Here is a 115,343-nt window from a genome sequence, read left to right as displayed (position 1 = left end):
GAGTGGGCCATCCGTTTTGTCGGCGGCTCGTCTTTTGCGCAAGTCAGGGCCGGTTCGGCGCGCGCCGCCGCCCTGAAAGGGGAAGAGCATGTTTTTGCATGGATTCGGTTCCATTATCTGGGACGGCACGCTGGTGACGCTGGAGTTGGCGGTGTTGTCATTGTTGCTGGCCTTCCTCATCGGCCTTATCGGGGCCGGGGCCAAGCTGTCCAGCAATCCCTTGCTGAGCGGCGTGTCCACCTTGTACACCACGCTGATTCGCGGCGTGCCGGATCTGGTGCTGATGCTGCTGATTTTTTACAGCCTGCAGATCGGCATCAATCATCTGACCGAATGGCAGGGCATGGAACGGATTGACCTCAATCCCTTCGTGTCCGGCGTGGTGACCCTGGGCTTCATCTACGGCGCTTATTTCACCGAAACGCTGCGCGGCGCCTTCATCTCCGTGCCCAAGGGCCAGCTGGAAGCCGGCACCGCTTACGGCATGAGCCATTGGCAGGTGTTTTCCCGCGTCCAGTTCCCGCAGATGATGCGTTTCGCGCTGCCCGGCATTTCCAATAACTGGCAGGTGATGCTGAAAGCCACCGCCCTGGTGTCCATCATCGGCCTGACCGACGTGGTCAAAGTGTCGATAGACGCCGGCAAGAGCACTTACAAAGTGTTCTTCTTCACCCTGGTGGCCGGGGCGATCTATCTGTTGCTCACCACGGTGTCCAACTTCGTGTTGATGTGGCTGGAACGCCGTTATTCCATGGGCGTGCGGGAGGCCGAGCTATGATAGACATCATTCAGCAATACTGGCGTCCCTTCCTGTGGTCGGACGGCTACCATTTGTCCGGCCTCGCCGTCACCATGTGGCTGCTGGTGCTGTCCATCGCCTTCGGCTTCATCGTGTCCATCCCGCTGGCGGTGGCGCGGGTGTCCAAGGTCAAATGGCTGGCGCGCAGCGTCTGGTTTTACACCTATGTGTTCCGCGGCACGCCGCTCTACGTGCAGCTGCTGTTCTTCTACACCGGCATGTACAGCCTGGACGTGGTGCGGGAAGTGGGCTTCCTCAACCACTTCTTCCGGGAAGGCTACAACTGCACCATCCTGGCGTTCGCGCTCAACACCTGCGCTTACACCACCGAGATCTTCGCCGGCGCGATCAAGGCCACCCCTTACGGCGAAATCGAGGCCGGGCGCGCCTACGGCATGAGCAAGTTCACTCTTTACCGAAGAGTGATCATTCCGTCCGCGCTGCGCCGCGCGCTGCCGGCGTACAGCAATGAAGTGATCCTGATGCTGCACGCCACCACCGTGGCCTTCACCGCCACCGTGCCGGACATTCTGAAAGTGGCGCGCGACGTCAACGCCGCCACCTATGACTCCTTCAACGCCTTCGGCCTGGCCGCCTTGATCTATCTGGGCGTCACCTTCATCCTGGTGGGCCTGTTCCGCAAGGCCGAGACCAGATGGCTGGCTTATTTGCAGCCGGCGAAAACCTGAGAAACGGACTAGAAGATGGACAAGCTGAATATCCAGAACATCTACAAGAGCTACGGCAGCCACGAAGTGCTCAAGGGCGTTTCGCTGACCGCCAAGGCCGGCGACGTGATCAGCATCATCGGCTCATCCGGCTCCGGCAAAAGCACCTTTCTGCGTTGCATCAACTTTCTGGAAAAACCGAACCAGGGCAGCATCAGCCTCAATGGCGAGCCCATCCGCCTGGCCGCCACCAAGAACGGCGAACTGACGCCGGCGGACCAGAAGCAATTGCAGGGCATGCGCACCAAGCTGGCCATGGTGTTCCAGCACTTCAATCTGTGGGCGCACATGACGGTGCTGGAAAACGTCATCGAGGCGCCGGTGCACGTGCTGGGGATTTCCAAGGAGGAGGCCACCCAGCGCGCGGTCAAATACCTGCGCAAAGTGGGCCTGGACGAGCGCGCGCAGGACAAGTACCCGGCGCATCTGTCCGGCGGCCAGCAACAGCGGGTGGCGATTGCGCGCGCGCTGGCGATGGAGCCGGAAGTGATGCTGTTCGACGAACCCACCTCGGCGCTGGACCCGGAGCTGGTGGGCGAGGTGCTGAAAGTGATGCAGGCCTTGGCCGAGGAAGGCCGCACCATGATCGTGGTCACCCACGAGATGGGCTTTGCCCGCAATGTGTCCAATCACGTGATGTTCCTGCACCAGGGACGGGTGGAGGAGGAGGGCTGCCCGGACGAGGTGTTCGGCAACACCAAGAGCGAGCGCTTGAAGGCCTTCCTGTCGGGCAGTCTGAAGTAAGCCTGGCCCGGCCCCGCTGAAGAAAGAGCAAACCCGCCGGCGCGCGATGGCCGGCGGGTTTGGCTTTTGTGGATAAGTTTGAGTTTGGCCGTTGGCTGTGGATAAGCGGGTTTATTGGGGATGATCGGCGCGGAACAGCGTCCATTCCTCCACCGTGCGGCCGTCCGGCAGTTGGCACAGCGCGTACTCATTGCCCTGGGCGTCTTTTTGCGGCAACAGCTTGCCGCCCTTTTCCCCGCAATACACGGAGGCCGGATTGGCCATGCCCACCGCGGGGCGCTCCGGCTGCTTGGTCTGGCTGCAGGCGCTCAGGCCCAAGAGCGCGGCGGCGCATATCAAGATTCTCATGCGGTTTTCCTTTCAGTATCAGGCCGACAACAGCTTGCCGGATTTGAAGGCCTCGCGGCTGGCCACCTTGGCCAGCGACAGGCCGGTGGTGGTGTAGGTGCGGGCGCTGGTGGCGTACAACATGCCGGGGCGGTTGGCGCGGATCTCGCTGCAGCGGTCGCCTATCGGGTCTATCACCTCGGCCAGCAGTTCGCCGCTGGCCACCTCGCTGCCCGGTTGGGCGTGGTAGACCACCACGCCGGCGTGCGGCGCGTACAGGTTTTCCGAGCCGGCCAGCGGGGTGGCCGGGAAGGGCAGTTCCGGCTGCGGCGGCGCGGCTTCGGCGATCACGCCGCGGTGGCGCAGGAAGTTGAGGATGCCTTCCGCGTCCCGGCGCGCGTAATCGTGATGGACGTCGATTTCGCCGCGCAGTTCCACCGTCACCGCCAGGCAGGCCATGTCGATCTGGACGTCCAGGCCCTCGGCCGCCGCCAGGTCGCGCAGCTGCCACCATAGCTGGCCGCAGGCTTCGTCGAAGGGATGGTCGCCGGAATCGGTGGCCAGCAAGGTGGCGCAAGCGCCCAGATAGCGCGACAGCGGCTCGCACTGCTCCCACAGCGGGGTGCCGGTGTACAGGTGCAGGCCGGCGCGGCAGTCGCAATGCAGATCCAGCACCACGTCGGCGTCGAAAGCCAGCTTCATCAGCGTGTGGCGCAGCGATTGCAGCTCGCTGTCGGCGCGCAGCGCGCCCAATTGCTGGCGCGCTTCCGCGCGGATCAAGGCGGTGTTGGCCTTGCCGTCGCGGCCCAACTGCGCTTTCACCGCCTCGAAAATGGGCTCGGACAGCACCGGGTAATAGCGGTTGAAGTTCTGACCGCTTTGCAGGTCGAAACGCCCCAGCGGCTTCTCGCTCTGGTTCTGGTTCAGGCCTATGGGGTTGGCCACCGGCACCAGGATCACCTCGCCGCGCAGCAAGCCGGCGGCGTCCAGCCGCTGCAAGCCTTGCTTCAAATGCCAGGCGGTCAGCATGCCGGGCAGCTCGTCGGCGTGCAGGCTGGCCTGGATATAGATTTTCTGGCCGCTTTGCGGCACGCCGAAATGGAAGCTGGTCAGGTCGCGCTGGCTGCCCAGGCTGGGCGACAGCAAGGGCTGGCGGTGGGTGTACATGGGTTCTCCTCTTGCGGTGTGCGGCTCTGTCGTCGAATCTTATGCCAAACCGGCCCGGGCAAGATAGGGCCGCCGAGCGGACATGCGTTGACGAACGAGCATGCCCCCCGGACAATCATGGCTTTTGCCATTCCACGCCCGCGCGCGTGGTGGAGTGCCTTTGGATTCTCTCTCCGACTTCTTCCAGCCCGGCATCGAGCCCGCTTCCTTGCAGGCGGTGTCGCGCCTGACCGGCGCCTGGCCTTATCTCGCCGTCTTCGTCACCCTGTTCCGCGGCGGCGACGAAGAAGTGCTGATGCGGCTGCTGGTGTTGCGGGAACTGGGCGGCCGCGCCGAAGCGCCGCTATGGACGCCGCAGGAAATCGCCCAGCGTTTCGCCTATCTGAACGACACCAAGCTGGCCACCATCCTGGGCCGGCTGCGCGAGGGCGGCCTGCTGGTCTACGACAGCGACGGCGGCGTTTACCAGTTGTCCGAGGGCGCGCGCGTCGCGCTGGCGGCGCTGGCCACCATGGTGGATTTCGCCGGCGACGACGTGGAGCTGGGCTATCTGACCAGCCAGGTAGCCGCCGGCCAGGCGGTGGGCCAGGTCTCCGACGAAGCGCTCAAACACCTGCTGGCGCGTCTGAACGAGCTGTACGCGGAATTTGAAGAAGCGCTGGAATCGCAGTCGGAGTTCCGCATCCGCGCCGCCCAGCACCGCCTGGAAGCGGTATGGCGCTGGGTGGCCAAATCCACCGAGGTGGTCAAGAGCCTGACCCAGGACGACACGCTGAGCCTGCTGGTGCTCAACCAGGCCCAGGCCATCGCGCTGGCGCAAAGCCGCATGCTGGCGCTGGCCGGCACGTTTGAGCGCCGGCTGGCGCAATTGGCCGCGCAGCGCGTGCATCTGGGCGGCTCCGGCCTGACTTCCACCGACATCGCCGACTGGCTGCGCCGCATGGCGGCCGGCCAGCTGGCGCACAAGCTGGACGCCTGTCTGTCCATCGCCCCCGAGCCCGCCTTCCTGTCCACGCCGGAACTGGCCGACGTGGCCGAATTCGAACTGCTGGCGCGCGAGCGCGCCAAGGCCGGCTCCATGACGCTGCCGGGCGGAGAGGCCGCGCCGCTGGCCGACGCGCCGGAAATGGAGCGCCTGCTGGAGGCCGAGGCCATGTACGACGCCTTGCTGGAGCTGGGCATGTCCGGCGCGGCCGACGCCCACATCAGCCAGGCGGTGCTGGCCGACAGCTACAACGAAACCGCCTATCGGCTGTCGCTGCTGCCCCTGATCGGGGATCCGGAAACCAGCAACGACCAAAGCATCGTCGCCGCGCTGGCCAAGCTGCCGTTCAGTCTGCAAGGCGGCGAGAGCGTGATCGAGCCGGACCACCCGGAAGTGGCGTCGCTGTCCGACGCGCGACTGGTGGCCGCGGCCCAAAAAGGTTCTTAATGGAAACAGAAATCAAAACCCTGACCGCCCGTCTGCTGGCGCACCGGGTGGTGCCGCGCGGCGACGCGCTGGCGAAGAAGGCGCTGCTGGACGACAGCTTCCGCCTGGAATTGGACAAGAGCCTGGCGGCCGTCGGCCTGCGCCTGGTGGAGAACCCCTACGCCGAACACCTCGCCGTGGCCTTGCTGCCGGAAATGACCGAACCGGTGTTCGGCTCCGGCGACGCCTGGCTCAACAATAATCTGGGCCTGCCGCGCGACGGCGTGGCGCTGCTGGTCATCCTGTGGTCCTTGATCATCCTGCCCAAGCGCGAACGCCAGATCGCCCGCGTGGAAGCCGGCAAGGAAAACCAGAGCGATATGTTCGGCGCGCAAAAGCCGCTGGAAACCGGCGAGGCCGTGTCCACCGGCGTGTCCGAGGACGCGCTCTACGCGGACTTCGGCAAGGCGCTGGGCGGCCGCACCCGCTTCAACGCCAACCTGGGCCGCCTGGTCAACCTGGGCTTCATCGTGCGCCGCAACCGCTGGCTGGACGAAGGGCCGATGCTGGACCTGATGATCGACTACGCCCAGCTGGCGCCGCGCATCATCGAAGGCGCGCTGGCCGACGTGCTGCTGCGCCGCGAAGGCCGCGACGCGCTGGCCGACAAGCGCGCGGAAGCGGCCGAGGACGGCCTGGACGCCGCGGCGGAGGCGGACGACTCCGCCGGCCCGTTGTTTGACCTGCCGCCGGACGAGGACGCGGCCCACGAGGAGACGCGCTGATGTTCCAGATGAAATCGGTGGAAATGGTGCACTGGGACTTCTGGCAGCGGCTGACCGTGCCGCTGGACGCGCAGATCGTCACCATCATCGGCCCCAACGGCTCCGGCAAGACCACCTTGCTGGACGCGATGCGCACCCTGCTGGCGATCAAATGCTCGGGCAAGCGCGATTACAAGCGCTACGTTCGCAACAATAAGGAACCCTTCGCCTACCTGCGCGGCGTGGTGGACAATCCGCGCCGCCCCAGCGGCGGCCTGTATCCGACCCCCTTCTTCCCCATCGTCGCGGACGCCGTCACCCTGCTGTGCCGGGTCAAGAAACAGGGCGGGGACTGGGTGCGCCACTACGCCATCCTGGACGGCGACGTGCCGCTGGAGCTGGCCGAAGGCCAGGCCCAATGGATGGGCGTGCAGGAATACCGCCGCCGTCTGGAAATGGCCGGCCTGACCCCGGCGGTGGCCGAAGTGCTGGCGCTGGAACAGGGCGACACCGACAAGCTCACCGAATACAGCCCGCGCCAACTGCTGGACCTGGTGTTCCAGGTCTTCGGCGACAAGGACGTGCTGGACAACTACCAGCGCGCCCGCGACGAGCAGCGCGCCACCGAGCTGGAGCTGGAATCGCTGAGCCGTCAGGAAGAAGCGCTGCAGACGCGGGTGGAAACCATGAAGACCCGCGCCAACCGCTATCTGGAATGGCGGCAGCTGCAAACCGGCATTGCCCGGCTGCGCGACGAGGCGCTGCCGGTGCTGGCCTATCTGGACGCCAAGTCCGCGCTCGGCAATGTCTGGAAAAACTACCGCGGCAACTTCCACACGCTGAACCAGGCCCAGGGCGAGCATGCCGACACCTTGCAACTGGTGGCCAAGCTCAAGGCGGCGGAAGTGGCCGCCGACGCCTCGCGCAAGGCGGCCGAAACCGCCCGCGTCGGCGCGCAGGAAGCCTTTATGGCGGCCAAGGGCGAACACGCCGGCGTGGCCGGCCAGCTCAAGGAGCGCGACCGGCTGCAAGCCTTGGCCAGCAAGGAATACGGCGCCGACGCCGCCCAACTGGCCGACAAGCTCTCCGCCTTGCGCGGCGAAGCCGAGCAATTGAAAGACGGCCTGCGCGAACTGAAAAAGCAGCGCCAGGACAGCTCCCAGCACCTGGAGGCGCTGGAGATAGGCCGCGGCCGCGCGCCGGAAGACGTGCGCCAGTTCAAGGCCGCGCTGGACGAGGCCGGCATCGGCCACCTGATGTTGTCCGACATCGTGGAAGTGCTGGACCCCAACTGGCAGGCGGCGGTGGAAGCGCTGTTGCGCGGCTATCGCCACGTGGTGCTGCTGGAGCGCGAATCCGACCGGCGCGAAGCCTGGCGCATCGGCGAGAAACTGCGCTACCGCCACTTCGTGGTGCCGGAGCGCAGCAGCCCGCCGCGCGCCAACGCCGGCAGCCTGATGGAAGTGGTGCGCTTCTCCGCCGACGCGCCGGAATGGCTGTATCGGCAATTGAACAGCGTCAGCCGCGTCGACGACGCCGAGCAGGGCGCCGACGTCAGCGGCGACTGGATCACCCGCGACGGCTATTTCCGCGAACGCCGCGGCGCGCGCCACATCGGCGTGCCGGCGCATGAGTTCGCCTTCGGCGAAGCCGCGCGCCAATCGCGGCTGCTGGCGGTGCGCGAGGCATTGAAAGCGCTGAACACCCGCATTCTGGCCGATGAAGAGCGGCTGGTGGCCGCCACGCGCGAAGCCGCCGGCCTGGCCGAATACCTGGGCGGCATGGACGCCATCCGCCAGCTGGACAGCCGCGCCGAAGAGTTCGCCGCGCTGGAAACGCGCAAGCAGGGGCTGGAAAGCGAAATCGCCCGCCTGGGCGCGGCGCTGGGTCTCGTCAGCGCGGAGAAGGAAGCCGCCGACCAACGCTACAGCGACGCAAGGCTGGCGCACGACCGCGTCTGCCAGCGCGAACAGGACAGCCTGGCCGCCTTCCGCCAAAAACAGCAGGAAGTGGAGCAGGCGCGCCGCCAGGTGCGCCGCCTGCTGTCCGAGCTGCGCGAATGGGCGGAGCGCTTGCCCGATGCGGCGCTGGCGGCGGATAACGTCGCGGCGCTCGAAAGCGAGTTCGACACCGCCGCCGACGCCAAGCACCAGCTCAATTACTTGGAAGAGCGGCTGCAAAGCGGAGACTGGGAGCAGGACGAAGCCGTGTTGGCCCTGAAGGACAAACTGGTGGAAGACCTGACCGGCCTGGACCGCGAGCGTCAGCGCCGCCAAAGCGAAGTGGACCGCTCGCGCGAACTCACCGACGAAGCGCGCGCCGCCTATATGGGCAAGCTGCGCGCCACCGTCCGCGTCTACGGTCAGAACGTCAAGCGCCTGGGCGAACTGGCCGGCATCCAAGTGGAAGTGGAACTGCCGCAGCTGTCCAACGACGACGCGGCGCTGGCCCAGGCCGGCCTGGTGCTCAAGTTCAACTTCGACCAGAAGGGCCTGATGGGCATGAACGACGGCGAAGCCTCCGGCGGTCAGCAGGTGATGAAGTCGCTGATCCTGCTGATCGGCCTGATGATGGACGAGTCCAACCCGTCCGGCTTCGTCTTCATCGACGAGCCGTTCGCCCACCTGGACATCTTCAACATCGACCGCGTCGCCGGCTTCCTCAAAGCCACCGAGGCGCAGTACCTGATCACCACGCCCAACACCCACAACATCAATATCTTCGCGCCGTCGGAGCTGACGCTGGCCACCCGCAAGAAGCGGCCGGGAGAGCAATGGGCGCCGCCCATTCTGCAAACCCGCCGCCGCGCGGACGGCGGCGAACCGGCTTGAGCAGACTGCGCAGCCGCCCCTAGGGGCGGCTTTTGCTTGTTAGCATGGACAGACCCTAGCTCTGTCAGGAGAGCCCATGTCCAATTATCGACGCGACCGCAGCGCCGGCGGCAGCTGGTTCTTCACCGTCAACTTGGCTGATAGGCGACAGCGTTTGCTGCTCGACCATGTTGAGGCCCTGCGTGAAGCTTTCCGTTACACCTTGCGCCGCCATCCCTTCTGGGTTGAGGCCATCGTGATCATGCCCGACCACCTGCATACGGTGTGGACTCTGCCGGCTGCTGACGTGGATTACCCTCTGCGTTGGCGTTTGATCAAAACCATGTTTACCCGATCATTGCCGGCGGTAGAGCGGATCTCCGCTTCGCGCCGTGGCAAGGGCGAGCGACATGTCTGGCAGCGGCGTTATTGGGAGCACCGTTTGCGGGATGAGCAAGACTTTGCCCGCCATATCGATTACATCCACAACAACCCGCTCAAACATGGCTACGTCTCCGCACTTGCGGACTGGCCATGGTCTTCCTTCCATCGTTACGTGAGGCATGGCGTGTTGCCGGAAGATTGGGCCGGGGGAGATGGCGAGGGCGCCGAGTTTGGGGAGCGGGGGGATTCGATCACAAGGAGTGAGTAGATAGACCCAGCTTCCGTACGGTTGCGCTCCATCCTCGCCACTGCGAGCGGCGCGTAGGGAGGGAGGAGCCGTAGGCGATGCCCGCCAATGATCGGTAATCAAACAGGCCGGCGATGTTGAGCGCGTTTCCGCGTGGGTATCGCTTCGCTCCACCCACCCTACGGCGAGCGGCGCGTAGGGTGGGTGGAGCCGTAGGCGATACCCGCCAATGATCGGTAATCAAACAGGCCGGCGATGTCGAGTTTCCGCGTGGGTATCGCTTCGCTCCGCCCACCCTAGGGCGAGCGGCGCGTAGGGTGGGTGGAGCCGCAGGCGATACCCGCCGATGATTAGCAATCAAACAGGCCGGCGGCGTTGAGCGCGTTTCCGCGTGGGTATCGCTTCGCTCCACCCACCCTACGGCGAGCGGCGCGTAGGGTGGGCGGAGCCGTAGGCGATGCCCGCCAATGATCAGAAATCAAACAGGCTGGTGATGTCGAGTTTCCGCGTGGGTATCGCTTCGCTCCACCCACCCTACGGCGAGCGGCGCGTAGGGTGGGTGGAGCCGCAGGCGATACCCACCAATGGCTTGTCATCTCAAACAGGCTGATGAGCTGGGGGCATTGCCGTCGCTCACGGCTGGTTGTAGCTGTACTCGATGCCGTTGATCGTGGACTTGAAGCCGTAGCGCGGGAAGGCCGGGTTCGGCTTCTTGGCTAGGTAGGCGTCCGCCAGCGCCTCGGCCGCTTGCCGGTAGAACTTGATCTGGTTCTTGTTGTACCAGGGATCGTCGTGGGGATTGGGGCTGAACTTATAGCTCTGGTCGCGGCCGCCGGCGATGTAAATGCGAATGCCGCGCGCGCCGGGGCCGGAGCCGCCGCTCTTTTGCTCCACATAGTTGAAGGTGATGCCGCTGTCCTTGTAATTGGGCAGGCTGCCGCTGATATTGGCTGCCAGCGCTCCGCCGGCGGTCAGCGACAGCGCGCTGACGGCGAGCAAGGCCGCGACGCGGCGGAACAGGAAGTTGAGTGGGGGATGCATGGCGCTCCTTTGGGTGATGGTTGAGAACCGTCGGCAAGCGAGCGGCCTTGCCGGCGAGGCGTTAGCGTCGTGAAATGGCGCTTAAATGTCGCCTATTTATACAAATGGCAATTATCTTTCGTCTTTAAATGCCATTTGGATTGTGAAGATAGGCGAGCGCGAGGCTATCAGCAAGCGCCGCATGCCAGTCCTTAAGGCCGGGCGGCGAGAAAGCGCTGATGAGGCGTTTGCGCGGCGGGCCGCGCTTGGACGGCGGATGGCGTCCCGCCGCCTCTGGCCTATGCTGAGAGGGAGGCATGAGCGTTGTGGGAAAGCGGGTTTGAAATGGAAGAACGCGATTTGGTGAGCAGCGCCATCCCCATGGCGCAACTCAAGCTGGAACTGCGCCCGAACGGCGTTTTGCGGATTGCGGTGTACGAGCTTGACGATGAGGAGCCGTTTTTCGTTTACGAGGCCAGCGATGACTTCGATCCCGAGGCGGTGCTGAGCGTCGCGGAAAGGCGGCTGGACCCGGTGCGGCTGGCCGTCTTCAAGCATGTGTTCTTCCCGGTTCAGGACGATGCCGAGGATGGAGGGGAAGAGGGCGGCGGGTAAAGGACTCCCGCGCCCCCTCGTCCATTGCAGGCCAACACCCCGCCCAGGCGGGGTGTTATTTTTACGCCGACCGCCATGGCTTTGACCCTGATGAACCGGCAAGTACAATCTTGGCCGTGCCGCGCAACTGGCGGCGCTTGGTTTGGCGACCAAATGCAAGAAGGAGGCGGACATGCTGCGCTGGCAGCGTCTTGATGTCCATGTATCACCAGGATTTTGCCGGATCGTATCTGGGCAGGACATGGCGAGGATGCCTCCGTGCATGCCGGTTCCTTCTTGCCGGTTCGCCAACCTTGTCATGCCCTGTCTTCCCTAGAAAGGCCTGAAGCTCACGCCAAGCGTCATCCGGATTTCGAAAGAGGCGTGCTTGTTTGTGGTGCCAGTAGCTATTCTTTGCACCGAACGGCTGAGGGAGGAAAGAGTGGAGGGGCTAAATGCCCACCGATTGCCTTCTGTCGGTTTTCCACCTCTGCTTTTTCCTTCCACCCTATGGGTCATGGAGCAGTTGCTTAAACAATCCAGGCGCAGACATGTGTTTTTCCTCTGTCCTCAGTTCTTTCTAAAGTTTTTTCTTTGCGTCCGTCCTGAACGGTTTGCTGATGGCTTTACCTTGACCCTCCCGACTTCCCAAGTGACAATTCTCTCGTGCCGCTGAATGCGCGGCGCTGGGTTTAGCGACCCAAATGCACTGATACCTCTGCTGAGAGTGGTCTTCTCACGCCTATTTGAACCAACGTAGTTGTGTTTCCTATGGCAGGCAGTGGCAGGGAGGCCTTTATGGTCTGCCGGTCTTCAGTGCGCCGGTTCGCTAACCCTGTCACGTGCCTGCCGTATCCGCTTAGCGACGGATATCAGGCGTTAACGTCAGCACTGGAGACCGCCATGTTTACGTTGTTACGCCCCCTCCCAAATTTCCCTTTTTTCTTCTTGTGGTGTCGTGTTTCTTTCCGTTCTTTGGAGGCCCGGCCATGACTGCGCGGCCGCTTGCCGCTTCTTCCCTGAGCCCGCGCCGGGAGCTAGCCCGCACCTTGAGTCGTCTGCATCAGATGCGGATGGAGCACGAGAGTCTGGCCTTGATCGACACCCAACTAGCCTGGTTGGACCACGCGATCGGTGAAATCGACGATGCCATGGACCACGTCATCCAGTGCAAGCAGGCCCTGGCCTTGCTGCTGCAACTGCTGAGCCTGAGCGGGCAGGCGCAATTGCCGGGCCGTACGCTGTGGGCTTTGCTGGAGCCGGTGCAGCGACGCTTGGCCGAGGCTTGCCATGCGCTGGACGATCAGTTCGACCGGCCGCGAGCCTGAGCCAAGACGCCCAAAGCCCGCCTGGGGGCGGGCTTCGGGTACTGATGGATGGCCCGGTTAGGGTACCGGGCGCATGCGCTTAGAACCTGTTTACGATCAGCTGCGCGTCGGTAGAGACATTGTGCGATGAGCGCCGTCTTCGAAATGCTCATGTACCGTATGTACATTCCGCTTTCTCAGCCGTTTTCGCCTTGTCTCGCCTTAGCTCGCGAGATCGTAAACATGTTCTTAACGCAGGTTCAACGCTTTGATCGCGTTGTTGATTTCATCCGCCAGGCGCACTTCCTGACCCAGCTGCTCGTGCCATTGCTGGTTCTGGAAGAAGGCGTAGCGCGCCTTGGAGTTGTTGCCGGCTTGCCAGCCGTCTTTCAGTTGGCCGTCGAAGAAGAACTGTTCCAGCAGCGCGTGGCCGGCCGCGTGGGCCTGGTTTTGCGCGTGCTGCTCGTGCAGGCGCGGCGCGCCCACCAGATGCAGTTCGATATCGCGGCCCTGCTCTTCGTAGCGGCCCTGGATCGGGTGCTCGAACACCAGCGGCTGCAGCGTGGCGTGGGTGATGGTGGCGCGGCCGGTGATATGGCGCGACGGGGTGTACACGGTCAGATCCAGCCGCAGGTTCAGGCCGCCCGCCTGGCCGGGTTTGTTGACGTTGTAGCTGACGATGAACAGGCCGGATTTTTGATCGCGATCGATAGTCATGTTTGGACTCCTTGAGATCAATAACATCAGAGAAGTTGGAGCGCCCGGTGGGACGCCCAGGCCCAATGGCGATGTGCGAGCCGCGGCGGTAACCGCTGCTGCCCTGTAGTTATATAACCTTTGATTTTATTTTCTGCCGTACTTAATGGCAGTTGGAAATAAAGAGGAGATGGGGCTTGCGCGCGGGCTTAGGGAGGGAAGGGGCAGGAAAGCGCGCCGCCGGGGCCGGCGGCGCGAGGGAAAGTCAGGCTTGTTGCTCAAAGCGCACAGGCTGTTTGCCCAGGCGCTTGGCCCGCACCACCACGGTGCCGGCGATCTTGTCGTGCCAGCCTTGTTTGCGCGCGTCCAGGCCCACCCAGATCAGGCCCAGCAAGAAGGGGAAGCAGGATACGAAGTAGCCGAGATAGCGCAGCGCCGCCTGCATCGGCGTCATCGGCGCGCCGGTTTTGGCGTCCACGATGCGCGCGCCCAGCAGCATCTTGCCCGGCGTGCTGCTTCTGAACCACCAAAACGCCAGAACCGCCGCCGCCGGCAATATCCAGTTGATCAGCAGGCTGGCCAACGGGCTCAGCTCGAAACCGCCTTGCAGCATGAAGGCCTGCATCGTCCAGCCGTCGCCGCTTTCCGCCACGCGGCGGGTTTCGCCGCCGCCGCGGGCCAGCAGCCAGATCGCCGGCGCCAGCGCCAGGCACAGCAGCAGGGTGTCGATCAGGCTGGCCAGCACCCGCAGCCAGAAGCCGACGTATTCCAGTTCTTCCGCGCCGTCTTGCATCTTCAATCCTCCAGATTGGGTTTGTGCTTGGCCGCCACGCGCAGATAGTGTTCGGCGGAGTATTGGAAATAGGCCAGCTCTTTGTCGGTCAGCGGCCGCGCCTGCTTGACCGGGTTGCCCAGATAAAGATAGCCGGACTCCAGCCGCTTGCCCGGCGGCACCAGGCTGCCGGCCCCGATCAGCACCCGCGGTTCTATCACCGCGCGGTCCAGCACGATGCTGCCGATGCCGACCAGCACTTCGTCGCCTATGGTGCAGCCGTGCAGGGTGACGTGGTGGCCGATGGTGACGTTGCGGCCTATCACCAGCGGCGCGCCGACGGGGTCCGCTGCGCTTCTGTGGCTGACGTGCAGCATGGCGAAGTCCTGGATGTTGGAGTTCTCGCCTATGCTGATGGCGTTGACGTCGCCGCGTATCACCGCACAGGGCCAGACCGACGCGCCCTCCGCCAACGAGACTTCGCCGATGACCACGGCAGCCGGGTCGATGTAGCAGCTGTCGTGGATCTGCGGCTGATGCCCGTCATAAGGGCGGATATTGCTTTTCATCGGTCTGTCCTCATCTGAAATCGGGTAAAGTTCCTATCATACCCCCACAGGATGCCAATATGAGCCAGAACCCCTTGCTGGACTTTTCCGGACTGACCCGTTTCGCGGAGATCAAGCCGGAGCACATTTCCCCCGCCATCGACGAATTGCTGTCCGCCGCGCGCGCCGCGGTGGCGCGGCTGACCGCGGAGCAGGGCGCGCCCAGCTGGGAAAGCTTCGTCGATCCGCTGACCGACGCCACCGAGCATCTGGGCCGCGCCTGGGGCGTGGTGGGCCATCTGAACGCGGTGGTGAACACGCCGGAGCTGCGCGAGGCCTACAACAGCAATATCCCGAGAATTTCCGAGTTTTGGACCGAGATGGGCCAGAACCTGGAGCTGTTCGCCCGCTTCAAGGCGCTGGCGGCCAGCCCGGAGCACGCTGGCTATAGCGCGGCGCGCAAGAAGATCGTATCCAACGATCTGCGCGATTTCCGCCTGTCCGGCGCGGAATTGCCGCAGGCGGAAAAAGAGCGCTTCGCCGCCATCCAGACGCGGCTGGCGGAGCTGTCCGCCAAGTTCGAACAGAACGTGCTGGACGCCACCGACGCCTTCAGCCTGTATATCGAGGACAAGGCCGAGCTGTCCGGCGTGCCCGAGGATTCGCTGGAACTGTTCGCCGCCGCCGCGGCCGGCGACGACAAGAGCGGCTACAAGATCACGCTGCAATTCCCGTTCTACTTCCCGGTGCTGCAGTACGCGGACAACCGCGCGCTGCGCGAAAAGCTGTACCAGGCCAATGTGCAGCGCGCGTCGGAGTTCGGCCCGGCCGAACGCGACAACAGCCCCATCATCCGCGAAAAGCTGAAACTGGCGCGCGAGGAGGCCCAGTTGCTGGGCTTCGCCAACTTCGCCGAACTGTCCCTGTTCACCAAGATGGCGGAAAGCCCGGAACAGGTGATCGCCTTCCTGCGCGATCTGGCCGCGCGCGCCAAGCCGTTCGCGGTCAAGGACCGCCAGGAACTGGAGGCCTTCGCCGCCGCCGAACTGGGCCTGGCCAAGCTGGAAGCCTGGGATCTGGCCTACGCCGCGGAAAAGCTGCGGGTGGCGCGTTACGCCTTCTCCGAGCAAGAAGTGAAGCAGTACTTCCCGGAAAGCAAGGTGCTGCCCGGCCTGTTCGGCGTGGTGTCCACGCTGTTCGGCATCGAGGTGCGGCCTAGCAGCGCGCCGGTCTGGCATCAGGACGTGCGCTTCTTCGACATCCACAAGGACGGTCAACTGGTCGGCAGCTTTTATTTCGACCTGTACGCCCGCGACGGCAAGCGCTCCGGCGCCTGGATGGACGACGCGCGCGGCCGCCGCCGCAAGAGCGGCCAGGTTCAGACCCCGATCGCCTATCTGACCTGCAACTTCACCCGCCCGGTGGGCGACAAGCCGGCGCTGTTCACCCACGACGAAGTGATCACCTTGTTCCACGAGTTCGGCCATGGCCTGCATCATATGCTGACCCGCGTCGACGAACTGGGCGTGGCCGGCATCAACGGCGTGGAATGGGACGCGGTGGAGCTGCCCAGCCAGTTCCTGGAGAACTTCGCCTGGGAATGGGACGTGGTGCAGGGCATGACCCGCCATGTGGACAGCGGCGCGACCTTGCCGCGCGAGCTGTTCGACAAGATGCTGGCGGCCAAGAACTTCCAGAGCGGCATGGCCACGGTGCGCCAGCTGGAGTTCGCGCTGTTCGACCTGCAGCTGTACAGCGTCTTCGACGCCGACAAGGGCGATTGGCTGGCCCTGTTGGAAGAGGTGCGCGGCGAGGTGGCGGTGAACTTCCCGCCGGCCTACAACCGCTTCCCCAACAGCTTCAGCCACATTTTCGCCGGCGGCTATTCGGCCGGCTATTACAGCTACAAGTGGGCGGAAGTGCTGTCCGCGGACGCCTACGCGGCCTTCGAGGAGGCCGGCGGCGCCAATGCGGACACCGGCAAGCGCTTCTGGGACGAGATCCTGGCGGTGGGCGGCAGCCGTCCGGCGCTGGAATCCTTCCGCGCCTTCCGCGGCCGCGATCCGCAGATCGACGCCTTGCTGCGCCATTCCGGCATGGTGGAAACAGTTTGAAACGGCCGTTTTATGCTGAGGGAAAAATATTCCGGGCTTTGTCGGAACTCTTGTGAAGCGCCGCGGCTCTAATTTTTTGCTCAGTGGGTTATCTCCAGAGCAGCAAGCGAGCCAGACGCATATCAGGGTAGATTGATATAGTGTCTATTGCGCGCCTCCGTGTAGACGGAGGCGCCTTTTTTTTGCCGCGGATCGCGCGGCTAAAAAGATTCAGTCGTCCCGCTCTGGTTTGGCGGGCGGCGTCAGCGGCTGCAGGGTGTGGCGGTGCTGGAAGGTAGGGGTCCGCATCGAGAACGGCGGGGTCAACGGCGCCAGACGAGGGCGGTTGGGGTTGCGCGTCGGGCATAATGCCTGTTGCGCGTCGTGCTGCTTGTGCTTGATAGTCAAGAACTTGCTCCGGTTACGACGACGCTTTCGATCATAGGCCGGGGTTCCGGGCCTTGGCAAATTCCCGTCGTCCGGCTGTTGTTTATTTGTTTAAACACTTTTGTTTAATCAAGCATCAAATAATCGACGCCATCGACTGTCGCCGCCCAAAGCTTGGCAGTGCCGCGCGCTGCGGTTATGGTGTCGGCCTTTGCATGAAAAACATTTGGAGAGCCCGCCGATGCGTTTTGCCACCTGGAACGTCAATTCCCTCAAGGTCCGCCTGCCGCAGGTGATCCAATGGCTGTCGGACAGCCCGGTGGACGTGCTCTGTCTGCAAGAGCTGAAAATGGATCAGGACGTGTTTCCCTTGGCCGAGATCGAAGCGGCCGGCTACCGCGCGGCATGGTTCGGTCAGAAAACCTATAACGGCGTGGCCATTCTGGTGCGCGCGCCGCTGGAGCTGGAAGACGTGGTGCTCGGCATCCCCGATTACGGCGACGAGCAGCGCCGGGTGATCGCCGCCACGGTGAACGGCATCCGCGTGATCTGCGGCTATTTCGTCAACGGCGAGGCGGTGGATTCGCCCAAGTATCCGTACAAGCTGGAGTGGCTGGCCAATCTGGAGCGCTATGTCGCCGCGGAGCTGCAACGCCACCCGCAGTTGCTGCTGTTGGGCGATTACAATATCGCGCCGGAAGACCGCGATGTGTACGACCCGGAAAGCTGGCACGAACAAGTGTTGTGCAGCACGCCGGAACGCGAATCCTTCCGCCGCCTGATCGCGCTGGGCCTGAGCGACAGCTTCCGCCTGTTCAATCAGGAGGAGAAGCAGTACAGCTGGTGGGATTACCGCGCGATGATGTTCCGTCGCAACAAGGGCGTGCGCATCGACCACATCCTGGTCAGCGACGCCTTGAAGCCGCGCGCGCTGGAATGCGTGATCGACAAGGCGCCGCGCAAATGGGAGCGTCCGTCCGACCATACCCCGGTGGTGCTGACCCTGGCCGATTGAGCCTAAAGGCCGGCCGCGGCCGGCCTATCCGCCAGCTTTCTTGGCTTGCCTCAAAAATATCGCCGGCCGGTTTTGCTAGTCTGGAGCTTTCTTGCTTTCAGATGGCTGCGCGATGACCCAAAACCACCCCAAACTGCCGGTAGACCCGTATTACGAGGGCGTGCCGGAATACATGACCCAGGTGTACGACTGGGCTTACGTCAACCCGCGCAAGGCCGGCTGGCTGGATCGCAACCTGGTGGTGCGCGTCTTGTTGTTCTTCAACGATCAAAGGCTGATGCGCGCCTACCTGGAGCAGATCCGCCCCGGCGACAAGGTGTGGCAGGTGGCCCATGTCTACGGCGACCTGGTGCAGCGCGCGGCGGACCGGGTGGGCGGGGACGGGCGCTTCGTGCTCACCGACATCACGCCGGTGCAGATAGAGCACGCCGAGCGCAAGCTGCGCGATCGCCCCCAAGCCGCGGTGGTGCGCGCCAACGCCGGCAACCACCGGCTGGAGTCCGACGATTTCAACTTGATCTGCAGTTTCTTCCTGCTGCACGAGGTGCCGGATCATCTGAAGCGCGCCATCGTCGACAATATGCTGTCCCAGGTGCCGCCCGGCGGGCGCGCGGTCTTCGTCGACTACCATAGGCCCAAGCCGTGGCAGCCGATAGGCTGGCTGCTCAAATGGGTGAACCGCGTGCTGGAGCCGTTCGCCGAGGCCTTGTGGAACCATGAGATTCGCGACTACGCGCAAGAGGCGGACGGCTTCGACTGGAGCAAGCGCACCCTGTTCGGCGGGGTGTACCAGGTGACGACGGCGAAGAGGAAGCCTTGAGGGCGCGCCGTACTTGACGTTACACGGGCTTACAAGCGACTAACAGACCCGGGACGGGGGCAGGGCTAGGATACGTCTCAAGGAAGCGCCGAATCCGGCGCGATGTGATCGGTGAACGGGAGCCCAAGGCTCCCAAGCCTGAAACTGGAGATGCATCATGAACAAACTGACTCTGCTTGCCCTGACCGCCGCTTTCGGCCTGAGCTCCGCCGCTGGTTTCGCCGCCGAAACCGCCAAGCCGGCCGCTTCCGCTCCGGCAGCCAAAATGGCTCCGGCCGCCAAGAAAGCTGAAAAGCACCCGGCCAAGATCCACCACGCCAAGAAAGGCGAAAAGGTAGCCGCTTCCGCTCCGGCGCAAAAAGCCCAGGCCGCCAAGGCCGAAGCGTCCGCTCCGGCCAAGGCCAAGCACGCCGCCAAGAAGCCGCACGCCAAGCATGCGAAGAAGGCCGCTTCCGCCGCCGCCCAGAAAGCCCAGGCCGCCAAGGCTGAAGCTTCCGCTCCGGCCAAGAAGCACGCCGCTAAAAAGCCGCACGCCAAGCACGCTAAAAAAGCCGCTTCCGCTCCGGCGCAGAAAGCCCAGGCCGCCAAGGCCGAGGCCTCCGCTCCGGCCAAGAAAGTAGAGAAAAAGGCCGCTCAACACAAGAAGCACGCCGGCAAGGCCAAGAAGGCCGCTGCATCGGCTGCCAAATAAACCGGACCTCGCGTCTGGCTCGCTAAAAAAAACAGGCCCCTCAGGGAGGCCAAGACTCAAAGGAGGCCGCGGCCTCCTTTTTCTTTTTGAACGGGACCGCCGGCAGGACAGGCGCGCCCGGCGGCCTTATGCTGTTACACTCAAACGCTTCGATGCCGGCCGCATGCCCCGGCTTGAAACCGCTTTCGTCCATTGATTTCGCGCTTAAGGAGCTTCCATGCTAGCCGCCCCGCAAGTTTCCGCCTTCCTGCCGCCGCGCCGCATTCTGATGGGGCCGGGCCCGTCCGACGTTTATCCGGAAGTGCTGGCCGCCCAGGCCCGCCCCACCGTCGGCCATCTGGACCCGCTGTTCGTCGGCATGATGGACGAGGTGAAAAGTCTGCTGCAATACGCGTTCCAGACCGCAAACCCGATGACGGTGGCGCTGTCGGCGCCGGGTTCGGCCGGCATGGAAGCCTGCTTCGTCAACCTGGTGGAGCCGGGCGAGAAGGTCATCGTCTGCCGCAACGGCGTGTTCGGCGAGCGCATGCGCCAGAACGTGGTGAGGCTGGGCGCGGTGCCGGTGCTGGTGGACAGCCCCTGGGGCCAGCCGGTGGATCCGGACGCGGTGGAGAGCGCCTTGAAAGCCAATCCGGACGCGCGCTTCCTGGCCTTCGTTCACGCCGAGACTTCCACCGGCGCGCTGTCCGACGCCAAGACGCTGTGCGCGCTGGCCAAACGCCACGGCTGCCTGAGCATCGTCGACGCGGTGACCTCGCTGGGCGGGGTGGAGCTGCGCGTGGACGAATGGGGCGTGGACGCGGTGTATTCCGGCAGCCAGAAGTGTCTGTCCTGCGTGCCCGGCTTGTCGCCCTTGTCTTTTTCGCCGGAGGCGGTGGACAAGCTGCAGGCGCGGCAAAGCCCGGTGCCCAGCTGGTTCCTGGACCAGACTCTGGTGATGGCCTACTGGGGCGGCGGCAAGCGCAGCTACCATCACACCGCGCCGGTGAACGCCTTGTACGCGCTGCACGAATCGCTGCGCCAGCTGGCCGGCGAGGGCCTGGAGGCGGCTTGGCGGCGCCACCGCGACATGCATCTGATTCTGCGCGACGGCCTGGAGAAGCTGGGGCTGAGGTTCGTGGTGGACGCCGCGGCGCGCTTGCCGCAGCTGAACGCGGTTTATATTCCCGAAGGCATAGACGACGCGGCCACGCGCAATCGTCTGTTGCAGGAGTACAACCTGGAGATAGGCGGCGGCCTGGGCGATCTGGCCGGCAAGGCCTGGCGCATCGGCCTGATGGGCTACGGCGCGCGCCGCGAGAACGTGGCGCTGTGCCTGAAGGCGCTGGAGAGCGTGTTGAAGTAAGCGCGGCCTGTGTCCGGCGGGCGCGCGTCAGCGCGCGCCGCGCCGCCGGGAGATGAAAAACGCCATCCGCGAAGGATGGCGTTTTTGCTGCCGCGGGAGGCGGATCGGCTTATTTTTCGACGAAGGCGCGTTCGATCGCGTAGTCGGCCGGTTCGCCCATGCGCGGGGATTCCTTGAAGCCCATGCCGTTCAGGATCTCGCACAGATCGTGCAGCATGGACGGGCTGCCGCAGATCAGCGCGCGGTCGTGTTCCGGGTTCATTTGCGGCAGGCCGATGTCGGCGCACAGCTTGCCGCTGGTGATCAGGTCGGTCAGCCGGCCCTGATTGCGGAAGGGCTCGCGGGTCACGGTCGGGTAGTAGATCAGTTTCTCGCGCACCATCTCGCCGAAGAATTCGTTTTCCGGCAGTTCTTTGGTGATGTAGTCGTGGTAGCCCAGCTCGCTGACCCAGCGCACGCCATGGGTCAGGATCACTTTGTCGTAGCGCTCGTACACGTCCGGGTCTTTGATGATGGACATGAAGGGGGCGAGGCCGGTGCCGGTGGACAGCAGGTAGAGGTTTTTGCCGGGCAGCAGATTGTCCTGCACCAGGGTGCCGGTGGGCTTCTTGCTGATCATCACGGTGTCGCCCACCTTCAGGTGCTGCAGGCGGGAGGTCAGCGGACCGTCCTGCACCTTGATGCTGTAGAACTCCATGTGTTCTTCGTAGTTGGAGCTGACGATGGAGTAGGCGCGCATCAGCGGCTTGCCGTTGACTTCCAGACCTATCATCACGAACTGGCCGTTAATGAAGCGCAGGCCGGCGTCGCGGGTGCAGGTGAAGCTGAACAGGGTGTCGTTCCAGTGATGGACGGACAGGACCTTTTCGGAGGTCAGGTTGGGAGAGGACATAAGGTTTGCTGCTCGCTAATTTATGAAGTAGAAGCTCGAAAAGTATGGGGCCGATTTTAACCGGTTTGTCGCTTCGCCGCTTGTTCTTACTGGGCAAGGCCGGCGATATCGACGTTAAATTCAATTGGAACAGCATGTTAACCGACATTGCCGTCGCCGCCGAACGATTGTTTTCTGATGTGTTTATCGCTGCGCGTTATTTGTCCGCGACGCAATGAAAGAGGGCGTCACCGTGGCGGGACGCCCTCTCGGACAACTTACAGAGAAAGACTATGCGCTTTACCCTTGCAGAACCGCACGACCACCGCTTTACCGCAAGGCCGTTACCAAAGAGCGGGCTGTACAAGACAGCGCTACGACGATGCCGTGTCGTGGCGGCGCCGCCATCATGGCAGCTTGCCGCGCACCGTGTCCTTGATGGACATCACAGAAAGACCAACCGCTTCTTTCTTAATGGGCAAATCGACAAACGGTAATCACAAGTTTATTGACTCTGGATTTGGCGGACCGGCCTGGCCGGTGTTGCATGCGCTCCGTCTTGGAGGCTGGCTTGGCGTTGCGGACTGTGCCGATTTGGCTGGCCGTGTTTATTGGCCAATGCTCAACGCGTGGAAAACTGGATGGCCGCCGGCATACTGCCATGAAAGCATTCGGAACCCTCCCTGTCGTGTTGACCATTCCACTATAGACGCTGCCGTTCCCAATGCAAGCCGGCGGGCGGCGGCCTCAACTGGCCTTAGGGTCGGCCAGCGGCGCGTCCAGCGCCAGCCGAGCGGGCCGCAGATGTTGTTCGAACTGGCGGCTGGCGGCCTGCCAGGAGTAGCGCTCGGCGACGGCGCGCACATGGCCGCGGTCCAGTTCCAGCGCCTTCAGGCAGGCGGCGCGCAGGTCGGCGTCCAGCACGCCGGCGCCGCTGTCGCCGACCACGTCCAGCGGTCCGGCCACCGGGTAAGCGGCCACCGGCGTGCCGCAGGCCATCGCCTCCAGCAGCACCAGGCCGAAGGTGTCGGTCAGGCTGGGAAACACGAAGACGTCGGCGGCGCGGTAGAAGCGCGCCAGCTCGTGCTGGGGAAAGATGCCGGCGAAGTGGACGTCCTGATAGTGCTGCTTCAGCCGCGCCAGCTGCGGGCCGTCGCCCACCACCCATTTGCTGCCCGGCAGCTCCAGCTTGAGAAAGGCTTCGATGTTCTTTTCCACCGCCACCCGGCCGATGTAGACGAAGCGCGGCGGCGCGGTGCCGTCCAGCCGCTCGCGCGGGCCGGGGCTGAACAGCGCGGTGTCCACGCCGCGGCTCCACAGCTTGACGTTGTGAAAGCCGCGGGCGCTCAGATCGTCGGCGATGGACTGGGTGGGCACCATCACGCAATGGGCGGCGTTGTGGAAGCGGCGCATCCAGGCGTAGCTGAGCGCCAGCGGCAGCCGGCAGCGGGCGTGCACGTATTCCGGAAAGCGGGTGTGATAGGCGGTGGAGAAAGCCAGGCCGTGGCGCAGGCAATAGCGGCGCGCGGCCAGGCCCAGCGGCCCTTCGGTGGCGATGTGGATGGCGTCCGGCGCGAAGGCGGCGATGCGGTCGGCCACTTTGCGGTAGGGAAACAGCGACAGGCGGATGTCGGGGTAGGTGGGGCAGGGCAGGGTGCGGAAGGCCTGCGGGGTGATCATTTCCACCTGGTGTCCGAAGCCGGCCAGTTCGCGCGCGGTTTCGGTCAGCGAACGGACCACGCCGTTGACCTGGGGCAGCCAGGCGTCGGTGACAATCAGGATGCGCATGTCGTCTCCTTGTGGTCGGCTTGCGCCGTTTGGGCTTGCAAGGCGGCGGCCGGCTGTCCCATTTGGGTCCAGTACAGCACTTCCAGCCGGCCGTCGGCGTGTTCCACCAGCGCGGACAGGCTTTCCACCCAGTCGCCGCTGTTGCCGTAGAGAATGCCGTCGATGTCGCGCACCTCGGCCTTGTGGATGTGGCCGCAGATCACGCCGTCGTAGCCGCGCCGGCGCGCTTCGCCGGCGAGAATGGTTTCGAAATTGCTGATGAAGTTGACCGCGTTTTTGACCTTGTGTTTCAGGTACTGCGACAGCGACCAGTACGGCAGGCCCAGTTTCAGCCGCGCCCAGTTGAAGCCGCGGTTCAGTTCCAGGATCAGGGTGTAGAGGGTGTCGCCGACATAGGCCAGCCATTTGGCGTACTGGATCACGCCGTCGAATTCGTCGCCGTGCAGGATCAGCAGCCGCTTGCCGTCGGCGGTGCGGTGCTCGGCCTCCTGACGGATGGCGATGCCGCCGAAGTCCAGCCCGGCGTACTGGCGCGCCGCCTCGTCGTGGTTGCCGGGCACGTAGATCACCTTGGTGCCCTTGCGCGCCTTGCGCAGCACTTTTTGCACCACGTCGTTGTGGCTCTGCTTCCAGTACCAGGATTTTTTCAGCTGCCAGCCGTCGACGATGTCGCCGACCAGGTATAGGTATTCGGATTCGTGGCAGCGCAGGAAGTCCAACAGGTGGTCGGCGCGGCAGCCGGAGGTGCCGAGGTGGACGTCGGAAATCCAGATCGCGCGCAGTTGTCGGGCGCTGTCGGGGGCGGGGTCTGGCTGCATGGCGGCTCCGTCGGCCTGTGGACTGCTGGCGATGCTGACAGCGGCAGGTGACAGTCGCGTGAGATTTCGGTGACGACGCGATGAAATTTCTTGAGCGGGGCCTTTAAGATTGTCTTAAGCGCGCTCTGTTGCAATCGGGCATTGCGGCGGCGCTTGTGACGGCGGCGAGAGCGCGCTAGGCTGCCGGGACCTTGAACGCCCGGCGACGGGGAGACGGATATGCGGGTTTTGGTGGTGGAGGACGACGCTCAGATCGGCGATGGGTTGAAAATCGGCCTGGAGCAGCTGGGCTTTGTCGCGGACTGGTTTCGCGACGGCAAGCAGGGGCTGGCGGCGCTGAGCGCCGCGCCCTACGACGCGGTGGTGCTGGACCTGGGGCTGCCGGGCATGGACGGCATGGACATCCTGTCCGCCTGGCGGCGCGGCGGCCAGGATGTGCCGGTGCTGGTGTTGACCGCGCGCGACGCGCTGGCGGACCGCGTCGGCGGCTTGGACGCCGGCGCCGACGATTATCTGGTCAAACCGTTCGCGCTGAGCGAGGTGGCGGCGCGGCTGCGCGCGCTGCATAGGCGTCGCCACGGCCAGAGCCACCCGGAGTGGCGGCACGGCCGCCTCTGTCTGGATCCGGTGGCGCGCGCGGCCACGCTGGACGGCGCGCCGCTGGAGCTGACCGCGCGCGAACTGGCGCTGCTTGAGTTGCTGCTCAGCCACAAGGGGCGGGTGCTGCCGCGCGAGCTGATCGAGGACAAGCTTTACGGCTGGGGCCAGGAGCTGGAAAGCAATGCGGTGGAGGTGCATGTGCACCATTTGCGCAAGAAGCTGGGCAGCGCCTTCATCCGCACCCTGCGCGGCGTGGGCTACACCCTGGGAGATCCGGCATGAGGGGGCCGCGCAGCCTACAGGCGCGGCTATTGCTGCTGCTGTTGCTGATCGTGCCGGCCATCTGGCTGGTGGCTTCCGCCACCGCGGCCTGGCTGGCGCACGAGGAGGTGGACGAGCTGTTCGACACCCAGATGGGGCAGTTCGCCCGCCAGCTGTTGCTGGTGGAGGTCAGCGAGAATTCGCTGATCGAGCTGCCCAAGCTCAAGCACCTGCTCAAGCACGCCGACAAGGGGCAGCTGGAAAACGACGACTTCGGCCTGGCGGTCTGGGACCGTCGCGGCAATCTCTTGCTTAGCGACGGCCGCGGCCGTCGCTTCGACTTCGAGCCGGAGCGGCGCGGCTTCTACGATTACCGCGGCAAGGACAGCGATCACAACTGGCGGCTGATCTATCTGGCCGCGCCGGACGGTTCGCGGCTGGTGGCGGTGGGACAGAAACAGGGCTTGCGCCACGAGATGGTGTTGAAGGTGGTGTCCGCCCAGCTGCTGCCGTGGCTGGTGGGCCTGCCGGTGATGCTGCTGCTGATCCTGCTGGCGGTGCGCCGCGAGCTGGGGCCGCTCAAGCGCCTGGCCGCCGGCATCGCCCAGCGCGCGCCGGACGACAGCGAGCCGGTGTCGCGGGAGGTGCCGCGGGAGGTGCTGCCGCTGGTGGACGCGCTGAACGCCTTGTTCGCCCGCATCGCGGCCACGCTGGAACACGAGCGCCGCTTCACCGCCGACGCCGCGCATGAGCTGCGCACCCCGCTGGCGGCGCTGAAGGTGCAGGCCGAGGTGCTGGAGCTGCTGCCGGACGAGGGCCGCCGCCGGCACGCCATGCGGCAATTGATGTTGGGCATAGACCGCGCCACGCGCTTGGTGGAGCAGTTGCTGGCCCTGTCGCGCCTGGACCCCTTGAACGCGCCGCGCCAGGGCGAGCCCATCGCTTGGGCGGCCTTGACCGAGCGCGTGCTGGCGGAGATGGCGGCGGAGGCGGCGCTCAAGGGGGTGAGGCTGGAAACCGAATGGCGCTGCGTGCCGGAACGGGTCTTGCCCTTGAACGGAGACGAAACCCTGGTGGGCCTGATGCTGCGCAATCTGCTGGAAAACGCCGTCCGCTACGGCGCCGAGGGCGGCGAGGCGCGGCTGGTGCTGGCTGAGGACTCGGTCAGCGTGCTGGACCGCGGTCCGGGCGTGGCGGCGGAATGGCTGGAACGGATACGCGAGCGCTTCTTCCGGCCGCCGGGCCAGGACGTGGTCGGCAGCGGGCTGGGCTTGTCCATCGTCGAGCGGGTGGCGGAGCTGCACGGCCTGCGGCTGATGCTGGCCAAGCGAGACGGCGGCGGGCTGGAGGCCGGCTTGCGGCGGCGCTGAGAAGCTGTGCAAAGTCCGCTGCGCTTCGTGAGACGTGGCGCGGCGAGCGCAGCATTCGAAACGCTCATGCGGCATTCGTGCATTCCGCTTTCTCAGCCGTTTTCGTCTTGCAGGCGAGGCTTGGAGCAGGCTCTGGGACTGCGGCAATTCGCCGCATGGGAGCAGAGGGGGAATCCGGCTATGCTGGCGACGCTGGCCCTGACGCAGCCAGCGTTCTACATTTGGTTGCGGCCCGCCGGTTTCGGCGGGCTTTCTTTTTGTCTAGCTCGGGCGTTTAGGCGCGCCGAAGCGCATCAGCCAGAACAGCGCGTTGCAGACGCCGCCGGCCATCGCGCCCAGGTAGAGGTTCATCAGGTCGTTGTACAGCAGCGGCTCGGCCAGCCGGGCGTAGACGAAGGTGACCACGCTGCCGCTGAAGGCGCCGGGCAGGAAGGCGACCAGGGCCAGCAGCCAGCGCGGCCAGCCTTGCTGCCAGCCGGCGATGGGCCGGGCCAGCAGCATGCGCAGCAGGCAGAGCAGCAGGCCAAAGCCCAGCGCCGGAATCGCGCCCATCAAATAAGCCATCATCGGCACCACGCCGCTGGCCAGCAAGGCCACCAGCGGACCCAGCAGGATGAACAGGGTCAGGCCGCAGGCGAGTATTTTCAGATAGGGCGTTTTCATCCGGCGGTGAGGTTTGGGCGGTGGCAAAAGGCCTCCAGCCTAGCAGACTGGAGGCACGGCGGCGAGAGGCCGCGCGCTCAGAGCCTGTTTACGATCTGCTGCGCGTCGTGAGACGCGGCGCGGCGAGCACAACGTCGAAATGCTCATATACCGTGTGTACACCCCGCTTTCTCAGCGGTTTTCGCCTTGTCTCGCCTTCGCTCGCAAGAGCGTAAACACGTTCTCAGAACTGAAGTTGCACGCGGCCCCACACTGTGCGGCCCGGCTCGTTGACCTGCAGGGTGCGGTCGTAGCCGGCCACCATCGCGCCGCCTTTGCTGACGCTTTCGGCGTAGGCCTTGTTGAACAGGTTGTCGACGCCGAACAAGAGCTTGGCGTGCTTGTTCAGCTTCATGCCGCCGTCCAGCGACACCACGCCGAAGCCCGGGGTCGCGCCGATGTCGGTGCCGACGATATTGCCCTGGCCGGGCGCCACGCGGTCCTGGCGCTGCACGCCGCGCACGGTCAGGCCGGTCGCGTATTTGCCGTTGTCCCATTTCAGCGCCGCCTTGGCGTCCAGCGGCGGGGTCTGGCCCAGCGGACGGTTTTCATCGAGATTGGCGGCCCAGACCCAGGCCAGGCTGCCGGACAGCGTCCATTCCGGCGCGAAGCGCCAGCTGAGGTCGCCTTCGAAGCCGTAGCGGCGCGCGTCGATGTTGCGGGCCTTGCCGCCGATGGCGCCGGCGTCGCCTTCCACCAGAATGAAGTTCTGCACGCGGCTGGCGTAGGCGGACAGCGAGCCTTGTAGCTTGTCGTCGCGGTAGAGCAGGCCGGCGTCCAGTTGGCGGTTGGTTTCGCTGTTCAGGCTGTCGTTCTTGTTGCGCTCCCAGAAGTCAGGCGCGCGTTCGGCTTGGCCCAGGCCGACGTAGCGGGTCCAACTGCCCGCCGTGTGTTCGTAACGCAGGAAGCCGGCGTTGAGCTGGTACTGGGTTTCCTGGCGCGCTTGGGCCGGCTTGCCCATGGCCGCGGCCTTGGCCTCGAACACCGCCTGGGTCTGGTCGCGGCGCAGTCCGGCAATCAGTTTGCCGCCCGCGCCCAGCGGGTGGCTGGCCTCGGCGTAGACGCCGTGATTGTCGAAGCTTTGGTTGGGCGCGCGTGGCTGATCCACGTATTGGCCGACGTTGGGGCCTTTGCCCATGCGGCTGCGGTGGCGGTCGCTCAGCCAGTCGAAACCGGCGCTCACTTCCCAGTCGCCGAAGGCCATGTCGGCGGCCAGGCGGCCGGTGTCGGCGCTGCGGTCCGGGTTCATCGCGGAACGGCTGGCCGGCGCGGTTTGCGGGCGGAGGGAGTAGTTGTCCATCACGTGGTCGACATAGCTGTGACCCAGTTGCAGCCGCAGCGCGTCCAGCCAGCCGCTGAGGTTGCGGCGCTCGGCCTTGAAGCTCCAGGCGTCGCGGTCGAACTTGCTGCCGTCCATGCCTCGGTCCGCGTAGGCGGCCTGGCCGCGGCTGCGGTCCAGAGCCAGTTCCAGCGTGGTGTCCCGGTCCGGGGTCAGTCCGGCGATCAGGGTCTGGCTGTCGCGGTCGAAGCTGGAGTGGACCTTGGCGCCGTTGCCGTCCTTGTAGTCGCCGCCGTGATTGCGGCTGGCGATGGCGCGCACATAGCCCAGGCTGGAGCCGAAGGCGGCGTCGGCGTAGGCGTCGTTGCGGTCGGCGTTGCCGCCGGTCAGGCTGCCGTTGAAGCGCACGCCGGCCTCGTCGAAGCGCTTGGTCTTGCGTTCGAAGTTGACGCCGCCGCTGATCAGGCCGGGTCCGAACTTGACGCTTTGCGGGCCCTTGACCACGTTCACCTCGTCATAGGCGTCCGGATAGAGATAGGCGGTGGGCGGGTCCATGCGGCCGCCGCAGCCGCCGAACACGAAGTTGCCGTCGGCGAGGATGGCCAGGCGGGAGCCGCCCAGGCCGCGCAGCAGCGGGTCGCCGGAGGTGCCGCCTTTGCGGATCACGTTGAAGCCGGGCAGGCCCTTGAGCAGGCCGGCGCCGTCGGCCGACGGCAGCGGCTGGCGCGGCGCGCGCGGGTCCACCGACATTTTCAGCGGCTGCTCCGCCTTGGTGGCGGTGACCAGCACTTCCTCGCCGCGGAATTCCGGCAGTTCCTGAGCAAAGGCGTGGCCGACGGCGAGCGCCAGGGGAATCGGCAGCAAATACGGTTTTTTAGTCATTTTTTAGAAACTAACGTTAACAAATTTAGAGGTGACAATTCTAAGTTGCGAGGTGCGGCGGCCCAATGCGGCAAAGTGTCGCAGCGCCCCTGTTCGGCGCATGGTGATAAAGTGTCGGCCATGATTGCCGGATTCCCCGTTTCCTCCCCCCGCCTGGGCCTGACCGCTGACATCGCGCGCTCGGCGCGGCTGATAGGCTGGCTGCGCTGGCTGATGCTGCTGCTGGGCTCCACCGTGGCCTTGGTCTGTTGGTGGCAGCACGTCTACCTGCCCTGGCCTTTGCTGTCCCAGGCGCTGCTGACGCTGGCCGCGGTCAACGTCTGCCTGCCGTGGTGGCTGCGCCGCGGCGGCGACCCCTTGCTGGCCTTGCGTTTGGGCTTGTCCGCCGATGTGCTGGTGCTGACCGAGCTGCTGGCCTTCACCGGCGGCGCGGCCAATCCGCTGGCTTCGCTGTTTTTGCCGCCGGTGCTGTTCGCCGCGCTGTTGTCGCCGGGCCTGTTCGCCTGGGCGCTGGCGTTGGCCAGCGTCGCCGCCTACGGCCTGCTGTTCGAGTGGCATCTGAGCTGGCCGGTGGACCACGGCAACGCGCTGCACATCTTCTCCATGCATCTGACCGGGATGTGGTTGAGCTTCGCGCTGTCGGCGCTGTTGATCGCCGGCTTCGTGTCCTGGCTGGCGCGGCAGCTGGCCCTGCGCGAGGCGGCGCTGGCGACGGCGCGGGAAACCCAGCTGCGCGACGAGCAATTGCTGGCGGTGGGCATGCAGGCGGCCGGCGCCGCCCACTCGTTGTCCACGCCCTTGAACACCATGACGCTGCTGGTGGACGAGTTGCTCGCCACGCGGCAGCGGGACGCAGAGCTGATGGAAGACTTGCTGCTGATGAAGGCGCAGCTGGCCAACTGTGGCAGCGCGCTGGCGCGCTTGAAGCTGGGTTCGGAGTCCGCGCCGGGGGAGACCGCGCTGTTCGCGGCCTTGGCCGAGCGCCTGGCCGGCTGGCGCTCGCTGCGGCCGGACGTGAGGCTGGACTGGCAGACGCCGCGCGGGCCGGACCCGCTGGTGACGCTGGACCCGGCGTTCTGGCCGGCGTTTTTCAATCTGATCAACAACGCGGCCGAAGCCGGCGGCGGCGAACTGACGGTGGCGGCGCGGCTGGAGCAGGGGGCCTTGCTGCTGGACATCGTCAATCATCAGGGCTGTTTGACCGAGCAGCAGCTGGAGCGTGCCGGCCTGACCCCGCTGCCGTCCGACAAGCCGGTGGGCATGGGCCTGGGCGTGATGCTGAGCCATGCGACGCTGGCGCGGCTGGGCGGTTCGCTGCGTTTGCTGAACCGGCCGGAGGGCGGCGTGCACGCGCAGGTGCGCCTGCCCTTGCTGGCGGACGATAAGGAAGGAGCCTGATGCTGGATTTTCTCTTGGTGGACGATGACGAGGCCTTCGTCGCCATTCTGGCGCGCTCCCTGAGCCGGCGCGGTTTTGAAGTGGCGGCGGCCCAAACCGCCGCGCAGGCCTTGGAATTGGCCGGCGACGCGCCGGCGCGCATCGTGCTGGATTTGAACTTGGACGGCGACAGCGGGCTGCGCCTGCTGCCGGCCTTGCTCGCCGCCTGCCCGCGCAGCGCCATTTTGATTCTGACCGGCTACGCCAGCATCGCCACCGCGGTGGAGGCCACCAAGCTGGGCGCGGTGCAGTATCTGGCCAAGCCGGCGACGGTGGACGAAATCCTGGCCGCTTTCGAACAGCAGCAGGCCAATCCCGAGCTGCCGCTGACGCCGCAGCCGATGTCGCTGCGGCGGGTGACCTGGGAGCATCTGCAACGGGTGCTCAGCGAAAACGACGGCAACATCTCCGCCACCGCCCGCGCCTTGAACATGCACCGGCGCACTTTGCAGCGGATGCTGGCGAAGAAGCCGGTGAAGAGTTGAAGCCAGGCCTGTTGCATTGCTACAGCGCGGCGGTCCGCCGCCAATGGGCTGGATGCGGATTGTAGCGGTCTTTGTTCTTCAATTACCGCGTCATGACGGGGGTATAAATCCGGCTTGGCCGCGCCATCAGAAAAATTGATTGGAGCGTCCACTCTAGCCGCCGTATGGTGAATGTCCATAACCATGCCAATGGAGGGGACTACCATGCTTCGCGGACAGATGATGGACCGGCCTTTGCTGATTTCCGACTTGCTGCGCCACGCCGAAACCTACCATGGCGACACGCCCATCGTGTCGCGCACCGTGGAGGGGCCCATCCATCGCTACACCTACCGCGAGGCGGCGCGGCGCGCGCGCCAACTGGCCAATGCGCTGGCGGCGCTGGGCGTGCGCCAGGGCGACTGCGTCGGCACCCTGGCCTGGAACGGCTACCGCCATTACGAGACCTACTTCGCCGTGTCCGGCTACGGCGCGGTGTGCCACACGGTGAACCCGCGGCTGTTCGCCGAACAGATCGCCTGGATCGTCCAGCACGCGGAAGACCGGGTGCTGATGTTCGACCTGAGCTTCCTGCCGCTGGTGGAGCAGATCGCGCCGCAACTGGACACGGTGGAAGCCTTCGTGCTGATGACGGACAAGGCGCATATGCCGGCGCAGACGCCGCTGTCCAATCTCTTGTGCTACGAAGACCTGGTCAACAGCCACAGCGACCAGTACCAGTGGCCGTTGCTGGACGAAAACGCCGCGTCCAGCCTGTGCTACACCTCCGGCACCACCGGCAACCCCAAGGGCGTGCTGTTCTCGCATCGCTCCACCGTGCTGCACGCCTACGGCAGCGCCTTGCCGGACAGTTTCGACATCTCGGCCCGCGCCTGCGTGATGCCGGTGGTGCCGATGTTCCACGTCAACGCCTGGGGTCTGCCCTACAGTTGCACCATGAACGGCAGTAAGCTGGTGCTGCCCGGACCCAAGCTGGACGGCGTCAATCTGTACGAGCTGATCGAGAGCGAGCAGGTGACCGTCACCGCCGGGGTGCCGACGGTGTGGATGATGCTGTTGCAGCATTGCCAGAAGAACCATCTGAAGCTGCATTCCCTGAAGCGGGTGATCGCCGGCGGATCGGCGGTACCGGAAAGCATGATCGAACAACTGGCCGAGCACGGCGTGGAAATGCGCCAGCTCTGGGGCATGACCGAGCTGTCGCCCTGCGGCACCACCGGCACGCCCAAGCTCAAGCACGAGGGCCTGGAGCCGTCCCGGCTGCACGCGCTGCTGTCCAAGCAGGGGCGGCCGATCTACGGCGTCGAACTCCGCATCGTGGACGACGCCGGCAAGCCGCTGCCGCACGACGGCGTGGCCTTCGGCAACTTGCAGGTGCGCGGCCTGTGGGTGTTGTCGCAATACTTCCGCCGCGAACTGGATGCCAGCCACAGCGCCGACGGCTGGTTCAACACCGGCGACGTGGTGACCATAGACGCCGACGGCTTCATGCGCATCACCGACCGCACCAAGGACGTGATCAAATCCGGCGGCGAGTGGATCAGCTCCATCGAGCTGGAAAACATCCTGGTGGGCCACCCGGCGGTGGCGGAGGCGGCGGCCATCGGCATTCCGCATCCCAAGTGGGACGAGCGGCCGCTGATGGTGGTGGTGCTCAAGCCCGGCGCCAGCGCCACGGCGGAAGAGCTGCTGGGCTTTTACGAAGGCAAGATCGCCAAATGGTGGACGCCGGACGATGTGGCCTTCGTCGAGGAGCTGCCGCACACCGCCACCGGCAAATTGCAGAAGGTGCGGCTGCGCGAGCAGTTCCGCGATTTTCGCTGGCGTTCCTGACGTCGGTCGCGGAATGGACTGGACTGAATAGAGTAATTACGCTACAGTGGCGGCTGCACTGAAAACCGTATGGTTTTGAGGTGTTAGCCCCTCGAAATGTCGGCCGGTCCGCCGGACGACGTTTCTTCCTCGTGTTGGCCCCTGCCGTTGTCAAACCGCAGGGGGTTTTTTTTGCCCGCCGTCCGGCGCGCGTCTTCCCTTGCTCCTGTGTTTGATCAAACAAAATCATAATCTGTCACAACTGTACCCATATTTGATATTTAAAACGGGTTACATCCGTTAAACTGGCCGAAGATAAACCAACAATAACAATTGGCTGCCAACGGTAAGGGGAGTGTCGCGCGGCAAGGCGGGGCATCAAAACCATGGTTGTCAATCACGCGAGAAAAAGGACTGTTATGAAATCGCTCCGTAGCCGGCTGATCGCCCTGAACGCGCTATTGATGGCGCTGTTTGGTTTGGTGCTGGTGGTCATCGTCTTCGTGCAGATGCGCACGGAAATATTGCAGGGTCTGGACCAGGAGTTCGAGGCCAGCCTGATGGGACAAAGCGCGGTGGTGACCACCTGGCTGGGCGAGAAGAAACAGCAGATTGTCGCGCAGAGCACGATGGCGTCCGAGCCCGACGCCCTCCGCTTCCTCAAGACCGGCGCCAAGGCCGGCGGTTTCAACGTCAACTACGCCGGCTACGCCGACGGCCGCTCGCTGTTTTCCGATGATTGGACGGCGCCGGCCGACTACAAGGTGGCCGACCGCGACTGGTACAAGCGCGCCAAGGACAGCGGCCAGGCGGTGGTGACCGACCCCTATCTGGACGAAGCCACCAAGAAACTGACGGTGACCATTTCCGCGCCCTTCAACCACAACGGCGCTTTCGCCGGCGTGGTGGGCGGCGACGTGATGGTGGACACGCTGGTGAAATCGGTGCTGGGCCTGAAAGTGCGCGGCAACGGTTACGCCTTCATCATGGACAAGAAGGGCACGGTGATCGCCCATCCGCAAACCGATCTGGCGCTGAAGCCCATCACCAGCGTGGCGCCGGAACTGACGCCGGAACGGCTGGCGGACATCGTCAGCCACGACCAGGCGTCGGAAGTGCAGATCGGCGGCCAGGCCATGCTGTTGTCGGCGCAGGAAATCCCCGGCACCAACTGGGTGATGGCCTTGGCGGCGGACCGCGCCACCGTGCTGGCGCCGCTGACCACGCTGCTGTACACCATCGCCGGCCTGACCGCGCTGGTGTTCGTGCTGATGATCCCGCTGGCGAGCCTGGTGATAGGCCGCATGCTGGCCGGCCTGGTGCGGCTAAAGAACGCGATGGAGGACATTTCCCACGGCGAGGGCGACCTGACCTTGCGGCTGAAGGACGACGGCCAGGATGAAATCGCCGCCACCGCGCGCGCCTTCAACACCTTCGTCGCCCAATTGGCCCAGCTGTTCCGCGGCCTGAAGCAGGACGCCGCCGGCGTGGTCAACGGGGTGCAGGACGCCAGCCAGCTGGTGGCCGGCGTGGCGGACAGCTCGCGCCATATTTCCGATGTGTCCTCGTCCAACGCGGCCACGCTGGAGCAGATCACGGTGTCCATCTCCCACATCGCCGACAGCGCGCGCCAGGCCGACGAGCTGACCAGCCTGACCGGCGCCAGCCTGGAGGCCAGCGCCAGCAATATGCAAAGGCTGTCCAGCGGCATGGAGGGCACGGTGCAGTCGGTGCGCGGCCTGGAAACCATGTTGTCCTCGCTGGACAAGCGCTCTCAGGAAATTTCCGGCATCACCAATGTGATCCGCGACATCGCCGACCAGACCAATCTGCTGGCCTTGAACGCGGCGATCGAGGCCGCGCGCGCCGGCGAACAGGGCCGCGGTTTCGCGGTGGTGGCGGACGAGGTGCGCAAGCTGGCCGAGCGCACCGCCCAGGCCACGCTGGAAATCTCCAATATGGTCAGCGCCATCCGCGACGAAACCGGCCGCGCGGTCAACGACGTCAACCAGACCGTGGCCGCGGTGGACGAGGGCGTGGAGCTGACCCGCGAAGCGGTGGCCAAGATCGAGGAAATCCGCGCTTCCATGTTGGACGTGGTGGCCAAGATGAACGAGATTTCGGATTCCACCAGCGAGCAGCACAAGGCGACCACCTTGATCGCGCAAAGCTCGGAGGCGATCAACGGCCATGTATTGGAAAACGACGACGCCTTGCAGAACGTCAGCAGCACGCTGACCGGCTTGTCGCTCAATGCCGGCAAGATGAACGCCGAGTTCGACAAATTCCGTTTGTAAAACGGCGAGAGCGAGAACACACGGCCGGGGAGCATGCTCCCCGGCCGTTTTCACGTGTGGCGGATCAGCCGGCTTGCGTATCCAACCGGCCACCCAGCCCCAGTTCGGCCTGCAGGCCGCGGGCGACGCCAACCAGGAACTCCAGCCCGGCTTGCAGCTCGGCGCCGCTACTGTCGTCCGGCAGCCGCAGCAGCGCCAGCAGCAGTTCGCCGTCGGCGTCCGCCGCCAGCGTGACCCGATTGGCGAAGTTGTGCTGCAGCAGGCGCTGCAGCGTGCCGGCGTCGGCGGGCAGCGCGCCCAGCGGGCACACCATTTCCAGCCCGGAGGCGCTTTCCTCGAAGTGCACCGCGAAGTCGTCGCCGAAGAACAGCACCGGCTCCTCGTCGTCCAGTGCCAGCCCCAAGGTGTCGTACAAACTGAGCAAGAGCGTATTCATCGCGCGCCTCCTCAGGGTTTGAGCAGGGTGGACAAGCCCTGCGCCTGCTGCCAGGCCGCGGCGTCGCCGACGCGCTGGGCGTAGGACAGATTGAGCAGCGAGCCGAGGGGTAGTTGCTTCATCACCTTGTTGCCGGGCGCGCCGGTGTTGTAGGCCTGCACTTCCAGATTGCCGCCCTGGGTCAGCACCTTGCCGAATAGTTCGCGCATGCCCGCATCCAGCGCGGCCTCGGGCCGGCTGGGCGCGTGTCCCTGATGCTGGGCGATCGCCTCGCGCTTGATCTCGGCATCCAGCATGCCGGTGCGGTCCTTGCCGCTCTTGCAGTTCCAGCACGGCACCGCGCCGATCTCGAAGGCCAGCATCGCCACCCGCTGCGCCGCCTTGTAAGGCTCGCCGCCATCGCGGCGATGGGATTGCCGCGCCCAGATATCCTTTAATTGTTGGGCCATCTGCCAGACTCGGCCGCTATTGTCCGGGTTTTGCGCCAAGTAGTCGCCGACCCAGCCGCCCGGGTCCGTGCCCGGCTTCAGGTCCGGGCCCAACAGTTGTTGCAGTGCCGTCAGATTGAGCTTGTCGGATTCGCCATGGCCCATGCCCAGCTTGAGCGCCAGCTCATTGACGCCGAAATTGAAGGCGGTCACCTCCAGCTTCACCTGAACGGCTTGCAGCTCGCCATCGGCGTTTTTGACTTGCAGCGTCAGCGGCTGCGGCGCCGAGCTCAGCGCGCGCCAGGCGCCGATCTGATCGCGCAGCATGCCGCCTTCACCGCCCAGGCCCGGCGTGACCAGCGCGGTTGAGGTCAGCCGCAGGGTGACGGTGTCGCCGGCCAGCGCTTGTCGCAGCGTGTCCGGCTGCGAAAACAGCGCGGCGGTGGCGACCTCGGTCGCGCGTTGGCGCGCGCCGTCCTGACGCCGCGTGGCGTCTTCCACGCCATAGGGCGACAGAATGCCGTGGCGAATCCCCTTGAACAGGGTCCGCTGCGCGTCGTCCGCGTCCGGACTATGCAGTTCGGACAGCCACAGATTGGCGGCGTGGCTGGTCTCGGTGGTGGAGGCCGAGCAGACGCCCTTGTCGTGGTAGCCGTTGGGGAAGATATCGCCGGCGCCGCTCAGCTTCATTTGCCCGGCCGGAGTCAGGGTGCAGCTGTATTCGCGCCCATTGTGTTGCAGGCGGGTTTCCACCGTCTGCCACGGGCGCTGGTTCAACAAGCGGGTGCTGGCCTGCTGCAATGAGGCTTTGGCTTCGCGCTGCGCCAGCTTGGCCGGCAGGCCAGCCCGGGTCAGCGCCGTGGCGATCACTGTCCTTACATCGCGGCTCAGCTGTGAATTGGAGGCCATTTCCCGCGGTTGCACCGCGCGGTCTGGCTTGAAGCGGGCGGCCTGCAATTGCTCGGCCATCGCGTGCAAGGTCTTGGCCTCGGCGCTGTCCCCCAGGCCGAATCCATGCAAGGCCAGGTGGGCGGCTTCCAGTTTGTGGCTTTGCAGCGCGTACAAGCCGTGCAGCGAACGCGAGGACGCCTGGGGCGCTTGCGCGTGCTGGCTCAGGTGGCTGAGCCAGCCGCCGTCGGGGGCCACGCGCTGGATGTCGGCGGCGCTGAGCTTGCGCGGCGCCGGCGCGCTGCCGGCGACGGGGCCGTCATGGGCGGTGGAGCTTGGGCGCGCGTCGGAGCTGCGCATCCAGTTGGACGGCCGCAGGGCTTGGAGCAGATTCAGGCTAGACATGGCGGATGGCATTTCATGAAGAGAGAATGCTGGTTACTATGCGGGAGACGATATTTCGCTGATTTCAAAAAGCGCTTATCAGGATGCGTCCGGCCCGGATGCGTTCCGGGCGCCGAGAGCTTATGACCGATTTGACCCCCGACGCCTTGCGCGCCGGCGCCTTGCTGGCCGCCGGCGATGTCAGCGGCGCGCTATTGGCCGCGCAAAGCGGCCTGCAAGCCCAGCCGGACAATGCCGAGCTGTGGAACCTGCTGGGCGTATGCGCGGCGCGGCTGGAGCAACTGGCCATGGCCGAGCAGTGCTGGCGTCAGGCGCTGCAATGCGATCCGCGGACGCCGGACGCCCATTACAATCTGGGCCGCTGCCTGATGGCGCAAGGCCAGTTGGCGCAGGCGGAGGCGCATTACCGCGCGGAACTGGCGCAGCGTCCGGAGCACGCGGCCTGCCAAGGCAATCTGGGCGTCTTGCTGGAGGAGGCGGGACGGCTGGACGAAGCCGAAGCCCAGTATCGGCTGGCCCTGCGGCTGCGGCCGCAGTCCGCCGTTCATTGCTTCAATCTGGGCCGTTTATTGTATCGGCTGCGGCCGGAGGAGGCTGAGGACTGCTTGCGCCGGGCGCTGGCCTGCGCGCCGGACGACGTGGACGCGCTCAATCTGCTGGGACAAAGGCTGGCGGAGCGCGGGGAGCGGGCCGAGGCGGAAACGCTGTTGCGCCGGGCGCTGGCGCTGGAGGCGAGCCATGCCGGCGCGCTGAGCAATCTGGGCTTGTTGTTGCAGGCGCAGCGGCGTTGGGCCGAGGCCGAGGCCTGCTTGAGCGCGGCGGCGGAGCGCGCGCCGGAACAGGCGCAGGTGCTGGGCAATCTGGCCCTGTGTTTGTGGCGGCAGGGGCGCAGCGAGGAGGCGGAGCCGCTGGCGCGCCGCGCCTTGGCGCTGGAGCCGTCGGACGCGGACGCTCATCAGCAATTGGCGCTGGCTCTGGCGCAGCAAGGCGGTTGGGAAGAGGCCGAAACTACGCTGCGCGCGGGGCTGGACGCTCAGCCGCTGCACGCCGGGCTGCGTCGCAATCTGGGCTATTTGCTGCTGACCCAGGGACGCTGGGGCGAGGGCTGGCCCTTGCACGAGGCGCGGCTGGAAACCGCGCCGTCGCCGGCCTTGAGCTCACCGCGCTGGCGCGGCGAGGCCTTGGCCGGCCGCCGTCTGCTGCTGTGGTTCGAGCAGGGTTACGGCGACGCCTTGCAGACGGCGCGTTACCTGCCGCTGCTGCTGGGGCGCGGGCCGGCGCGCGTGATCGTCGCCTGCCGCCCTGTCCTGCTGCCCTTGCTGCAAGCGCAGGGCTGGCCGGTGGAGTGGCTGCCGATAAGCGATCTGGCCGGTCCGTTGCCGGCACACGATTGCCATGTGTTTTCCATGAGTTTGCCCGGCCTCTTGCAGCCGGAGCCCGCGCCAGCGCCGGCCTATCTGCGCGCCGACGACGCCGGCCGCGCCGCCTGGCGCGCGCGCTTGCCGGCCGGCGGCCGCAAGCTGGGCCTGGTGTGGCGCGGCCGGCCGGAGCACGAGTTCGACCATTGCCGCTCCTTGCCGGATTTGGAGATGCTGCTTCCCCTGCTGGCCTTGCCCGGCGTTCAGTGGCTGGCCTTGCAGCCGGAGCTGAACCAGGCCGAGCGCGATTGGCTGCGCGCGCGCGGCCTGCCGGCCCTGGGCGATGAGTTGGCGGATTTTGCCGCCAGCGCCGCCTTGCTGGCGGAGCTGGACGGGCTGGTGACGGTGGACACCGCCTTCGGCCATCTGGCCGGCGCTTTGGGGCTGCCTTGCGCCTTGCTGCTGTCGGCGCGGCACGCCGACTGGCGCTGGGGGCTGGAGAGCGAAACCACGCCCTGGTATCCGCGCCATCGTCTGTTCCGCCAAAGCGAGGCAGGGGACTGGACGGCGCCGCTGGCGCGCTTGGCGAGCGCCTTGTCGGGCGATCCGGACCTTAAGGGTTGAGCGGGGCGGGGCAATCCATCACAGCCACTTGCCCGGATTCATCAGCCGCTCCGGGTCCAGCGCGGCCTTGAGCGCGCGCATCAGCTCCAGCGCCAGCGGGTCCTTGTAGCGTTCCAGCCACTGGGGCTTGAGCTGGCCTATGCCGTGTTCGGCCGCCAGCGTGCCGCCCAGGCGGTAGACGTGGTCGTAGACGATGGCGTTGACCGCCGCCTCGTCGTCGAACAGATCGACGTTGCCGGGCCGGGTGTAGCTGATGTTGTAGTGCAGATTGCCGTCGCCGGCGTGGCCGAAGGCGACGATGCGCACGCCGGGATAAGCGCGGCGCAGCGCGGCGCCGCAGTCGCGCACCAATTGCGGCAGCGCCGAGGTGGGCACGGCGATGTCGTGCTTGATGCTGGGGCCGTCCTGTTTCTGGATTTCCGAAATCTCCTCGCGCAGCAGCCACAGCTTGCGGCGCTCCGCCTCGCTTTGCGCCACCACGCCGTCGCGCGGGCTTTGCCCGACCAGCCAGTCCAGCAGCGCCTCGTTCAGCGCGGCGTCGTCGCCGCCGTCGGACAGCTCGATCAAGAGCAGCCACGGCGCGGTGAACGGCAATTGGCCGGGGCGGTGGCGTTCGATTGCCTGTTGGCAGTCGGCCTCGATCACCTCGAAGGCGGTGAGGCGGTCGTCGAAGCGTTGGCGCAGGCCGTTGAGCCAGACGATGGCGGTTTCGATGTCGTTCACGCCGATCAGCGCGGTGGCGCGGGCGCTGGGCAGCGGAAACAGCTTCAGCGTGGCGGCGGTGATCAGGCCCAGCTGTCCCTCGGCGCCGATGAACCATTGCTTGAGGTCCAGGCCGGTGGTGTCCTTGCGCAGGCCGGCCAGCGCGTCCAGCACCCGGCCGTCCGGCAGCACCACTTCCAGGCCCAGCGTCAGTTCGCGCATGGTGCCGTAGCGCAGCACCGCGACGCCGCCGGCGTTGGTGGACAGATTGCCGCCGATCTGACAGCTGCCTTCCGAGGCCAGCGACAGCGGAAACAGCCGTCCGGCCTGTTCCGCCGCCAGCTGCACCTCGCGCAGCGTGGCGCCTGCCTCCACGGTGACGGCGTTGTTGTCCGCGTCCAGTTTGCGCACGGCGCACAGCCGCCGCATCGCCACCACCAGTTGGCGGCCGCTGGCGTCCGGCGTGGCCGCGCCGCAGGTGGAGGTGTTGCCGCCCTGCGGCACGATGGCCACCTGATGGCGGCGGCAGAGCTTGACCAGCTCGGCCGCCTCGGCGGTGCTGCCGGGCAAGGCCACCGCCAGCGGGCGGCCCTGGTAGCGGCGGCGCCAGTCCAGCGTGTAGGGCGCGGTGTCGGCGGCTTCGGTCAGCAGATGGGCGGGGCCGATCAGGGACGCGGCGGCTTGGAGAAAATCGTGCATGTCAGAAAGGGCCTCCGGCCGCGCGCAGCAGATCGGGCAGGCCGTCGTGATCGCCCTGCGGGCGCTCGGGCGCGTCGCTCCAGTGCTGCGGGCCGATGGCGGCGTTGCGCGCCGGGTGCAGCGGGTAGTGCACCTGATTGTCGTCGCGGTTGACGTCGCCGACGCAGAGCAGGCGCACCGGCTTATCGCTATTGTTGATGAAGGTGTGGGCGAGGCCGGTGCCGGCCTTGAAGCCGACCGAATCGCCGGGCCGCAGCCGGTGCAGCGCGCCGTCCAGCCAGACGTCGGGCTCGCCCTCCAGCACGTGGACGAATTCGTCCTCGGTTTTTTCCGCGTGCGGCCAGCTGGTGCGTTGGCCCGGCTCCAGCAGTTCGTGATGGATGCCGAGGCGGGCGAAGCCGTAATGCTTGCCCAGCGCCGCGCCGCGCGCCAGCGGCTCCCGGCTGTCGGGATAGCTTTGCGAGCGGGCTTCGATCAGCTCGCTCCAGTGTCGGATGCAATCGGGACGGGACGACATGGCGGGGCTCCGTGGGGGCTTAGTCGGGAATGTCCGGCGCCATCAGCACATCGGGGTGCTGCCAGCCCGGCTGCTGGGCGATGCGTTCCAGCCAGGCCCGGACCTGAGGCCAAGCGGCGATGTCCAGGCCGGCGTCGGCCAGCCACCACAGATAGGCGCTGGCGGACAGGTCGGCGATGCTCAGCCGCTGGCCGGCCAGATAGGGCTGTTCGGCCAGGGCGGCGTCCAGGGCGTCCAGATCGGCGCGCGCGCGCTGTTCCAGCCAGGCTTCCACCTCCGGCTGAGGCAGCCGGTTCATCCGCGACCCGCGCAGATTGGGCACCGACAGGCCGACGCGGTTGGCTTCCCAGCTCAGCCATTCGCGCACGGTTTCGCGGCTGCCGTGCTCGCCGCTGAGCTGGCCGAAATTATTGGCCAGCCATTGCAGGATGGCGTTGGACTGGCACAGCGCGGTGCCGTCGGCCACCAGCACCGGCACTTCGCCGAAACGGCTGGCGGCGCGGAAATCCTCCGGCCGCTGTTCGCGCGGCAGCTCCAGGTCCACATGGACGTAATCATGGGAAACATCGGCCAGCATCAGCGCCAGGCGCACCTTGTAGCTGTGGCCGGACAGTCGGTTGCCGTAAAGAGTCAGTGTGGTCATGAGTGTCAGGGTCGGTGAGAAGTATCGCTAGCCGATGATACCGCCGTTGCGCCGCGGCGCGAACCCAGCCAAGCCAGCGCAAAGGCCAGCGGCACAGAGAACAGCGCCGGGTTGGCGTAGGGAAACAGCGGCTTGGCGTGGCCAAGCATGCCCACCCATACCGCCGGGCCGGCCACGATCAGCGCCGCCGCCGCGGCCAGCCCGCCCAGGCTGCCCCACAGCGCGCCGCGCGCGCTGAGGCCAGGCCAGTGCAGGGCCAGCAGCAGCACCGGAAAATTGGCCGAGGCGGCGATGGCGAAGGCCAGGCCCATCAGGAAGGCGATGTTCTGCTGCTGGAACAGCGTGGACAGCAGCAGGGCCAGCAGGCCCAGGCCGACGGTGGCCCAGCGCGACACCCGCAATTCGGCGTGGGCGTCGACGCGGCCGCGCCGCCACCAGACCGCGTAGAGATCGTGACTGATGGCGCTGGCGCCGGCCATGGCCAGGCCGGACACCACCGCCAGGATGGTGGCGAAGGCCACCGCCGCCACCAGGCCCTGCCAGGCCGGCCCGCCCAGCAAGGTGGCCAGGTGGATGGCGGCCATATTGCCGCCGCCCAGCAGTTTGCCGGCGGCGTCGTGGAAGCTTGGCTCCGGCCCCACCAGCGCCAGCGCGCCGTAGCCGATGACGATGTTGACGGCGAAGAACAGCGCGATCAGGCCGGTGGCGAAGCAGGCGGACTGGCGCGCGGCGCGGCGGTCAGGCACGGTGAAGAAGCGCATCAGCACATGGGGCAGGCCCAGCAGGCCCAGGCAAAGGCCCAGGCCCAGCGACAGCACTTCCAGCGGATCGCTCAGCGCCGGGCTGGGCAGGAAGGCCTGCGGCCCGCGCAAGGCCTCCACGGCGGCGAACAGCCGCGCAGGATCGCCGCCGAAGCGCCCCAGCACGCCGCCGGCCAGCAACAGCGCGCAGCCGAACATCAGCACCGCCTTGACCATCTGCACCCAAGTGGTGGCCAACATCCCGCCCAGCGCCACGTAGAGCACCATCAGCGCGCCCACCAGGCTCACCGCGGCCAGATAGGGCAGGCCGAACAGCAGCTCGATCAGCTTGCCGGCGCCCACCATCTGCACGATCAGGTAGAACAGCGTCACCGTCAGCGAGTTGACGCTGGCGGCCAGCCGCACCCCGTCGTGGTCGAAGCGCCGGCCCAGCACCGCGGCGGCGGTGTAGCAGCCGCTGCCGCGCAGCTTTTCCGCCAACAGCAGCAGCAAGAGCGGCCAGCCGGCCAGGGTGCCGACGGCGTAGGCCAGGGAGTCGTAGCCCTGGGACAGATACAGGCCGGCGGCGCCGAGGAAGGCCGCCGCGGACAGGTAGTCGCCGGCCAGCGCCAGCCCGTTCTGCCAGCCGCGGATGCGGCCGCCGGCGGTGTAGAAATCGCCGGCCGAGGCGGTGCGCCGCGCGGCGGCGGCGGTGATGGCCAGGGTCAGCAGCACGAACAATAGGAAAAAGGCGGAGGCGTGGTTCATGCGCGCTCCGAGTCGTCGGCGCGGCCGGCGGCCAGCGCGTAGCCGGCGGCCAGCAGGAAGAACAGCAGGAACATGGCCAGCGCCAGCAGAACGGACGCCGGCCAGCCGGCGAGTTTGGCTTCCAGCCAGGCCGGACGCAGCGCCAGCAGCAGATAGTAGCCAAGGCAGCTGGCGGCGGCGATCCAGGCCAGCCGGCGGGAGAGGGGGGGAGTGGCAGTGGGCTGGCCCATGAGGGATTACGCAAGAAGTCTAAACCGAACAGTTTAGCGCATCGGCGGGCCGGGCAGGGAGATCGGACCCTGCCCGGCGGCGGGCCAGGTGAATCAGCCTGCGAGCGGACGATACAAGTGATAACGGCCGCTTTGTCGTTCCACTAGCAACAGCAATGGCGGCAGTGATGGGACCGGGGTCTCAATGGAGCGGCGGTTGCGGCTCACCGGCACGCCTTCCGGCAGGCGTTGCTGAAAATGGTCAGAGCGGTCGGCGGCGGCCTTCAGCGTTTGGTAGTCGCGCTCGAAACCAGCAGGGTCGCTGTCCGCCTTGCCCAGGAAGGAGACGAACTGGGCGATGGAGTCGGCGTTCTTGAGCCCTTTGAACGCAATGTTGATGTTATCGATCTGCGGCAGGTCGGCGCCGCCGTAGCGGCTATCCTTCTCGATATGCTTATTGGCCAGGTTAATCAGTTCGAATACATCGACATCGCCGACGCGGGCCTGCTTTTGCGTACCGACATAAGCGAAGTCCAGCGTGTTGGGGCCGCCATGCGACAGCTCGTGGATCAGCACATCGGCGACCGCGCTCGGGTTTTTGCCCATCCGTTCGTAATAGGCGTAGAAGCCATCGCGGCCAACATTGATGATTTTTGATTTGGGCTTGCGGCCCAGCATCTGGTATTGCTCCCTGGAGAGTTCCGCCACCGTGGTGGGAGAGCCGACCCGGCTGTCGAAATTGAAGTTGGCGGTGTCGATGCGCGCCAGATCGCCCTGGATCTGGTCCAGATATTTGCCCAGCTGCGCCAAGCGTTTCGGGTCCTGATGGAAGGTTTTGCCGAAATAGGCCTCTTCCGCCAACTGGACCTGGGGGCGAAGGTCGGAGCGGTTCAAGGCCTGGATCGCATTGGCGATTTTGGTTTGCGCGATTGGCAGCGCCTTGCCTATGGCCTTGCGCGCGGCGCGGATTTTCAGCGGCTTGCCGATGATAGGCATGTTAACCAGTTTGAACGCGGGATTGTCCCGGCTGGCTGGTTTGGCCAATTCCACCTCGACGCGCTTGCCGTGGGCGCTCAGCTCGATCTGCAGATTGCGGGCGCCCCCAAGCTGCACTTGCTTGCCGTGCCGTTGAACGGGGTAGTACTGCTGGTCGATGGCCAGGACGTATTGGCCATCGCCGGTGCGCTGGATGCCGAAGTGATTGGGCGTGGATAGCTGGCGCTCATCCAGGGCCAGCGGCGCGATGTCGTGCTTGGCGATGGCCGCGCGCAGTTCGGGAGCGGCCTGTCGCGTGAGCTCGTGCTTGATATGCCATTCGCTCAGACGATTTTCCACTTCCAGGGGCGCAGCGTCAGGCCGGCGGGCATCGTAGATGTATTCCTTGCCGGTGGCGAGTTCATGACGGTAAGGCACCAGGCGGCCAAACAGCTCGATGGCTTCAAGCCGTGCCGGTTGCGCAGTGAAGGAATTGTGAACGCTGTAGACATGAGGCGTGTTCGCGCTGCTGGAGCGATGCAAGTGATGCGGACCCAGCGCCAGTTTATGGGCGGCCAATTGTTCCTGCTTGCTGAAGTGCCGGAATTTGCCATCGCCTAGCAAGCGCCATTCCTGTGCGAGATGGTTGAAATAGACTTCGCGGTTAGCGAACTTTCCCTGCTGCTTGGCCGGGATTTGCGCAAAGCTGCGGCCATCCTTCTCCAACAAGGCGACGTCATGGTGTTTGCCGTTGGCTTTGAGTTTGATGTGGTTACGACCGTTTTTGAGATGGAATGCCGGCAGGTCTATTCCTGAAGCCTTGCCGCCAGGCTGGGGCGCGGTTTGCAAACGCTGCCGCTCGGCATGGCTCATCCCATCAATGCTGAAGCGGGCTTGTTGGGTCACTTGCTGCAACAGGTTGAGTTCTTCTTCCCGCGAGGTGGGTTTGCCTTCCAGGTCATTGGCTGCATGCTCCAGCAGAGGGCCGACGATGTATTGCGCGATGGCCAAGGGCTGGCTGCCTGGCAGCAGCGTCAGGACTTGGGAGGTGATGGCATCGACTTTCTCGGTGATGTCGGTGATGGCCGAGATCTCCTCGGACGTGGCGCAGCCGCGGCCCTGTCTCCAGCTGTCGACATGCTTGCTTTCCGTGGCCAGTGCGGTGATGGGGTTGCGCAAGGTTTTGCCGATTTGGCGCAGCACTTGGGCGAAGGACAGATTCTCGCCTTCGTTCATGCAGGAAAAATCAAACATCTTAACGATCTTGACGTCGTCAGGCGCAGCGGTCGTGGTCGTGGTCTTGGGTTTGGGAACGACATGGCGCGCTTGGCGGAGCAGGGGCGTTTCCGGCTGTGGAGGCGCGGAGCGGGAAGAGGGCTGGCTGTGGACCTGGAGCAGCGCCGAGGGGAGGGCGGATGGCGCGGAGGACGCTGGAAGCAATGGCGATTCGCGGTTGAGAAGAGGTTGGACCCCGGCCTGGACATACAGGCCGCTCAGCAGAACGTTTTTCAAGGTGAGGGGAAAGGCGGGGGCGAAAGCGTGGATGCCGACGAATCGGGTGCATTGCGTATTTGTTTCACCTGAGCAAACAGATTTTCCGTTTCACGCCGTTCTGCCGGGGTTTTTGCGTTGGCGAGCAGTTGCGCTTCAATCGGGCTAGGCTGCTGGGAGGGGCGACTTGAGAAAAAGGGAATGGAAGGCATATGGCGGTCCTGTGCGGTGAGGGCGATCTCGGGCATCGCGACAGGGGGCAATACTAGAGACAGGCTTGGAGCCTGCCTCTCAAAAAGTGTCCATACGCCGTCTTGGTCTTGTTTCGTTGCAGCAGTCATGGACTGCGCATAAGCATCTGGAGACCTTGCTGGAAATCGCGCTGGCGCAGCAGGGGGCCAAGCCGGCGCGGCTCAAGCGCATCGGCCGGTAGCCCGAGGCCGAGGCCGTCGACGAGCGAGTGTCACCCCAGCAGCAGCGCGACGTAGAGCCGGAAACGGTCCTCGTGACGCTGCAGGTCCAGTCCGGTGATGTCGGCGATGCGGCCCAGCCGGTAGTCCAGCGTGTTGCGGTGGATGTGCAGCGCCCGCGCGGTGGCGCCGGGGTGGGACTGGTGGGCGAACCAGGCCTCGGCGGTGCGGCGCAGCCCGCTTTTGCCGGCCTGCTCCAGCCTTTGCAGCGGCTGCCGCAATTGCTGGGCCTGCCAGCCGTGATCCAGGCCGGACAGCAGCACCGGCAGCGCCAGTTCGTAATAGCTGTGCGCCCGCCGCTTGGGCTGTCGTTGCCGGCCGATGCGCGCGGCGGCGCGGGCGCTGAGACAGGATTGGGCCGCGCCGTCCCGCCCCGGCAGCGCAATGCCCATGCCCAGGCGGAAGCCGGGCGCCGCCGTTTCTTCCAGCCAGGCGGCCAGCGCGCGCAGCCGGCGTTGCAGCAGCGCTTCGCGTTCGGCTTCGCCTTCCTCCTCGCAAGCCTCCACCAGCACCAGCTCGTAAGGGCCGGTGGCCGCGCTCAGCAAGCGCGGCCAGCGCGCCGCCAGCGCCGATTGCAGCTGTTGCAGCGCCGCCTGGGCCTGATCGGCGGCCAAGCCCTCTTCATCCAGTTGCAGGCTCAGCGCCACATGATGCTGTTCCAAGCGCAGCCCCAGGCGCTGCGCCCAGGCGTCCAGCGCCGCGCCGGGCTCGCCGCGTATCCATTCCAGCACAAAGGCTTCGCGCTGGCGCGCGTCGTGTTGCAGCGCCCGCTGCAACTGCGCCTGCTCCAGAATCATCTCGGCGGTCAGCCGCACCAGTTCGCCGAACTGGCGAACCTGCTCCGGCTGGCCGGTCAGGCCGACCACGCCCGCGATGCGGCCGTTCACGTGCAAGGGCAGGTTGATGCCGGGACGGGAGCCGTGCAGCTTGCCGGCGGTGGCCTCGTCTATCTCCACCGTGCGTCGCTGCGCCAGCGCCAGCAGCGCGCCGTCGTGCAACTGCCCCAGCCGGCCGGCGTCGCCGCTGCCCAGAATCGCGCCTTGGGCGTCCATCACGTTCACGTTGAACGGAATGATGCGCATGGTGCGGCTGACGATGTCCTGCGCGAGTTCGGCGGTCAGAATGGGCATGGCGCGTCCAGGGTTTGTGCGTTTGCATAATATATTCCGGCAATTCCCGCGCATAAACCAGACGTCTGCACGAAGTATTTTCCGTTGGCGCTGACCAGAATGAGCGACGCGATACAAAAACAATATTCATCAGAACCAAGGAGACGCGCCGGAGGGAGAGCCCCCGCGCGCAGAGGAGATGGATGTGAACCCTAGCGATACCCTGAGCGCGCCGCGGCAGGACATTCTGGCCGGCGCTTACAAGAAAGCCGTTTGGCGGCTGATTCCCTTCATTTTCGTTTGTTATCTGTTCAACTATCTGGACCGCGTCAACGTCGGCTTCGCCAAGCTGGAGATGCTGGACGCGCTGGGCTTGAGCGAAACCGTCTACGGCCTGGGCGCCGGCATTTTCTTCATCGGCTATGTGCTGTGCGGCGTGCCCAGCAATCTGATGCTGCACAAGGTGGGCGCGCGGCGCTGGATCGCCTTGCTGATGCTGGTGTGGGGCACGCTGTCCGCTTGTCTGATGTTCGTGTCCACGCCGCAGTCCTTCTACACGCTGCGCTTTTTCACCGGCGTGGCCGAGGCCGGCTTCTTTCCCGGCATCGTGCTGTACTTCACCCGCTGGTTTCCGGCCGACAAGCGCGGCCAGGTGATGGCGCTGTTCATGTCGGCCATCCCGGTGTCCGGCGTGCTGGGCGGGCCGCTGTCCGGCTGGATGCTGCAGCATTTCGCCGCCGGACAAGGCGGTCTGGCCGGCTGGCAGTGGCTGTTCCTGCTGCAAGGCCTGCCCACGGTGTTGCTGGGCCTGGGCGTGTATTTCTATCTGAACGACGGCATCGCCGAGGCGCGCTGGCTGAGCGCGGAAGAGAAAGCGGCGATGCGGCAGGCGCTGATCGACGACGAGGCGCGGCGCTCGGCGCAGCGGCCGGTGGAGCAGTCCTTCGCCAGCGTGCTGCGCAACGTCAATGTGTGGATGTTGGGCGCGATCTATTTCGCCATCCAGATGGGGGTGTACGCGATCAACTTCTGGCTGCCGTCCATCATCAAGGGTCTGGGTTTCCAGAGCGCCGGCGTCATCGGCTGGCTCAGCGCGCTGCCTTATCTGGCCGCCTGCTTCTTCATGGTCTGGGTCGGCCGTTCCGGCGACCGGCGCGGAGAACGCCGCTGGCACGTGGTGCTGCCGCTGCTGATGGGCGTGCTGGGCTTGCTGATGGCGGCCAATAGCGGCGGCGCGGTCTGGCTGTCCATGCTGGGCCTGAGCCTGGCCACCATGGGCGCGCTGGCCGGCCTGTCCATGTTCTGGCCGCTGCCCACCGCCTTTCTCGGCAGCGCGGCCGCCGCCGGCGGGCTGGCCTTGATCAATTCGCTGGGCCAGGTGGCCGGCTTCGTCAGCCCCTTCCTGGTGGGCTGGATCAAGGACCTGACTCACAGCACGGATCCGGCGCTGTACATTCTGTCCGGCGTGATGCTGGCCGGCGCGCTGCTGGTGCTGCGGATTCCGCCGCGGCTGGTCAATCGCTAATATCTTGCCATCGTCGTCTCTTGTGATTGAAAACCGCATGAAAATCGTGATTGCCCCGGACTCCTACAAGGAAAGCCTGAGCGCGCTGCAGGTGGCCCAGGCGATAGAGGACGGCTTCCGCCAGGTGTTTCCCGCCGCCCGCTACCACAAGCTGCCGATGGCGGACGGCGGCGAGGGCACGGTGCAGGCGATGCTGGACGCCCTAGGCGGCCAGTGGCGCGAGGCGTCGGCGCGAGGCCCGTTGGGCGAGACCTTGTCCGCGCGCTACGGGCTGACAGCGGACGGCGTGGCGGTGATAGAAATGGCCGCCGCCAGCGGCCTGGCCTTATTGCCGCCGGAACGGCGCAACCCCTTGCTGACCGGCAGCCACGGCACCGGAGATCTGATCCGCGACGCGCTGGACGCCGGCGCGCGCCGCTTTGTGCTGGGCATAGGCGGCAGCGCCACCAACGACGGCGGCGCCGGCATGTTGCAGGCGCTGGGCGCCAGGCTGCTGGACGCGGACGGAGGCGAACTGCCGGCCGGCGGCGCGGCCTTGGCGAGCCTGGCGCGGCTGGACCTGTCCGGGCTGGATCCGCGGCTGGCGGCCTGCCGCATCGACGTGGCCTGCGACGTGGACAACCCCCTGACCGGCCCGCGCGGCGCGTCGGCGGTGTTCGGGCCGCAGAAGGGCGCGACGCCGGCGATGGTGGCGGCGCTGGATGCGGCTTTGGCGCATTTCGCAGTCTTGATGGAGGGCGAGTCGGGCGTGGCCGCGGCCGAGGCGGCCGGGGCCGGCGCGGCCGGCGGCATGGGCGCCGCGCTGCTGGCCTGCCTGGGCGGCCGGCTGCGTTCCGGCAGCGCCATCGTCGCCGAGGCCGTCGGCCTGGACGCGGCGTTGGCCGACGCCGATCTGGCGGTGACCGGCGAAGGCCGCATCGATAGCCAGAGCGTGCAAGGCAAGACGCCGATAGGCGTCGCCCGCGTCGCCCGGCGTCATGGGGTGCCGGTGCTGGCGATAGGCGGTTGTCTGGGCGCGGGCAGCGAACTGACCCACGCGCACGGGCTGGACGCGGTGTTCGCCGCGGTCAGCCGGCCGTGCAGCCAGGAACAGGCCTTGACCGAGGCCGCGGACAATGTCAGCCGCGCCGCGCGCAACGCGGCGGCGGCGCTGGCGCTGGGCATGAAGCTGGGTTCTCAGAAACGCTCGAAGTCCGGCACATAACGCCACTGCCCGGCCGCCAACTGGCCTATCGCCAGCCGGCCGATGCGGATGCAGCGCAGCGCCAGCGGGCTGACGCCCAGGCCGGCGCAGATATCGTCCAGCCAGCGCGCGTCGCGCGCCGCGAGCACCAGGCGCAGTTGTCGGTCGCTCTGGCGCGAGACTTTGAGTTCGCGCGGTGCTTTGCCGCCGGGGCGCAGGCCGCTCTGTCTTTGTTGCAGTTCGGCGGCGGCGGGCGCGGCGTCGACATTGATCAGGAATTCCAGCTGGCAATCGGCCAGCCGCTGCGCCAGCTTGCGGTCCTGGGTCAGCGCCACCAGGCCGTGGGCGCGATCGGCGACGGCGCCGACACCTTGCAGATGCTGGCGATGGCGCGGCAGCCAGCTCAGCCCGCTGACGTCGCCCGGCATCTGGCTGTCCGGGCCCAGCAGGGACAGCGGCTCGGCGCCGGCCGGCTTGTGCAGCAGCAGGGTGACCGCCGCGTCGCGCTGCGCGTCGGGCCGGCCCAGGAGTTCGACGCGCTGCTGCGGCTCCACCCGGCTGCCCAGCGCGGTGACGACCTGGCCGTCCACTTTCACCAGACCCTGCTCGATGCAGGCGTCGGCTTCGCGCCGCGTGCACAGGCCCAGTTCCACCATGCGTTTTGAAAGTCGGATTGCGGCGTCGCTCATTGTGTCAGGCCTTGAATGCGGGGTTCGGGCGGCGATTATCCCCTTTGCCGGCGTGGCCGACAAATTTGACGAATCAGGTATCCTTCTCGTCTGTCACTGCCGCGGAACCGCCGCGCAGATTCATTTTGGAGACGCCGTGAATATACTGATCATTGGAGCGAGCCGGGGCCTTGGCAAGGCTTTTGTGGAAGGATTGGGGCGGGAGGGCGACCGCGTGATCGGCGTTTCCAGGCGCAGGCCTGAAGACCTGAAGCCGCCGGCCGGCGTTGCGCTGGACTGGATAGAGGCCGATTTGTCCAAGCCGGCGCTGGCCGTGGAGCAAGTGATGAGCGCGCTGCCGGAACGGCTGGACGTGGTGATGTGCAATGTGGGGATCTGGGAGCGGGAGGCGTTTGAGTCCTCCTATGCGTTTTCCCGCTGTTCGGATCTGGAGCTGATGGAAGTGGTCCAGGTCAATATCGCTTCGACGATTCTGCTGCTCAAACATCTGCTGCCGCGCATGTCGGGCGCGGCCAAGCCGCAGCTCATCCTGACGGGGTCGACTTCGGGCCTGCCGCGCAGCGGCCGTCCCGAAGTGGCTTTCGCCGCCAGCAAGTTCGCCTTGAGCGGCATGGCCGACGCGCTGCGGGAGGAATACCGCGCGCAGCGCCTGGCCGTGACCTGCCTGCAATTGGGCTACCTCAATACGGAGGACGATTTGTCCGTGCCCCGCGAACACGCCGCCGAGCGCGGCGCCGGCCAGCTGATCCCGCTGCACGACGTGGTGAGCCTGACGCGCGCCTTGCTGAATTTGTCCGACGCCTCCTTCGCGCGGGAAATCGTCCTGCCCGCTATCCTGGACGAGCGCTTCTGAATGCGGACAAGCGACGCTGGCCCCGATGACGGGTCGTTTAAATGGCCAAATCGCATTAAAGTGTCGCCATCATGAGCCTGCTTCCCCAAGCGCTGGACGCGCTGAACTGCCCGCTGAGCGGCATCAACCTGATCGAAGCCTCGGCCGGCACCGGCAAAACCTGGACCATTGCGGCTCTGTTCGCCCGGTTATTGCTGGAAGAGCGCGACGGTCAGCCGCCGCCCACCGTCGATCAAGTGCTGGTGGTGACCTATACCAAGGCCGCCACCGCGGAGCTGCGCGAACGGCTGCGCCGGCGCTTGAGCGAGCTGGCGCAGACGCTGGCCGGAGAAGGCGAGGCCGGCGGCGATCCCTTTCTGTCGGCGCTGGCGGCGCGTTTTCCGCCCGGCGCGGCGCGGGAGCAGGCCTCGCAGCGGCTCAAGGCCGCGATCACCGGCTTCGACGCCGCCGCCATCTACACCATCCACGGCTTCTGCCAGCGGGTGCTGACCGACGCCGCCTTTGAAAGCAGCCAGACCTTCGAAGCCGAACTGGTCAGCGACGACGAGGAGCGCTTGATCGAGATCGTCGACGACTTCTGGCGGCGGCGGGTGGTGGACGATCCCTTGCTCGCCCAAGTGCTGGTGGACAACGGCGAAACGCCGGACGGCTGGCTGGCGGACATCCGGCCCTATCTGTCCAAGCCCTATCTGCGCATGCGCGCGCCGCACGTGGCCGGCCTGGAGCGCGCCTTGCTCGCGGTGGAGCGGGGCTGGCGGGCGCTGGCGGCGCGGCCGGAAGGCGCGGCGGAGGCCGCCGATCTGCTGCGCGCCGCCGTCGGCTTCAACGCGCGCAGCTACAGCCCGGCCATTATCGAACGCGCCATCGGCGCCCTGGACGGCTTGCTGGCCGCGCCGGAGACCACGCCGGTGCTGGACAAGGAGAGCCGCCGCCAGCTGGACAAGCTGCTGCCGGCCTCGCTGGCCAAGGGCATGAAGAAAGGCCACGCCGCGCCGGAGCACCCCTTGTTCGCCTTGACGGAGGCCTGGCTGGGGGCCTGGGACGCTTATATGGAAGAGGTGGCGCTGTCGGTGGCGCAACTCAAGCTGGAGCTGATCGCCTGGACCAATGAACAATTGAGCGCGCGCCGCGTGGGGGAACGCAGCCGCAGTTTCGACGACCTGTTGACCGATCTGGGCGCGGCGCTGGCCGACCCGATCAGCGGTCCGCTGCTGGCGGCCCACGTGGCGCGCAGCTTCCAGGTGGCCTTGATCGACGAATTCCAGGACACGGACCCCATTCAGTATTCCATCTTCCGACATTGCTTCGTCGCGCAGCGGCGGCCGGTCTTCCTGGTGGGGGATCCGAAGCAGGCGATCTACAGTTTCCGCGGCGCCGACATCTTCGCCTACCTGGCGGCGCGTAACGACGCGCAACATCATTACACGCTGGACACCAACCGCCGCTCCGAGGCTCCGCTGGTCAGCACCGTCAACGCGCTGTTCGCGCGGGAACTGCCGTTTCTGATCGAGGGCATCGCCTATCAGCCGGTGGCGGCGCAACCGGCCTCCGGCGGCCGGCTGGACATCGACGACGACAGGCCGCCGTTCTGCTTTCAATGGCTGAGACCGGAGACCGAGGGCAAGGCCGCCAGCGGAGAAGCCGCCGCCGAAGGGGCCGCCGAGGCCTGCGCCGACGAGATCGCGCGTCTGCTGGCGCTGGCCGCGGTCGATCGCGCCGCCATCATCGCCGGCGAGGCGCGCCGGCCCTTGGCCGGCGGCGACATCGCCGTGCTGGTGTCCACCCATCGTCAGGGAGACCGGGTGCGCCAGTCCTTGGCCGAACGCGGCGTGGCCAGCGTGGCGCTGACCCAGGAGAGCGTGTTCGCCAGCCGCGAGGCCGGCGAGATGCTGGCCTTGCTGCGCGCCTGGGCGGAGCCGGCCAGCGAGGCGCGGCTGCGCGCGGCGCTGGTGACCGAGCTGGCCGGGGTCGACGCCGGAGAGTTGCTGGCCCGGGTGGAGGACGAGGCGCGCTGGGAAGCGCAGCTGCAGGCCAACGCCGCCGACCACCTGCTATGGCGGGAGCGCGGCTTCATGGCCGCCTGGCGGCATTTCTTCGCACGGGAGCGGGTGGCCGAACGCCTGCTGCCGATGCCGGACGGCGAACGCAGGCTGACCAATCTGTCTCATCTGGCCGAACTGCTGCAGCAAGAGAGCGATCAGCGCCAGGGCATGGCGCCGCTGCTGGGCTGGCTGGAAACGCGGGTGGCGCAGCCGCCGGGCGGAGAGGAGGCGGTGCTGCGGCTGGAGAGCGACGCGGCCCTGGTCAAAATCGTCACCATCCACACCGCCAAGGGCCTGCAATACCCGGTGGCCTTCTGCCCTTTTTTGTGGGGCGGCGCGCTGGAGCGACGCGACGCCGCGTTCTGGCGCTACCACGCTCAGGATCAATCCTGGCTGGCGCCGGACGCCGCGGCCGACGCCGAGGTGAAACTGGCGGCGCGCAGCGAACTGTTGGCGGAGAAACTGCGTCTGCTCTACGTGGCGCTGACCCGGGCGCAATATCGCCAATACCTGTGCTGGGGCTGGGTGCGCGGCATGGAGACGGCGGCGCTGAGCTGGCTGCTGCACGGCCGCGACGCGCGCGCCTTGCCGGAGCTGGAAACGCTGGAACTGGACGACGCCGTGCTCAGGCGGGAGCTGGAGGCGTTCGCGGCGACGGCCAACGCCGCCGCGGCAGGCGCTTGCGCGGTGCTGGAGGAGGACGGCGCGCGGCCGGCCTTGGCCGCGCGGCGCGAAACGGGGCGGGATTATCAGGCTCAAGCGTTCACGCGCCGGCTGGCCGCGCCGTGGCGGGTGGCCAGCTTCACCTCGCTGACCCACGCGCAGGCGGCCGGCAAATGGCAGGAGAGCCCGGACCACGACGCGGGCCAGCCCGCGGCGGCGGCGGAAGCGCCGGAGCCGCCGGCCCTGGATCGTTTCGGTTTTCCGCGCGGGGCCAAGGCCGGCACCTGCCTGCACGAGATTTTTGAAACCATCAGCTTCGGCGTGGACGACGCCGGCCTGCGTCAGGCGGTGGAGCGGGCCTTGGCCAAGCACGGCTTCGCGCCGGAGTGGGCCGACGCCGGCTGCGAGATGGTGGCGGCCACGCTGAACGCGGAACTGGATCCGGGGGTGAGACTGGCCGAGGTGCCGGACGGCAAGCGGCTGGTGGAGATGGAGTTCATGCTGCCGGCGCCCAGGCTGGAGGTGGCTAAGCTGGCCGCCATCCTGTCCGCGCCGGAACACGGCCTGGCCGCGCCCTTGCGCGCGGCGGCGGCGCAACTGGACTTTTCCACCGTGCGCGGTTTTCTCAAGGGTTTCATGGACCTGGTGTTCGAATCCGACGGGCGCATTTATCTGGTGGACTATAAATCCAACCACCTGGGCGGGCGGCGCGAAGACTATCGCGCCGAGCGGCTGGCGGAGTCCATCGCCCAAGAACATTATTATCTGCAATACCTGATTTACTGCGTGGCCCTGCGGCGCTATTTCAGCGCGCGAGGCGTGGACTTCGCCGCCCGCTTCGGCGGCGTGCGTTATCTCTATCTGCGCGGCGTCGGCGCCGACGCTTGCGGGATCTGGAGCGATCAGCCCGCGCCGGCCTTGCTGGAGGCGCTGGACCAATGGTTCGCCGGGCATGCGTAGGAATGCGGAGTGCGCAAGCCGCGGTCATGGGACTAAGCTGAACTATCTGAAGTGGAACGCGGCCGGAAGGGGAGAGTGGCGCCGGGGCGAACCGACAATAACAAGGACGCATCATGTTCGAATCCGCCGAAATCGGCCATAGCATCGATAAAAAGACATTCCGGGAAGCCATGCCCAAATTGCGCGAGGCCTTGCTGGACCTGCAATACGATTTGAAGGAGAAAGCCGATTTTCCGGTGCTGATCCTGATTCACGGCTTCGACGGCGCCGGCCGCGGCGAAACCATGAATCTGATCAATGAATGGCTGGACCCGCGCCTGATCGACACCGTGGCCTTCGCCGAAGCCAACGACGACGCCCGCGCCCGGCCCTGGATGTGGCGTTACTGGATGCAGCTGCCGGCCAAGGGCCGCATCGGCATGTTCTTCGGCTCCTATTACTCCGACGCCCTGTTCGACCGGGTGTTCGCCCGCAGCGACCGCGACGCGCTGGACAAGCAGATCTTCGACATCCTGCGCTTCGAACGCATGCTGACCATGGACGGCGCGCTGGTGCTGAAGTTCTGGTTCCACCTGACCCGGGAGCAGCAGCACAAGCGGCTCAAGCAGATGGAAAAAGATCCGGCCAGCAGTTGGCGCGTGACCAAGACCGATTGGGAGCATTACGAGCGCTACGACAAGATACGCAAATCCGCCGAGCACATCCTGCGGCTGACCAATACCGCCGCCGCGCCCTGGGTGGTGGTGGACGGCGAGGACGCCAATTACCGCAGCCTGACCGTGGGCAACACCCTGCTCAACGCCGTCCGCAACCGGCTGGCGCAGGCGCAGGGGTCGCAGGCCGAATTGATAGACGCGCCGCCGCTGCTGGCGCCGATAGACAACAAGCTGTTGCTGGACACCCTGCAACTGGACCAGCCCATGGACAAGGCCGAATACAAGGCCGAGCTGGAAAAACTGCAAGGCCGGCTGCACCGGCTGACCCGTCACCCGCGCTTCGCCCAGCATTCGCTGGTGCTGGCTTTCGAAGGTAACGACGCCGCCGGCAAGGGCGGCAGCATACGCCGCATCACCCAGGCGCTGGACGCGCGGCGCTACCGGGTGGTGCCCATCGCCGCGCCCACCCAGGAAGAAAAGGCCAAACCCTGGCTGTGGCGCTTCTGGCGTCATATGCCGGGCAAGGGCGGCATCACCATTTTCGACCGCACCTGGTACGGCCGGGTGCTGGTGGAACGGGTGGAGGGCTTCGCCAAGGAGGCGGACTGGATGCGCGCCTATTACGAAATCAACGATTTCGAGCATCAGCTGAGCGAAAACGGCGCCGTCATCGTCAAGTTCTGGCTGGCCATCAGCAAGGACGAACAGATGGCGCGCTTCAAGGGACGCGAGGAAACCGGCTTCAAGCGCTTCAAGATCACCGAGGAAGACTGGCGCAACCGCGACAAATGGGACGCCTACAAGCTGGCCGTCAGCGATATGGTGGACCGCACCAGCACCAGCAAGGTGCCGTGGACGCTGGTGGAGGCCAATAATAAATACTATGCCCGCATCAAAATTCTCAAAACCATTTGCGATGCGCTGGAAGTCCGGCTTGCTTGAGCGCGGCGTCCGGCTGATCGCCTTGCTGCTGGCGATGCCGGCCGCGGCCGCGCCCGGCTTGCGCGCCGGCGTGGCCAACGATAGCTTCGGCCCTTTGTACAGCGCCCAGGACGGCGCGCTGGCCACCCAGTACCGCGCCGCGCTGGAGCTGATCGGCCGGCACAGCGGCGTCCGCTTCGAGCTGGAGTACTATCCGTCGTCGCGGCTGCAGCAATTGTTCGAGGTGGGCAAGGTGGATGTGGAAGTGGGCGTCAATCCGTCCTGGCGCGCGCTGTCGCCGGTGGCCGGCTTCTACACCCGGCCCATCGACGTGCAGACGCTGCGGCTGTGCTTCGCCCCCGGCAAGCGGCGCAAGGGCGCGGCGCCGGCCAGCCTCAGCGGCCTGAGTCTGGGCGTGCTGCAGGGGCGCAGCTACCCCGTGCTGGAAGCCGGTTTCGCCAGCGGGCAATTCAAGCGGGTGGAGGCCGCCAGCGAAAGCGATCTGATCAGCGGTCTGCGCCAGGGCAGCATGCAGGCCATCGTCTTGAGTCAGCGTCAGCTGGACTTGCTGCTGAACCGCGCGCCGGAGGCGCAGCCCTGCGCGGCGGGCGACGCCGTGGGCAGCGTGTCGGTGATGCTGCGCCTGCATCCGCAATATCGGCAACTGTTGCCGCAATTGGACAAGGCGATTCAGCAGCTGCAAGATAGCGGCAAATTGCGCTGAAGCGCTTCGAGTCTACCCATTCCGGCTCCGCGTCGCGGAGCGCAAAGCATCCGGATTCCAAGCCATGTCTGTCCAGCAAGCCCTGTTGCCCGCCGAACTCGCCCACTTGTTCGCCCGTCTCGATCCCGGCGTGGACGAGGCCGCGTTGGCGTTGATCCACGAACTGGCCAGCGCCAATCAGGCCGGCCATGTCTGCCTGCCGCTGGCGCAGCGTCCGGAGCGCAAGGCCTTGCAGGCCAGCGCGCTGGTCGGCCGCCCCGGCGACTACGCGCCCCTGATCCTGGACGCCGCCGGCCGGCTGTATTTCGCCCGCCACTGGTTCGACGAAGCGCGGCTGGCCGAGCGCCTGGCCGCGCTGGCCGAGCCGGGACCGGCGCCGGACGGCGCGCGCTTGCGCCCGTTGCTGGAGGCTTTGTTCGGCGCGGCGTCCGCGGCGGGTCCGGACCGGCAGAAGCTGGCGGCGGCCCTGGCGGCGCGTCAGCGCCTGATGATCATTTCCGGCGGTCCGGGCACCGGCAAGACCACCACCGTGCTCAAGCTGCTGGCCTTGCTCGCCGGCCTGTCGCCGCGGCCGCTGGTGATGGCGATGGCGGCGCCCACCGGCAAGGCCGCCGCGCGGCTGTCGGAGTCGGTGCGCGGCGCGCGCGCGCGGCTGGACCTGGCCGAGGATACGCTGCGGCAATTGCCGCAGCAGGCGCAGACGCTGCACCGCTTGCTGGGCTTGCGCCCGGGCGCGGCGGCGCCGCGCCATCACGCCGGCAATCCTTTGCCGCTGGACGTGCTGGTGGTGGACGAGGCGTCGATGATAGACCTGTCCTTGATGGCGCGCATGGTGGAGGCTTTGCCGTCGCAGGCGCGGCTGATTCTGCTGGGCGACCGCGATCAGCTGGCCTCGGTGGACGCCGGCGCGGTGCTGGGCGATTTGTGCGCCGACATCCATTACCGTCCGGATACTCTGGACTGGCTGCGGGCGAACTGCGGCGAAACCCTGCCGTCGATGCCGGGCGCGGGCGGCAAGCTCACCGATTGCGTGGCGCTGCTGACCCACAGCCATCGTTTCGGCGCCGATTCCGGCATCGGCGAACTGGCGCGGCGGGTGAACGCGGGCGACGGCGTCGGCAGTTGGGCGGTGCTGCAGGACCCGGAGTGGGGCGATGTGGAAGCGGTGCCGGCCTTGGAGGCGGCGGAGGTGCTGGCGCGCTGGCGGCCGTATTGGCGGGCGGTGCGCGCGGACGCGCCGCTGGCCGAGCGGCAGCAGGCTTTCGCCGGCTTCATGCTGCTGGCGGCGGAACGGCGCCAGGTGGAGGCCTTCAATCTGCGCGTGGAGCGGCAACTGGAGGCCGACGGCGACAAGCCGGCCGGCCGCGACTGGTATCCGGGGCGGCCGGTGATGATCAGCGAGAACGATTACGGCCTGGGCCTGTTCAACGGCGACATCGGCTTCACGGTGCAGCGCGAGGCCGGTTTGCGCGTGGCCTTTCCCGGCGACGACGGCGGCTGGCGCGAATTCGCCCCCGGCCGGCTGCCGCAGCACGACACCGTGTACGCGATGACGGTGCACAAAAGCCAGGGGTCCGAGTTCGGCGAGGTCTGTCTGCAGCTGCCGGAAGCGGCGGGGCCCTTGCTGAACCGGGCGCTGGTGTATACCGCGATCACCCGGGCGCGGGAGCGCTTCCTCGTGTCCGGCGCGCAGTCGGTGTGGGAACAGGCGGCCGTCGCGGCGCCGCAGCGTTACTCGGGGCTGGCGGATAAATTGAAATGACAAAGTCGTTAAATTGTCTGGGCGGAGGGTTGGCAGAAGCGGCCGCCGAGACAATTCCGCAACATCCCAACGCAAAATAATCTGTTTATTTGCCGGCTGTTACGCCAGATATAGTCAAAGCCCAAGAAGCATCCTAAGATGCAGCCTTCCCGAAACACATCGCAGCGGAGTCGGCAATGCAAGTGGATGCGGTTCTGGCCTATCTCGACAAGATCACCCGTTTTGATCGTCAGCAATTCACGCCTTTGTATATCGGCAAAGAGCGCTTGGGCTGGGTCAACGCGGCGTGGAAGGAACGCTTGCTGAACAGCGAATCGCAGCTGTTCGAGGAGCAATACCAGAAACTGCATTGCCGGCTGGACGGCAGCTACCGCAGCATCAGCCACGCGCTGGCGCAGGCGGCGCGGCGCTGGCAGCAAGCCGGCTGGCTCAATGGCTGGCGCAATGAGAACTTCACCGCCTTCCGCCACGACGGCTCCCCTTATTTCGAGCTGGAACGCGCCGCTTTCCGCCCGCTGGGCCTGACCAGCCGCGCCGTGCACCTGAACGGGCTGACCCGTTTGCCGTCCGGCGAAGTGCGGATGTGGGTGGGGCGCCGCAGCCCGCACAAGGCGGTGGACCCCAATCGCATGGACAACCTGGTCGGCGGCGGCGTCGCCGCCGGCGAAACCATAGAACTGGCGCTGGAGCGCGAGGGGTGGGAAGAAGCCGGCGTGCGCCGCGAGCAGGTGCGGGATTTGCCGCAATCCAGCTTGCTGCTGGCCGAGCGCCCGGTGCAGCGCGGCCTGCACCGCGAATGGATTTACGCTTTCGATCTGTGGCTGGATGCGGGGGAGACGCCCTGTAACCAGGACGGCGAGGTGGCAGAGCACATCCTGACGCCGTTCGCCGAAGTGGAACGCCTGCTGTTGGAAGAGCGCTTCATGATAGACGCGGCCCTGGTCGCCAGCGATTGTCTGGCGCGCCACGGCTATTGGGGAGAGCGCACCCCGACGATAGACGCCGCCTTGGCGCGCATCCGCCACCCTCAGCGCAGCGATGTGCACGCCTTGACCTCCTGCTGATTCCCTTGCCGCGCCGGGACGCTCTTCACAGTGGCCGGCGCGGCTCTCTCGCTATTGTTCTATCCGTTTATATTACATCTGCGTGAATTAATTCAGGAATCTTTGCCTGATGCCACCGGTAATGGGTAGAATCATTCTCAAGAGCGGAAAAATCCGTCAATAAATGCCAAGGGCCCTTGGCCCGCGCCGTTTCCCGCGCCAAATACTCGTGTCGTTAAGCGCCGCCGTCCGCGAAACGGCGCTTGCTTCGCGTAAAATTATGCCAATGGTTTGTTTTTGGCGAAATCAAGGAAACATCGGCATGGCGAGTTTCTCACTTTTTGCCGGCGGTGAAAGCGGACGCCGCGGCCTTGGGGGGCGCAAGGGGGATGTATCGTTTGAAACTGATCTCGGAGCAGTTCGGCGTTGACGACAGCGGGCCGCTGCATCCCAGCCAGGAACAAGCGCGGCGGGCCGCGCTGGTGATGTGGAACGTTTATCGCGGCCAGCTGCGCATCGAGATTCACCGCGTGGTGGATCTGCGCAGCCGCAAGACGGAAAAGCTCGAGGAGTTGTGCTGACTGTCGCGTTTTAGCCAATGTAGTTGCCTACAAATCAACCCTGTTCGCGTTTATTGGCTGAATATGACAAATGCGGGCATGGTTGACGCCAACTTTCCATTGCGCGATTTTCAGCGCTTGGCTATTGTCCTACTTCCCATTAAACCCAAAGCAGGCGCGGCTCAAGAGGCGGCCTCTGCACTGGAGCGATCTTTGTTCAACTGGTTCGAAAAGCGGATCCATCCGTATCCCGACACGTCCCCGGCCCAACCTCCCAAGGGCTTTTTCCCATTTTTGTGGTTCTGTACCCGCGGCCTGCGCGGCCTGATTGCGGCCGTCATTTTGCTGACCGCCGGCATCGGCGCCTTCGAGGCCTTGCTGTTCTCCATGCTCGGTTCCGTCGTGGACTGGCTGAGCGCGGTCAAGCCCGCGCTGTTGTGGGACGCGCAACGCCATAATCTCTTGCTGCTGGCGGGCATCCTGCTGGCCAGTCCCTTGCTGATCGCCGTGCAGGCGCTGATCAAATACCAGGGCCTGTCCGCCAACTTCCCCATGCTGCTGCGCTGGAATTTCCACCGCCACCTGCTGCGGCAGAGCATGAATTTCTATCAGGACGAATTCGCCGGGCGGGTCTCCGCCAAGGTGATGCAGACCGCGATCGCGGTGCGGGAAACGGTGATGATCGTCGCCGACATCCTGGTGTTCGTGGTGATTTACTTCGTCACCATGATCGCCGTGGTCGGCAGTTTCGACAGCCGTCTGCTGTGGCCCTTCCTGGCCTGGCTGGCCTTGTACGTGGCCACGCTGTACTTCTTCGTGCCGCGCCTGGGCCAGGCCGCCACCGCCCAGGCCGACGCGCGCAGCCTGATGACCGGCCGCATCACCGACGCCTACACCAATATCGCCACGGTGAAGCTGTTCTCGCACGCCCAGCGCGAGGCCGGCTTCGCCCGCGGCGCGATGCAGGAATTCCTGGCCACCGCCTATCGCCAGATGCGTTTGATCAGCGGCTTCGAAATCATCAACCACAGCCTGAGCATGTTGTTGATCGCCAGCACCGCCGGCGCCACTTTGTGGCTGTGGAGCATGGGCGAAGTCGGCGTCGGCGCGGTGGCGGCGGCCACCGCGATGGCGCTGCGCCTGAACGGCATCTCGCACTGGATCATGTGGGAGATGGCTTCGCTGTTCGAGCAAGTGGGCACGGTGCAGGACGGCATCGCCACCCTGTCGCGCCCGGTGCTGGTCAATGACAGCGCCGACGCCAAGCCCTTGGCGGTGAAGCAGGGCGAGATCCGCTTCGATCAGGTGGATTTCAGCTACGGCGGCAGCAAGAGCGTGATCGAACAGCTGTCGCTGACGATACGCCCGGGCGAAAAGATCGGCCTGGTCGGCCGCTCCGGCGCGGGCAAATCCACCATCGTCAATCTCTTGCTGCGCTTTTACGATCTGGACGGCGGCCGCATTTTGATCGACGGCCAGGATATCGCGCGGGTGACGCAGGACAGCCTGCGCGCCCAGGTGGGCATGGTGACGCAGGACACCTCGCTGCTGCACCGCTCGGTGCGCGACAACCTGCTTTACGGCAGGCCGGACGCCGACGACGCGGCGATGGAGGCCGCCGCGCGCCGCGCGGAGGCGCACGACTTCATCCTGACCTTGACCGATCCCAAGGGACGCGTCAGCTACGATGCTCATGTTGGCGAACGCGGGGTAAAGCTATCCGGCGGCCAGCGCCAGCGCATCGCCATCGCCAGGGTGATGTTGAAGGACGCGCCCATCCTGCTGCTGGACGAAGCCACCAGCGCGCTGGATTCTGAAGTGGAAGCGGCGATCCAGCGCAGTCTGTATCGGCTGATGGAGGGCAAGACCGTGGTGGCCATCGCCCACCGGCTGTCCACCATCGCGGCGATGGACCGCTTGATCGTGCTGGACAAGGGGCGCATCGTGGAAGAGGGCGACCACCGCAGCCTGCTGGCCAAGGGCGGCCTGTACTCGCGGCTGTGGGCGCATCAGAGCGGGGGCTTCCTCGGCGAAGAGGACGACGACGCAGCGGAGCCGGTGGCGACGCTGGCCTGAGGCCGAGCCAAGGCCAAGGCGAGAGAGCGGGACGCGCAAGCGGCCCGCTTTTTTCATTGCGGAGACGGGAAGACGGCTGCGGCGACGCAGGACGCGTTTAGACGAAAACGCGGTTTCGGCGCGCGTCGCGGAAAAATAATGGGAAAAGCGGAAAAACGGAAAATACTGAGATGTTGTGGCGCACCCGACAGGGATCGAACCTGTGACCTTCAGCTTCGGAAACTGACACTCTATCCAACTGAGCTACGGGTGCGCTGTGCTTGCTTTGAGGCAGGCCCGCATCATAGCGCAACTTCCTTACCCGAGTCCAGTGTATGGTTTTGCCTTGCCTTCAGGCTTACCGTATAATTATCCTATTTTAAATGTCATTAATTCCAGGCGAGGCTCGTAATGAGTAATGAGAACGGAATGGCTCCCGGCCAGGTCATCAAAGTGCTGGTTGGCGTCGTTGTCTTTCTTGTAGTGGCAATCTGGCTTTTGGCCAAGTTGGCTACCAGCGGTTACAACGTGGATGCCGAAGTAATGACCAAGGAGGCCATTGCGTCTCGCCTGAAACCGGTCGGCGAAGCCAAGGCCAGCGACGCGCCTCCGGGAATGCGCACTGGCGAACAGGTATATAAAGGCATCTGTATTTCCTGTCACGGCACCGGCCTGGCCGGCGCGCCCAAGTTCGGCGACACCGCCACCTGGGGTTCGCGCATCGCCAAGGGCTGGGACACGCTGACCCAGCACGCGCTGCAGGGCTTCAACGCGATGCCGGCCAAGGGCGGCGCCACCGACCTGAGCGATGACGAAGTGAAGCGCGCGGTAGCCTATATGGGCAACTCCGCGGGCGGAAAGTTCACCGAACCGCCGGTGGGCGGCGCGGCCGCGGCGGCGGACCCGGCCGTGGTGGGCAAGAAAATCTACGACAGCGTGTGCATGGCCTGCCACGCGGCCGGCATCGCCGGCGCGCCGAAGTTCGGCGACAAGGCGGCCTGGGCTGAACGTCTGAAGCCGGGTCTGGACGAAGTGGTCAAGATCGGCATCAAGGGCTTGAACGCGATGCCGGCCAAAGGCGGTTATACCGGCAGCGACGCCGAGTTCCGCTCCGCCGTCGAGTACATGGTGAATAATTCCAAATAAGCCGCGGATCAACGCAGCAAAAAACGCCTTGCACGGTTGCAAGGCGTTTTTTATCGCCCAAAAGCGGGGGTTCCTATGTTTTTGGGAAAATTTTGACCGGATGAAATGGCAATGTGCTATGTCAACAAAACCCCGCTGTAACAAGGGACAGGTGCCCTGGCGGGGCGCATGGTGCATGATGAGTCCATCTGTTTAGGTCGTGAAGCGTCAGGCGCTTCGCGGCTTGGTGTGGGGATTCAGTGGCTTTCCACTTTCGCTTCACCCAGAGATGTTCCTCATTCTTCATATGGCGCCGCTGGCGCCATTTTCTTTTGCGCGTCGCGCCAGCCAGGATGGACCGGCGTCGCAGGCGAAAGTTCTCGCGGCTTGGGGCGGGTGCTCAGAGTCTGTTCAAAGCCTGGCGAGCCTGCGCGCGACAAGTCAAGCGACTGAGAACGCGAGATGGCCATGGTCATCTTGGCATGCCGAAGCGGCGGACGCCGCGCGCTATTCTCCACGCGGGCAGGGCTTGCTCGGCTTTTCAGGATTCGGCCGGCTTTTCCTTATTGGCCAGCATCGCGCTGAGGCTGGCCAGCCGCGATTTGCCCTCGGTCTTGCTGACGATGGGCTCGGCGCCGGGTTTGCCGAAGTGGCGAAGATCGTCGCCGTTGATCTCGCTGATGAAGCGGGAGGGTTCGACGAACTGCCATTCGCCGGCGCGCTTGCGTTTGACGCAATAGGTCAGCGTCAGCATGCGCTGGGCGCGGGTGATGCCGACGTACATCAGCCGGCGTTCTTCCTCCACCATGCCGTTGTCGACGGATTCGCTGTGCGGCAGGATGCCTTCCTCGGTGCCGACCAGGAAGACATACGGGTACTCCAGACCCTTGGACGCGTGCAGCGTGGACATTTTAACCGCGTCCACCTCGCCTTCCTCGCGTCCTTCCAGCATGGTGATCAGCGCGATGGTCTGGGTCAGCTCCACCAGGTTCTTGCCGCTGTCCTCGCCCTTGCGGCTGAGCCAGCTCACCATTTCCAGGATGTTTTTCCACTTGGTTTCGGCGATGCGCGGGCTGTCCTCGCTATCGTAAAGCCAGGCCTCGTAGCCTATGGCCTGCATCATCTCCATGGCCAGCGGGCCGCCGTCCTCGCGGGTGGCGCGGTATTGCAGATTGGCGATGAAGTCGCAGAACTGCTCCAGCGGTTCCAGCTGGGCCTTTTGCACTTGCAGGCGGAAGCCTTCCTCATGAGCGCTGGCGAACAGGCTTTTACCGCGTTCGCCGGCCCAGGCGCCCAGCCGTTCCAGCGTGGCGGCGCCGACGCCGCGCTTGGGCGTGGTCAGCGCGCGAATGAAGGCCGGATCGTCGTCGGGGTTGGCGATCAAGCGCATATAGGCCAGCATGTCCTTGATTTCCGGCTTGTCGAAAAAGCTTTGGCCGCCGGCCATCTGGTAGGGGATGCGCTGATTGCGCAAGGCTTGCTCGAAGATGCGCGCCTGATAGTTGCCGCGATAGAGGATGGCGTAGTCCTTGAACTCGGTGCGGTATTCGAACTTGTGCGCCAGCAGTCTTTGCACCACGGTTTCCGCCTCGTGCTCTTCATCCTTGCACTGAACCACGTGGATGGGTTCGCCCAGGCCCAGCTCGCTCCACAGCTGTTTCTCGAACAGCTTGGGATTGTTGGAGATCACCGAGTTGGCCGCGCGCAGGATGCGGGCGGTGGAGCGGTAGTTCTGCTCCAGCTTGATGATCTTGAGCTTGGGGAAGTCGCTTTGCAGCAAGCGCAGGTTTTCCATATTGGCGCCGCGCCAGGCGTAGATGGACTGGTCGTCGTCGCCCACCGCGGTGAACATGCCGCGCAAGCCGGTCAGCAGTTTGACCAGCTGGTACTGGCAGGTATTGGTGTCCTGGTATTCGTCTATCAGCAGGTAGCGCAGCTTGTTCTGCCACTTCTGCAGCACGTCTTCATTGCGCTGGAACAGCTGCACCGGCAGGCGGATCAGGTCGTCGAAGTCCATCGCCTGGTAGGCGCTCAAGGTGTCCTGATAGGCGACGTAAGTGGAGGCGCAGACGCTTTCCCATGCGCCCTGGGCTTCCAGCAGCATCTGGTCTGGCGTTTTGAGGTCGTTTTTCCACAGCGAGATCTGGCTCTGCACCTTGCGGACTTCATCCTTGGAGGTGGTCTTCAGGATGTCGGAGATGATCTTGCCGGCGTCGAAGGCGTCCAGGATGGAGAACTGAGGCTTATAGCCGAGGTGCGGCGCTTCCTGACGCAGGATCTGCATGCCCAGCGAATGGAAGGTGGAGACGGTGATGCCGCGGATCTCCGCCGGCGTCATCAGCTTGCCCACTCGTTCCAGCATCTCGCGCGCGGCCTTGTTGGTGAAGGTGATGGCGGCGATATTGCGCGCATTGATGCCGCCTTCGCGGATCAGGTGCGAAATCTTGAAGGTGATGACCCGGGTTTTGCCGGAGCCGGCGCCGGCAAGCACCAGCAAGGGGCCGTCAAGATACTGGATCGCCGCGCGCTGCGGCGGATTGAGCAAGGGAGCGGACATGGCGGTATGGGGGAAGGGGCCCGGCGGGGCGCAGTAAATCGGTAACTCAGCCAGTGCATTGTAGCATGCGGTATCATGGCGCTATCCGCGGATGACGTCTCAGATCGATCCGCCACTTATGAGGTGCATATGGCCATCTACGCTATTGGCGACATTCAAGGGTGTTTCCAACCGTTTCAGCAGTTGCTGCGGCAAATCGATTTCAATCCCGGCAAGGATACCCTGTGGCTGACGGGAGACTTGGTCAATCGCGGGCCGCAATCGCTGGAAGTGCTGCGCTGGGTGTTCCAGCATCAGGATCAGGTGGAGATCGTGCTGGGCAACCACGATCTGCATTTGCTGGCGGTGGCGGAGGGTTTCGGCAAGCTGCATCGCAGCGACACGGTGCTGGACATTCTCAACGCCGCCGATGGAAAGGTGCTGCTGGACTGGCTGCGCTGCCAGCCTATGATGATAGCCGGCCACGGCTACGCGATGGTGCACGCCGGCCTGCTGCCGGAGTGGAGCATAGACCGCGCGCTGGATCTGGCGGAGGAAGTGGAGGCCGGCTTGTCCGGCCCCAAGCACCGCGAATTCCTGTCTCGGCTGTACGGCAACCGGCCGACGCGCTGGAACGAGGAGCTGCGCGGCTCCGACCGTCTGCGCGTGATCGTCAACGCGATGACCCGGATGCGTTTCTTGAACCGCGACGGCGAGATGGATCTGAATTACAAGGGCGAGCTGGAGAACGCGCCGGCCGGGCTGACGCCCTGGTTCGAGGCGCCGGGGCGCTGGCAGGGCGAGATGCCGATTATCTGCGGCCATTGGTCGGCGCTGGGCGTGCATATCACCGACGACGTGGTGGCGATTGATTCCGGTTGTTTGTGGGGCGGCAGCCTGACCGCGATGCGTTTGGGCGACCAGGCCTTATTCTCCCTGCCGTGTTCGGCTTATCGCGAAATCACAGCCTAAAGAGTATGGGCGGCTGCGCCGCCGTAAATAAAATATCGACAAGCCATAGTCAGCCAGGCCCTATGGCTGTCATAATCGCGGCTCTTGCCAGAGCCGTTTTTTTATTTGTATGAGTTACCTTTCCATTGAGTTCGCGCTGGCATTCCTCGCCTTTTTCGCCCTGTATTGGCTGTGCCGCAAGCGCACGGATTGGCAGAATGGTTTGCTGTTATTGGGCAGTTACGCCTTTTATGCCAAGCTTGATTGGCGATTTGCGCTGATTCTTGCCGTTTATACCCTGTTATTGACCCTGATATCGTCGCGGATGCTTGATTCCGTCCGGCCCAAGCGTTGGTTGCGCGCGGGTTTGCTGATGGCGGTGGGCAATCTGGCGATATTCAAATACTTCGATTTCTTCCGCGAAAGCGCGCAAGCGGGGCTGCATGCGTTGGGTATCGCCGCGATATTGCCGGCGGTGGATTTCCTGATGCCGGTGGGCATCTCCTTTTACACCTTTCAATCGGTCAGTTATCTGGTGTCCCTGTATCGCGGCGAATTGCGTTTCGCCCGGGCCAGGGAGCTGGGTTTGTTCCTGGCGTTCTTTCCCACCTTGTTGGCCGGGCCGATTTGTCGCGCCACCGGTCTGTTGGAGCAGCTGCGCAGCGGCACGCGTCGCCACATCCTGCAACTGGATCGCGCGCTGGGTCTGATTGTGTTGGCCCTGGCCAAGAAACTGTGGCTGGCCGGCTGGCTGGCCAGCGCCTGGGTGGACCCGGTGTTCAGCGCGCCGGAAACCTATCATCCACTTGAAGTCTGGGCGGCTTTCTACGCCTACGCCTTCCAGATCTATCTGGATTTCTCCGGCTACACCGATCTGGTCACCGCCCTGGCCTTATTGCTGGGCATCCAGTTGCCGCGCAATTTCGACGCGCCCTACCTGGCGCACAATCTGCGCGACTTCTGGCGGCGCTGGCATATGTCGCTGTCCAGCTGGATTCGGGACTACGTCTATATCCCCTTGGGCGGCAACCGGCTGGGCTTTGCCCGCGCCCAGCTCAATTTGCTGGCCGCGATGCTGCTGTCCGGCCTGTGGCACGGCGCCAGCCTGAAATACCTGGTGTGGGGCGGCATGCACGGCCTGGGCGTGGTGGGTTTGAACCTGGGGGACCGGCTGTTGGGCAAGGAAGCGCTGACGCGGCGCTGGGCCTGGCTGGCGCGGCTGCTGACCTTCCATTACGTTTGCCTGGCCTGGGTGTTTTTCCGCGCCGCGTCGCTGGAGGACGCCTGGAGCTTTTTGGAGGTCATGACCGGCACCGGCCAGGAACTGACGCTGAACGCGCCGGGCTTTCTGGCGCTGAGCGCGGCGGCGTTTGTCGCGCAGCCTCATCTGGGCGCGGTTTGCGAACGCGGCATCGCCCAACTGGGCCGTCTGCCGTGGTGGGGCAAGCCCAGCTTGCTGGCCGGCTGCGCCTTGCTGATCATCGTGGTGTCGCCGCCGGGCATTCCCGGTTTTATCTATTACCAGTTTTAACCGTGTTTTAGTCGTGCCGGCGCGGCTGCGCATCCGCCGCCGCGCGTTTCATTCCTTACCGCATTGAGGCAAGCGTCAAATGATCGCCCGTTCCGCCATCCGCCAGGCCCTGGCCATCCTAGGCAGCAGCATGCTGCTGCTGTGCTGGATCGAGCAGAGCTCGATCAACGCCTATTGGCGGCAGACCTTTCACCGTCCCAGCCAGCTGGAAGCCTTGTCCGAGCTGAGCGTCTGGCGTTTGGGCGCGGAACTGGGGCGGGAGTTTCGCGATCAGAGCCGAGGGCTGCTGAGCCGGCTGGATCGTTGGGACGACGAGATGATCGCCTATTTCAACGCCTGCTGCCTGAGGCCGGCATTGCCGCCGGCAAGCGCGCCGGCGGAGCCGGCGGCGGCGCAGACAACGGCAACGGCGGCCTTGCCGAACGCGGCCCCGACGCCGCGGCCGCCGTCGGCCCCGCCGCAGCAAGCGGCGCTCAAGGACGCCCGCATCTTGCTGCGTCCGGGACAGAAGGTGTTGCTGGCCGGGGACTCCATGATGCAGGGCGTGGCGCCGCATTTGCTGCGCCCCTTGTTCAAGCTGCACCAGATCAAGGCGCTGGATCTCAGCAAGCAGAGCACCGGTCTGACCTATCCGGATTTCTTCAACTGGCCGGACACGATAGAACGGCAGTTGGCGGCCAATCCCGACACCGGTCTGGTGGTGGTCTTCCTGGGCGCCAACGATACTTGGGACATGGTGGGCGGCAGCCGCTACATCCGTTTCGCCTCCGAGGAGTGGGAACAGCGCTACCGCGAACGCATCCGCGCCATCCTGGCCTCGGCCCGCAAGCATGGGACGCAATTGCTGTGGCTGGGCGCGCCGAATATGGGCAAGGACAAGCTCAATCGCGGCGTGCAGTACATTAACGGCGTCTTCCGCGAGGAAGTGGAAGGCGCGGGTCAGCGCTATCTGTCCACCCGCGAGGCCTTGGGCAGCGAGGACGAGACGTTCACCAAGTTCATGACCTTGCCCGATCAGGGCGAAGTGGCGGTGCGCACCGCCGATGGCATTCATTTCACCCGTCAGGGCCAGGTCTTGCTGGCGCGGCGCGTGTTGGCAGAATTGAGGTTTGAATGAAGTTGAGAATCAGCGGGGCATTGGCCTGCTGGCTGGCGGCGGCATCGGCGCTGGCCGCGCCGGTGCAGGATTTCGGCGAGATCAATCTGGCGAGGCTGGCGTCGCGGCTGAAGGCGATTTCCACCGCCGTGCAGCCGGTGCGCGTTACCCAGCTGGGGGATTCGCATACCGCGGCCGACTATCTGACCGGCACGCTGCGGGAGCGCTTCCAGGCCAAGTTCGGCGACGCCGGCATCGGCTGGACGCCGCCGATGGCGGTGCCGGGCCAGCGTCATGCGCTGGTGATGGCGCGCAGCGAGGGCTGGACGCTGATCAATAGCCGCAAAGACGGCGATCCGGACTTCCCGCTGGGCGGTTATATCGCTCAGGCGCAGCGGCCGGGCGCCGCCATCAGCGTACTGCCGCGCAATCTGCTGGACGGCCTGTGGCGCGCGCGCTTCCGCGTGCGGGCGGTTCAGGATGGCGCCGGCGCGCTGGAAGTGGATGACGGCCACGGCAGCCGCAAACTGAATCCGCCGGAGGCGGGCAGGGGCTGGCAGACGGTGGAGCAGAAGCTGTACTTCCCCTTTGTGGTGCGCGCCGGCGCGCTGCCGGCGGTGGAGCTGGGTGGCATCGAGCTGGAGCGGCTGGCGCCCGGCGTGGTGCTGGACAGCATAGGCAGCAACGGCGCCCAGCTGTCGATCTGGCAGCGCTGGGGCAAGGGCTGGAGCGCTCAGCTGGCGGAGCGCAACAGCGACCTGGTGATCCTGGCCTACGGCGTCAACGAGGCCTTTGACGACAGGTTGGACCTGATCGAGTATCAGCTCAATCTGCAGGCGGCGATCAACACCGTGCGCCGCGATCTGCCGCAGGCGGCCATCCTGATGCTGGGCGCGCAGGACGCCGCGCGCAAGCGCGGCGCGGCCAGCAAGGAGTGCTCGCCGGGCCGTCCGCTGCAATTGGCGGCGGTCAAGCGCATCCAGCAGAAAGTCGCGCGCGACAGCCATGTGCTGTATTGGGATTGGGAGCAGGCGATGGGCGGGCCTTGCAGCATGAAGCGCTGGCAGGCCCAGCAGCTGGCGCGGCCGGACATGGTGCATTTCTCGCAGCAGGGCTATGCCAAGCTGGCCGACGATTTGTTCGATAATCTGATGGCGCGGCTCAACCTGTGAGCGTAGTCGGCGCTGGATGAGAAAAGCCCCCGGAACGGGGGCTTTTGCATTGGCGAGGATTCGCCGCAGGTGCTCAGTGCTGGCGAGCCGGTTCCTGTGCCGCTTCCGCGGCCGGGGGCGGGCTCAAGCGCAGCGCGCGCGCCACTTCCTGCTGCGCCTGCTGCGCCAGCGCGAAGCGGGTATCCAGGCCGTTTTCCCAGGCTTTCAGCGGTTGGCCGTAGCTGACCTCCACCTCCATCGCCGGCATCGCCAGCACCTTGCGCACGCTTTGCAAAAAGGTCAGGTCGCCGATGAAGGCCGGCTCCAGCGTCTGTTCGCCGTCTGCGCCGTAATAGCGCAGGCCGACCGGCTGAACGGTGCCGCGCGAAAGCAAGGCGGCTTCGAACAAGGAGGCCTTGAACGGCAGCAAGGCCAGGCCGTCCGAGGTGGTGGACTCGGGGAAGACCGCCATGCAGGCGCCGTTTTCCATGGCGTGGGCCAGCGCCTTGTAAACGCGGCTGGCGTCCTTGCGTTTGCTGCGGTCGATGAACAGGGTGCCGCCCAGATGCGCCAGCCAGCCCAGCACCGGCCAGGAGCGGAGCTCGCGCTTGGCGACGAAGCGGGACACCGTGCAGCTATTGAGCACGAAGATGTCCAGCCAGGAAATGTGGTTGGCCACCAGCAGGGTGTTGGGCGGGTAAAAGCCGGGGTTGACGCCGTGGATCCGCACGCTGATGCCGAGGATCTTCAGCGCGTGAGCGGCCCAGCGCCGGGTGACGACGGCGCGCTCGGCGTGGGCCAGCCGAGAATAACGGGTGGCCAGGATGAAAACACCGACGGCCAGGTGGCCGAACAGGCGCGCGACGCGTCCTATCCGGGTGAGCAAAGAGGTTGTGGCGATTGACTTCAAGATGCTTTGAGGCTCGGTGCGCAAGGTTGAGGCCGTAACTCTAGCATGGCTGGCATAGCGGACAATAGTAGGAACTGCGCTGGCCCTGGCGCAAATGCCGAATCGGCGTGCCGCATTGGCGGCAGGGCTGGTCCTGACGGCCGTACACCATATAAGTCTGTTGGAAATAACCCGGCTTGCCGTCGCTGTGCACAAAGTCGCGCAAGGTGCTGCCGCCGGCCTGGATGGCGCGGTTCAGCACGCTGCGGATTTCCTCGGCCAGCCGGCGGTATTCTCCGTCGCGCACCGCGTTGGCGGCGCGGGCGGGATGGATGCCTGCGTGGAACAGCGCCTCGTTGGCGTAGATATTGCCGACGCCCACCACCACGTGATTGTCCATCAGCATCAGCTTGACCGCGCTGCCGCGGCGTTGAGCGGCCCGGATCAGGGTGTCGCCGTCGAAGCCGTCGGACAGCGGTTCGGGTCCCAGCGCTTGCAGCAGGGGGTGGTGCTCGATGGCGCCGACATGCCACAACACCGCGCCGAAGCGGCGGGGATCGCGGTAACGCAGCACATTGGGGCCCAGCAGCAGATCGATGTGGTCGTGCTTCTCCGGCGGGGTGTCGGCCGGCAAGAAACGCAGGCTGCCGGACATGCCCAGGTGGATGATCAGGGTGCCGGCATCGGTGCCCAGCAGCAGATACTTGGCGCGGCGATCGACGGAACGTATCGTCAGGCCGCGCAAGGCGGCGTGCAGTTCCGGCGGCACCGGCCAGCGCAGGCCGGCGTGGCGGACCACGGCGCCCTCCAGCGTGGCGTTCAATAAATGGGGCAGAATCCCGCGGCGGGTGGTTTCGACTTCTGGCAGTTCAGGCATGGGTAGAATGGCGCGAAGATAAAAACAGGTCATGCTATTCTACGCATTCAACAGGTTTATAAGCAGGTCTCTGACTCCATGCGAATGCAACGGCTGAAAAAAACACTCCCTTTGCTGATGGTCGCGCTGCTGTCGGCATGCGCCAATTTCAAGCACCCGGGCGCGGCGAAGTCGGTCGATGCCGGCAAACCGGCCGGCGACGAGGCCGCGATCACGCAGAAAGAAGACGAAACCCTACTGCCCAAGGCTGAGCTGACGCCGGAAATCCTCTATGGCGTGGTGGCCGGCGAAATCGCCGCCCAGCGCGGCTCGGTGGGCGCCTCCGCCGTGACCTATCTGGAACTGGCACGTCAGACGCGGGATCCGCGGCTGGCGCAGCGCGCGGCCGAATTTTCCATGTTCGCCGGCCTGCTGAAGGAAACCTCGGAAGCCCTGACCCTGTGGATGGAGCTGGCGCCGGACTCGGTGCCGGCGAGAGAACAGCTGTTCATCACTCTGCTGCGCGCCGGCAAGCTGGCGGAAAGCAAGCCGCTGATCGAGGCGCTGCTGCAAAAAGAGCCGGAGCGGGCGCCGGCCATCTTCGTTCAACTGGCGCGGCTGACCTCGCGCCAGAGCGACAAACAAGCCGCTTACGAGCTGGTGAAGCAATTCGCCGTCCGCTATCCGGACCTGGCCGAGGCGCGTTTCGCGCTCCTGGCCGTGGCCGCCGAGGCCGGCGATCAGGCCACGATGAACCGCGAATTCGACAGGCTGGCGCAGATCGCGCCGGCCTGGGACTTGCCGGTGGCCTGGCAGGTGGACCGGCTTCGCCGCGAGCAGCCGGAGCAGGCTATCGATTTTCTGCAGCGTGAACTGGCGCGGCGGCCGAACGCCGGCCTGGAACTGAAGCTGGCCAAGCCGCGGCTGCTGGTGGGCGCCAAGCGCTTCGCCGAGGCGCGCCAGGCTTTCGACCAGCTGCTGCCGAGCAATCCCAATAACCCCGATTTGCTCTACGCGTCCGGTCTGATGGCTTATCAGATGCGCGACCTGCCGGCGGCGGAGCGGCATCTGCGCCAGGCGCTGGCGGCCGGCCATCCGGAGGCCAATTTCATTCGCTACACCCTGGGCCAGATCGCCGAGGAGCGTCAGGACGCCGCCGGGGCCAGGGGCTGGTATGAAATGGTGGGCGCCGGGCCGCAATTCCTGCCGGCGCAAGGCCGGCTGGCGATCATGGACGCCGGCGACGGCAAGCTGGATCTGGCCCTGGCGCGTCTGGCGCCCTTGGGCGGCAACGACCAGGAGAAGATCACCCTGGCTTTGCTGCAGTCCCAGTTGGCACGCGAGGGCAAGCAGCCCGGCAAGGCCCATGACTTGTTGAGCAAGGCGCTGCTGCGCATGCCCAAGGCGCCCGAGTTGTTGTACGAGCGGGCGCTGGTGTCGGACAGCCTGGGCAATGTCGGCAACGCCGAACGCGATCTCAAGCAAGTGCTGAAGGAAAAGCCCGGCGACGCCCAGGCGCTTAACGCGCTGGGCTACATCCTGACCAATCGCACCAGCCGCCATCAGGAAGCGCTCGGCTATATCGAAAAGGCGCTGAAGAGCGAGCCGGACAATCCTACCATTCTGGACAGCCTGGGCTGGGCGCAATACAAGCTGGGCCGCCTGGACGCCGCCTTGAAAACGCTGCAGAAGGCCTATGCGCTGTTGCCGGACGCGGAGCTGGCCGCGCATCTGGGCGAGGTGTTGTGGAAGCTGGGCAAGAAGGACGAGGCGTTGGCGGTGTGGAACAAGGCGCTGGAGGCGAGTCCGGAACATGATGTGCTGCGCGAAACCATGCGCCGTCTGGGGGCCCATTGATGAAGTGGAGCGGTCTGATCCTGGCCCTGTCTCTTGCGCTCACCGGCTGCGCGACGCGCGAGGCGGTGTTCATGCCCGCCGCGATGCAGTCCGCGGACCAGCCCTTCGCGGTCAGCGGACGTTTGTCGGTGAATCTGGACGGCAAGGGGCATGTCGCCAACTTCGATTGGCGGCACCAGCCTGAGCGCGATCAGTTGGCGATCAACTCGCCGCTGGGCAATACCGTGGCCGAAGTGATCCGCGATGCCGGCGGCGTCACCCTGCTGGCGGACGGCAAGGCCTGGCAGGCTGCGGATGTGGAAAGCCTGACCGAGAAAACCCTGGGCTGGCCGCTGCCGCTGTCCGGCCTGGCCTGGTGGATCCGTGGCATGCCCGTGCCGGGCGAGGCGAGCGAAGTCCGTCCCGACGGCGAATTGCTGCAGCAGGGTTGGCGCATCCGCTTCGTGCGCGAGGCCGAGTCCGGCGAGCGCTATCCCAAGCGCGTGGATCTGGCCCGAGACGGTTTGACGGTCAGAGTGGTGACCCGCGACTGGCGCTGACGCGCGTCGCGTCCTCCGTATTATTTCTATTGATTGCCATGGTGTTCTGTTGATGAGTTCCCCCGTATTCCAAGACTTTCCGGCCCCGGCCAAGCTCAATCTCTTATTGCACGTCGTCGGCAAGCGCCCGGACGGCTATCATTTGCTGGAGACGGTGTTCCGCTTCGTTGACTTCAGCGACACCGTGTCGCTGGCCTTGCGCGACGACGGCCGCATCGTGCTGGAGACGCCGATCGCCGGCGTGGACCCGGAGCAGGACCTGACGGTGCGCGCGGCGCGTCTATTGCAGGCCCATGCCCAGTGCGGGCTGGGCGTGGCCATTCGTCTGGACAAAAAGATACCGATGGGCGGCGGTTTGGGCGGCGGAAGCTCCGACGCCGCCACCGTTTTGCTGGCCTTGAATCGTATGTGGGGACTGAATCTGCCGCGGGCGACTTTGCAGGAACTGGGCTTGAAGCTGGGCGCGGACGTTCCGGTGTTTATTTTCGGGCGCAGCGCGCTGGCCACCGGCGTTGGCGAAAAACTGAATGAAATCAAATTGAAGCCGGCATGGTATGTGGTAATTCACCCTCAGGTGCAGGTGCCCACCGGCAAAGTATTTCAAAATTTTTCGCAAGAGGTGTTGACAGAGGTAGGGGTCGTCGGCATAATGCGAATCCTCGAAACAACGCAGCAGCGACGAAACGATCTGCAAAACGTTGTTTCGAATATGTACCCAGCGGTGAATGAAGTGCTGACCGAATTAAGAAAATATGGTTCGCCGCTGATGACTGGTTCCGGTTCCTGCGTGTTTCTGGAGTGCCAGTCTAAAGACGAAGCCGATAAAGTTTATCAGGCGGTGTCGATAAAATATAAGGGGTTTTTAGCAAAAGGACTCGATGTCCATCCCTTAATCGACAGCGCTGAATAAAGGTTACTGGGGAGTCGCCAAGTGGTAAGGCACCGGATTTTGATTCCGGCATTCGTAGGTTCGATCCCTACCTCCCCAGCCAAGACTTTCTCTCAATAAGAGAGAGCATGAAAAAAGCGTGTAAGAATCCCTTACACGCTTTTTCTTTATCTAGCTAAGGCACACGAATCATGGCGGCATACGACAGTTTGATGGTATTCACCGGGACCGCGAACCCGGAACTGGCCCAAAACGTAGTCAAACATCTGGATATCTCGTTGGGACGCGCCGACGTCGGCAAGTTCAGCGACGGCGAAGTGGCGGTGGAGCTGCTGGAAAACGTACGCGGACGCGACGTGTTCATTCTGCAGTCGACCTGTGCGCCGACCAATGACAATCTGATGGAAATTCTGACTATGGCCGACGCGCTCAAACGCGCTTCGGCCGGTCGTATTACCGCGGCGATTCCATACTTCGGCTATGCGCGCCAGGACCGCCGTCCGCGTTCCGCCCGCGTGCCGATCTCCGCCAAGCTGGTGGCCAATATGCTGACCAGCGCCGGCATCGACCGGGTGCTGACCGTCGATCTGCACGCCGACCAGATTCAGGGCTTCTTCGACATCCCGGTGGACAACGTCTACGCGACGCCGGTGCTGCTGAAGGACATCCGCTCGCAGCGCATCGAAGATCTGATCGTGGTCAGCCCCGACGTGGGCGGCGTGGTGCGCGCCCGCGCGATGGCCAAGGCCTTGAACACCGATCTGGCCATTATCGACAAGCGTCGTCCCAAGGCCAATGTGGCCGAGGTGATGAACATCATCGGCGACGTGTCCGGCCGTACCTGCCTGATCGTCGACGATATGATCGACACCGCCAACACCCTGTGCAAGGCGGCCAGCGCTCTGAAAGAGCGCGGCGCCCAGCGCGTGCTGGCCTATGCGACTCACCCGATCTTCTCCGGTCAGGCGATTGATCGCATCAAGAATTCCGACATCGATATGGTGGTGGTGACCGACACCATCCCGTTGACCGCCGAGGCCAAAGCCTGCCCGAACATCCGGGTGGCCTCCATCGCCGGCCTGCTGGCCGAGACGCTGCGCCGGATCAACAACGAAGAATCGGTGTCCTACCTCTTCAATGAGGAACTGGTTGCGGCGGGCGCCTGCCTGCCGTGAACATCGGGCCCGCTGGTCGCGGCGGGCCGGGTGCTTTTAATCTGAAACTGGAGTTTTGCCATGTCTTTTGAATATACCGCCAGCAAGCGTGAAGAGTCGGGTACGAGTGCGAGCCGCCGCCTGCGTCACGCCGGCCAGGTTCCGGCCGTTGTTTACGGCGCTTCCAAAGAAGCCGTATCCATCGTTCTGGACCACAACACCATGTACTACGCGCTGAAGAACGAAGCGTTCCACACTTCCGTTCTGGATCTGGTGATCGACGGCCAGAAAGAACAAGTTAAAGTGGCTGCGTTCCAAATGCACCCGTACAAACAGCAAGTAATGCACATCGACTTCGCTCGCGTGTAATCTAGCTGCCGTGCCGTCTGACGGTAACGGTTGAAAAGCTCGTTGCTAGCCGTCGGCCCGCAACGAGCTTTTTCATTTGGAACAGAGAATATGTCCGGCATTCGCCTGATAGTCGGCCTGGGCAACCCCGGCGCCGAATACGATAGAACGCGCCATAACGCCGGTTTCTGGCTGGTGGACGAGTTGTGCTGGCGCTATAAGGGCAACTGGCGCACGGAAGGCAAGTTTCAAGGCGACGTCGCCCGAGTGGACATCGAGGGACAGGACGTCTGGCTGCTCAAGCCGATGACCTATATGAATCTGTCCGGACAGGCGGTGTTGGCGCTGGCCCATTTTTACAAGATTCTGCCGGACCAGATCCTCGTGGTGCACGATGAGCTGGACCTGCCGCCTGGCGCGGCCCGTTTCAAGCAGGGCGGCGGCCACGGCGGCCACAATGGCTTGAAGGACATCGCCGCGCGGCTGAGTTCGCCGGCCTTCTGGCGTTTGCGTCTGGGGATCGGCCATCCGGGAGACCGCAACGAAGTCGCCAATTTCGTGCTGAAGAAGCCGCGCGCCGAGGAACAGCAGGCGCTGGACGAGGCGATCGAGCAGGCGCTGCGGCAATTGCCGGCGGCCATCGGCGGCAAGATGGCGGCGGCGATGAAGGAATTGCACACCGCGGCCAAATGAGCCGCTGGGCAAATCGCCGGCTTGCCGCTATGCTGCGGCAGAACAAGATTTTTCAAGAATTCGAAGGAATGCGGACATGAGTCTGAAATGCGGTATCGTCGGCCTGCCCAATGTGGGCAAGTCCACCCTGTTCAATGCGCTGACCAAGGCCGGCATCGAAGCCGCCAACTATCCCTTCTGCACCATCGAGCCCAATGTAGGCATCGTGGAAGTGCCGGATCAGCGCCTGGCCGAACTGGCCAAGATCATCAATCCGCAACGCATCCAGCCGGCCATCGTCGAATTCGTCGACATCGCCGGCCTGGTGGCGGGCGCCTCCAAGGGCGAGGGCCTGGGCAACCAGTTCCTGGCCAATATCCGGGAGACCGATGCCATCGTTAACGTGGTGCGTTGCTTCGAAGACGAGAACATCGTTCACGTCGCCGGCAAGGTGGATCCGATCGCCGACATCGAAACCATCGGCACCGAGCTGGCGCTGGCCGACCTGTCCGCGGTGGAAAAGGCGATGACGCGCGAAGGCAAGAAGGCCAAGTCCGGCGACAAGGACGCGCGCGCGCTGATCGCGGTGCTGGAGAAGCTGGTGCCGCATCTGGATCAGGGCCTGCCGGCGCGCTCGCTGGACTTGAGCCCGGAAGAAATGGTCTTGGTCAAGCCGCTGTGTCTGCTGACGATCAAGCCGGCGATGTATGTGGCCAACGTGGCTGAAGACGGCTTCAGCAACAACCCCTTGCTGGAGAGGGTGCAGCAACTGGCCGACAAGGAAGGCGCGCCGGTGGTGGCCTTGTGCGCGGCGATCGAGTCCGAAATCGCCGAGCTGGACGACGCCGACAAGGCCGAATTCCTGGAGACGCTGGGTCTGGAAGAGCCTGGCCTGGATCGTCTGATCCGCGCGGGTTACAAGCTGCTGGGCTTGCAGACCTACTTCACCGCAGGCGTTAAGGAAGTGCGAGCCTGGACGATTCATATCGGCGACACCGCGCCGCAGGCGGCCGGCGTGATCCACACCGATTTCGAACGCGGTTTCATCCGCGCGCAGACCATCGCCTATACTGACTTCATCGCGCTGGGCGGCGAGTCCAAGGCCAAGGAGGCCGGCAAGATGCGGGCCGAGGGCAAGGACTACGTGGTCCAGGACGGCGATGTGATGAACTTCTTATTTAATGTGTGATCTTATCGGATCGAAATAAAGGCATGCAGCTCTGGCTCATGCCTTTATTTTTGTAAGTCTACTGAGATGCGGCAAAATAGTGCCGACTGGATGTAAATAAAAGGGAATACGTTTTGGAACGCCAAGCTGAAGTCGCTGATGAGATTAGTCTGATTGATATTATTCGTTTCTGTAAAGAACAATGGCGTTTGATGGTTTTCCTCCCCATCATCGCCGCGCTGGCGGCGGTGGCCGTAGTGTTGAATATGGAAGACAGGTATGCGGCGACATCTCTGCTCCTCGTGCCCGCGCCGCTGGGTCCTCAGGGCGGCGCCAGCGTGTTGAAGGATAATGTGATGCTGGGCGAGGCGGCGGCTCATTTTGAGCTGGCCAAGCATTACGGAGTGACTGGCGCGGACAAGGCCAAGCTCAGCTTGTTGGACAATCTCAAAGTTTCCGCGGGCAAAGACGGTTTGCTTGAAGTCTCGGTCCAGGATGTGGACGCGGCATTTGCCGCCCGGCTCGCCAACTACCTGGTGGAGCAGACCCGGCAGCGGATTCTGGGCTTGCACGTGACGGAACAGAGCAAGAAATACCTGGTGTTGCAGGAGCGGATCAAGGTGGTGCAAGGTCAGGTGTCGGGAGCGAAGCGCGAGCAGAAGCAGCTGGGCGCGGTAGCCGAGACCTTCCTGAACAGCGAATCGGCGCGTGTGATCGAGAGTTTCGCGCGCTTGGAAGCGCAAATGAACGCTCAGCAAATGGAAGGGAATAGCCCGGTACAGTCGTCTTTATTGCAACTGCGCGCGGAATTGGAGCGCAGCAATCCGCAGGTCAAGTCCATCTCTCCGAGGCAGTTGGCTACGATGCGTGATTTGTTCTTCTATCAGGCCACGTTGGAGGAGCTGCAGAAGCAGGCTTCGGTGGCCAGAGCGTTGATGTCGCAGGATGTGCAGGTGGTGTTGCCGGCAAGCCCCCCTTTGGAAAAGGCGGGACCGAAACGGACTATGATCGTGTTGCTGGCCGGTCTGGGAGGCTTGGTCTTGGCGGTATTGATTGGCTTGGGGCGTAAGTTGGGGGCAACGCTGCGCCAGCGCTTGCAAGCAGAGTAAGATGAATTGACATCATGGCCGCTTTTCGCGGCCATTGTTCTATCTAGAACTTGGCAGCGCCAACGGCTAGTGATATTCTCGCTTTTGACTGTTTTGTTTTTCAAAATTACCAAAGGTTATATTGATATGCGCAAGCTGATGACGCTTCTCGTAATGGCGGGCCTGGCTGGCCAGGTGTTCGCGGCGGACTTGCTGGATACGGTCAAGCAGCGCGGCAGCCTGAAAATCGCGTTGGAAGGCACTTACCCGCCGTTCAACTTCAAGGACGCCAAACAGCAGCTGACGGGTTTCGATGTCGAGATCGCCACTGAAATCGCCAAGCGTCTGAAAGTGAAGCCGGAATTCACCACGGCGGAGTGGAGCGGCCTGCTGGCGGGCTTGCAGGCCGGCAAGTTCGACATCGTGGTCAATCAGGTGGGCGTGACCGACAAACGCAAGGACGTGTTCGACTTTTCCCAGCCTTATACTTATTCCAGCGCGCAGCTGATCGTGCGCAAGAACGAGAGCCGCGTTTTCAAGAGCCTGGCGGACCTGAAAGGCAAGAAGCTGGGCGTGGGCCAGGGCAGCAATTACGCCGATATGGCCAAGGCCGTGGCCGGCATCGAGGTGAAAACCTATCCCGGCGCGCCCGAATACCTGCAGGATCTGGCCAGCGGCCGCGTGGACGCGGCGCTGAACGACAGCTTGCTGATCCCCTTCGCCATCAAGCAGGCCAAGTTGCCCTTGAAGGCCGGCGCGCCGGTGGGCGAGGTGGCGACGATGGCTATCCCGTTCGCCAAGAACAATCCGCAGTTCAAGGCGGCGATAGACAAGGCGCTGGGCGATATGAAGGCCGACGGCAGCTTCAAGAAGATCTCGGTCAAATGGTTCGGCATCGACGTGTCGAAAGCGCCGGCGGCGGCCAAGAAATAAGCGGCAGTTGATTTCAGAGTGGATAGGGCTAGACGCCCCTGCTTGCGCGGGGGCGTCGGTTTTTTTTGGAAAAACGTGAATGACTGACTGGATCGTCCTGTTCGAATCGGCGCTGCCGGTGCTATTGCAAGGCGCGGGCTATACCTTGATGTTCGCGGTGGTTTCCATGATCCTGGGGCTGGCGCTGGGCTTCGTCGTGGCCTTGCTGCGAGTGGCGCAAGTGCCGGTCCTGGCGCAACTGGCCACCTTCTATGTCAGCGCGATGCGCGGCACTCCGCTCTTGGTGCAGATTTTCGTCATCTATTACGGCTTGCCCGGCGCGGGCATCGAGTTGGGGCCGGTGACGGCGGGCATTCTGGCCTTGACGCTGAATGTGGCCGCCTATTTGTCGGAAAGCCTGCGCGGCGGCATCGCCGGCGTGCACCGAGGCCAGTGGGACGCCGGCCTGTCCTTGGGCTTGAGCTGGTGGCAGACCATGCGCCACATCATCGCTCCGCAGGCTTTGCGCTTGTCGGTGCCCAGCCTGTCCAATTCGCTGATCAGCCTGATCAAGGATACTTCGCTGGTATCGGTGATCACCGTGACCGAATTGATGCTGGCGACCAAGGAAGTGATCGCCCAGACCTTTCAGCCCTTGCCGCTCTATCTGGCGGCGGCGGCGATCTACTGGGTGCTGAGCGCCAGCTTCGAGCGGGTGCAGGGTTATGTGGAGCGGCGGCTGGAATTGGCCCACAAGCGTTGACCGCCGTCTTCAAGCAAGAAGCCCCGCATTGCGGGGCTTTGTCGTATCCGGCTCAGGCCGGGGCGTAGAGGTTTTCTATCATTGCGCGGCAGCGTTCGGCGATCACCTTGCGGCGCAGCTTCAGCGTGGGCGCCAATTCGCCGGCGTCGACGCACCAGGGCTTGTCGATCAGGGTGAATTTCTTGATGTGTTCCCAGTTGCCGAAGTAGCGGTTGAAGCGCTTGATCTCGCGGTCAATCAACTCGACGATCTTGGGGTGGCTGCTCATCTCGCTGTCGGTGGTGTAGGCGATGCCGTGTTCGGCGCACCATTCCTTCAGTTTCTCGAAGAGCGGGACAATCAGCGCCGCCGCGTACTTCTGACCGTCGCCCACCACCATGATCTGGTCGATGAAGGCGGATTCCTTCAGCTTGTTCTCCAGCGCTTGCGGCGCAATGTATTTGCCGTTGCTGGTCTTGAACATTTCCTTCTTGCGGTCGGTGATGCGCAGATAGCCGTGTTCCAGCACGCCGATGTCGCCGGTGTGCAGCCAGCCGTTGTTCAGCGCTTCGGCGGTGAGTCCCGGCTCCTTGTAATAGCCGAGCATCACATTGTCGCCGCGCACCAGGATTTCGCCGTCGTCGGCCAGGCGCACTTCCACGCCGGGCAAGGGCAGGCCCACGCTGCCGATCCGAGTGTCCCGGGCGTTGAACGGGTTGGCGGAGATCACCGGCGCGGATTCGGTCATGCCGTAGCCCTCCGCCACCGACACGCCGCAGGCCCAGAACAGGCGCGCCAGCCGCGGTTGCAGCGCGGCGGAACCGACATTGATCCATTTGAGCTCGCCGCCCATCGCGGCGCGCCACTTGCGGTAAACGAGCTTGTCGGCCAGCGCGTGCTTGGCGGCTTCCAGCGGCGAGCGGCGGGCGTTGGGGTCGAAGCGCTCGGCGCGCTCCACGGCCCACAGATAAAGACGGCGTTTGAAGCCGCTGAGTTCGCGCGCCTTGCCCACCAGTTTGTCGTGCACTTTCTCCAGCACGCGCGGCACCGCGCTGAAGGTGTGCGGACGGATGTCGGCGAGCGCGGAAGACAGGCATTCTACGCTGGAGAAGTAAACGCCGGCGCTGCTGTACATATAGTAGAAGACCCCGGCGCGCTCGAAGATGTGCGACAGCGGCAAAAAGCTCAGCGCGCGGCATTCTCCGTGCGGCAGGCGGGTGAATTCCGCGGTGGCGACCACGGTGCTGAGCACGTTGCGGTGCGACAGCATCACGCCTTTGGAGCGTCCGGTGGTGCCGGAGGTGTAAATGATGGTGTAGACGTCGTCCGGCTGGATCGCGTCGCGGCGGCGTTCCAGCTCGGCCTGCCGCTCCGGTTTGGCCAGGGCCAGGATTTCGGTCCAGGACGGGCAGCCGTCGATCTGGCTCAGGCCGTAGATCGGGCAGCTGAATTTGCCCAGCGCCTCATGCAATTTGCGTTGCAATGCGGCATTGCCGACGAAAGCGAGCTTGACCTCGGCATGAGTCAGGATATAGCGTGCATCATCAAGGGTCATGGTGGGATAGAGCGGCACGCTGACGGCGCCGATTTGCTGCAGCGCCAGATCGGCCAGCACCCATTCTATGGAGTTGTCGGCGGCGAGGGCGACTTTGTCGCCGCTGGCGATGCCCAACTCCAGCAGACCCAGGCTGAAGCGGTTGACGCTGTCCGCGACTTCCTCGGTGGACAACCTGCGCCATTCCTTGCCGGTTTTGGCGGCGAGGCAGTCGGTGCGCGGGTGGCGTTCGAGTTGGCGGGGCAGGATGTCAAATACGCGTTCTAGCTTCATTCGTACAATTGTTTGAATGCGAAACGCTGCAAAATAGTCCTAAAGAGCGTGGATGTAAAGCCAAAGCTGCTAAAAATTTAGTCAAGATCAAGGGAGTAGTCGCCGTTTTAACGGCGGTTTCCTTGAAGTTTTCGAAAAATGATGAAAGAGTCATGGCTGCGGCGCGCTAGAAGCTTGATTGCGGTCGGTTTGTCCGACAAAGCGGACAAGTGAATGATTTTTTGAGGAAAAGTCGTGAAATTTGCAACCAGATCCATTCATGCCGGCTATGACAACGCAGAGCATGGCAAGGCGGTGATGCCGCCGGTGTACCAGACTTCGGTGTTCGAATACGGCCATGTCGGCGAATCCATGCCCTTTGTGTACGCCCGTACCGGCAATCCCACGAGGGCGGCGCTGGAGGCCTGCCTGGCCAGCCTGGAGAACGCCCGCCACGGCCTGGCCTTCGCCAGCGGCATGGCGGCCATCGACGCGGTGCTGCGCGCCTGCCTGAAGCCGGGCGACGAGGTGATCGCGGTGGCGGACCTTTATGGCGGCGCTTACCGGCTGCTGAGCAAGGTGATGGAGCCGGCGGGCGTCAAGGTCACTTTCGCGGATTTGAGCGATAGCCGGAACCTGACGGCGCTGATCAGCGCGCGGACCAGGCTGCTGTGGCTGGAGTCGCCCACCAACCCCTTGCTGGGCATGGTGGACATCGCGGAACTGGCCCGGATCGCGCACGCGCACGGCGCCCGAGTGGCGGTGGACAGCACTTTCGCCACGCCTTATCTGCAGAACCCGCTGGACTTGGGGGCCGACGTCGTCGTGCATTCCGCCACCAAGTATCTGGCCGGCCACTCCGACGTGTTGCTGGGCCTGGCGGCCGTCAACGACGAGGCGCTGCACCGCGAGATCAAATTCATTCAGAACGCGGCGGGAGCGGTGCCGGGGCCTCAGGATTGCTTCCTGACCCTGCGCGGCATCAAGACCCTGCATCTGCGCATGGATCGCCATTGCGACAACGCGGAGCGGGTGGCGGATTATCTGCGATCTCATCCCAAGGTGGAGCGGGTGTTCTTTCCGGGGCTGCCGGAGCATCCGGGCCATGAACTGGCCCGCCGGCAGATGCGTCGCTTCGGGGGCATCGTCAGCATCTGGCTGAAGGACGACAGCCGTGCGGCGGCCAGCCGCTTGGCCGAGCGGTTGAGGCTGTTCGCGCTGGCCGAATCGCTGGGCGGGGTCGAATCGCTGATCAACCACAGCTACACCATGTCGCACGGCGGCATGCCGCCGGAGCAGAAGGCTCAATTGGGCATTCGCGAAGGCGGGGTGAGGCTGTCGATAGGCATAGAGGATATCGACGATATCCTGGCCGATCTGGAGCAGGCTCTGGCGGACTGAGCTGACTGCGCTATTCTTTCAACCGACGCCCGCGCGGGCGTAATCGAGGAAATATATGGCTTCCGCTTTGTGCCGTCGCTGGCAGTTGCGCACCCCTTTGATTCAGGCGCCGATGGCGGGCGGCGCCACCTCTCCGGCCTTGGTGGCCGCGGTCAGCCAGGCCGGCGGCCTGGGGTTTCTGGCGGCGGCGCTGCTGCCGCCCGAACGCCTGCTCAGCGAAGCCGCCGCGGTGCGGCGCCTCACCGACAAGCCCTTCGGCATCAATCTATTCGTGCAGGACGATCCCGCTCCCAGCGAGGAGGCCTTGCGGCAGGCGCTGGAATGGCTGGCGCCGCTGCACCGGGAGCTAGGGCTGCCGGCGCCGCAGATCCCTGAGCGCTTCTGCGAGCCGTTCGCGCGCCAGTTCGAAGCGCTGCTGGAGGCCAAGCCGGCGGCGGCCAGCTTCACCTTCGGCATTCTCAATCGCCATCAGCTCAAGCTCTTGAAGCAGGCCAAGATAGACGTGATCGGCACCGCCACCAATATGGCGGAAGGGCTGGCTTGGGCCGAACTGGGCGCGGACGCGATCTGCGCCCAAGGTCGGGAAGCCGGCGGCCATCGCGGCACCTTCATCGGACGGCCCCAGGACAGCCTGCGGCCCACTTTGTCGCTGGTCTATGAGTTGGCGCAGAACCAGCCGCTGCCGGTGATCGCCGCCGGCGGCATCATGCATGGACGCGATATCGCCGCAGCGATGCGCCACGGTGCCCAAGCCTGCCAGTTGGGCACCGCGTTTTTGCGTTGCCCGGAGTCCGGCATTTCCGCCTTGTGGAAAAGCGAGCTGGCCAAGGCCGCGCCCGGCGGCACCCGTTTGACTCGCGCGTTTTCCGGCCGTTACGCGCGCGGCCTGAACAACCGTTATATGCAGTTGATGGCCGACAAGGAAGACCTGGTGCCGGCGTATCCGGTGATGAACGCCTTGACCGGGCCCTTGCGCGCCGCGGCGGCCAAGGCCGGGCTGAGCGATTTTCTGTCCTTGTGGGCCGGGGAAAACGTGGCGGCCGGCCGCGAGCTGGCGGCGGGGCAACTGGTCGCCACGCTGCACGAGGAATGGCTGGCCGCCTATCGTTGAGCGCCGCCGCGGCGCAGGCTTGAAGCCGGCGTCGATCTGGAGCACAATACTTGAGTAATTTACTTGGGTATTGGCGAGCAATGGATACAGCGATCGAAGAAAAGTACACGGTTCAACCCATCTTGTGGCTGCGGCGCTGGGCGGACAATCTGCTCAGCTTCCGCTTGCGGCGGCCGGACGCCTATCGTTTTGAGCCGGGGCAGTTCGCGAGGCTGGGCCTGCCGTTGGGCGAACACGGCGGTCAGGTGTGGCGGGCGTATTCGATGTGTTCGGCAGTGACCGACGAGTATCTGGAGTTCTATTCCATCGTGGTGCCGGACGGCCAGTTCAGTTCGCGTCTGGCGCAGCTGCAGGTGGGCTCGGAAGTGATGCTGGACAAGAAGGCGATGGGCTTCTTCCTGGCGGACCGCTTGCCGGCGGGCAAGGATTTGTGGTTGTTGGCCACCGGTACCGGTTTGGCGCCGTATTTGTCGATTCTGCAAGACCCCGCTCAGTGGCAACGTTTTGATCGCATCGTGCTGGCGCACTGCGTGCGGCATGCCGCTGAGCTCAGTTATCAGGATTTCATCGCCGAGCTGAGCGAACACCCCTTGTGGGACGAGCACGGCCACAAGTTGCAATACTTGCCCATCGTCACGCGCGACGCGCCGGAGGGCGTGTTGAACGAGCGCATCCCGGCCTTGCTGGCCAATGGCGGTTTGGAGCGGGCGGCGGGGCTGGCGATGTCGCCGGAAAACTCGCGCTTCATGATTTGCGGCAACCCGGCCATGGTGGAGGATACCCACCGGCAATTGATGAAGATGGGCTACCGGATGAGCCGGCAGAGCGCGCCGGGTCATCTGGTGTTGGAAAACGGTTGGTAGCCGACGCGCCCAGGGCGGCCTATAAAACCTTGCTCATGAACAGGCTGAGCGGGTCGGGCTGGTAGGCGCCGAAGGGCGGGCAGGGCTTGAAACCGGCGCGCTGGTATAGGCCGATCGCCTCAGGCTGGGACACGCCGGTCTCCAGTTTCAGCGCGGACAGGCCGGCGGAGCGCGCTTCCCGCTCCAGGCGCGCCAGCAGCGCCTGGGCCACGCCCTTGCCGCGTTGAGACGGCGCCACGAACATGCGCTTGATCTCGCCGTAATCCTCATGCGGCACTAGCGCGGCGCAGCCGACCGCCGCGAGCTTCTCGTCGCGAGCGACGATGAAATGCGCCCGTGGCGGTTCCAGCGCCGCCGGGTCCATCAGATGATTGCTTTCCGCCGGATAGAGCGCGGCCTGGTATTCGTCCAGCTGGCTTATCAAGGCCAGCACATCGGCTTGTCGCGGCGACTCCTGCTGCAGACGCATGGCGTTTACCTGTTGGAGTTGGCGAGCAGGGCGCCGAACAGCAGGAAGGTCGCGCCGCCGGCCTTGTTCACCCATTTGCCGCCGCGGTCGCTGGCCAGCCAGCGGCGCGCGCGTTGCGCGGTGAGCGCGTACACGGTGTGGATCAGGATGATCAGGCCGCTGAAGGTGCCGACCAACAGCAGGAATTGCGGCGCGTAGGCCCCCTGAGTGTCGATGAACTGCGGAAAGATGGACAGAAAGAAGAAGATGGACTTGGGGTTGGTCAGCTGTACCGCCATGCCTTCTCCAAAGCGCCGAGCAAAGCCGCGCGGCTGGCTTGGGATCTCATCGAAGCGAAAAGCCGGCGCGCGCAGCAGTTTGACGCCCAGATAAAACAGGTAAGCGGCGCCTATCCATTTCATCACAGTGAAGGCCAGCGCCGACGCGGCCAGCAACAGGCCGAGGCTGGTGGCCGACACGCCGGCGACGATGAAGGAACCGCAGGCGGTGCCGAGAATGCCGCCAAGGGTGCCGCGCAGGCCGAAGCGCAGCGAGTTGGTCAGGGTCATCAAAATGCCGGGGCCGGGGCTGAGCACGGTGGCCGCGGCCATCAGCAGATAAAGCGAATAGTGTTGCATGAGGATTGTTCGCGTAGGGGGCGGGCCCTTAGTCTACGCAGGCTTGGCCATCGATGACAATGTTGTTGCGCGCGGCGCATGGGCCGCGCCGTTTTGGAGAACGAGCGATGACGATACGCGTGGTGCAATTGGGCAGTCCGCGTCACCCGCAGGAGGGCACGCGCATCGGCACGGTGCGGCGGCCGCCGCGCGGCGTGCCCAAGGAGGCCTTCGCCAGCGGCGATTGGTACGATGTGTGGTTTCCCAACCTGGCGCCCAGCGCGGAATTGGTGAAACAGGCGCAGGCGGCGCAGAGCGCAGCCGAATGGCAGACGTTCGAGCGGGCGTATCGCGCGGAGATGAAGGCGCCGGAGCAAAGCCGCGAGCTGGACTTGCTGGCGGCTTTGTCGCACGGCAGCCACTTTTCCATAGGCTGTTACTGCCAGGACGAGGCGCGCTGTCACCGCTCGGTGTTGCGGGCCTTGTTGCGGGAGCGCGGCGCGGCGCTGGTGGAGTGAGGCTTTGACTCCGCCGGGCCGGCTTGTATCATATCGCTTTGTATTTGCCCGGAATGTCCGCCATGCCTGATTTGTCCACGCTATTACTGTTCAGTCTCGCCTGCGTCGCGCTGGCGGCGACGCCGGGGCCGGATATGTTGCTGATCGCCAGCCGCAGCGCCAGCCAGGGACGCAAGGCCGGCTTCGCCACCCTGGCGGGCATTCAACTGGGCACGTATTGCCACGCGCTGGCGGCAGCCTTCGGTTTGGCGCAGTTGTTCGTGCACGCGCCGCTGGCCTACGATGCGGTCCGCATCGCCGGCGCCGCCTATCTGTTCTATCTGGCCTGGACGACGCTGCGCAGCCGCAGCGTGTTGAGCGTGCCGGGCGCCGCGGGCGCTCAGTCTATGCCGCGCATCGTGGCCCAGGGCCTGCTCACCAATCTGCTCAATCCCAAGATGGCGCTCTTCGTGTTGGCTTTGTTTCCCCAGTTCGTGCATCCGTCCGCGGGGCCGGTCTCGCTGCAGATCATGGTGTTGGCGACCTTGTTGAACGCGATCGGCCTGCTGATCAATGGGGCGATCATCCTGGCGGCCAGCCGTTTCGGACGCGCGCTTGGCGACAGGCTGGGGAGCAGCCGGCTGCCGCAATGGCTGCTGGCTTCGGTGTTCGGCGGGCTGGCTTTGCGGCTGGCGCTGGCGAGCAAGAACTGAGAGCCTGTTCAAAAGCTTGAGGGCAGGGGCGAGGCGAAGAGAACACAAGCGAAATGTACGAGCGCTCATGAGCATTGTGAGCTTGTTTTTAACGGCCTGCTCCATCCATCTCGCCGAAGCGCAGCAGATTTTTGAACGGGTTTGACGCGCGCCGCCTCAGGCGCTGCGCTTGGCCCAGGGCAGTATCAGTTGGGCGATGACGCCGCCGTTGGCGGCGTTTTGCACGTGCAGCTTGCCGCCTTGGGCCCGCGCCAAGGTCTCGCAGAGCGGCAGCCCCAGGCCCATGCCGCGCGAGCGGGTGGTGAAGAAGGGCAGGAAGATCTTGGGCAGGATGGCTTCGGGAATGCCCGGGCCGTTGTCTATGACCTTGAAACGGTAGTTGTGGCCGTCGCTTTCGCCGCTGATCACAATGCGGCCGCCTTGTTCCTGCAGCGCGTCGCAGGCGTTCTGCACCAGGTTGTGCAGAATCTGTTCCAGCGCGGTGCGTTCCGCGCGCGGCCACTCGTCCGGGCTTAAATTATTCCATTCCAGGGTGATGTTCTGGTTCGCCAATTCCGCCTGGCGCAGAAACAGCAATGAGTTCACCAGCGCGTCGGGATCCAGCGGCGTGGTGTCCGTCGCTTTGGGATGGGCCAGCAGGCGGCTGAGCCGGCTGATCAGGGCCGCGGCGCGGCGCGCTTGCGCGCCGGTGGCGAGCAGGGTGTCGCGCGCGGCTTCGCGTTGCGAGGGCTCGTCCAGCGTCCGTTCCAGCTGGCGGGTATTGGCGATGATGGCGGTCAGCGGCGGATTCAATTCCTGCGCCAGCCCGGCCATCATTTCATTCAGGGTATTGAGCCGGGCTTGAGCGGCCAGACGGTCCTGCTGTTGCTGGCGCTGTTGAGAGGCGCGTTGCCTATGCCTGGCGTACAGGGCGACGGCGACGGCGGCGAGCAGCGCGTTCCACAGCAGGATTTCCATCCAGGGCAAGCTGTCCCAACTCAAGGCGGTGCGGCTGGACAGGCGGAAGGGTTGGCTGGCGCTGGGCAGCTTGCGGTCCAGGCTCAGATCCCAATCATTGGCAGACGCGCCGGCCTTGCGTTGCAGAAGTTCGATGCGGTGGCCGCGCAATTGCAGCGAGATGTTTTCCAGCGGCTCGGGCAGTTCGGCCTGGACCAGCATGCGCAACGGGTCGATCAACAGCGCCCAGCCGTCCGGGCTTTGCAGCCAGTAGCGTTGTTGCGCGTCGAAGCCGAGCAGGGTCTGGCCTTGTTGCTGGGCTTGCCACAGCAAGGCCAGCGGCGGACGCAGGCCGCTGGGATCGCCATGCCATTGCTGTTGTCGCCAAAAACCGATGGCGCTCAGCTGAGGCATGGCGGTTTGCAGGCGCTTGAGCATGTCGGCGGGCAAACGGCTTTGTTCCGAAGCGGCCAGGGTGGCCAGCACCGCATCGTGTTGCGAAGCTTTCTGGCTCAGCAGGCGCAGGGTAATGAAGGATTCCTGGCGGAAGCGCTGTTCCAATGCGCCAAACTGGCGCCAGCCCAGCCATAGGCAACCCGCCAGGCTGAGCAAGAGCCAGGCGGTGAGGGCGTAGCGGCGGTCCAATGACATCATGGCGGCGATTATCGCACGCCGCCGCGAGCGCGCCAGCCTGGTGTGTTAAGGATTATTGTGTAGAAATTGTGCGGCGGCGCGCCGGCGGAGCGCCGCCGCCCTTTCTCATTTCACGCAGTCGACGCAGTAGACCCTGCGGCCGTCCAGTTCCGTCGCCACCAGCCCGTGCACATCGGTTTCGAAGCCGGGCAGCTCGCGGTTGAAGTCTTGGGCGAAGCGCAGGTAGTCGACGATGGTCTTGTTGAAGCGCTCGCCGGGAATCAGCAGCGGGATGCCCGGCGGGTAGGGCGTCAACAGCACCGCGGTGACGCGGCCTTCCAGTTGCTCCACCGGCACGCGTTCGATCTCGCGGTGGGCCATCTTGGCGAAGGCGTCGGCCGGACGCATCGCCGGCTCCATTTCCGACAGATAGATCTCGGTGGTGATGCGGGCCACATCGTGTTTGCTGTAGAGCTGATGGATGCGCTGGCACAGATCGCGCAGGCCGACGCGCTCGTATTGCGGGTGCTGGGCGATGAATTCCGGCATCACCCGCCACATCGGCTGGTTTTTGTCGAAGTCGTCCTTGAATTGCTGCAGCAGGGAGATCAGCGTGTTCCAGCGGCCCTTGGTGATGCCGATGGTGAACATGATGAAGAAGCTGTACAGCCCGGTCTTTTCCACCACCACGCCGTGTTCGGTCAGATACTTGGTGACGATGGCGGCGGGAATGCCCATCTCTTCGAAACTGCCGTCCACATCCAGGCCCGGAGTCAGCACCGTGGCCTTGATCGGGTCCAGCATATTGAAGCCGTCCTCAATGCCGACGAAGCCGTGCCAGCGCTCGTTCGGGCGCAGTTGCCATTCGGCCGGGTCGCAGATGCCGTCGTCGGACAGATCGTCAGGTCCCCAGACGCTGAACCACCAGTCGCGGCCGTATTCCTCGTCCACCTTGCGCATGGCGCGGCGGAAGTCCAGCGCCTCCACCAGCGATTCTTCCACCAGCGCCTGTCCGCCCGGCTGTTCCATCATCGCCGCCGCCACATCGCAGCTGGCGATGATGGAGTACTGCGGGCTGGTGGACGTGTGCATCAGATAGGCTTCGTTGAACCAAGCGGTGTCCAACTGGCGTTGCTCCGGGTCCTGTACCAGGATCTGCGAGGCCTGGCTGATGCCGGCCAGCAGTTTGTGGGTGGACTGGGTGGAGAAGATCAGGCTGTCCTTGCAGCGCGGGCGGCCTTCGCCGATGGCGTGGAAGTCGCCGTAGAAATCATGGAAGCCGGCGTGCGGCAGCCAGGCTTCGTCGAAGTGCAGGGTATCGACCTCGCCGTCCAGCAGATGCTTGATGTCCTCCACGTTGTAGATAATGCCGTCGTAGGTGGACTGGGTCAGAGTCAGGATGCGGGGCTTGGCTTGCGGGTTTTTGGCCAGCGCTTCGCGGGCGAAGGGGTTGGCCTGGATTTTCTTCTTGATGTTGTCGAGCTGGAATTCGGACTTAGGAATCGGGCCGATGATGCCGTAGTGGTTGCGCGTCGGCATCAGGAACACCGGGATGGCGCCGGTCATCATGATGGCGTGCAGATTGGATTTGTGGCAGTTGCGGTCCACCAGCACGATGTCGCCGGCCGCCACGCAGCTGTGCCAGACGATTTTGTTGGAAGTGGAGGTGCCGTTGGTGACGAAGAACAGGTGGTCGGCGTTGAAGATGCGCGCGGCATTGCGTTCCGAGGCGGCGATGGGGCCGGTGTGGTCCAGCAGCTGGCCCAGTTCGTCCACCGCGTTGCAGACGTCGGCGCGCAGCATGTTTTCGCCAAAGAACTGGTGGAACATCTGGCCCACCGGGCTTTTCAGGAAGGCGACGCCGCCGGAATGGCCGGGGCAGTGCCAGGAGTAGGAACCGTCGTGGGCGTAATCCACCAGCGCGCGGAAAAACGGCGGCGCCAGGCTGTCCAGATAGCTCTTGGCCTCGCGGATGATGTGGCGGGCGACGAATTCCGGCGTGTCCTCGTGCATGTGAATGAAGCCGTGCAACTCGCGCAGGATGTCGTTGGGAATGTGGCGCGCGGTGCGGGTTTCGCCGTATAGATAGACCGGGATGTCCGGATTGCGGCGGCGGATTTCCGCGACGAAGCCGTAGAGCTTGCCCAGCGCTTCCTGCGCCGCGTCCTCGGTGTGGAATTCCTCGTCGTCTATCGACAGGATGAAGCCGGCGGCGCGGCTTTGCTGCTGGGCGAAGGAAGTCAGGTCGCCGTAGCTGGTGTAGCCGATCACGCTCATGCCTTCCGCCTCCATGGCGGCGGCGAGTTCGCGGATGCCGGAGCCGCTGGTGTTTTCCGAGCGGAAGTCCTCGTCGATGATCACGATGGGGAAATGAAAACGCATACCTGAGTCCTTGTTGCTGTTAACTCGGACACGCGCGGGGGCGGGACGCGGATGGGCCGTCGGCTCGCCGTGGGCGAGGGCCGAAGCCGCGGGCACCTGTAACCCTTTGCGGTGTCACTCGGTGCGCGTTGGGGCGCAGTTCTGTACGCACGGGCAGACCGGGGTCCGCCGCCGCCATGGAGGCTGGCCTTGAGGCGCGAATAAAAACAGGGCGCTTTGCGCCGCGGTCCGTAGTCGGCTCGCGCTGTGCTGTCTGCGCGGGCGGCACGTCTGCCGGCCTGGAGAACATCCCAAGAAAGCGCGCATTTTAGACCTTTTGCTTGTCATGTTGTTGCGCAGCAAAATTTTTTCCGCGAAAAAAACGCCTGACGGCGGCCAGGCGCGATGCGGCGGCGATGTCTTGGGGACATCAGCCCAAGTCAACGGATTGTTTTTAATCGCATTTGTCCTGGGGCGAGCCATCTTGCTCGCCAGCCGGCGCGGCCGGCGGAGGCTGTTGTTTTTTGCCACGCCTGGCCCAGTACAAGCCCAGAGCCTTGGCGACGATGGCGCCGCCGCTGAGCAGCAGCAAAAAGAGCAAGGGCGCGGCCACCAGCCAGGGGAAGAAGGCGATCAGTCCGGCGAAGATCAGCAGCGCCATGCCTATGGTCAGGAAGGCGGACGCCTCGCTGGCGTCGACATTGCGGGTGCCGCGCACCACCACGCCCAGCGCGTCGCCGATCCGCGCCGCTTGCCGCGCGGCGGCGCTGGCGCCGCTGAGGGCGGCGGTATGCGGCGGCAGCAGCAGGCCGTGATAGTCCTTGGGCCGCGGCTTGGTCAGCGTCGGGCGGCGGCGCTGGCCGGCCAGGATCACTTCGGTGGCGTGGTCCAGATCCTGAAGGAACCGCTCGGCCAGCTTTTCCGCCAAGGCCTGGTCCTCCACCGCCACGTCCAGTTCGCGGTTGGCCAGCCAGCTGGACAGATTGAGGTTGGTGGAGCCGATGCGCGCCCAGCGGCCGTCCGCCACCGCGGTTTTGGCGTGGATCATCGGGCCGTCCCATTCGAAGACGCGCACGCCGGCCTCCAGCAGCGGGCGGTACTGGGTACGCGACACCGTGGCGATCCAGCCGATGTCGCTGGAGCGCGGCACCAGCAAGCGGACGTCGACGCCGTCGCGCGCGGCCTGTTTCAGCGCGGTCAGATACATGCTGGTGCCCATGAAGTAGGCGTCGGTCAGCCACAGGGTGCGTCGGGCGAAGCAGGCGATCAGCAAGTCCAGCCGCATCATTTGCGCGGTGGCGGGCGTGGTGGCGATCAGGCGCGCCGCCACCGCGCCGCAGTTTTCCAATGGCGGCGGCGTCAGCCATTCCGCGGACAGCGGGCCGCCGCAGCTGGCCCAGCTGTCGGCGAAGGCCGCCAGCGCGTCGGCCGCCAGCGGTCCGCTGAATTTGACGCCGGTATCGCGCCAGGGCTCTTGGCCGCGCTCCGGACGGCCTTCCCAGCTGGAGCTGATGCACAGGCCGGACACGAAGACGGTCCGGCGGTCGATCACGATCAGCTTGCGATGATTGCGCCCCAGCATGCTGAGGCCGGCGGTCAGAGACGGCGGGTTGTAGGCGCGCAATTCCGCTCCCGCGGCCTGCAAGGGCTTGAAGAAACTGCCCAGATGCGTTTTCCAGCTGCCCAGCCAATCGTAAAGCAGGCAGACCTTCACTCCGGCGCGCGCGCGTTCAATCAGCAGATCCCGTATGCGCAGGCCAAACGCGTCCTTGGCGAAGATATACATCTCGATGAAGATCGATTCCCGGCTGTCGGCGATGGCCTGTTCCCAAGCCGGGAAGTTCTCCACGCTGTCGTAGAGCAGTTCCAGCTGATTGCCGCCCACCAGCGGGGCGCCGGCGGAGCGGGAAAACGCCTGCTCGGCCAGGTGACGGATCAGCTCCTGATTGGCGGGGTGGGGGGACAGAATGGGCATTATATTTGGCTATTGTTTGACAATATACTGAATTTGGTTGAAATCGCCATTTTGGATGTCCTTGACAAGGCGGCTTGACAGTCGTTTTATTGAACGTTCGCGTCACAAAATCACAATTAATCCGCCGTGAAAACACGATTTTTCGACATCGAAAAATCAAAAAAATCACTGTAACATGATGATTTTTATCGTCTAATGCGGTGCACAAAAACCGGTTGCAGGGTCAAGCTCCTTGCCCTTAGAATCGAAACATTCGTTTCACATTATAAGCAGGACAAAGCTATGGACAGACAACGCTGGCTACAGGGCACCCTGTACCATCCGGACTTCGAGCAGGATAGCTGCGGTTTTGGCTTGATCGCCCAGCTTGACGACAAACCCAGTCACTGGCTGGTGGAAACCGCCATCTCCTCGCTGGCCAAATTGACCCACCGCGGCGCGGTGGCCGCCGACGGCAAATCCGGCGACGGCTGCGGCCTGTTGTTTCGCAAGCCGGACGGTTTTTTGCGCGAAGTCGCCGCTGCGGCTGGATTGACGCTGAAGCCAGTGTACGCCGCCGGGCTGGTGTTCCACCATCCCGATCCGGAACAGGGAGAGCGCAGCTTGCGCCGCCTGCGCGAGTTTCTGGAGTCCCAGGGTTTGGAGGTGTCAGGTTTCCGACAGGTTCCCACCGACGACAGCGCCTGTGGGGAGGCGGCTTTGGCCTCGCTTCCCGCCATGGTCCAGGTCTTTGTTAACTGTCCATTCGGCATGGATGAATTAATGTTCCAGCGCCGTTTGTACATGGGTCGTCGCCAGGCTGAGAAAGCCAATAAGGCGGACGACCCGTTTTTTTATCTGCCGACCTTGTCGCCGCATACTCTGTCCTACAAAGGCCTGGTGACGCCGGAGAACCTATCCAAGTTCTTCCTGGATTTGAACGATCCCCGCTTCGAGTCCAGCCTGGCCGTATTCCACCAGCGCTTCTCCACCAATACCTGGCCGCAGTGGAAGCTGGCGCAGCCTTTCCGTTTCCTTGCCCACAACGGCGAAATCAACACCGTGCAGGGCAACCGCCATTGGGCGCGCGCGCGCGAGCGCATCATGGCGTCTCCGCATCTGGACATGGACGCGGTGCGCCCCATCGTGCAGACCGATGGCTCCGACTCGATGTCGCTGGACAATATGCTGGAAGGCCTGCTGATGGGCGGCATCCCGCTGTTCCGCGCCCTGCGTCTGCTGGTGCCGCCGGCCTGGCAGAACGTCGACTCCACCGACAAGGACTTGCGCGCCTTTTATGAATTCAACTCCATGCATATGGAGCCGTGGGACGGCCCGGCCGGCATCGTGCTCACCGACGGCCGCTACGCCGCCTGCATGTTGGACCGCAACGGCCTGCGGCCGGCCCGCTGGGTGCTGACCCGGGACAATGTGCTGACCATTGCCTCCGAAGTGGGGGTGTGGGACTACCAGCCCGAAAATGTGGTGCGCAAGGGCCGGGTCAAGCCGGGTCAGCTGTTCGCCGCGGATTTGGCCACCGGCGAGCTCTTGTTGCCGGAGGAAATCGACGCCCAATTGAAGAGCGCCAAGCCGTATCGGCAATGGATCAAGGACAGCGCCAAATACCTGGAGCTGTCGATCGAGGACGACGCCGGTGTCGAGCCTTTGTCCAAGGACGAACTGGCGCGTTTGCAAAAGCTGTTCAATATCAGCTTTGAAGAGCGAGACCAAATCCTGCGCGTGCTGGCCGAGGACGGCCAGGAGGCGGTGGGTTCGATGGGGGACGATACGCCGATGGCGGTGCTGAGCCGGAAAGTGCGCTCGCCCTTCGACTATCTGCGTCAGCAATTCGCCCAGGTGACCAACCCGCCTATCGACCCAATCCGCGAAGCGGTGGTGATGTCGCTGAACACGGTGTTCGGGCCGGAACGCAATATGTTCGAGGAGAGCGCCGAGCACGCCAAGCGGCTGGAAGTGCGCTCCCCGGTGCTGTCGCACGAGAAATTCACCCGCGTCACCACGCGGCCGGAGCCTTATCTGAAGGCGACGACTTTCGACCTGTGCTACGACCCCAGCGAAACCGACTTGCGCCAGGCGCTGGAGACGCTGACCCGGCATGTCGTGGACGCGGTCAAGGAGGGCACGGTCATCGTGGTGCTGTCCGATCGCCATGTGACGCCTCAGCGCCTGCCCATCCCGGCGCTGTTCGCCACCGGCGCGGTGCACCACGCGCTGATAGACAGCGGCTTGCGCTGCAAGACCAATATCCTGGTGGAAACCGGCACGGTGCGCGACGCGCACCAGATGGCCTGCATCATCGGCTACGGCGCCACCGCGGTATACCCCTATCTGGCTTATCAAAGCATCATCGAGCTGGTGCAGAGCGGCGAGGTCAAACTCAAGCTCAACGAAGCCTTGCAGCACTATCGCAAGGGCATCAACAAGGGTTTGCTCAAAGTGTTGTCCAAGATGGGCATTTCCACCATCGCCTCCTATCGCGGCGCGCAGCTGTTCGAAGCGGTAGGCATCCACGAGGAAGTGGTGGAGTTGTGTCTGAAGGGCACGGTGTCGCGGGTGTCCGGCGCGGGTTTCGCCGACTTCGAGGACGATCAGCGCAAGCTGGCGCGTTTCGCCTTCAACCCGATGCGGCCGATCTCCCAGGGCGGCTTGCTCAAGTACGTGCACGGCGAGGAATACCACGCCTATAACCCCGATGTGGTGACCCTGCTGCAAAAAGCGGTGCAGAACGACGATTACCAGGCCTATCAGCAATACGCCGAGGCGGTGAACCAGCGCCCGGTGGCGATGTTGCGCGACCTGATGCAGGTGCAGCCGCTGGGCGAGCCTATCTCCATCGACGAAGTGGAGCCGGTGGAAGCCATCCTCAAGCGCTTCGACTCCGCGGGGATGTCGCTCGGCGCCTTGTCGCCTGAGGCGCATGAAGCGCTGGCGATCGCGATGAACCGCCTGGGCGGCCGTTCCAATTCCGGCGAGGGCGGCGAAGACGCCGCGCGCTACGGCACCGAGAAAATGTCCAAGATCAAGCAGGTGGCCTCGGGACGCTTCGGCGTCACGCCGCATTACCTGGTCAATGCCGAAGTGCTGCAGATCAAGGTGGCGCAAGGCGCCAAGCCGGGTGAGGGCGGCCAGCTGCCCGGGGACAAGGTGTCCGGCCTGATTGCGCGGCTGCGCCACGCCAAGGAAGGCATCAGCCTGATCTCGCCGCCGCCGCACCATGACATTTACTCGATCGAAGACCTGGCGCAGCTGATTTTCGACCTCAAGCAGGTCAACCCGTCCGCGCTGGTGTCCGTCAAGCTGGTGGCCGAACCCGGCGTCGGCACCATCGCCGCCGGCGTGGCCAAGGCCTACGCCGACCTGATCACCATCTCCGGCTACGACGGCGGCACCGGCGCCTCGCCGCTGACCTCGGTCAAATACGCCGGCTCCCCATGGGAGCTGGGCCTGTCCGAAGCCCAGCAGGTGTTGCGCGCCAACGGCCTGCGCGGCCGGGTGCGGGTACAGACCGACGGCGGCTTGAAGACCGGCCTGGACGTGATCAAGGCGGCGATGATGGGCGCGGAGAGCTTTGGCTTCGGCACCGGCCCCATGGTGGCGTTGGGCTGCAAATACCTGCGTATCTGCCATCTGAACAACTGCGCCACCGGCGTGGCCACTCAGGAAATCAAGCTGCGCTCCAAGTACTTCACCGGCTTGCCGGAAATGGTGATGAACTACTTCCTGTTCATCGCGCGCGAAACCCGCGAGTGGATGGCCAAGCTGGGGGTGCGCAATATGGAGCAACTGATCGGCCGGATGGACCTGCTGAGCCTGACGGCCGGCGACACCGACAAGCAGCAGAAGCTGGACCTGTCGCCGCTGCTGTCGCAAGGCCGGGTGCCGGACAGCGAGCCGCGTTTCTGCGTCAGCGCCAGCAATCCCTCCTTCGACAAGGGCGAGCTGGCGGAAGCCATTCTGCAGGACGCCTTGTCCGCCATCCACAATAAACAGATGTTGGAGCTGAGCTATCCGATCGAGAATACCCACCGCTCCATCGGCGCGCGCCTGTCCGGCGAGATCGCCCGCGTGCACGGCGCGGCGGGCCTGCCGTTCGGCTGTCTCAAGATCAAGTTCAGCGGCAGCGCCGGGCAAAGTTTCGGCGTATGGAACGCGTCCGGTCTGCATCTGGAACTGGAAGGCGACGCCAACGACTATGTGGGCAAGGGCATGGCCGGCGGCCGGGTGACCATCTATCCGCCCAAGAACGCGGGATACCGGGCGGGCGAGTCCATCATCATCGGCAATACCTGTCTGTATGGGGCTACCGGCGGCCAGTTGTTCGCCGCGGGCGTGGCGGGCGAGCGTTTCGGCGTGCGCAACTCCGGCGCGCTGGCCGTCATCGAAGGTGCCGGCGACCATTGCTGCGAATACATGACCGGCGGCAGCGTCATCGTGCTGGGCGAAACCGGCTACAACTTCGGCGCCGGCATGACCGGCGGCTTCGCCTTCGTCTACGACCCGAATGAGAAATTCGCTTATCGCTATAACAACGAGCTGATCGACATCCACCTGATCAACGGCGAAGCCATGGGCATGTATCGCGCCTATCTATTGGAGAAAATCGCCAAGCACGTTGAGTTGACCGGTTCCGAGACGGCCAAAGCGATGCTGGAGAACTTCGACGATTACGTCGATTACTTCTGGCTGGTCAAACCCAAGGCGGCCAAGCTCGACAGCCTGCTCAAGGACTAAGACGCGCAAGGCGGGCGGCCCTGGTGCCGTTCCGCCGATACCTCATTCAAAACCCGGGCGCCAGCGGGCGACGGGCCCAGCAAGACAGGAAACAACCATGAGCGATGTTTTCCAATTCATGAAGCTTTCGCGCAACCCCGGCGACAAGGTGGACGCCTCGGTGCGCAAGATCGAATTCAAAGAAATCTATCAGCCGTTGCACAGCGTGGACGCGGCCGACCAGGCCGGCCGCTGCTTGTCCTGTGGCAACCCGTACTGCGAATGGGAGTGCCCGGTGCACAACTACATCCCCAACTGGCTGAAGTTGGTGGAAGAGGGGCGTCTGTTCGAGGCGGCAGAAATGTCGCACAAAACCAATAGCCTGCCGGAAATCTGCGGCCGGGTCTGCCCGCAGGACCGTCTGTGCGAAGGCGCGTGCACCCTGAACCAGGGCGGCTTCGGCGCGGTTTCCATCGGAAGCATCGAGAAATACATTACCGACGAGGCCTTCAAAGCCGGCTGGCGGCCGGATATGTCCAAGGTGGTGTGGACGGACAAGAAAGTCGCGGTGATAGGCGCCGGCCCGGCCGGACTCGCTTGTGCCGACGTATTGGTGCGCAATGGCGTCAAGGCGGTGGTGTTTGACCGCTACGAGGAAATCGGCGGCCTGCTGACCTTCGGCATTCCGGAATTCAAGTTGGAAAAAAACATCGTTCGTCGCCGCAGAGAGGTACTGGAAGGGTTGGGGGTGGAGTTCGTGCTGAATACAGAAGTGGGTAAAGACATCGCGTTCGATAAGCTACTGAAGAAGTACGATGCCGTATTCATGGGCATGGGTGCTTATCAGTATATGAAGGGAGGCTTCGCTGGTGAAGACAGTCCTGGCGTATTGGACGCTTTGCCCTACTTAATCAACAATGTGCGACAGACGTTGGGAACCCTGCCCCAGGATGAGGCAGCTATCACAATGAAGGGAAAGCGCGTGTTGGTACTGGGCGGGGGTGATACTGCGATGGATTGCATAAGGACGGCCTTGCGACAAGGAGCAGATAGTGTTAAGTGCATATACAGACGAGGTGAGGCAAGCATGCCTGGCTCAAAGCGAGAAGTCGCAAATGCCAAAGAAGAAGGGGCTGATTTTCTATGGAATTATCAGCCGCTTGCGATTGAGTCGATAGAGGGTGGGGCCTTAGCTGTACGACTCACTCAGACTCAGTACCTCCCTGTGGGCAAGAGAGAGCGTGGTACTGTAGAGCTTGTGCCAGGAAGTGAGATAGTCATAGAATGTGACCGCGTTATCATTGCTTTTGGTTTTATGCCGCAGAAACAGTTATGGTATGAGACGGCTGGCATCATGACTGATGAGGCTGCGCGAGTGAAAACAAATTTGAAACCACTTTTTTATCATCAAACTTCCCATAGCAAGGTTTTTGCAGCCGGCGATATGGTGACTGGTTCTGATTTGGTTGTGACCGCAGTCTTCGGAGGGAGGCAAGCTGCGCTAGAAATAGTGGATTATCTTACTGGTTCTGGTTCATCCGCTAGTTAATCACGGGATAATTAAGCTAAGCGGTCCAATAAGAGCGTGAAGTCATTTTTGGCATTCGTCATTAATTGCTTCACGCCTATTCATAATATACAGCATAATTTCAACGATTTTATGATGTTTTTGACTTTGGCATTAATGTCTAATTTGGTGGTGGATATAACTGTTTTGGATGTTTGTATGAGATTGTTATGTTAGTCAATATAAAATCAACAAGATTACAAATGGTACAGGTGTTATTTAATTATGAAAACAGATAATCTTAAGTTGGCAGTCGTTGGACTCGGTTACGTAGGTCTTCCTTTAGCCGTGGAGTTTGGTCAAAAAAGAGCGGTTGTAGGGTTTGATATAAAAGAAGAGCGAATTAAAGAGCTGAAAGAAGGTGTGGATTCTACTTTGGAAACCTCTAAAGAAGAACTCCTAGCCGCGTCATTTTTGAAATTTACAAACAATCTGAATGATATTGCGGGTTGTAATTGTTACATTGTTACTGTGCCGACCCCAGTGGATAAATATAACATCCCAGACTTGTCCCCTTTGGTTAGTGCGAGTAAAAGTATTGGGAAGGTGCTAAAGAAGGGGGATGTTGTGATTTATGAATCAACCGTTTACCCAGGTGCAACGGAAGAGGATTGCGTACCTGTGCTTGAGCGGGAGTCAGGCTTGATCTTTAATGTGGATTTCTATTGCGGATATAGCCCAGAGCGGATTAATCCGGGTGATAAGCAACACCGAGTTACCACTATCAAAAAAGTGACATCGGGCTCGACCTCTGAAATCTCTGAAGTTGTAGATAAACTATACAACGAGATTATTGTCGCAGGAACACACAAAGCTTCAAGTATAAAGGTTGCAGAGGCGGCGAAGGTAATCGAAAACACTCAGCGCGATTTGAATATCGCACTCATTAATGAACTTGCAATTATTTTTAACAAGATGGGTATTGATACCGAGGAAGTTCTGGCTGCGGCAGGTAGTAAGTGGAACTTTCTGCCATTCAGGCCTGGCCTTGTGGGCGGGCATTGCATTGGCGTCGATCCTTATTATTTGACACACAAAGCCCAAGCCATTGGCTATCACCCTGAAATTATTTTAGCTGGTCGGCGGTTGAACGACAACATGGCGGATTATGTCGCTGGTCAGCTGATAAAGCAAATGGCTAAGAAAGATATTTTGGTATCGAAAGCAAAAGTATTGATTTTAGGCTTTGCTTTCAAAGAAAACTGCCCTGATCTGCGGAATACCAAGATTATTGATATTGTTTCCGCACTGAAAGAGTATAACTGCTCTGTTGATGTATATGATCCTTGGGTCAGTCCTGAAGAGGCTGTTCATGAGTATGGTATTTCGATTCTGAGTGAGGTAAATAATACCGATTACGATGCGGTCATTGTTGCGGTTGCTCATGACCAATTTAGAAGCATGGGAATCGAAAAGATACGTTCTTTTGTGAAATCAAAAAGCGTGATTTATGATTTGAAATATGTTTTAAATGCAACTGATTCGGATCTGAGGTTGTAATATGAGCTATTTTCAGCAGCTAAGAAGTGCAATTACAGAGTCTGAAAAGACTTGGCTGATTACTGGTGTCGCTGGTTTTATCGGTAGCAATCTTCTTGAAGAACTACTGACGCTAAATCAGAGGGTGATTGGTCTGGATAACTTTAGCACTGGTAATATATGCAACTTAGAAGAAGTGCAGCATGCGGTAACGGAAAAGCAGTGGAGTAATTTTATATTTATTGAAGGAGACATTCGAAATTATTCGATCTGCGAGAATGCATGCGCAGGAGTGGATTATGTGCTTCATCAAGCAGCTCTTGGTTCAGTTCCCAGAAGTATTAATGATCCAATAACGACCAATCAAACTAATATTGATGGTTTTTTGAACGTACTCCAGGCTGCAAAAAATGCTGGCGTAGTAAGTTTCACGTATGCCGCTAGTAGTAGCACATATGGAGATCATCCGGCCTTACCAAAAGTAGAGGGTAATATTGGAAAGCCACTTAGCCCTTATGCGGTTACGAAGTTGGTGAATGAGCTATATGCAGATGTATATTCGAAAGTATATAACTTCAAACCCATCGGGCTTCGTTACTTCAACGTATTTGGACGTAGGCAAAGCCCGACAGGAGCTTACGCAGCAGTTATTCCAAAGTGGACATCTGCAATGATCGCTGATTCTGATGTGGTTATAAATGGGGATGGGGAGACTAGTCGGGATTTTTGCTTTATAGAGAATGTTGTCCAAGCAAATTTGCTAGCTGCATTGGCATCGGATGATGCGAAGGGGCAAGTGTATAATGTGGCATTTGGTGGCCGAACCAGCCTGAATCAGCTTTTCGACATGATTCGATCTGAATTAAAAGAAAATGGAATCGCTTATTCTAAAGATGCCTTGATGCAAGGTTTTCGGGCCGGTGATGTTCGTCATTCACAAGCTGATATTTCCAAAGCAGAGGACCTTCTTCATTACAAACCAATTTTCTCGGTTAGAGATGGAATTAAGAAAACCATGCCATGGTATGTAGGCTATTTTCTTGAGAAAGCTAAAGCGGATACGCATTGATTAAATGCATGGGCTAAGTTGATTTGATAGAATAATAACTTTTGTTTTTACTATCACTTCGGCTTAGATCATTTTCTTAATTATACTTCAATGTTTATTAAATTTAGCTCAACTAATTTCGAGTCGTTGGTTTATTATAGTCTATTTAAAAGTCATTAAGGTGAATTGTCCATATCTTCTTTTAGTGTTGTAGAGCATTAGTAAATCCCATCTTTTCGTAAATCTGATGTTGTTATTGTGATTTGCGCTCCAATTCCTAAAAGTCACATAAAACATAAAGGTGGATGAGAAGGTGCAAAGTTACATGCATGACGACTATCTACGGTTGGTGTGAATAAATAAGTAATCGCACTTCGGAGCAATATTTAAATCATGAGAGGCATATTAACAATTGCTACGGGAGATGTTCTCTCTAAGTTATTATTAATTGCAATTAACTTAATGTTAATTCGTGGTCTTAGTGTTCACGATTATGCGCACTTTACAATTTTAACAACGGTTGCTTATCTTGGTTACCAAATGGTATGTGGGCCTTTGGAGAGACTTTATATTGCGGAGCACGCAAAATATAAAGAGCATTTGGCGACGATAAAAAATATATTACTTTTGTTTTGCCTGTTATTATCTAGTATTTGGTTGTGGAAAATTTCTACAGCTCTGGATGTTTTTCTTTGCTGCGTGGGCATTATTGTCCTGACGCATCATCAATACTTAAAGATATATTTTCAAAAAAATGAGAATTTTACTTTTTATAGTTTGATGGAAATTTGCAAAAATTTTGGATGGCTTATTTTGGTTGCCGTCCCATTTGTATTTAAAATGCAAATAAACGAATCTTACTATTTCGTAGCACTCATTTTGTCAGCAATGTTGACTGTCCTTGTTTTTGGGAGGACCCATCAAATATTTTCGTTGAAGATGCCAGTAAATGAAAAGTTGAATAGCTCTGCTATCGCTTTAAAAGATGCGAAATTTGTTATTGGCTACACTTTGGTAGGGGCTGCCATTCCATACTATCCTGTTTTTATAGCGGCATATACGGGAGAATCTTACGTTACTTCACTTTATGGTGCGGCGAGCAGATATTTAGCTATCCTAAATATGGCCGCCTTTGCTTTTAATACAGTGTTATTGCCTCAGTTGGCGAGTGTAAAAAAAATTGATGAAAGTTGGAGCCTTATCAAGGCACTTGCAAAGAAACTTCCTGCTTTTGTCTTTGGCTACATACTAGTAATAGTAGTGATTTTTTGGGCCGTGCCTTTCGTTGATAAAGGTAAATATTTAGAATTGCCGATTGTCTTCTTGTTAATGTCAATTACACCGTTCTTGTCACTAATTAGTGCGCCATTTATAAATGTTCTCTTACTCAATAATGGATCGAGGTTTATATTTTCAACGATGTTTTCTGCTTTGGTTCTGAGTATAGCAATGATTCCATTAATGAGTGAAGTATTTTCTTTTCAGTATATTCCGGCTGTTGGGTCTATCGTTTCATACTCTTTGATAGCTTTCATATGTATTTTAGGTGCAAGAAATATAAAAAAGGTAAGCTCAAAGTCTCCTCTGATCAATCAGAAAATGAAAATGTAATAAATGAAAATTCTGCTTATTAATTATTTTTTTCCTCCTGCAATTGATGCGCACGCATATAGATGGCATCAGCTAATGAGGTTTTGGTCAGAAAGTGGGAATGAAGTAGATGTCATAACTAGTGGGGATTTTGAAGATGAAATTTTTAATGAGTCTCATCTTTTCTCATCAATCACCAGACTAGGTAGAAAAAGAAGACAGCATAGCGCAGCTTATGTCGAGAGAAAAATAAATCTACAGAATAACATTAAGAATATTCTTTTAAAGATATACCGTAAAGTATACTGGCCAGATGCATTCTGGCATTGGATATTTCCATTAAGTGCTGAACTGTTCAAGAGGCGCAAGGTTAAGTATGATCTTATAGTGTCTTATTATCCTTGCTTATTGGCGCATGTGGGGGCTTCATATTTGTACTCGAAGCAAAAAAATGATAGAGCTCGATGGATCGCAGATTATGGCGATCCGTTTTCTACTTCTGACACAATGCAACCAAATAATTTCGCGCTATATAAAAAAATCAATATTTACGTAGAGAGACTGATATTAAAGCGATGCTCTGCAGTTGTTTTCACAAATGAAACAACCGCTAGCGACTATGTTCTAGCAAAGATATGTAGCAATGAAAAAGTCTCCGTCATTCCGCACTTGGTAGATATTGGCAGCTTTTATGTTTGCAGTAAGTCTGGCTCACTTGTGAAAACAAGTAATAACCGTGCAATTCGTCTTGTATATATCGGTGGTTTTCATAAAGGGATCCGAGAGCCGGATCAGTTATTTGGCTTGGTAAAGGTAGTTAATGAGCAGGGGATAAAGTTAGAATTAGATATCTATGGGCCAGCAAATGGATATGATTTCAGCAAGTATGACCTTAATCGCATAAACCATAATGGGATTATCGCGAGGGAATTAGTTCCCGCTATTATGGGAACGGCAGATTTTGTAGTGAACGTAGATAATGCAAATTGCTCGATGACACCAAGCAAGATTGTTGAGCTGATTGCAACAGGTAAACCAATTATAAATATAGGGGTCCCAAATACCTTGCATAAACTGCTTTTAAGGTATGAGGCTAAGGGGTTTTGTTTTAATTATAATTATATTGATAGTCATGAGAATGGCCATAAGAAGATGATTGACTTTTTTAGCAAAACTGTCGGATGTAATGCTCCTGTTGATGTTGTGAAGACCGTTCTTGAAGGGTATGACCTGCAAGATATTGCCTCTCAATATATCACTGCAGTCGACAAGCCCTGAGGGGAGGAGGGGTCAAAGTGATATTAATTTTTATCAATTTAACAATACTACTTGCCGTTACAGTTTTATTTGGACGGCTTAAATCAGCTGAAACTATGCTGCTAGTTCCATTTTGGGCTGGAGCTGCTTTTTTACCGGCGCTTAGCGATTTATCGTACTTTCATATTGATGAGGGGCACTTTATATTATGTGCCTTTTTGAGTTTTGAATGGTTTGTGCTGACATCTCTCGGTATGATTTTTCCAAAGGGTTATTTAATTGACCAGCAGAATAGTAGTACTCGGGAAAGAGAAAATATTACATACCGGTGGGTAATAGGTTTATTGATAGGATTGTTTGTAATTTATATTATAACCATTGCAGGTAAATTAATAAGTGCACAAAGCATTAGTGATTATTTTTTAGAGCAGCGCTTGCTTGCGCATGAGGGTGAAGGAGTTGATGCTTCAAATCCATTGATATATAGAGCAATTAATATTTCTATGGCTTTGGTAGTTGTTTTCTTTTGGTTTATAAGATTTCTTGAAAGCAAGTTATCAAAATGCAATAATAAAATATTATGGACTCTATTCCTATTTTCGGGTTTAGCAAGCTTGCTGGAGGGTAATAGATCTACACTTATCGTCACTGTTGTTGCTTTGGTTTCTAGTGCTTACTATTACAATATTATCAATACTAAGATGCTAGTACGAATTGCAGTCATTTTTGTATCTCTTTTTGTGATTTCAATGCAGGTGTTGCGTTTGAATGGTGACTTCTCCATGGAGGGTATCAAAGTTGCCCTTTCATGGTTCTTTATATACGCGTTTGGGTCAGTATATTCGTTTTCCTTTTTTATCGCACAGAAAATAAGCACCTATTGGTATGCGTTTGACATCGCGGCAAATAAATTTGGTCCAGATTTTTCAAAAATGGTTGGGGCAAAGAATTTCTTTATTATCGAATATACGGATATAGGAAGTCTTAGCACTAACGTCTACAGCGGTTATGCTGTATTGTATGATTATCTTGCTTGGTGGGGGCTGGCCTTTATATTGATGAAGGCACTTATATTCTACACCATTAGATATATGTCTGGACGAAGCTACTATTGGAGGGCGGCATTTTCTATTGTATTAGCAAGCTATCCATTAACGATTTATCATGAGTTTTTTCTAACTACAGTATACTACTGCGTTAACATCATCTATTTGTATATATTATTTCGGATGACACTTTTTCTGATTAATATGTGTAGAAAAGTAACGTTTAAAAAACAAAAGATCTGAAAGGACAAGTGATGTGTGGCATCGCAGGCATTTTCTCTAGGAACTACCCATCTTCATCACTATTAAATGAATTAAAGAAAATGTTGGGGAAAATTTCGCATAGGGGGCCGGATGCAGAAAATATTTGGTCAGATAACGATATTAACTTACATCTTGGGCATAGACGCTTATCCATTTTTGATCTTAGTGAAAGTGGCAGCCAGCCAATGATGTCACAGTGTGGGCGCTATATTGTTACGTATAATGGCGAAATTTATAATTTTGAACAGCTTCGTGATGAACTCAACAAGGCTAGAGGCGCTGTCATTTGGCGCGGGCACTCGGATACTGAGGTTTTAGTTGAGTGCCTTTCAAGTTATGGTATGTTGGAAACAATAGCCAAACTCACAGGAATGTTTTCTATCGCGATATACGATAGGCATGATAAGTGCGTTTATTTAGTACGCGATAGAATGGGGGAAAAGCCCCTATATTATGGCATGGTGAATGGGCGGTTCGTTTTTTCCTCTGAGCTGAAAGCTATTGTTCAGTGCTATAGCGAGTATCTAAGCTTGGATTTAGACTCAACTTCTTTATACATGAGCTTTGGATATGTAGGCGGGGGGCGATCAATATATAAAGAGATAAAGAAGCTTCCGCCTTCAAGTTATATAAAATTAGATTTTCTAACGGGTTTAACTTCGGAAGTAGCGCAATATTGGAACATTGCTGAGTATTTTGAGAAGAAAAATAGTTATAGCCAAGAGCTTGATGAAGCGCAGTATATTTCACATTTGGATAAAGCGCTAAATGAGGTAATAAAAAGGCAAGCAATGGCAGACGTCCCATTGGGAGCTTTTTTGTCTGGTGGCGTTGATTCGAGTTTGGTTTCTGCAATTATGCAATCACAGAGTGATCAGCCAATAAAAACTTTTACTATTGGATTCGATGAAAAAGCATATAATGAGGCACCTTATGCAAAGGCAGTTGCAAAGCATTTAGGAACAGATCATACAGAGTTATTTGTCCATGCTTCAGATGCTTTGAAACTAATTGAAGAATTACCATCTATTTATGATGAGCCTTTTGCAGATTCTTCTCAGATGCCGACTTTGCTTGTTTCTAGAATGACCAAGCAGTATGTGACAGTTGCTCTATCAGGCGATGGCGGTGATGAGTTATTTAGTGGTTATCCCAGATATGAACTGTGTGAGAGATTATGGAAAAAGCTTTCAAATACGCCATATTGGGTAAAGAGTAGTACGTCAGCAATATCAAGCTCACTTTCTCCGTTGAATTGGGACAAGCTGTTAAAATTACTGCCGAGCAACTTGCGATCAGATTTAACGGGGAGAAGAATATCTGGCATCTCAGAGTTCAGTAAATCAACTAGTCTTGAGGATTTGTACTTAAAATTAATGACAAGATGGAAACTTGATGATCATCTTGTAATAGGTAGCCAAGCTGAAAATAATTTTGTTGATGGCTTTCATCGTGATTTGCCTGATATTGATCAAATGAGACTTTGGGATATACAAAATTATTTACCTGATGATCTCTTGGTTAAGGTTGACCGTGCATCAATGAACGCAAGCCTAGAGATACGTGCGCCACTATTAGATCACAAAATCGCAGAATTTGCGGCCTCTTTACCTAGAGATGTGTTATTGAAAAATGGCAAGGGGAAGTGGATACTGAGAAAGCTGTTAGATAAGTATGTGCCGCGTGAGCTTATAGAACGGCCCAAGACAGGGTTTGAAGTTCCATTGGCACTGTGGTTAAGAGGTGATTTAAAAGGATGGGCTCAAGATGTTTTGGATCCCGTGCAAATAAAGAAAGATGGCATTTTTGATTATGCAAAGGTTAGCAAGGTTTGGAATCAACATCAAAGCGGACATTATGATCGCTCACTTTATTTATGGCATGTTTTGATGTTCCAGGCGTGGCGTAACTCTAATCGGTGATTTTGAGTAAATGAAAATATTAATAAATGCATTTTCCGCTAAGCTTGGCGGCGGCCAAACATATATAAAAAATTTATTAAATAATATTCCAAGTAGGGATGATTTGGAAATTTATATATATTGTCCTGATGGCTTGGTGCTGCCAGAAAGCAAAAAATTAAAAAAACTATCTACATCTTGGCCTACAAACAATCCGTTCACACGATCTATTTGGGAGCGCTTCATTCTCCCTTATATTATAAAAAAATACGAAATTGATATTTTATTTTGCCCTGGTGGAGTGGTGAATACAAAACCTCCATTAGGATGTAAAGTTGTGACCATGTTTAGGAATATGATGCCGTTTGACGACGAGCTCATTTCTACTATGAAGTGGGACCATCATAGATTAAAATTAGTCCTACTTAAAAAGGCTATGTTGAATAGCATGAGCAAAGCTGATTTGACAATTTTCATTTCAAATTTCGCACGTGATCATATAGAAAAATATATTAAAATACCAAATGGTGTAACAATACCCCATGGAATAAATAAGGATTTTCTGCTGCAAAAAAATCCATTGAATCGTCCTAAAGAAGCGCCTCAGAAAAAATATATTCTCTATGTCTCAAGGTTCGAAATATACAAACACCACCGGGAAGTTGTGGCCGCCTACGTTAGCCTGCCCTTGGGGCTAAGATCACAATACCCTTTGGTGTTGGTTGGCGAGACTAATATGCCGGAAGCCGAATTCATAAAAGAGCTGATAAAGCGCGAAAATCTACAGAATGATATTTTGTTAACTGGTGGAGTGGATTATAAAAATATACCCGCTTGGAATCAAAATGCTCACGTTATATTATTCGCATCCTCGTGCGAGAACTGTCCTAATATCTTATTAGAGTCATTGGCCTCAGGCAGACCTGTTGTTTCCTCGAACATTATGCCAATGCCTGAGTTTGGTGGTGATGAGATATTGTACTTTTCACCACACTCTCCTGATTCATTACGGGAGAAATTAGAAGAAATACTGTCCGATAATACTCTTTTAGAGAATGTAGCTAAGTCTTCTTATGAAAGAAGCAGTGCATATCGCTGGTCAGGTACTGCGGAACAGACTTGGAATAATATATTTGATTTAGCAGAGGCAAACTGAAGGAACTGATATGAGAGAACATGATAAGCGTATTATCATACTGGGTGTATCTGGTATGCTTGGGAATGCGGTATATCGGTTGCTGTCTCATTCTGAAGGGTTTGAGGTATTTGGAACTGTACGATCAATGGGGTCCATTTCCGTATTTTCAGATGAAATCAAGTCAAATATAGTCCAAGGTGTGGATATTGAAAATTTTGATCACCTTTTATCCGTGCTGTCCTCATGCAAACCAGATGTCGTCATAAATTGTATTGGTTTGGTTAAGCAGTTAGCTGCTTCTAATAACCCACTTGATGCGCTACCAATAAATACTATTTTCCCACATAGATTAGCAAATATCTGCAGCGCAATTGGTGCGAGGCTGATACACATGAGTACAGATTGTGTATTTTCAGGTAAAAAAGGATGTTATGTAGAGTCAGACTTTCCTGATGCTTACGATCTCTATGGACGTAGTAAGCTGATTGGGGAGGTAGACTACCCGCATGCTATAACATTGAGAACATCCATTATAGGTCATGAGCTTAATGGAAGTAGGAGCCTGATTGATTGGTTTTTGAGTCAGCAAGGCAGCGTATCTGGTTATAAAAATGCTATTTTCTCCGGTTTACCTACGGTGGAGATTGCGAGAATAATTCGCGATTTTGTTATCCCCAATAAAGAATTGAGTGGGGTATATCATGTTTCTGCCGAGCCTATCAATAAATTTGACTTGTTAAATTTAGTTGCCGAGATTTATGGCAAAAAGATTGAAATTCGAGAAGATGAATCTATCTCTATCAATAGATCGCTGGATTCAGCAAGATTCCGAGATGCAACTGGTTTCAAGCCGCAGAGTTGGCCTGAGATGATTGCACGGATGAAAAACTTTAATTAAGAGAGATGAAAATGAATAGCTTCAAAGGAAAGTCGTTATTAATTACTGGCGGTACCGGTTCGTTTGGCAATGCCGTCTTGCAGCGTTTCATCGATTCTGATTTTTCAGAAATACGTATTTTTAGCCGCGATGAAAAAAAACAAGATGATATGCGGAAGAAATATAACAATAGCAAGTTAAAATTTTATATTGGCGATGTAAGAGATTATCGCAGCATAGAGCAAGCAATGCGTGGCGTACATTATGTATTCCATGCCGCTGCTCTGAAGCAAGTGCCTTCTTGCGAGTTCCATCCAATGCAGGCTGTTTGGACTAATGTGTTAGGGACTGAAAATGTTTTGATGTCTGCTATCGCTGGTGGTGTCGAAAAGGTTGTGTGTCTGAGCACTGATAAAGCGGTCTATCCAATAAATGCAATGGGTATCAGCAAGGCGATGATGGAAAAGGTTATGGTTGCCACAAGCCGTAATCTGGAAGGTACTGGAACAGTTATTTGCGGAACGCGATATGGCAATGTTATGGCATCGCGTGGTTCAGTGATTCCTTTATTCGTTGAACAGGTGCTAGCTGGAAAGCCGATTACGATCACGAATCCGGATATGACTCGGTTCATGATGACATTGGCGGATGCTGTTGACCTTGTACTTTATGCTTTTGAAAATGGCAAAAATGGTGACATTTTTGTCCAAAAAGCGCCAGCTGCAACCGTTGAAACTCTAGCACATGCGATATTGGCGCATATGAAGAAAGAAAATCACCCTGTTCATGTTATTGGAACGCGACATGGTGAAAAGCTATATGAGGTTTTATTAAGCAGGGAAGAGATGGCGTGCGCGGAAGATATGGGTGAATATTTCCGCGTTCCTCCCGATGGCCGCGATTTGAATTATACCAAGTTCGTGGAGCAAGGCGATCAACGCTTGACTCGCACGAGCGAGGGTGAAGACTATAACTCGCATAACACGGACCGCCTGGCAGTAGAGGGTATGAAAGAACTTCTGATGAAGTTAGATTTCATGCAGCGCATTGTACGTGGTGAAGCAGCGGTCGCGGAGGAGTGAATGTGAAAAAGCTTAAAGTTATGACGGTTGTTGGGACTAGGCCTGAGATAATCCGCCTTTCGCGCGTCATGAAGAAGCTAGATGATTTTTGTGAACATGTTATTGTTCATACGGGTCAGAATTATGACTATGAGCTGAATCAGATTTTTTTTGACGATCTTGGCATTAGAAAGCCTGACCATTTTCTGAATGCTGCAGGTGCCTCCTCTGCGGAGACAATAGGCATGATTATCGCCAAAATGGACGATGTCCTGGTTGTTGAGAAACCTGATTCTTTGCTTGTTTTGGGGGATACTAATAGCTGCTTATCTGTAATTTCGGCTAAAAGAAGAAAAGTGCCTATTTTCCACATGGAGGCTGGTAATCGCTGTTTTGATATGCGGGTTCCTGAAGAGATCAATAGACGTATTGTTGATCATACTTCTGATGTGAACCTGACATACAGTTCTATCGCTAGAGAGTGTCTGTTGAAAGAAGGCCTGCCTACGGACTTGGTTATCAAAACCGGTAGTCCTATGGCGGAGGTACTGTCATACTATCGTGGAGCTATTGATCGTTCGGATGTACTGGAGCGTTTGGGGTTAAAGTTTGGAGAGTTTTTTGTTGTAAGCGCTCATCGCGAAGAGAATGTCGATTCTGAAGTTAACTTTGCTAAGCTGATAAATCTTTTAAATGAAATCGCAGAGCAATATAAACTGCCGATCATTGTATCAACGCATCCGAGAACTCAGAAAAGACTCGATGCGATCGGTGCTAAATTTAATGAAATGGTAAGATTGCTCAAACCATTGGGGTTTACTGATTATAATAAGCTTCAACTTTCAGCTCGAGCTGTACTATCTGATAGTGGTACTATAAGCGAAGAGTCTTCGATTCTGAACTTCCCTGCACTAAATATGAGAGAGACTCAGGAGCGTCATGAAGCTTTTGAAGAGGGGGCGGTCATGATGGTAGGCTTGGATCTTGATAGGGTTATGCAGGGTTTATCTATTCTTGAATTACAACCGCGCGGTGATGAACGATTACTGAGGCCTGTCTCTGACTACTCGATGTTGAATGTGTCGGATAAAGTCGTGCGTATTATTCATAGCTATACGGATTATGTGAATAGAAAAATATGGAAAAATAGATGATATGAATGGACATGCG

Annotated in this window: 95 protein-coding genes and 2 tRNA genes; 65 read left to right on the top strand and 32 right to left on the bottom strand. The window is 61.8% G+C overall.

Features of this window, described 5'->3' with window-relative positions; translation table 11 throughout:
- Positions 1-88: 88 nt before the first annotated feature.
- Genes DB032_RS18055 through DB032_RS18045 form a run of 3 tightly spaced genes read left to right on the top strand, consistent with a single transcriptional unit; the run spans position 89 to position 2,271 of the window.
- Complete coding sequence (locus DB032_RS18055) at positions 89-778, top strand: ABC transporter permease (RefSeq protein WP_107800688.1); 690 nt, start codon at positions 89-91, stop codon at positions 776-778.
- Positions 775-1,488, top strand: a complete 714-nt coding sequence (locus DB032_RS18050) for an ABC transporter permease (protein WP_107800687.1) — start codon at positions 775-777, stop codon at positions 1,486-1,488. Before DB032_RS18055 ends, DB032_RS18050 begins: the two co-directional genes overlap by 4 nt.
- 15 nt (positions 1,489-1,503) lie before the next feature.
- Complete coding sequence (locus DB032_RS18045) at positions 1,504-2,271, top strand: ABC transporter ATP-binding protein (protein WP_107800686.1); 768 nt, start codon at positions 1,504-1,506, stop codon at positions 2,269-2,271.
- 111 nt (positions 2,272-2,382) lie between these two features.
- On the opposite strand, the gene DB032_RS18040 is transcribed toward DB032_RS18045, so the two are convergent.
- Together DB032_RS18040 and DB032_RS18035 are read right to left on the bottom strand one after the other, a co-directional pair.
- Entirely contained in the window at positions 2,383-2,619 is a 237-nt protein-coding gene (locus tag DB032_RS18040) for a DUF333 domain-containing protein (RefSeq protein ID WP_107800685.1), read from the bottom strand.
- 18 nt (positions 2,620-2,637) lie between these two features.
- Complete coding sequence (locus tag DB032_RS18035) at positions 2,638-3,765, bottom strand: succinylglutamate desuccinylase/aspartoacylase family protein (protein ID WP_107800684.1); 1,128 nt, start codon at positions 3,763-3,765, stop codon at positions 2,638-2,640.
- Positions 3,766-3,919: 154 nt separating this feature from the next.
- Between DB032_RS18035 and DB032_RS18030 the strand changes: the two genes are divergently transcribed.
- The 4 genes from DB032_RS18030 to DB032_RS18015 all read left to right on the top strand — a co-directional run bounded on the left by DB032_RS18030 (position 3,920) and on the right by DB032_RS18015 (position 9,402).
- Positions 3,920-5,197 (top strand): hypothetical protein, encoded by a 1,278-nt coding sequence (locus DB032_RS18030; RefSeq protein ID WP_233246732.1) that lies wholly within the window; start codon positions 3,920-3,922, stop codon positions 5,195-5,197.
- Entirely contained in the window at positions 5,197-5,961 is a 765-nt protein-coding gene (locus DB032_RS18025; protein WP_107800682.1) for a hypothetical protein, read from the top strand. Before DB032_RS18030 ends, DB032_RS18025 begins: the two co-directional genes overlap by 1 nt.
- Positions 5,961-8,771 carry an AAA family ATPase gene (locus DB032_RS18020; protein WP_107800681.1) on the top strand — a complete coding sequence of 937 codons (2,811 nt, stop codon included), beginning with the start codon at positions 5,961-5,963 and terminating at the stop codon, positions 8,769-8,771. The genes DB032_RS18025 and DB032_RS18020 overlap by 1 nt, the downstream gene beginning before the upstream one ends.
- 76 nt (positions 8,772-8,847) lie before the next feature.
- Complete coding sequence (locus tag DB032_RS18015) at positions 8,848-9,402, top strand: transposase (protein WP_107800680.1); 555 nt, start codon at positions 8,848-8,850, stop codon at positions 9,400-9,402.
- Between the two features lie 612 nt (positions 9,403-10,014).
- Here DB032_RS18015 and DB032_RS18010 read toward each other — a convergent pair.
- The gene (locus tag DB032_RS18010; protein WP_107800679.1) at positions 10,015-10,422 is read right to left on the bottom strand and encodes a hypothetical protein; all 408 of its coding nucleotides are present in this window, start codon (positions 10,420-10,422) and stop codon (positions 10,015-10,017) included.
- A gap of 324 nt (positions 10,423-10,746) precedes the next feature.
- Between DB032_RS18010 and DB032_RS18005 the strand changes: the two genes are divergently transcribed.
- Together DB032_RS18005 and DB032_RS18000 are read left to right on the top strand one after the other, a co-directional pair.
- Positions 10,747-11,016 (top strand): hypothetical protein, encoded by a 270-nt coding sequence (locus DB032_RS18005; RefSeq protein WP_107800678.1) that lies wholly within the window; start codon positions 10,747-10,749, stop codon positions 11,014-11,016.
- A gap of 1,028 nt (positions 11,017-12,044) precedes the next feature.
- Positions 12,045-12,323, top strand: coding sequence for a DUF1484 family protein (locus tag DB032_RS18000; protein WP_158274346.1), 279 nt, complete (start codon positions 12,045-12,047; stop codon positions 12,321-12,323).
- A gap of 228 nt (positions 12,324-12,551) precedes the next feature.
- On the opposite strand, the gene DB032_RS17995 is transcribed toward DB032_RS18000, so the two are convergent.
- The 3 genes from DB032_RS17995 to DB032_RS17985 all read right to left on the bottom strand — a co-directional run bounded on the left by DB032_RS17995 (position 12,552) and on the right by DB032_RS17985 (position 14,339).
- Positions 12,552-13,019, bottom strand: a complete 468-nt coding sequence (locus tag DB032_RS17995; RefSeq protein ID WP_043589836.1) for a DUF1842 domain-containing protein — start codon at positions 13,017-13,019, stop codon at positions 12,552-12,554.
- Between the two features lie 244 nt (positions 13,020-13,263).
- Positions 13,264-13,791, bottom strand: a complete 528-nt coding sequence (locus DB032_RS17990; RefSeq protein WP_107800676.1) for an RDD family protein — start codon at positions 13,789-13,791, stop codon at positions 13,264-13,266.
- Positions 13,792-13,793: 2 nt separating this feature from the next.
- Positions 13,794-14,339, bottom strand: coding sequence for a gamma carbonic anhydrase family protein (locus DB032_RS17985; protein WP_107800675.1), 546 nt, complete (start codon positions 14,337-14,339; stop codon positions 13,794-13,796).
- 59 nt (positions 14,340-14,398) lie between these two features.
- Between DB032_RS17985 and DB032_RS17980 the strand changes: the two genes are divergently transcribed.
- Entirely contained in the window at positions 14,399-16,432 is a 2,034-nt protein-coding gene (locus tag DB032_RS17980) for a M3 family metallopeptidase (RefSeq protein ID WP_107800674.1), read from the top strand.
- 210 nt (positions 16,433-16,642) lie between these two features.
- Here the strand turns inward: DB032_RS17980 and DB032_RS24205 are convergent, their stop codons facing one another.
- Positions 16,643-16,819, bottom strand: coding sequence for a hypothetical protein (locus tag DB032_RS24205; protein WP_158274345.1), 177 nt, complete (start codon positions 16,817-16,819; stop codon positions 16,643-16,645).
- A 220-nt stretch (positions 16,820-17,039) separates the two neighbouring features.
- Here DB032_RS24205 and xth point away from each other — a divergent pair, with 220 nt between their 5' ends.
- The 4 genes from xth (at position 17,040) to DB032_RS17960 (ending at position 20,669) form a co-directional block, all read left to right on the top strand.
- Positions 17,040-17,813 carry an exodeoxyribonuclease III gene (xth, locus tag DB032_RS17975; RefSeq protein WP_107801970.1) on the top strand — a complete coding sequence of 258 codons (774 nt, stop codon included), beginning with the start codon at positions 17,040-17,042 and terminating at the stop codon, positions 17,811-17,813.
- 112 nt (positions 17,814-17,925) lie between these two features.
- A complete protein-coding gene (gene rquA / locus DB032_RS17970; RefSeq protein ID WP_107800673.1) occupies positions 17,926-18,633 on the top strand; it encodes a rhodoquinone biosynthesis methyltransferase RquA in 708 nt (235 codons plus the stop codon).
- A gap of 157 nt (positions 18,634-18,790) precedes the next feature.
- Positions 18,791-19,324 carry an acid-shock protein gene (locus DB032_RS24675; protein ID WP_107800672.1) on the top strand — a complete coding sequence of 178 codons (534 nt, stop codon included), beginning with the start codon at positions 18,791-18,793 and terminating at the stop codon, positions 19,322-19,324.
- A 217-nt stretch (positions 19,325-19,541) separates the two neighbouring features.
- Entirely contained in the window at positions 19,542-20,669 is a 1,128-nt protein-coding gene (locus DB032_RS17960; RefSeq protein WP_107800671.1) for an alanine--glyoxylate aminotransferase family protein, read from the top strand.
- Positions 20,670-20,778: 109 nt separating this feature from the next.
- Here DB032_RS17960 and DB032_RS17955 read toward each other — a convergent pair whose 3' ends face one another.
- Positions 20,779-21,561 carry a ferredoxin--NADP reductase gene (locus DB032_RS17955; RefSeq protein ID WP_019104206.1) on the bottom strand — a complete coding sequence of 261 codons (783 nt, stop codon included), beginning with the start codon at positions 21,559-21,561 and terminating at the stop codon, positions 20,779-20,781.
- Between the two features lie 44 nt (positions 21,562-21,605).
- On the opposite strand from DB032_RS17955, the gene DB032_RS24200 reads away from it, so the two are divergent.
- Positions 21,606-21,779 carry a hypothetical protein gene (locus DB032_RS24200; RefSeq protein ID WP_158274344.1) on the top strand — a complete coding sequence of 58 codons (174 nt, stop codon included), beginning with the start codon at positions 21,606-21,608 and terminating at the stop codon, positions 21,777-21,779.
- 508 nt (positions 21,780-22,287) lie between these two features.
- Here the strand turns inward: DB032_RS24200 and DB032_RS17950 are convergent.
- Positions 22,288-23,328, bottom strand: coding sequence for a glycosyltransferase family 1 protein (locus DB032_RS17950; protein ID WP_107800670.1), 1,041 nt, complete (start codon positions 23,326-23,328; stop codon positions 22,288-22,290).
- Positions 23,316-24,146 (bottom strand): UDP-2,3-diacylglucosamine diphosphatase, encoded by an 831-nt coding sequence (locus tag DB032_RS17945; RefSeq protein WP_107800669.1) that lies wholly within the window; start codon positions 24,144-24,146, stop codon positions 23,316-23,318. Before DB032_RS17945 ends, DB032_RS17950 begins: the two co-directional genes overlap by 13 nt.
- Before the next feature lie 219 nt (positions 24,147-24,365).
- Between DB032_RS17945 and DB032_RS17940 the strand changes: the two genes are divergently transcribed.
- Positions 24,366-25,028 carry a response regulator gene (locus DB032_RS17940; protein WP_107800668.1) on the top strand — a complete coding sequence of 221 codons (663 nt, stop codon included), beginning with the start codon at positions 24,366-24,368 and terminating at the stop codon, positions 25,026-25,028.
- On the top strand, positions 25,025-26,377 hold the full coding sequence (locus DB032_RS17935) for an ATP-binding protein (protein ID WP_107800667.1): 1,353 nt from the start codon (positions 25,025-25,027) through the stop codon (positions 26,375-26,377). Before DB032_RS17940 ends, DB032_RS17935 begins: the two co-directional genes overlap by 4 nt.
- A gap of 261 nt (positions 26,378-26,638) precedes the next feature.
- Here the strand turns inward: DB032_RS17935 and DB032_RS17930 are convergent, their stop codons facing one another.
- Positions 26,639-27,067, bottom strand: a complete 429-nt coding sequence (locus DB032_RS17930) for a hypothetical protein (RefSeq protein ID WP_146176715.1) — start codon at positions 27,065-27,067, stop codon at positions 26,639-26,641.
- A 196-nt stretch (positions 27,068-27,263) separates the two neighbouring features.
- Positions 27,264-29,240 carry a TonB-dependent copper receptor gene (locus tag DB032_RS17925; protein ID WP_107800665.1) on the bottom strand — a complete coding sequence of 659 codons (1,977 nt, stop codon included), beginning with the start codon at positions 29,238-29,240 and terminating at the stop codon, positions 27,264-27,266.
- Between the two features lie 120 nt (positions 29,241-29,360).
- Between DB032_RS17925 and DB032_RS17920 the strand changes: the two genes are divergently transcribed.
- From DB032_RS17920 to DB032_RS17905, 4 genes are all read left to right on the top strand, one after another.
- A complete protein-coding gene (locus DB032_RS17920; RefSeq protein WP_107800664.1) occupies positions 29,361-30,638 on the top strand; it encodes an ATP-binding protein in 1,278 nt (425 codons plus the stop codon).
- The gene (locus DB032_RS17915) at positions 30,638-31,162 is read left to right on the top strand and encodes a response regulator transcription factor (RefSeq protein ID WP_107800663.1); all 525 of its coding nucleotides are present in this window, start codon (positions 30,638-30,640) and stop codon (positions 31,160-31,162) included. Before DB032_RS17920 ends, DB032_RS17915 begins: the two co-directional genes overlap by 1 nt.
- A gap of 204 nt (positions 31,163-31,366) precedes the next feature.
- Complete coding sequence (locus tag DB032_RS17910; RefSeq protein ID WP_107800662.1) at positions 31,367-32,995, top strand: 3-(methylthio)propionyl-CoA ligase; 1,629 nt, start codon at positions 31,367-31,369, stop codon at positions 32,993-32,995.
- Between the two features lie 398 nt (positions 32,996-33,393).
- On the top strand, positions 33,394-35,271 hold the full coding sequence (locus DB032_RS17905) for a methyl-accepting chemotaxis protein (protein ID WP_107800661.1): 1,878 nt from the start codon (positions 33,394-33,396) through the stop codon (positions 35,269-35,271).
- A gap of 64 nt (positions 35,272-35,335) precedes the next feature.
- Here the strand turns inward: DB032_RS17905 and DB032_RS17900 are convergent, their stop codons facing one another.
- Complete coding sequence (locus tag DB032_RS17900; RefSeq protein WP_107800660.1) at positions 35,336-35,707, bottom strand: CesT family type III secretion system chaperone; 372 nt, start codon at positions 35,705-35,707, stop codon at positions 35,336-35,338.
- Positions 35,708-35,718: 11 nt separating this feature from the next.
- On the bottom strand, positions 35,719-37,428 hold the full coding sequence (locus DB032_RS17895) for a type III secretion system effector inositol phosphate phosphatase (RefSeq protein WP_158274343.1): 1,710 nt from the start codon (positions 37,426-37,428) through the stop codon (positions 35,719-35,721).
- A gap of 122 nt (positions 37,429-37,550) precedes the next feature.
- On the opposite strand from DB032_RS17895, the gene DB032_RS17890 reads away from it, so the two are divergent.
- A complete protein-coding gene (locus tag DB032_RS17890; RefSeq protein ID WP_158274342.1) occupies positions 37,551-39,410 on the top strand; it encodes a tetratricopeptide repeat protein in 1,860 nt (619 codons plus the stop codon).
- An 18-nt stretch (positions 39,411-39,428) separates the two neighbouring features.
- Here DB032_RS17890 and DB032_RS17885 read toward each other — a convergent pair whose 3' ends face one another.
- From DB032_RS17885 to DB032_RS17850, 7 genes are all read right to left on the bottom strand, one after another.
- Positions 39,429-40,811, bottom strand: coding sequence for an FAD-binding oxidoreductase (locus DB032_RS17885; protein ID WP_107800657.1), 1,383 nt, complete (start codon positions 40,809-40,811; stop codon positions 39,429-39,431).
- 1 nt (position 40,812) lies between these two features.
- The gene (locus DB032_RS17880; RefSeq protein WP_107800656.1) at positions 40,813-41,328 is read right to left on the bottom strand and encodes a cupin domain-containing protein; all 516 of its coding nucleotides are present in this window, start codon (positions 41,326-41,328) and stop codon (positions 40,813-40,815) included.
- Positions 41,329-41,347: 19 nt separating this feature from the next.
- On the bottom strand, positions 41,348-41,971 hold the full coding sequence (locus DB032_RS17875) for a glutathione S-transferase family protein (protein WP_107800655.1): 624 nt from the start codon (positions 41,969-41,971) through the stop codon (positions 41,348-41,350).
- A 5-nt stretch (positions 41,972-41,976) separates the two neighbouring features.
- A complete protein-coding gene (locus tag DB032_RS17870; protein ID WP_107800654.1) occupies positions 41,977-43,479 on the bottom strand; it encodes a sodium/solute symporter in 1,503 nt (500 codons plus the stop codon).
- Positions 43,476-43,709, bottom strand: coding sequence for a DUF485 domain-containing protein (locus DB032_RS17865; RefSeq protein ID WP_107800653.1), 234 nt, complete (start codon positions 43,707-43,709; stop codon positions 43,476-43,478). Before DB032_RS17865 ends, DB032_RS17870 begins: the two co-directional genes overlap by 4 nt.
- A gap of 93 nt (positions 43,710-43,802) precedes the next feature.
- Complete coding sequence (locus DB032_RS17860; RefSeq protein ID WP_146176714.1) at positions 43,803-45,917, bottom strand: hypothetical protein; 2,115 nt, start codon at positions 45,915-45,917, stop codon at positions 43,803-43,805.
- Between the two features lie 700 nt (positions 45,918-46,617).
- Positions 46,618-47,754, bottom strand: coding sequence for a sugar diacid recognition domain-containing protein (locus tag DB032_RS17850; protein ID WP_107800650.1), 1,137 nt, complete (start codon positions 47,752-47,754; stop codon positions 46,618-46,620).
- A 184-nt stretch (positions 47,755-47,938) separates the two neighbouring features.
- Between DB032_RS17850 and DB032_RS17845 the strand changes: the two genes are divergently transcribed.
- Together DB032_RS17845 and DB032_RS17840 are read left to right on the top strand one after the other, a co-directional pair.
- A complete protein-coding gene (locus DB032_RS17845) occupies positions 47,939-49,258 on the top strand; it encodes an MFS transporter (RefSeq protein WP_227105050.1) in 1,320 nt (439 codons plus the stop codon).
- Positions 49,259-49,295: 37 nt separating this feature from the next.
- Complete coding sequence (locus DB032_RS17840) at positions 49,296-50,462, top strand: glycerate kinase (RefSeq protein WP_107800648.1); 1,167 nt, start codon at positions 49,296-49,298, stop codon at positions 50,460-50,462.
- On the opposite strand, the gene DB032_RS17835 is transcribed toward DB032_RS17840, so the two are convergent.
- Positions 50,435-51,130, bottom strand: coding sequence for a S4 domain-containing protein (locus DB032_RS17835; protein WP_107800647.1), 696 nt, complete (start codon positions 51,128-51,130; stop codon positions 50,435-50,437). The two genes, DB032_RS17840 and DB032_RS17835, sit on opposite strands and share 28 nt — an antisense overlap.
- A 136-nt stretch (positions 51,131-51,266) precedes the next feature.
- Here DB032_RS17835 and DB032_RS17830 point away from each other — a divergent pair, with 136 nt between their 5' ends.
- From DB032_RS17830 to DB032_RS17795, 8 genes are all read left to right on the top strand, one after another.
- A complete protein-coding gene (locus DB032_RS17830) occupies positions 51,267-51,983 on the top strand; it encodes an SDR family oxidoreductase (protein WP_107800646.1) in 717 nt (238 codons plus the stop codon).
- A 71-nt stretch (positions 51,984-52,054) separates the two neighbouring features.
- The gene (gene recB, locus DB032_RS17825) at positions 52,055-55,648 is read left to right on the top strand and encodes an exodeoxyribonuclease V subunit beta (RefSeq protein WP_107800645.1); all 3,594 of its coding nucleotides are present in this window, start codon (positions 52,055-52,057) and stop codon (positions 55,646-55,648) included.
- A 113-nt stretch (positions 55,649-55,761) separates the two neighbouring features.
- Positions 55,762-57,246 (top strand): polyphosphate:AMP phosphotransferase, encoded by a 1,485-nt coding sequence (gene pap / locus DB032_RS17820; protein ID WP_107800644.1) that lies wholly within the window; start codon positions 55,762-55,764, stop codon positions 57,244-57,246.
- Positions 57,221-57,949 (top strand): ABC transporter substrate-binding protein, encoded by a 729-nt coding sequence (locus tag DB032_RS17815; RefSeq protein WP_158274341.1) that lies wholly within the window; start codon positions 57,221-57,223, stop codon positions 57,947-57,949. Before pap ends, DB032_RS17815 begins: the two co-directional genes overlap by 26 nt.
- Before the next feature lie 64 nt (positions 57,950-58,013).
- Positions 58,014-59,711: an exodeoxyribonuclease V subunit alpha gene (gene recD / locus DB032_RS17810; RefSeq protein WP_107800642.1), complete on the top strand. Its 1,698-nt coding sequence runs from the start codon at positions 58,014-58,016 to the stop codon at positions 59,709-59,711.
- Between the two features lie 176 nt (positions 59,712-59,887).
- Positions 59,888-60,775, top strand: a complete 888-nt coding sequence (locus tag DB032_RS17805; protein ID WP_107800641.1) for a DUF4743 domain-containing protein — start codon at positions 59,888-59,890, stop codon at positions 60,773-60,775.
- Positions 60,776-61,143: 368 nt separating this feature from the next.
- Positions 61,144-61,335, top strand: a complete 192-nt coding sequence (locus DB032_RS17800) for a hypothetical protein (protein WP_048409471.1) — start codon at positions 61,144-61,146, stop codon at positions 61,333-61,335.
- Positions 61,336-61,527: 192 nt separating this feature from the next.
- Positions 61,528-63,390, top strand: a complete 1,863-nt coding sequence (locus DB032_RS17795) for an ABC transporter ATP-binding protein (protein WP_107800640.1) — start codon at positions 61,528-61,530, stop codon at positions 63,388-63,390.
- 176 nt (positions 63,391-63,566) lie between these two features.
- On the opposite strand, the gene DB032_RS17790 is transcribed toward DB032_RS17795, so the two are convergent.
- A tRNA-Arg gene (locus DB032_RS17790) sits at positions 63,567-63,643 on the bottom strand.
- A gap of 269 nt (positions 63,644-63,912) precedes the next feature.
- Between DB032_RS17790 and DB032_RS17785 the strand changes: the two genes are divergently transcribed.
- Entirely contained in the window at positions 63,913-64,515 is a 603-nt protein-coding gene (locus tag DB032_RS17785) for a cytochrome c5 family protein (protein ID WP_233246731.1), read from the top strand.
- A 520-nt stretch (positions 64,516-65,035) separates the two neighbouring features.
- Here DB032_RS17785 and DB032_RS17780 read toward each other — a convergent pair.
- A complete protein-coding gene (locus DB032_RS17780) occupies positions 65,036-67,051 on the bottom strand; it encodes a UvrD-helicase domain-containing protein (RefSeq protein WP_107800638.1) in 2,016 nt (671 codons plus the stop codon).
- Positions 67,052-67,180: 129 nt separating this feature from the next.
- Here DB032_RS17780 and DB032_RS17775 point away from each other — a divergent pair, with 129 nt between their 5' ends.
- From DB032_RS17775 to DB032_RS17760, 4 genes are all read left to right on the top strand, one after another.
- Entirely contained in the window at positions 67,181-68,002 is an 822-nt protein-coding gene (locus DB032_RS17775) for a symmetrical bis(5'-nucleosyl)-tetraphosphatase (RefSeq protein WP_107800637.1), read from the top strand.
- A gap of 304 nt (positions 68,003-68,306) precedes the next feature.
- Positions 68,307-69,512 carry an MBOAT family protein gene (locus DB032_RS17770; RefSeq protein WP_158274339.1) on the top strand — a complete coding sequence of 402 codons (1,206 nt, stop codon included), beginning with the start codon at positions 68,307-68,309 and terminating at the stop codon, positions 69,510-69,512.
- A 79-nt stretch (positions 69,513-69,591) separates the two neighbouring features.
- Positions 69,592-70,629: an SGNH family hydrolase gene (locus tag DB032_RS17765; protein WP_107800635.1), complete on the top strand. Its 1,038-nt coding sequence runs from the start codon at positions 69,592-69,594 to the stop codon at positions 70,627-70,629.
- The gene (locus DB032_RS17760; RefSeq protein WP_107800634.1) at positions 70,626-71,780 is read left to right on the top strand and encodes an SGNH/GDSL hydrolase family protein; all 1,155 of its coding nucleotides are present in this window, start codon (positions 70,626-70,628) and stop codon (positions 71,778-71,780) included. Before DB032_RS17765 ends, DB032_RS17760 begins: the two co-directional genes overlap by 4 nt.
- A 73-nt stretch (positions 71,781-71,853) precedes the next feature.
- Here DB032_RS17760 and DB032_RS17755 read toward each other — a convergent pair whose 3' ends face one another.
- Both DB032_RS17755 and mutM read right to left on the bottom strand, forming a co-directional pair.
- Positions 71,854-72,669, bottom strand: a complete 816-nt coding sequence (locus DB032_RS17755) for a 1-acyl-sn-glycerol-3-phosphate acyltransferase (RefSeq protein WP_107800633.1) — start codon at positions 72,667-72,669, stop codon at positions 71,854-71,856.
- A gap of 40 nt (positions 72,670-72,709) precedes the next feature.
- Complete coding sequence (mutM, locus tag DB032_RS17750; RefSeq protein WP_107801968.1) at positions 72,710-73,525, bottom strand: bifunctional DNA-formamidopyrimidine glycosylase/DNA-(apurinic or apyrimidinic site) lyase; 816 nt, start codon at positions 73,523-73,525, stop codon at positions 72,710-72,712.
- 78 nt (positions 73,526-73,603) lie between these two features.
- Here mutM and DB032_RS17745 point away from each other — a divergent pair, with 78 nt between their 5' ends.
- The 11 genes from DB032_RS17745 to DB032_RS17695 all read left to right on the top strand — a co-directional run bounded on the left by DB032_RS17745 (position 73,604) and on the right by DB032_RS17695 (position 82,894).
- Entirely contained in the window at positions 73,604-75,361 is a 1,758-nt protein-coding gene (locus DB032_RS17745; protein ID WP_107800632.1) for a tetratricopeptide repeat protein, read from the top strand.
- Positions 75,361-75,900: a lipoprotein insertase outer membrane protein LolB gene (gene lolB, locus DB032_RS17740; RefSeq protein WP_107800631.1), complete on the top strand. Its 540-nt coding sequence runs from the start codon at positions 75,361-75,363 to the stop codon at positions 75,898-75,900. Before DB032_RS17745 ends, lolB begins: the two co-directional genes overlap by 1 nt.
- Positions 75,901-75,952: 52 nt before the next feature.
- Entirely contained in the window at positions 75,953-76,810 is an 858-nt protein-coding gene (gene ispE / locus DB032_RS17735; protein ID WP_107800630.1) for a 4-(cytidine 5'-diphospho)-2-C-methyl-D-erythritol kinase, read from the top strand.
- A 7-nt stretch (positions 76,811-76,817) separates the two neighbouring features.
- Positions 76,818-76,892 (top strand) — tRNA-Gln (locus DB032_RS17730).
- 88 nt (positions 76,893-76,980) lie between these two features.
- Entirely contained in the window at positions 76,981-77,964 is a 984-nt protein-coding gene (locus DB032_RS17725) for a ribose-phosphate pyrophosphokinase (protein ID WP_043589892.1), read from the top strand.
- Positions 77,965-78,024: 60 nt separating this feature from the next.
- On the top strand, positions 78,025-78,312 hold the full coding sequence (gene rplY, locus DB032_RS17720) for a 50S ribosomal protein L25 (protein ID WP_043589895.1): 288 nt from the start codon (positions 78,025-78,027) through the stop codon (positions 78,310-78,312).
- 90 nt (positions 78,313-78,402) lie between these two features.
- The gene (gene pth, locus DB032_RS17715) at positions 78,403-78,984 is read left to right on the top strand and encodes an aminoacyl-tRNA hydrolase (RefSeq protein WP_107800629.1); all 582 of its coding nucleotides are present in this window, start codon (positions 78,403-78,405) and stop codon (positions 78,982-78,984) included.
- Positions 78,985-79,060: 76 nt separating this feature from the next.
- Entirely contained in the window at positions 79,061-80,152 is a 1,092-nt protein-coding gene (ychF, locus tag DB032_RS17710) for a redox-regulated ATPase YchF (protein WP_107800628.1), read from the top strand.
- A 113-nt stretch (positions 80,153-80,265) separates the two neighbouring features.
- Entirely contained in the window at positions 80,266-81,240 is a 975-nt protein-coding gene (locus DB032_RS17705; RefSeq protein WP_107800627.1) for a hypothetical protein, read from the top strand.
- A 138-nt stretch (positions 81,241-81,378) separates the two neighbouring features.
- Positions 81,379-82,152: a transporter substrate-binding domain-containing protein gene (locus DB032_RS17700; protein ID WP_231580992.1), complete on the top strand. Its 774-nt coding sequence runs from the start codon at positions 81,379-81,381 to the stop codon at positions 82,150-82,152.
- Positions 82,153-82,231: 79 nt separating this feature from the next.
- Positions 82,232-82,894, top strand: a complete 663-nt coding sequence (locus DB032_RS17695; RefSeq protein ID WP_107800626.1) for an amino acid ABC transporter permease — start codon at positions 82,232-82,234, stop codon at positions 82,892-82,894.
- 52 nt (positions 82,895-82,946) lie between these two features.
- Here DB032_RS17695 and DB032_RS17690 read toward each other — a convergent pair whose 3' ends face one another.
- Positions 82,947-84,701 (bottom strand): long-chain fatty acid--CoA ligase, encoded by a 1,755-nt coding sequence (locus DB032_RS17690; protein WP_107800625.1) that lies wholly within the window; start codon positions 84,699-84,701, stop codon positions 82,947-82,949.
- 234 nt (positions 84,702-84,935) lie between these two features.
- Between DB032_RS17690 and DB032_RS17685 the strand changes: the two genes are divergently transcribed.
- The 3 genes from DB032_RS17685 (at position 84,936) to DB032_RS17675 (ending at position 88,055) form a co-directional block, all read left to right on the top strand.
- Positions 84,936-86,081: a PLP-dependent aspartate aminotransferase family protein gene (locus tag DB032_RS17685; RefSeq protein ID WP_107800624.1), complete on the top strand. Its 1,146-nt coding sequence runs from the start codon at positions 84,936-84,938 to the stop codon at positions 86,079-86,081.
- Between the two features lie 55 nt (positions 86,082-86,136).
- Positions 86,137-87,192 (top strand): nitronate monooxygenase family protein, encoded by a 1,056-nt coding sequence (locus tag DB032_RS17680; RefSeq protein ID WP_107800623.1) that lies wholly within the window; start codon positions 86,137-86,139, stop codon positions 87,190-87,192.
- A gap of 80 nt (positions 87,193-87,272) precedes the next feature.
- The gene (locus DB032_RS17675) at positions 87,273-88,055 is read left to right on the top strand and encodes a ferredoxin--NADP reductase (protein ID WP_107800622.1); all 783 of its coding nucleotides are present in this window, start codon (positions 87,273-87,275) and stop codon (positions 88,053-88,055) included.
- A gap of 19 nt (positions 88,056-88,074) precedes the next feature.
- On the opposite strand, the gene DB032_RS17670 is transcribed toward DB032_RS17675, so the two are convergent.
- Both DB032_RS17670 and DB032_RS17665 read right to left on the bottom strand, forming a co-directional pair.
- Positions 88,075-88,524, bottom strand: a complete 450-nt coding sequence (locus DB032_RS17670) for a GNAT family N-acetyltransferase (protein WP_107800621.1) — start codon at positions 88,522-88,524, stop codon at positions 88,075-88,077.
- Between the two features lie 5 nt (positions 88,525-88,529).
- Positions 88,530-89,141, bottom strand: coding sequence for a LysE family translocator (locus DB032_RS17665; RefSeq protein ID WP_107800620.1), 612 nt, complete (start codon positions 89,139-89,141; stop codon positions 88,530-88,532).
- A 107-nt stretch (positions 89,142-89,248) separates the two neighbouring features.
- Between DB032_RS17665 and DB032_RS17660 the strand changes: the two genes are divergently transcribed.
- Together DB032_RS17660 and DB032_RS17655 are read left to right on the top strand one after the other, a co-directional pair.
- The gene (locus tag DB032_RS17660) at positions 89,249-89,638 is read left to right on the top strand and encodes a DUF488 domain-containing protein (protein ID WP_107800619.1); all 390 of its coding nucleotides are present in this window, start codon (positions 89,249-89,251) and stop codon (positions 89,636-89,638) included.
- A gap of 62 nt (positions 89,639-89,700) precedes the next feature.
- Positions 89,701-90,330: a LysE family translocator gene (locus DB032_RS17655; RefSeq protein ID WP_107801967.1), complete on the top strand. Its 630-nt coding sequence runs from the start codon at positions 89,701-89,703 to the stop codon at positions 90,328-90,330.
- A gap of 156 nt (positions 90,331-90,486) precedes the next feature.
- Here DB032_RS17655 and DB032_RS17650 read toward each other — a convergent pair whose 3' ends face one another.
- From DB032_RS17650 to DB032_RS17640, 3 genes are all read right to left on the bottom strand, one after another.
- Entirely contained in the window at positions 90,487-91,920 is a 1,434-nt protein-coding gene (locus tag DB032_RS17650) for an ATP-binding protein (RefSeq protein ID WP_107800618.1), read from the bottom strand.
- A gap of 105 nt (positions 91,921-92,025) precedes the next feature.
- Positions 92,026-94,281, bottom strand: coding sequence for an arginine/lysine/ornithine decarboxylase (locus DB032_RS17645; RefSeq protein ID WP_107800617.1), 2,256 nt, complete (start codon positions 94,279-94,281; stop codon positions 92,026-92,028).
- A 433-nt stretch (positions 94,282-94,714) separates the two neighbouring features.
- Entirely contained in the window at positions 94,715-96,235 is a 1,521-nt protein-coding gene (locus DB032_RS17640; protein WP_107800616.1) for a phosphatidylserine/phosphatidylglycerophosphate/cardiolipin synthase family protein, read from the bottom strand.
- A 282-nt stretch (positions 96,236-96,517) separates the two neighbouring features.
- On the opposite strand from DB032_RS17640, the gene gltB reads away from it, so the two are divergent.
- The 12 genes from gltB (at position 96,518) to wecB (ending at position 115,327) form a co-directional block, all read left to right on the top strand.
- Positions 96,518-100,966, top strand: coding sequence for a glutamate synthase large subunit (gltB, locus tag DB032_RS17635; RefSeq protein WP_107800615.1), 4,449 nt, complete (start codon positions 96,518-96,520; stop codon positions 100,964-100,966).
- Between the two features lie 97 nt (positions 100,967-101,063).
- Complete coding sequence (locus DB032_RS17630; protein WP_107800614.1) at positions 101,064-102,494, top strand: glutamate synthase subunit beta; 1,431 nt, start codon at positions 101,064-101,066, stop codon at positions 102,492-102,494.
- A gap of 243 nt (positions 102,495-102,737) precedes the next feature.
- The gene (gene tviB, locus DB032_RS17625) at positions 102,738-104,012 is read left to right on the top strand and encodes a Vi polysaccharide biosynthesis UDP-N-acetylglucosamine C-6 dehydrogenase TviB (protein WP_304529387.1); all 1,275 of its coding nucleotides are present in this window, start codon (positions 102,738-102,740) and stop codon (positions 104,010-104,012) included.
- Position 104,013: 1 nt separating this feature from the next.
- Positions 104,014-105,060 (top strand): SDR family oxidoreductase, encoded by a 1,047-nt coding sequence (locus DB032_RS17620; protein WP_107800612.1) that lies wholly within the window; start codon positions 104,014-104,016, stop codon positions 105,058-105,060.
- A 372-nt stretch (positions 105,061-105,432) separates the two neighbouring features.
- Positions 105,433-106,650: a lipopolysaccharide biosynthesis protein gene (locus DB032_RS23845; RefSeq protein WP_146176713.1), complete on the top strand. Its 1,218-nt coding sequence runs from the start codon at positions 105,433-105,435 to the stop codon at positions 106,648-106,650.
- A 3-nt stretch (positions 106,651-106,653) separates the two neighbouring features.
- Positions 106,654-107,907, top strand: a complete 1,254-nt coding sequence (locus DB032_RS23840) for a glycosyltransferase family 4 protein (protein ID WP_146176712.1) — start codon at positions 106,654-106,656, stop codon at positions 107,905-107,907.
- 17 nt (positions 107,908-107,924) lie between these two features.
- Positions 107,925-109,175: an O-antigen polymerase gene (locus tag DB032_RS23835; protein ID WP_146176711.1), complete on the top strand. Its 1,251-nt coding sequence runs from the start codon at positions 107,925-107,927 to the stop codon at positions 109,173-109,175.
- 11 nt (positions 109,176-109,186) lie between these two features.
- Positions 109,187-111,118, top strand: a complete 1,932-nt coding sequence (asnB, locus tag DB032_RS17610) for an asparagine synthase (glutamine-hydrolyzing) (protein WP_107800610.1) — start codon at positions 109,187-109,189, stop codon at positions 111,116-111,118.
- A 10-nt stretch (positions 111,119-111,128) separates the two neighbouring features.
- Complete coding sequence (locus tag DB032_RS17605; protein ID WP_107800609.1) at positions 111,129-112,253, top strand: glycosyltransferase family 1 protein; 1,125 nt, start codon at positions 111,129-111,131, stop codon at positions 112,251-112,253.
- A 10-nt stretch (positions 112,254-112,263) separates the two neighbouring features.
- A complete protein-coding gene (locus DB032_RS17600) occupies positions 112,264-113,133 on the top strand; it encodes an SDR family oxidoreductase (RefSeq protein WP_107800608.1) in 870 nt (289 codons plus the stop codon).
- An 11-nt stretch (positions 113,134-113,144) separates the two neighbouring features.
- Positions 113,145-114,194, top strand: coding sequence for a polysaccharide biosynthesis protein (locus DB032_RS17595; RefSeq protein ID WP_199225928.1), 1,050 nt, complete (start codon positions 113,145-113,147; stop codon positions 114,192-114,194).
- Between the two features lie 2 nt (positions 114,195-114,196).
- Entirely contained in the window at positions 114,197-115,327 is a 1,131-nt protein-coding gene (gene wecB, locus DB032_RS17590) for a non-hydrolyzing UDP-N-acetylglucosamine 2-epimerase (RefSeq protein ID WP_107800606.1), read from the top strand.
- The last annotated feature ends 16 nt before the right edge of the window (positions 115,328-115,343 follow it).

Origin of the sequence: Chromobacterium sp. Panama (genome assembly GCF_003052555.1) — a bacterium.
GTDB lineage: Bacteria > Pseudomonadota > Gammaproteobacteria > Burkholderiales > Chromobacteriaceae > Chromobacterium.
This window is presented reverse-complemented; position numbering and strand designations above follow the sequence as displayed.

What these genes read in the sequence shown, in the direction of transcription:
- DB032_RS17995 (WP_043589836.1), bottom strand. Translation starts at nt 13,019, where the DNA reads ATGACTATCGATCGCGATCAAAAATCCGGCCTGTTCATCGTCAGCTAC.
- DB032_RS17895 (WP_158274343.1), bottom strand. Translation starts at nt 37,428, where the DNA reads ATGTCTAGCCTGAATCTGCTCCAAGCCCTGCGGCCGTCCAACTGGATG.
- recD (WP_107800642.1), top strand. Translation starts at nt 58,014, where the DNA reads ATGTCTGTCCAGCAAGCCCTGTTGCCCGCCGAACTCGCCCACTTGTTC.
- DB032_RS17670 (WP_107800621.1), bottom strand. Translation starts at nt 88,524, where the DNA reads ATGCGTCTGCAGCAGGAGTCGCCGCGACAAGCCGATGTGCTGGCCTTG.
- rquA (WP_107800673.1), top strand. Translation starts at nt 17,926, where the DNA reads ATGACCCAAAACCACCCCAAACTGCCGGTAGACCCGTATTACGAGGGC.
- DB032_RS18035 (WP_107800684.1), bottom strand. Translation starts at nt 3,765, where the DNA reads ATGTACACCCACCGCCAGCCCTTGCTGTCGCCCAGCCTGGGCAGCCAG.
- DB032_RS17850 (WP_107800650.1), bottom strand. Translation starts at nt 47,754, where the DNA reads ATGCCCATTCTGACCGCCGAACTCGCGCAGGACATCGTCAGCCGCACC.
- DB032_RS17940 (WP_107800668.1), top strand. Translation starts at nt 24,366, where the DNA reads ATGCGGGTTTTGGTGGTGGAGGACGACGCTCAGATCGGCGATGGGTTG.
- rplY (WP_043589895.1), top strand. Translation starts at nt 78,025, where the DNA reads ATGTCTTTTGAATATACCGCCAGCAAGCGTGAAGAGTCGGGTACGAGT.
- DB032_RS18040 (WP_107800685.1), bottom strand. Translation starts at nt 2,619, where the DNA reads ATGAGAATCTTGATATGCGCCGCCGCGCTCTTGGGCCTGAGCGCCTGC.
- gltB (WP_107800615.1), top strand. Translation starts at nt 96,518, where the DNA reads ATGGACAGACAACGCTGGCTACAGGGCACCCTGTACCATCCGGACTTC.
- DB032_RS17920 (WP_107800664.1), top strand. Translation starts at nt 29,361, where the DNA reads ATGATTGCCGGATTCCCCGTTTCCTCCCCCCGCCTGGGCCTGACCGCT.
- pap (WP_107800644.1), top strand. Translation starts at nt 55,762, where the DNA reads ATGTTCGAATCCGCCGAAATCGGCCATAGCATCGATAAAAAGACATTC.
- DB032_RS17595 (WP_199225928.1), top strand. Translation starts at nt 113,145, where the DNA reads ATGAATAGCTTCAAAGGAAAGTCGTTATTAATTACTGGCGGTACCGGT.
- DB032_RS17860 (WP_146176714.1), bottom strand. Translation starts at nt 45,917, where the DNA reads ATGTTTGATTTTTCCTGCATGAACGAAGGCGAGAATCTGTCCTTCGCC.
- DB032_RS18045 (WP_107800686.1), top strand. Translation starts at nt 1,504, where the DNA reads ATGGACAAGCTGAATATCCAGAACATCTACAAGAGCTACGGCAGCCAC.
- DB032_RS17645 (WP_107800617.1), bottom strand. Translation starts at nt 94,281, where the DNA reads ATGCGTTTTCATTTCCCCATCGTGATCATCGACGAGGACTTCCGCTCG.
- DB032_RS17725 (WP_043589892.1), top strand. Translation starts at nt 76,981, where the DNA reads ATGGCGGCATACGACAGTTTGATGGTATTCACCGGGACCGCGAACCCG.
- DB032_RS17950 (WP_107800670.1), bottom strand. Translation starts at nt 23,328, where the DNA reads ATGCGCATCCTGATTGTCACCGACGCCTGGCTGCCCCAGGTCAACGGC.
- DB032_RS17690 (WP_107800625.1), bottom strand. Translation starts at nt 84,701, where the DNA reads ATGAAGCTAGAACGCGTATTTGACATCCTGCCCCGCCAACTCGAACGC.
- DB032_RS17815 (WP_158274341.1), top strand. Translation starts at nt 57,221, where the DNA reads ATGCGCTGGAAGTCCGGCTTGCTTGAGCGCGGCGTCCGGCTGATCGCC.
- DB032_RS17745 (WP_107800632.1), top strand. Translation starts at nt 73,604, where the DNA reads ATGCGAATGCAACGGCTGAAAAAAACACTCCCTTTGCTGATGGTCGCG.
- ychF (WP_107800628.1), top strand. Translation starts at nt 79,061, where the DNA reads ATGAGTCTGAAATGCGGTATCGTCGGCCTGCCCAATGTGGGCAAGTCC.
- DB032_RS17760 (WP_107800634.1), top strand. Translation starts at nt 70,626, where the DNA reads ATGAAGTTGAGAATCAGCGGGGCATTGGCCTGCTGGCTGGCGGCGGCA.
- DB032_RS17605 (WP_107800609.1), top strand. Translation starts at nt 111,129, where the DNA reads ATGAAAATATTAATAAATGCATTTTCCGCTAAGCTTGGCGGCGGCCAA.
- DB032_RS17960 (WP_107800671.1), top strand. Translation starts at nt 19,542, where the DNA reads ATGCTAGCCGCCCCGCAAGTTTCCGCCTTCCTGCCGCCGCGCCGCATT.
- DB032_RS17655 (WP_107801967.1), top strand. Translation starts at nt 89,701, where the DNA reads ATGCCTGATTTGTCCACGCTATTACTGTTCAGTCTCGCCTGCGTCGCG.
- DB032_RS17665 (WP_107800620.1), bottom strand. Translation starts at nt 89,141, where the DNA reads ATGCAACACTATTCGCTTTATCTGCTGATGGCCGCGGCCACCGTGCTC.
- DB032_RS17915 (WP_107800663.1), top strand. Translation starts at nt 30,638, where the DNA reads ATGCTGGATTTTCTCTTGGTGGACGATGACGAGGCCTTCGTCGCCATT.
- DB032_RS17875 (WP_107800655.1), bottom strand. Translation starts at nt 41,971, where the DNA reads ATGACCACACTGACTCTTTACGGCAACCGACTGTCCGGCCACAGCTAC.
- tviB (WP_304529387.1), top strand. Translation starts at nt 102,738, where the DNA reads ATGAAAACAGATAATCTTAAGTTGGCAGTCGTTGGACTCGGTTACGTA.
- DB032_RS17695 (WP_107800626.1), top strand. Translation starts at nt 82,232, where the DNA reads ATGACTGACTGGATCGTCCTGTTCGAATCGGCGCTGCCGGTGCTATTG.
- DB032_RS23840 (WP_146176712.1), top strand. Translation starts at nt 106,654, where the DNA reads ATGAAAATTCTGCTTATTAATTATTTTTTTCCTCCTGCAATTGATGCG.
- DB032_RS17840 (WP_107800648.1), top strand. Translation starts at nt 49,296, where the DNA reads ATGAAAATCGTGATTGCCCCGGACTCCTACAAGGAAAGCCTGAGCGCG.
- DB032_RS17800 (WP_048409471.1), top strand. Translation starts at nt 61,144, where the DNA reads ATGTATCGTTTGAAACTGATCTCGGAGCAGTTCGGCGTTGACGACAGC.
- DB032_RS17700 (WP_231580992.1), top strand. Translation starts at nt 81,379, where the DNA reads ATGACGCTTCTCGTAATGGCGGGCCTGGCTGGCCAGGTGTTCGCGGCG.
- DB032_RS17865 (WP_107800653.1), bottom strand. Translation starts at nt 43,709, where the DNA reads ATGGGCCAGCCCACTGCCACTCCCCCCCTCTCCCGCCGGCTGGCCTGG.
- DB032_RS17600 (WP_107800608.1), top strand. Translation starts at nt 112,264, where the DNA reads ATGAGAGAACATGATAAGCGTATTATCATACTGGGTGTATCTGGTATG.
- DB032_RS18050 (WP_107800687.1), top strand. Translation starts at nt 775, where the DNA reads ATGATAGACATCATTCAGCAATACTGGCGTCCCTTCCTGTGGTCGGAC.
- recB (WP_107800645.1), top strand. Translation starts at nt 52,055, where the DNA reads ATGAGCCTGCTTCCCCAAGCGCTGGACGCGCTGAACTGCCCGCTGAGC.
- DB032_RS17935 (WP_107800667.1), top strand. Translation starts at nt 25,025, where the DNA reads ATGAGGGGGCCGCGCAGCCTACAGGCGCGGCTATTGCTGCTGCTGTTG.
- DB032_RS18015 (WP_107800680.1), top strand. Translation starts at nt 8,848, where the DNA reads ATGTCCAATTATCGACGCGACCGCAGCGCCGGCGGCAGCTGGTTCTTC.
- DB032_RS17990 (WP_107800676.1), bottom strand. Translation starts at nt 13,791, where the DNA reads ATGCAAGACGGCGCGGAAGAACTGGAATACGTCGGCTTCTGGCTGCGG.
- DB032_RS17805 (WP_107800641.1), top strand. Translation starts at nt 59,888, where the DNA reads ATGCAAGTGGATGCGGTTCTGGCCTATCTCGACAAGATCACCCGTTTT.
- DB032_RS17660 (WP_107800619.1), top strand. Translation starts at nt 89,249, where the DNA reads ATGACGATACGCGTGGTGCAATTGGGCAGTCCGCGTCACCCGCAGGAG.
- DB032_RS17785 (WP_233246731.1), top strand. Translation starts at nt 63,913, where the DNA reads ATGACCAAGGAGGCCATTGCGTCTCGCCTGAAACCGGTCGGCGAAGCC.
- DB032_RS17980 (WP_107800674.1), top strand. Translation starts at nt 14,399, where the DNA reads ATGAGCCAGAACCCCTTGCTGGACTTTTCCGGACTGACCCGTTTCGCG.
- DB032_RS17905 (WP_107800661.1), top strand. Translation starts at nt 33,394, where the DNA reads ATGAAATCGCTCCGTAGCCGGCTGATCGCCCTGAACGCGCTATTGATG.
- DB032_RS17870 (WP_107800654.1), bottom strand. Translation starts at nt 43,479, where the DNA reads ATGAACCACGCCTCCGCCTTTTTCCTATTGTTCGTGCTGCTGACCCTG.
- DB032_RS18055 (WP_107800688.1), top strand. Translation starts at nt 89, where the DNA reads ATGTTTTTGCATGGATTCGGTTCCATTATCTGGGACGGCACGCTGGTG.
- DB032_RS17650 (WP_107800618.1), bottom strand. Translation starts at nt 91,920, where the DNA reads ATGATGTCATTGGACCGCCGCTACGCCCTCACCGCCTGGCTCTTGCTC.
- DB032_RS17985 (WP_107800675.1), bottom strand. Translation starts at nt 14,339, where the DNA reads ATGAAAAGCAATATCCGCCCTTATGACGGGCATCAGCCGCAGATCCAC.
- DB032_RS17780 (WP_107800638.1), bottom strand. Translation starts at nt 67,051, where the DNA reads ATGTCCGCTCCCTTGCTCAATCCGCCGCAGCGCGCGGCGATCCAGTAT.
- DB032_RS18010 (WP_107800679.1), bottom strand. Translation starts at nt 10,422, where the DNA reads ATGCATCCCCCACTCAACTTCCTGTTCCGCCGCGTCGCGGCCTTGCTC.
- DB032_RS17880 (WP_107800656.1), bottom strand. Translation starts at nt 41,328, where the DNA reads ATGTCGTCCCGTCCCGATTGCATCCGACACTGGAGCGAGCTGATCGAA.
- DB032_RS18005 (WP_107800678.1), top strand. Translation starts at nt 10,747, where the DNA reads ATGGAAGAACGCGATTTGGTGAGCAGCGCCATCCCCATGGCGCAACTC.
- DB032_RS17955 (WP_019104206.1), bottom strand. Translation starts at nt 21,561, where the DNA reads ATGTCCTCTCCCAACCTGACCTCCGAAAAGGTCCTGTCCGTCCATCAC.
- DB032_RS17885 (WP_107800657.1), bottom strand. Translation starts at nt 40,811, where the DNA reads ATGCACGATTTTCTCCAAGCCGCCGCGTCCCTGATCGGCCCCGCCCAT.
- DB032_RS24200 (WP_158274344.1), top strand. Translation starts at nt 21,606, where the DNA reads ATGGGGCCGATTTTAACCGGTTTGTCGCTTCGCCGCTTGTTCTTACTG.
- DB032_RS18020 (WP_107800681.1), top strand. Translation starts at nt 5,961, where the DNA reads ATGTTCCAGATGAAATCGGTGGAAATGGTGCACTGGGACTTCTGGCAG.
- DB032_RS17945 (WP_107800669.1), bottom strand. Translation starts at nt 24,146, where the DNA reads ATGCAGCCAGACCCCGCCCCCGACAGCGCCCGACAACTGCGCGCGATC.
- DB032_RS17925 (WP_107800665.1), bottom strand. Translation starts at nt 29,240, where the DNA reads ATGACTAAAAAACCGTATTTGCTGCCGATTCCCCTGGCGCTCGCCGTC.
- DB032_RS17620 (WP_107800612.1), top strand. Translation starts at nt 104,014, where the DNA reads ATGAGCTATTTTCAGCAGCTAAGAAGTGCAATTACAGAGTCTGAAAAG.
- DB032_RS17770 (WP_158274339.1), top strand. Translation starts at nt 68,307, where the DNA reads ATGCTTGATTCCGTCCGGCCCAAGCGTTGGTTGCGCGCGGGTTTGCTG.
- lolB (WP_107800631.1), top strand. Translation starts at nt 75,361, where the DNA reads ATGAAGTGGAGCGGTCTGATCCTGGCCCTGTCTCTTGCGCTCACCGGC.
- DB032_RS17680 (WP_107800623.1), top strand. Translation starts at nt 86,137, where the DNA reads ATGGCTTCCGCTTTGTGCCGTCGCTGGCAGTTGCGCACCCCTTTGATT.
- DB032_RS24675 (WP_107800672.1), top strand. Translation starts at nt 18,791, where the DNA reads ATGAACAAACTGACTCTGCTTGCCCTGACCGCCGCTTTCGGCCTGAGC.
- DB032_RS17765 (WP_107800635.1), top strand. Translation starts at nt 69,592, where the DNA reads ATGATCGCCCGTTCCGCCATCCGCCAGGCCCTGGCCATCCTAGGCAGC.
- xth (WP_107801970.1), top strand. Translation starts at nt 17,040, where the DNA reads ATGCGTTTTGCCACCTGGAACGTCAATTCCCTCAAGGTCCGCCTGCCG.
- DB032_RS17640 (WP_107800616.1), bottom strand. Translation starts at nt 96,235, where the DNA reads ATGCCCATTCTGTCCCCCCACCCCGCCAATCAGGAGCTGATCCGTCAC.
- DB032_RS17910 (WP_107800662.1), top strand. Translation starts at nt 31,367, where the DNA reads ATGCTTCGCGGACAGATGATGGACCGGCCTTTGCTGATTTCCGACTTG.
- DB032_RS17775 (WP_107800637.1), top strand. Translation starts at nt 67,181, where the DNA reads ATGGCCATCTACGCTATTGGCGACATTCAAGGGTGTTTCCAACCGTTT.
- DB032_RS17900 (WP_107800660.1), bottom strand. Translation starts at nt 35,707, where the DNA reads ATGAATACGCTCTTGCTCAGTTTGTACGACACCTTGGGGCTGGCACTG.
- pth (WP_107800629.1), top strand. Translation starts at nt 78,403, where the DNA reads ATGTCCGGCATTCGCCTGATAGTCGGCCTGGGCAACCCCGGCGCCGAA.
- ispE (WP_107800630.1), top strand. Translation starts at nt 75,953, where the DNA reads ATGAGTTCCCCCGTATTCCAAGACTTTCCGGCCCCGGCCAAGCTCAAT.
- DB032_RS17835 (WP_107800647.1), bottom strand. Translation starts at nt 51,130, where the DNA reads ATGAGCGACGCCGCAATCCGACTTTCAAAACGCATGGTGGAACTGGGC.
- mutM (WP_107801968.1), bottom strand. Translation starts at nt 73,525, where the DNA reads ATGCCTGAACTGCCAGAAGTCGAAACCACCCGCCGCGGGATTCTGCCC.
- asnB (WP_107800610.1), top strand. Translation starts at nt 109,187, where the DNA reads ATGTGTGGCATCGCAGGCATTTTCTCTAGGAACTACCCATCTTCATCA.
- DB032_RS17630 (WP_107800614.1), top strand. Translation starts at nt 101,064, where the DNA reads ATGAGCGATGTTTTCCAATTCATGAAGCTTTCGCGCAACCCCGGCGAC.
- DB032_RS23845 (WP_146176713.1), top strand. Translation starts at nt 105,433, where the DNA reads ATGAGAGGCATATTAACAATTGCTACGGGAGATGTTCTCTCTAAGTTA.
- DB032_RS18025 (WP_107800682.1), top strand. Translation starts at nt 5,197, where the DNA reads ATGGAAACAGAAATCAAAACCCTGACCGCCCGTCTGCTGGCGCACCGG.
- DB032_RS17675 (WP_107800622.1), top strand. Translation starts at nt 87,273, where the DNA reads ATGGATACAGCGATCGAAGAAAAGTACACGGTTCAACCCATCTTGTGG.
- DB032_RS17890 (WP_158274342.1), top strand. Translation starts at nt 37,551, where the DNA reads ATGACCGATTTGACCCCCGACGCCTTGCGCGCCGGCGCCTTGCTGGCC.